Below are 93,894 nucleotides of genomic sequence, written 5' to 3'. Positions count from 1 at the left end.
CAGGTTCCGGTGGTGTACCGGGTCAACATGCGCGATCCGCAGAGCCTGTTCCTCACCCAGACGTTCCGGATGCGCAACCGCGACCTGCTCTACGTGTCGAATGCGCCGTTCTCCGAGGTCGCCAAGGTGCTCAGCGTGGTCTCGACGGTGGCGGCCCCGGTCGGCTCCGCCGCCTCGATCTACCGCCTCTCGCGGTAAAACCCGCGTTAGGACCATCGTCCGGCCCGATTTGTCCCGGCTTGTCCGAAAGGCCGACTTGCCAGCGGCGCGCGCGCATCGTTCCATGGGGCGGGGAGCCCCGCACGCTCGGTCGGACCGGCGCGCAGGCGGAATAAGTAACAGGAACGCCGTCCTGAGCGGCGGTGGGGTTTCGGGCCGATGGACCTTGGCAAAGGCGCAGGCGGCTGGGAAACAGGCGACATGACGGTCCGACGCCTCCTCGTCCTCGGCACCCTGCTGGCCGGGTTCGCCCTGTCCGGCGCCGCGCCCGCCGCCGCGGACATCACCGTCGGCGTGGCGGTGCCGCGCACCGGCCCCTACGTCGCCGTGGGCGAACAGGTGCTGCGCGGCGTCCAGGCGGCGGCGCGCGACGCCAACGCCAAGGGCGGCCTCGACGGGCAGACCATCGTGCTCGACGTGCAGGACGATTCCTGCGACTCGAATCAGGCGGTCGCGGTCGCCAACCACTACGTCCAGGCCGATGTCCGCCTCGTCGTCGGCCATGTCTGCTCGAACGCCTCGCTCGCGGCCTCCGAAGTCTACGCCGCCCACGGCATCGTGATGATCACGGCGGCCTCGGTGGCCGCCAAGCTGACCGATCGCTCGTTCCCGACCATCTTCCGGGTCTGCGGCCGGGACGACGACCAGGGCAAGCTCTCCGCCGCGATCCTGGCCGAGCGCTTCCGCGACCGGAAGATCGCGATCCTCAACGACCTGTCCCCGGCCTCGCGCCAGCTCGCGGCGGCCACCAAGGACAACCTCAACCGCATCGGCGTGAACGAGGCGCTGTTCACCGCCTTCCAGGCGAGCGACGCCGACGACGCGGCGCTCGCCGACCGGCTCAAGGCCGCGGGGATCGACGTGGTCTATTACGGCGGCGACGCGCAGGAGATGGGCCGGCTCGTGCGGATTTCGGCGGAGCGGGGCTTCCGCCCGCAATGGTTCGGCACCTCCGCCATCGCCACGCCGGACTTCGCCAAGATCGCCGGCGGGGCCAGCAACGGCGTGCTGATGACCTTCTATCTCGACCCGAGCCGCAAGCCCGAGGCGCAGGGCGTGGTCGCCGCCTTCAAGGGGCAGGGGGTCGAGGCGGACGGTTCGATGATCTACGGCTACGCCGCGCTTCAGGTGCTGGTGGCGGCGGCCAATTTCGCCCGCAGCACCGATCCGGCCGTGATCGCCAAGACGCTCCACGCCGAGCGCTTCGATACGGTGCTCGGCACCGTCGGCTTCGACGCCAAGGGCGACATCACCGCCCAGGGCTACGTGCTCTACGTCTGGCGCGACGGGATCTTCACGCCCGCCAAGGGGAACTGACCCTCTCGGTTGGTGTGCCGCATCGTCCTTTCCGAAAGCCGGAAACCACCTTTCGGGACGACGCTCTACCCTCGCAAGGCGGCGTCCACCTCGGCGCCGCGGCCGAGGTCGCGCATGATGGCGTCGAGATGCGGACGCTTGCGCAGTTGCAGGGCGTGGAGCCGGCGCACCGCCTCGCTCAGGCTGCCGCCCCGGCCCAGGATGTCGTCGGCGAAGGCGATCATCCGGGCGTTCGGCCACGCCTTCTCCCGCTGCTCGTGCAGGCGGGCGATCAGCGTCTCGGCCGGCGTCTCGGGTTCCGATTGCGCGAACAGGCTGGCGAGCGCCGCCGTCGAGCGCGAGATGCCGACATGGCAATGGACGAGGATGTGCACCTCGGCTCCGGAGGCCGCCGCCTCGCGGCCGAAGGCCAGGATCGTGTCCACGTCCTTCCGCTCCGGCAGGACGAGGCCGGGCGCCGGCTCGATGGCGTCGTGGAAGCGGAGCGTGATCCGCTGGTGCGCGCCGTAGGTCGAGAAGGCGGTCGGATCGGCCCGGTCGGGATCGAGGATCGACAGGACGTGGCTGACGCCCCGCGCCTCGTGCTCGACCAGCTCGTCGAGGCCGCAGACGGTGTGGAGATGGAGGTTTTCGGTATGCACGGCGCCTCCCGTAGCACGCGCCCGGCGGCGAGGCGACGCTTTCCCGCCTGTCCCCTCGCGTGTATGGCACCGGTGCGGCGGATGGTGCCGCCGGGATGCGAGGCCGGACGACACGATGCCCCAGCCGATCCTGCCCCGGCGCGCGCTCCTCGCCGCCGGCCTCGGCGCCGCCGCGCTCGGCGCCCCGGCACACGCGCAACAGGCCGCCCCCGAACTGCGCTGGCGTCTCGCCTCGGGCTTTGCCCGCAACCTCGACATCCTGTTCGGTGCGGCCGAGAGCTTCGCCAAGTCGGTGGCCGAGGCGACCGACGGTCGCTTCCAGATCCAGGTCTCGGCCGCGGGCGAGACCGTTCCCGGCGACGGCGTGCTCGATGCGGTCTCCGGCGCCAAGGTCGAGATGGGCCACGCCCCCGCGACGCTGGGCATGGGCCGGAATCCGGCCTTCGCGCTGGCCGCCGCGATGCCGTTCGGGCTCAACGCCCGGGGCCAGAATGCGTGGTGGCTCCAAGGGGGGGCATCGGAGCTGTTCTCCGAGATCTTCGCCAAGCAGGGGCTCACGGCGCTGCCGGGCGGCAACACCGGCGCGCAGATGGGCGGCTGGTTCCGCAAGGAGATCCGGACGGTCAACGATGTCCAGGGGCTCAAGCTGCGGGTCACCGGGCTCGGCGCCACGGTGATGGCCAAGCTCGGCGCCGCGGTACAGGCGACGCCCGGCCCCGACATCGCCGCTGCCCTGGAAAGCCGGGCGCTGGATGCCGCCGAATGGATCGGCCCGCACGACGACGAGCGGCTCGGCCTGCAGAAGGTCGCCTCGATCTACCATTATCCGGGATTCTGGGAGGGCGGCGCGATGCTGCACTTCTGGATCAACGCCGAGGCCTGGAAGGCGCTGCCGAAGGCCTATCAGGCGATCCTCAAGGGCGCCGCCGCGCAGGTGAACCAAGAGGTCCAGGCCCGCTACGACGCGCGCAACCCGCAGGCCCTGCGCCGGCTCGTCTCCGGCGGCGCGCAATTGCGGCCTTTTCCGCAGGACGTGATGGAGGCCGCCTGGAAGGCCGCGAACGAGGTCTATGCCGACCTCTCGGCCAAGAACCCCGACTTCAAGCGCATCTACGAGGCTTTGCGCACCTTCCGCAACGAGGAATACCTCTGGTTCCAAGTGGCGGAATACACCTACGACAACTTCATGATCCGGGCCCGCGCGCGCGGCTGACCGGGCAAAAAAAAGCCGCCCTTGCGAGGCGGCCCGAAGTCTAGGGAGGAAACGCCCAAGGAGGGCAGCGGGACCGAGGACGCCGTCCGCGTTCCCGCAATGCACAAACTGCGCTCTCCCGGGATTTTTTCAAGCGGTCCGGCCCGCAATCGTCGTTTCCAAGGGTGTTCGGACGCACATCCGCCGGGTCTGTATCCGAAATGTCGCATACCAATTCGGGCCGGCGGCCCAAGGTTTCGCGGGCGCGAATCGAGTAGAACGGCGACGCTTCGATGCCCCTGGATCCTCCATCCACTTGAGCCGGCTCGCGATTTTTTGCGCCGCCAGCCGTCTCGCGGGGATCGTCCACCGTCAACGGCGCGAACCCGGGCAACCTTCGCCCGGCTCGCGCATTCGTCGCCGCAGCGGCCATCCGGGTGACGGGCCGCCCGAATCACGCCGCCCGGTCCGGAACCAGACACGCATGGCGATTCAATCCGCACGAATCCGCGTCCTGCGGGACGAGCCGCCCCGCGAGGGGGCGGATTACGTGCTCTACCTCATGCAGCAATCGCAGCGCGCCGCCTTCAATCCGGCCCTCGAACTCGCCGTCGAGGAGGCGGGCTCTCTCGGCCTACCGGTGCTGGTCTGCTTCGGGCTGCTCGACGGTGCCAACGGCTTTCCCGAGGCCAACGCCCGGCACTACGCCTTCATGCTCGAGGGGCTCAGCGAGGTCGCGGCGGCGCTCGAGCGGCGCGGCATCGCCTTCCTGCTGCGCCGGGGCACGCCGCCCGAAGTGGCGCTCGACCTGTCGCAGCGCGCCGCCCTGCTGGTGCTGGATCGCGGCTATCTGACGATCCAGCGGCGCTGGTACGCCGAGATCGAGAAGGGAGCCGGGTGCCGCGTCGTGCAGGTCGAGGGCGACGTGGTCGTGCCGGTCGAGACCGCCTCGACCAAGCACGAATACGCCGCGCGCACGCTGCGGCCCAAGCTCAACAAGCGGTTCGATGAGTTTCTGGAGGCGTTGAAGCCGCGCAAGGTGGCAAAATCCGCCGAAGGGCTCGGGCTCAAGGGCGGTCTCGACGTCTCCGACCCCGAAAAGCTCCTGAAAATCCTCACCCTCGATACGGTCGTCGGCCCGGTGAAGCGCTTTCGCGGCGGACATGGCGAGGCCTCGCGGCGCCTCAAGGAATTCCTGAAGGCGGCGTTCGAGGGCTACGGCGCGGGCCGCAACAAGCCGGAAGCCGGGGCGGCCTCCCATATGAGCCCCTACCTGCATTTCGGACAGATCTCGCCGGTCGAGATCGGGCTCGCCATCCGTGCGGCGAAGGTCGGCGATGCCGATGACCGCTCGGCCTATCTGGAGGAACTGATCGTCCGGCGCGAACTCGCCATGAACCACGTGTTCCACACGGACGGTTACGACCGCTACGAGACCGCCCTGCCGGACTGGGCCAGGAAGACGCTCGCCGAGCATGCCGACGACCCGCGCCCGCACCTCTATTCGGAAGAGGCACTGGCCGAGGGGAAGACCCACGACCATTACTGGAACGTGGCGATGCGCGAGATGCGCGAGACCGGCTACATGCACAACCAGCTGCGCATGTACTGGGGCAAGAAGATCCTCGAATGGTCGCCCACGCCCGCCGAGGGCTTCGCCGTCACCCTGCGGCTCAACAACCGCTACTTCCTCGACGGGCGCGACGCCAATTCCTTCACCAACGTCGCCTGGGTCTACGGCCTGCACGACCGCCCGTGGCAGACCCGGAAGATTTTTGGGAGTGTCCGCTACCAGAGCGGGAATTCCCTGAAGAAATTCGATGCCAAGGCCTATGAGCGGGCGGTGGCGCGGCTGTGCGAGGCCGAGCGCCGCTGAGTCACGCCCGCCAATCCCAGAACCCCGCGACGCGGTGGAGCAGGCGGCGGCCGCGGGCGGCCTCGCCGAAGGGGGCGAGTTCCCAGATCCACGACCGGTCGGGCTTGGCCAGCCGCACGCCGTAGAGCAGGTCGTGCCGGGCCTGGACCCGGCCCTCCCGGTCGGCCTCCTCCTCGTCGAGGTCGGTCAGGAGGCAGACCTTGGCGCTCAGCGCGGCCAGGGCGGTCAGATGCCCCTCGACGATCCGTCGCCCGAAGGCGTCGCCGTCGTCCCGCGTCCAGGTGCCGATCGGTCGGCGCGATCCCTCCAGCCGGGCGACCGGCCGGATCGGCAATTGCGACAGCAGGTTGGCCGAAATCACCAGGCCGGTCTCACCTTCGGCGCAGACCGGCGGCAGGCGCGGATCGAGTTCGGGGGCCGCGCCCGTCAGCAGCGCCATGGCGCCGCTCAGGTCTTGCGTGAGCAATTCGACGTTCGGGCAGTCGCGGACGGCGCGCCGCGTGGCGAGGGGATGCACCGCATCGACCAGCACCACCCGGCGAAAGTGCTTTCTCAGTTCGTCGAGCGGCACGTCGTCGAGGAGGCCCGAGCCCAGCACCACCGCGGTCTCCCGCCGCTCGCAGGTGCGGATCGCCTCCTTGATCACCGCGCGGCTCGCAGCCAGATGCGGCGCCCAGGCCGCCCGGCAGCGGCGCGCCCGCGATTGCAGCCAGATGCTGTCGCGCAGGTAGCCGAGCCGCCGCTGGGCGGCGGGGGCGGGCGTCGCGACGTAGCGGAGGAGATCGAGGAGCACGGGGAGGATCGGCCGTCACGGGGCCGTCCCTGTCAAGGAGCGGTGCCGTCATCGCCGGGTCGCGAAGCGGGACCAGAAGCGGCATTCTCTTTTGCGGTAAATCGGCCGTGACGATGCCTTCCCCGACAACCCGCTTCGCCGCCGCGCTGATCGCGCTCTGCGCCGCCCTCGGCGTTGCGGCGGGCTTCTGGGCCGTTCAGGGCCGCACCGGCTCGGCTCAGGCGGCGATCTGGTTCATGGCCGCCTACTTCACCAATCTCACCGGCCTTCTGGTGACGGTCGTCTTCGCCGGCATCGCCCTCGGGCGCGCCCGGTTCGCCAACCCCCGGCTCGTCGCCGGGACGATGCTGGCGGTGCTGCTCGTCGGCCTCGTCCAGCGCCTCCTGCTGCACGGCCTCAAGATGCGCCAGGGCGGCGACCTCGTCGCCGACATCCTGCTGCATCAGGTGGTGCCGGTGCTGGTGCCGCTGTTCTGGCTCGTCCTCGTGCCGAAGGGGCGGCTGCGCTGGCGCGATCCGATGCTCTGGGCCTGCTATCCGCTCGCCTATCTCGCCCTGGCGCTGGTGCGCGGCGGGATCGAGGGGCGCTATCCCTATCCGTTCCTCGATGTCGGCCGGATCGGTGGGATGATGGTGCTGGCCTACGCGGCGGGGATCGCGGCGGCCTTCCTTCTCGTCGGCGGGGGCATCGTCGCCCTCGACCGCGCGCTCGGCTCCCGGAGCGGCAAAACTCCGTAATCCGCCGTGCAACGCTTTGCCGATCTCGTGAATTGCGAAGCCGGTCGCGCGCCTTCCTTCGGGGACGTGACGCCCTAGTTCCCGCACCGTGCTCCGGTCCAGCTTGCCCCCTCTCCCCCTCTTCCCCACGCGCCTCCCCTCCACCTCGGTCTGGCGCGGGGCGGCGGCGCTCGCCGTCGCGATGCTGTCCCTGCCGGCGGGGGCGGCGCCGAAGGGAGCCGCCGCCTGCTACGCGACCGGCGGCGGGACGCTGGAAATCTGCCGCTCGGACGACGAGGCCGAGGGCGTCTACGCGCTTCCGCCGGCCTGCCGCTTCGTTCACGACGTTCAGATCCTGCGCCTCAAGGATTCCGGCGCGCCGGGGCCGTTGCAGGTGATCTATCGCGGCGAGCCGCCCCGCAAGGAGAGCCGCCGGGGCGAGGATGGCTGCCCCGCCGATCTCCAGGCCGACGATCCGGCCGCCGGCGGCTCGGTGCGCATCGGCCGGCAGGTCGAGGCGCTCGCCACCGTTCTGCCGCTGGCCGATCCCCGCTTCGCCGCCGCCGCCGAGGCGGGCGCCCCCGCACAGGCGCGCAAGAAACCCCGCCGCAACAGCCGTGAGAGCCGGCGCGCCCGCCGGGAGGCGCGGCGCGAGGCGCGGGAGGCGCGCGAGCAGGGCAGGGAACAGGGGAAGATGACCTTCAAGCCGCGGCCCGCGGTGAACGAGGGCGACGCCTCGGGCAGCGCCATGATGGTGGCCGGGCGCGACTGGGCGGGCGACCCGTATTACGCGATCCTCACCACGGCGACCGAGCCGGTGGAGGGCGGGCACCGCCGCGTCCTCGTCCAGGCCCGCACCTACGACTTCCAGGGGCTCGACCTGCGCACCGAGGCCGAGCCCGGCACCGCCTGGATGCCGTTCGAGGGACCGCCGCAGGCCGAGGAAGGCCGCGGACGCCGCCGCGCCGCCCGGCGGGCCGAGGCGATGCCGAAACCGGCGCCCGTCCTCGATGAGACCGGCAAGGCGATCACCGGCAATTGCGCCGCGCCGGGCTTCGAGGCCCGCGGCCTGTCCGGCTCGATCAGCATGGTCGATCGCACCTACCATTACTTCTACACCGACGTGATGCCCGCCGATTGCGGTGCCCCGGTCGAGAAGCGGCGCACGGCGCTTTACCTGCGCACGAGCCGCGACCCGCTCGCCGAGCGCACCTGGACCGCACCGGTGACCCTGCTCGAAGGGCTGCCCGCCGACACCCTGGTGCGCGTCGCCAAGGCCCGCGGCATGGATCGCTGGGCGGTGGCCTATTCCTGCTCGCGACCGGTCACGGTCTCGGGCGGGCCGATCGCCGACATCTGCCTGCACTACACCGCCGACCTCTCGCCCGGCAGCATCAGCGCGTTGACGCTGTTCGCCGATCCGGTCGCGGCGGGCCATTCCACCGCCTATCTGGGCCTGCGCTCCGGCGGCGACGCCCTCGGCCGCGTCACCCGCGACGGTTTCGGCTGGATGACCGACCGCTACGGCAATCTCGAGACCCCGGAGATCTACCCGGACAAGGGCGGTTTCCTCACCTGGCTCGACCGCCGCGCACCCCGTGCCGACGGGGGCGATGCCTCCTCGCTCTACGGCCGCCCGGTGTTCTGGGCGACGTGGAGCGTGCGGGCGAAGACGCCGTAGGCCCGAACCCTGCGAAGAGCCGCAAAGGAAAGGGCGCCCCGCCGACAGGCGGGGCGCCCTTTCCTTTGCGGTCGTCCGGGGTTCGGCTCAGTACGAGCCGAACTTGTAATTGATGCCGGCGCGGACGATGTCGCCCTCGGTGCGCACCCGCGTCTGGGTCGCGGCGATCGGCGTGCCGGAGGCCGGGATGATGTCGTAGGAGCCGACGACGTTGCGGCTGCCGAGGTCGAAGTGCAGGTACTCGACCTTGAGCGTCACCGCGCTCGACCGGAAGAAGTTCAGGAAGTTGTCGGTCGGCAGCGCATATTCGATGCCGCCGCCATAGGCGTAGCCGGTCAGGACATCGTCGAAACGGCTGGTGACGCTGGCGGTGGGGAAGGTGGTGACGCCGCCGATGGTGTTGCCGATATTGAGGACCGACGCGTATCGCGCCTGCCCGTAGGCGAAGCCTCCGGTGCCGTAGACCAGGAACCGGTCGAAGGCGTAGCCGATCCGCCCGCGCACGGTGCCGAGGAAGGACAGCTCGCTGCGGCTGGCGCTCGCCAGTTCCACGTCGTTGACGCCGGGGAAACCGGGGAAGCCGACGATGGTCGCCGTGGCGGCGGTGCGGCGCTTCAGATCGGTATAGGCGGCATCCGCCTCGACGCCGATGACGAAGCCGGAGCCCGGCGTGAGCTGGACGTTGTAGCCGATCTGGCCGCCGCCGGTGAAACCGCCGGAATCGCCCCGGCCGGTTCCGGTGCCGAGGGCCGCGAGGTAGTCGGCGGACGGAATCGGATCGGTGATGAGGCCCGTCACCGTCTCGCGGCGCCGGTCGCTCCAGACGTAGCCGGCGTTGAAGCCGGCATAGAACCCGGTCCAGGTGAAGACCGGGACGGGGGTGAAGACGGGCGGCGGCGCGACGCGGCGCGGCAGATCGGCGGCGCTGGCCGCGCCGATCGCCAGCAGGGACGCGCCCCCCGCGAGCAGAAACTTCTTGAGCATGAGCGAGACCCAACCTTTGTTCGAGGGCACGTTCCGGGCGGGGCGGCGGGGCCGCCCCGGATCGATGGCTAGCGGATCGTGCCGTTGAGGCCGGAGGGGAAGAAGCCGCCGGGCTTCGCGCCGGTGTTGAGGTAGACGATGTTGAGCACCTGGGTGGTGGTGCGGGCATAGGCCTGGCCGTTGGCCGGGTTCGTCAGCGAGATGTTGGCGATCGAGGCGGTGCCGATGCCCTGGTCGATGTCGGTCGCGCCGTCGAGCGAGTCGCGGGCATCCGAGATCTTGAGGGCCGGGGTGTAGAGGCCGCGGCTGTAGAGCACGGTGCGGATCGTACCGGCATGGTAGGCTTCCGCGGCGAGGATGCCGCCGGCCGCCGCCAGGATGGTCTTGTTGGTCACGAGCGGAGCCGCGCCGAGATAGGCCGACACGCCGACATCCTCGAAGATGTAGGCGGCGAGCAGGAAGTTGGTCTCGTCGGCGAAGGCGTCGAAGGTCTGGCCGGACGTGATCAGGCCCGCGGCCTGGGCGGCGGCGGTGAACGAGGTCGTCAGGTTGATCGCCGGGCGGGCGACCCGGGCCGTGCCCAGCGCGCTGCGCAGGAACTGGACGTGGATGCGCTCCTCGCTGGCGATCTCGACGGCGTAGTTGCGGATCGCGGTGGTGGCGAAGTTCACCTGACGGCCGCCGGTGACGGCACCGAGCGTGCCGGTGCCGGTGACTTCCGCATCGGTCAGGCCGCGGCCGGTGGCGGCGCGCAGGTAGAACTCGGCCTCGAGATATTCGAGGTTGAGGGCGAAGTTCAGGATGTCGGTGTCGGTGACGGTTTGGGCCGCCGCGGGGCTGAACGCCGCCGAGCCGACCAGCGCCGACCCGGCCATGCCGAGGCCGACGCTCTGGATGAAGGCACGCCGCCCGGCGGCGAGATCGATTCCGGCCGGCGCCGGCTGAGCGGAATCGGCCTTGCCGCCCGCACGAAGGAACTTGAGGACCACGGTGACGCTCCCGCCCATTATTGGCTTGCGGTTGCATCCTGCGCGGTTGCGCTTGCCGCGCCAAGACGAATGGTGCGCAAATAGTGGTGTGCGCAATCAATCCCCGTGCTTGTGGCAAAACAAACACATGCAGCGGAGGAAATCGCCCGTTTTTCGCAGAAAAAAGAAGGTCGATTTCTCTCATCGAAAAAGGTTTCAGCGTTCGAATACACGTTTCCGTGATCGTCGGGGTTCGGCGCCGGTCGATTCTTCGCTTCGGCCATCTCCGGAATGGAATCGCCGGTGCGGAGCGACGGCGCCGGCGCTCGTGCGAAAGCCAGCGCGCACGGACCGGATCCCGGTCCGATCCCTCATCCCATGTCCGCGACACGAAAAGCGGCCTCGAAGAAGGGTGTCCTTCCTCGAGGCCGAACGGACCTTCGGAACCTTGCCGGATCGGCCGATGGGGCGGCCGCGCCTCGGCGCGGCGGCGCTCAGTGCCGGAAGTGGCGCACGCCGGTAAAGACCATGGCGAGCCCGGCTTCGTCGGCGGCCTTGATCACATCGTCGTCGCGCAGGGAGCCGCCGGGCTGGATCACGGCGGTGGCACCCGCCTCCGCCGCGGCGAGCAGGCCGTCGGCAAAGGGGAAGAAGGCGTCGGAGGCGACCGCCGAACCCTTGGCGAGGCTCTCGGCCAAGCCGAGACGCTCGGCGGCCTCCGCCGCCTTGCGGGCGGCGGTGATCGAGGAATCGACCCGCGACATCTGACCGGCGCCGATGCCGACGGTCGCCCCGCCCTTGGCGTAGACGATGGCGTTCGACTTGACGTGCTTGGCCACCCGATAGGCGAAGCGCATGTCGGCCAACTCGGCCTCGGTCGGCTGACGTTTGGTGACGACCTTCAACGCCATGTCGTCCACGGTCAGGGCGTCGCGGCCCTGAACGAGGAAGCCGCCCGCCACGGTGCGGATCGTCTCGCCCGGCGCCCGCGGATCGGGCAGGCCCCCGGCCAGCAGCAATCGCAGGTTCTTCTTGGCGCCGACGATGGCCTTGGCTTCCTCGGATGCGTCGGGAGCGATGATCACCTCGGTGAAGATCTCGACGATCCGCTTCGCCGCCTCGGCGTCGAGAGGGCGGTTGAGGGCGACGATGCCGCCGAAGGCCGAGGTCGGATCGCAGGCGAGCGCCCGCTCGTAGGCGGCAAGCAGGTCGTCGCCTTCCGCGACGCCGCAGGGATTGGCGTGCTTGATGATCGCGACCGCCGCCGAACGCGCCGGATCGAACTCCGCGACGCATTCATAAGCGGCGTCGGTGTCGTTGAGGTTGTTGTAGGACAGCGCCTTGCCCTGCACCTGCCGGGCGGTGGCGATGCCGGGCCGCAGACTTCCGGGCAGGCGGTAGAACGAGGCCGGCTGGTGCGGGTTCTCGCCGTAGCGCAAGCTCTGGCCGAGCCGGCCGCCCAGCGCCCGAAATTCCGGGGCCGCCTCGGAGGCCTCGACGCCGGCGAGCCAGTTGGCGATGGCCGAATCGTAGGAGGCGGTGCGGGCGAAGGCCTTCTGAGCCAGCCGGCGCCGGGTCGCGGCGGTGAGCGCGCCGTCGTTGCCGCGCAGCTCATCCAGCAATGCCGCGTAATCGGCGACATCGACCACCACGCCCACATCGGCGTGGTTCTTGGCCGCCGCGCGGATCATCGCCGGGCCGCCGACATCGATGTTCTCGACGCAGTCGTCGTAGGCCTTGCCGGCTTTCAGCGTCTCCTCGAACGGGTAGAGGTTGACGACCAAGAGATCGATCGCGCCGATGCCGTGGGCGGCCAGCGCCGCCTGATGCTCGGGATTGTCGCGCACCGCCAACAGGCCGCCATGCACCGCCGGGTGCAGGGTCTTCACCCGCCCGTCCATCATCTCGGGAAAGCGCGTCAGCTCGGCGACCTCGGTGACGGAAAGCCCGGCCTCCGACAGGGTCCGGTGGGTGCCCCCCGTCGAGATCAGCTCGACGCCGAGGCCCGACAACGCGGTGGCGAACTCGACGAGGCCGGCCTTGTCCGAGACGGAGAGGAGGGCGCGGTTCACCCGGATGTGGTCGCGCGGCATGTCGGTCGTCCGTGTCGCTCAGAGGAATTTCCGGGCGCGGTAGCACGGATGCGGGCCGGGCGGCCAGTTGCGGTGCGGCAAGCGGCGGGTTTTGAACGGGTTTGACGTGTCTTCTCAGCCTCCACCGTCATTCCGGGGCTCGCCAAAGGCGAGAACCCGGAATGCACCCGTGATGCGCGGCTTCAAAAGGCGTCGCGGCCAGTCGTGGATTCCGGGTTCGCCTGCGGCGCCCCGGAATGACGGCCGTGGGTAGCATGGCGGCGAGGACGGCTCAGACCCGCTCGATCCGCCAGCGCACCCGCGCCTCTTCGGCCACCGTGAGGTGGAGCACGATCTGCGCCGTGCGCCGCGCCCCGACGACGCCGGCGAAGTAGACGCTCTCCTCGATGGCGAGGCGCGCGCCGTCCGCCGTGAACAGCCAGCGTTCGCCGGTCGGCAGCGCGAGCGTGATTCCGCCCTCGGGCTCGGTCCCGGCGGCGACGGAGGTGTGGAGATGGAAGCGCACGGCCACCGCGCGGGGGCGGCTTGCGTGGCGGCCCTCGCGCAGGAAGGCGTCCTCGCCCTCCAGGGCTTCGGGTGCGGAGGAGAGGGTCCAGCGCCGCTCGTGGATGATTCCGAAATCGGCGAGATACCCGTCGTGCCGGGCCGCCAGCACGGAGCTGCCGGGTTCGGTCCGGCGCTCGACCGCGACGGGGCCCGGCCCGCTCAGCACCACGGGCCCGCGGCGCTTGAGGAGCCATGCCGTGGCGAAGCGGGCTCCCCAGGGCCCGGTCGTCTCGCCGAGGAAGCGGCAGGAGGAGGTGTCGGCCACCGTCGCGGTCGAATGGGCGGCGGTGCTGCGGGCCATGCGGCGCAACTCGTCCCCGCTCGCCGGCATGCCGCAATTGACGACGATGCGCTGCGCCCCGCTCGACAATTCGAAGGAGAGGCAGCCGGCCCCGGCGTTGCGCGACTGCGCCGGGGGCGGGGCCGCGCCGACATCGCAGACCACGACGACGCGGCCGGTCTCGAGCCGGGCGTAGCCGGAATGGGGCGCGTACATCAGCGGCTCGGTGCCGGCGCCGTCGTAGACGAGCAGCGTCGCCAGATGGTCGGCGGCGGTGACGCCCATGCCGTTGAAGTGGCTGAGGGAGGCGTCGCCGTGGCGCAGCAGCCGCAGGGCCGGCAGCATCCGGTCGACCGCGCGCAGCAGTGCCTCCGGCGGATCGACGCTGCGGCTGAGGAAGCTCTGGCGCAGGGGCAGCAGGTCGAGCAGCAGCTCCATGGCGAAACGCGGATCGCGGGAGCGGTGGCCGCCATCGGGCAGGATCTGCCGGTCGAGCTCGCGCACGAGGATGCGGGTGGCCCGGCGCAGGATCGCCTCGATCCCCTCGCAGCACAAACCGGCATAGGTGAGCGCCACCGCCGCCAGCAGGCGCGATTGCGGTGGGGCCGAGCGGCGCAGGGAGAGTTCGAGTTCGCGGGCGCCGCGTCCGACGCTCTTGAGGAAGGCTTGGTAGAAGGCGTGGTCGGCGCCCTCCAGCACCAAGGGCGACTGGCACAGGAACGAGATCATCCGCCGGGTCGCCACCGGCACCGGACGGGCGCGGGCGGGGTCGCCCCGGCCGCTCATGAAGTCCGAGACGAAGGCGCGGGCGTTGGCGCGGGCGAGCGCGGTGTCGGCGGCGCGCAGATGGCGCAGCCAGCCGAAGCCGTAGAGCGCGTCGGCCCATTCGGGTGAGGGGGGATCGTAGTCGAAGGGCGAGCGCCCGCTCACCACCAGCGAGCGGCCGGCGAAGACGAACAGCCCGGCATAGATGTCGTCGGCGAGGGAGGCGTCGCTGGTGCGCAGGTCGTGCGGGGCGATGACGAGGCCGGTCACCCGCGCACGGGTGAGGATTTCGGGCCGCTTCGCCAGCCGGCCGAACCGGTTGCGGGTTCCGCGCCGGATTTCCTGGCCGACCAGCCGGTAAAGCTGCCAGCGTTGGGGCCGTCTGGCCAAGCCGTCCCCTCCCAACCGCTTCCGCGAGTCACCGATCCCATTCCCGGCTCACGGCCGAGCTTAGGATGGGCCTCTTAACCGGTCGTTAAGGCTATGTCGCGCCGGGTGCGCGTGGACGCTCCTCCCCACAAGGGGGAGGGGACCCGCGCCTCATTCACAAAAAATCAGCGCGCCGGCCCGGTCTCCACCGGCCGCGTCGGGTCCGCGCCCCATTCCGACCACGAGCCGTCGTAGAGGGCGCGCGGCGGGCGGCCGAGCGTTTCGAGGGCGAGGGAAACGATCGCCGCGGTCACGCCCGAGCCGCAGGTGGTGATGACGGGCTTGTCGAGATCGACGCCCGCTTCGGCCATCGCGGCGCGCAGGGACGCCTCGTCGCGCAGGCGCCCGTTGGCCTGGAGCGCGGCGTAGTGGAGGTTCTTGGCGCCGGGCATGTGGCCGGGGCGCACGCCGGGGCGCGGCTCGGCCTCCTCGCCGCGGAAGCGCGGGCCGGAGCGGGCATCGACCAGCTGCGCCGAACCGTTGGCCAGCGCGCGGGCGACATCGTTCGCATCGGCGACCGCGCCGCCGTCGAGCCGGGCGGTGAAGTGGCGCCGGTCGCGCGGGCGGCCCTCGCCCTCCTCGGTGGGATAGCCCGCCGCGATCCAGGCGGGCAGGCCGCCTTCGAGCAGCACCACGTCGCGCATGCCGTAGGTGCGCAGCATCCAGCGCACCCGCGGCGCCGAAAACAGGCCCATCCCGTCGTAGACCACGACCTGGGCACCGTCGCCGACGCCGAGCGCCCGCATCTTCGAGGCGAACACCTCGGGCCGCGCCAGCATGTGGGGCAGGTGCGAATCGGTGTCGCTCATCGCATCGAGATCGAAGCGGATCGCGCCCGGAATATGGGCGGCGCGGTACTCGGCCTCGGCGTCGCGCCCCTGCGCCGGCAGGTACCACGAGGCGTCGAGCACGACGATGTCGGGCGCGCTCAGGCGCTGGTGCAGCCAGTCCGGCGTGACGAAGGGCGAATCCACCATGATGTCCTCGCTTGCCCACGAACGCGTGAGCGTCCCCGTGGAGGTCCCTCGGCCCACGCCCGCGGGACCGGGGATGCGGCGGCGGGGCGGGCGCTTTAAGAGGAACGCACGATCCCCACATCCGGCATCGACGCGCGTTCGGCAAGGCCGGGACGCCGTTTCCCTCCGCGTCACGGCGCCGTTGCCGCGCGATAACCCTCAAGGACCGTCGAAGCGCGTGCGAGAGACCTACCACATCGAAGTGCTCGGCCCCGACGAGGCCGACGCGCCGGGCGGCGTGCAGCAGCGCATGACGGTCCGCACCGACACGCTGGACGCCGCCGCCGAGCGGGCGCGGCGCCTGTTCGCGCGGGCGCGTGTGCCGCAGCGCTCCCGCACGCCGCCCGAGGCGGTGCGGGTGATCGACGGAGCCGGGACGGAGGTGTTTCGGATGAGCCGGTACGACGAGGGGTAGGTCGGGAAGACCATCGCTCAGGCCGGGCGGTTGTGCCGTATGGCCGGGCGCGAAGCGCGTCGCGTGCAGCGGCCTCGGCTTTCAGCCGAGGCGTTGAGCGGGTCCTCATTGACTTCGCACCCGCAGCAACGCATATCGCTCTCGCAGCGTCAGCGGCTCGTGCCGCTTGAGGGGGCTGCGTGACGGTTCGCGCCGCATGACGGCGCGCCCCGGCCCCTCTCTTCAACGTGCATGCACCCCGGATCGCCCCATCACGCGGGCAATCCCTCGCACCATCGGACCCGCCCCCACGTCCGCGCGCCTCGCGCCGGGCCTTTTCGGGTTCCGCTGCCTTGAGAAGTACCGACTTGACCCAATTCACCGATTTCGGCCTCGCCCCGCCCGTGCTCCGGGCGCTCGCGGAGGCCGGCTACACGGCGCCGACGCCGATCCAGGCGCAGGCGATCCCGCCGGCGATGGAAGGCCGCGACCTGTGCGGCATCGCCCAGACCGGCACCGGCAAGACCGCCGCCTTCGCCCTGCCGATCCTGCACCGCCTCTCGCGCAGCGCCAACCGCGCCCCGCGCCGCGGCTGCCGCGTGCTGGTGCTGTCGCCGACCCGCGAACTCGCCAGCCAGATCGCCGAGTCGTTCTCGGATTACGGCCGGCATCTGCCCTACACCAACACCGTCGTGTTCGGCGGCGTGAACATCGGCCGCCAGGAGCGGGCGGTGGCGCCGGGCGTCGACATCCTCGTCGCCACGCCGGGCCGCCTGATCGACCTCGTCGATCGCCGCGCGCTGACCCTGGAGGGCGTCGAGATCCTCGTCCTCGACGAGGCCGACCAGATGCTCGACCTCGGCTTCATCCATGCGCTGAAGCGCATCGTGAAGATGCTGCCGCGCGAGCGCCAGAGCCTGTTCTTCTCGGCCACCATGCCGAAGAACATCGCGGGCCTCGCCGACCAGTACCTGTCGAACCCGGTGCAGGTCGCCGTCACCCCGGTGGCGACGACGGCCGAGCGCGTCGAGCAGCAGGTCATCTTCTGCCACACCGGCGCCAAGCAGGCGCTGCTCGGCCACGTGCTGCGCGACCCCAAGATCGAGCGCGTGCTCGTCTTCACCCGCACCAAGCACGGCGCCGACCGCGTCGTGCGCGGTCTCGACAAGGTCGGGATCGCGGGGGCCGCGATCCACGGCAACAAGAGCCAGCCGCAGCGCGAGCGGGCGCTGGCCGCCTTCCGCGACGGTTCGTGCCGGGTGCTGGTGGCGACCGACATCGCCGCCCGCGGCATCGACGTCGAGGGCGTGACCCACGTGGTCAACTACGACCTGCCGAACGTGCCGGAGAGCTACGTCCACCGCATCGGCCGCACGGCGCGCGCCGGGGCCGAGGGGCTCGCGATCTCGTTCTGCAACGACGAGGAGCGGGCCTACCTGCGCGACATCGAGCGGATCACCCGCCAGAAGGTGCCGGTGGTCGGCTTCCCCGAGGGCTTCGTGCCTCCGTCGCGCCAGGAAGCCGCCGAGACCGCGGCCGACGAGGAGCGTCGCCCGCCCCGCCAGCCGCAGGGCCGTCCCGGCCAGCGCCAGGGCCACGGCCGCCCCGGCGGCGGTCGCGCTCAGGAGGCCCGCGGCGGTTCTCGCCCCGGCGGCCAGCCGGGTCGCGACCCGCGCGCCGAGCCGCGCCAGGACGGCCGCGGCGGCCAGCCCAGCCGTGGTAACGGTCAAGCCCGCCCGCAGGGCAATGGACAAGGCCGCCCGCAGGGCAACGGACAGGGCCGTCCGCAGCAGCCTCGCTCCGAGCGTCCGGCCGAGGCCAATGGCCAGCGCCGCCCCGACGGTCGTCCGGGCAACCGGGCGCAGCGTCCGGCCCGGCCCGGCGGCGAGGGCGGACGGGCGATCGGTTGGCTCGACCGCTCGCCGCGCTCGTAACGCTTCCTAAATTCCTTCGGGCCGGGGCATCGCTCCGGCCCGATGCTTTTGGAGGCGGCGATGCGGTTCGAACTCTACCGGGATGCGGGCGGCGAGTGGCGCTGGCGCCTGCGGGTGCAGAACGGCAACGTCATCGCCGATTCCGGCGAGGGCTATGTCCGGCGCGAGGATTGCGAGCACGCCATCGCCCTGGTGAAGCGCAGTCAGGAGGCCTCCACCGTGGACATGACGAACAAGATCGCCTGATCCACCGCCTGATTCTTCGGCGGAATCGCCCGACGCGAGGAAACCGTCGGGCGTCTTCCGGCGTTCCAGCCCGCGCGGGCATCGCAAAGGGTTGCGCCCGCTCGCGCCTGTCGCAGAGGGAACGTCGACTTGATCAGGACATTGTTGCTTGCCGCGCTGATGGCGCTCGGCCTCGCCGTCGCCGCCCCGCAGGGCGCTTCCGCCGCCCCGATGGGCCCCTCGACGGCCCTGCTTGCCGAGACCGCGCCCGCCACGGTCGAGAAGGTGCAGTACTACTACCGCCGTCGCGGCTGGGGTCCGCGTCCCTATTACGGCCGCCGCTTCTATCGTCCGCGTCCGTTCTATCGTCGCCCCTACTACGCCCGCCCGTTCTACGGCCCGCGTCGGTTCTACCGCCCGCGCCGCTTCTACTGATAAGCCCTCTCGGCTTTCGCCCATGGGAACCCGGAGCCTTACGGCTCCGGGTTCTTTTCATGCCGCGTGACAAGGCTCCGGCATTATCGTGCCGTCGCGATGGGCGGATCTATCGGCTCGAGCCCGGCTCGATGTAGGATCCCGCGTGAAGCGAGACCGCCCGCATCAGTCGGGCCGCTTCGGAGGAAGGCCCGATGATCGATCTCGTGACGCGGATGCGGCGCGCGGAAGCGCGACCCCGCGCTCTCTCCTGGCAGGACATCCCTCTCGAAGTGCTGATGGGCGCCGCCGCCGTCTTCCTCGCCGCCGGTCTCGAACTCGCGGGCTTCATGCCCTGACGGATGCCTCTGGCGTGGCGGCGAAGCTCGTGCTTGGCTGAGGCCGCGAGCCGCGACTCGCCGGGGAGGGGCCGATGACGCAAGCGAGCGAGACCGTCGAAGAGGGGCCGAGCGGCGATTTGACGGTGCGCACCATCGCCATGCCGGCCGACACCAACGCCAACGGCGACATCTTCGGCGGCTGGGTGCTGTCGCAGATGGATCAGGCCGGCGGCATCGCCGGTGTCGAGCGGGCGCAGGGGCGCGTCGTCACCGTCGCGGTCGAGGCCATGACCTTCATCCGCCCGGTGCGGGTCGGCGACGTGCTCTGCGTCTATACCCGCGTCGACAAGGTCGGGCGCACCTCGATGAAGATCCACATGGAGGCCTGGGCCCGCCGCTTTCAGACGCAGTTCCGTGAGAAGGTGACCGAGGCGACCTTCACCTTCGTCGCCATCGACGACGAGGGTCGTCCGCGTCCGATCCCGCAGCAGGGGTGAGCCAAGGTCCGGAGGCGGTGCGGGGAATGGTCCCGGATCTCGCATCCGGGACGATTCTCCAGGGTCTGGCGCCGCGCCGGCTTTTCCCGAAAGCCGGTTTACACCTTTCGGGCCGATGCTCTCCGTTATTGGGCCGCATCGGCTTTTTTCCGAAAGCCGGTTCCCACCTTTCGGGCCGATGCTCTAGAACGCAGGCCGAGTTCGAAAGATACTCCGAAGAGGTCGCATGTCCGCCACGCCCCGCGCCATGATCGTTCCGGTCACCGCGCTTCAGCAGAACTGCACCCTGGTCTGGGACGACGCGACCAAGGTCGGCGCGGTGGTCGATCCCGGTGGAGATCTCGACCGGATCGAGGCGGCGATCCGGTCCCAGGGCGTGAAGGTCGAAAAGATCCTTCTCACGCACGGGCATATCGACCATGCCGGCGGTGCCGCGGAGCTGAAGGAGCGCCTCGGCGTGCCGGTCGAGGGGCCGCACGAGGCGGACAAGTTCCTGCTCGACACCCTGCCCGCCGCGGCCGAGAATTACGGCCTGGAGCCGGCCCGCCCGATCACGCCCGACCGCTGGCTCACCGACGGTGACAGCGTCACCGTGGGCGGCCTGACCTTCGACATCCTGTTCGTGCCCGGCCACTCGCCCGGCAGCGTCGTGTTCATGAGCCGCGACGCGCGTTTCGCGCTGGTCGGCGACGTGGTGTTCCAGGGCTCGATCGGCCGCACCGACCTGCCCGGCGGCAATCACGAACAGCTCATCCGCGGCATCAAGGACAAGGTCCTGCCGCTCGGCGACGACGTTGCCTTCATCCCCGGCCACGGCCCGACGGGCACGCTCGGCCAGGAGCGGCAGACGAACCCGTTCCTGCAGGGGTGAACGACAATCCGGACGCACAGTCGTCGATCGCCGAAGAGCTTTGGCGCGCCTAACGGAGGCTTAACGGAAAGAGGGCAGAAAACCGGGTGGAACGGCGCCGATCCGTCGCGAAAAGCGATGCGAAATCAGGGGGGAACGCCTATATGAACTGGGTGCGGAAATAGCAGGCACACCCGGCCCCGGCCGGGTTCAAGAACAGGCTCGCGAGCCGCCTGCCCGAGGAATTTGATGGCTGACTCCCCGAATACCGATCACGCCGACAGCTACGGCGCGGAATCGATCCGCGTGCTCAAGGGCCTGGACGCCGTCCGCAAGCGGCCCGGCATGTATATCGGCGACACCGACGACGGCTCCGGCCTCCACCACATGATCTACGAGGTGGTGGACAACGCCATCGACGAGGCGCTCGCGGGCCACGCGGACCTCGTCACCGTCACGCTCAACGCCGACGGTTCGGTCACCGTCTCGGATAACGGGCGCGGCATCCCCACCGACATCCACAAGGAGGAGGGGGTCTCGGCGGCCGAGGTCATCATGACCCAGCTGCATGCGGGCGGTAAGTTCGACCAGAACTCCTACAAGGTCTCGGGCGGCCTGCACGGCGTCGGCGTCTCGGTCGTCAACGCGCTCTCGGTGAGCCTCAAGCTGCGCATCTGGCGTGCCGGCAAGGAGCACCGGATGGAGTTCCGCCACGGCGACGCGGTGGCACCGCTGGAGGTGGTCGGCCCCGCGGGCGACCGGCGCGGGACGGAGGTCACCTTCACGCCCTCGCCCGAAACTTTCACGATGGTCGAGTTCGACTACGCGACCCTCGAGAAGCGCCTGCGCGAACTCGCCTTCCTGAACTCGGGCGTGCGCATCGTGCTGACCGACGCGCGCCATGCCGAGCACAAGCGCGAGGAGCTGTGCTACGAGGGCGGCGTCGAGGCGTTCGTGCGCTATCTCGACCGCTCCCGCAAACCCGTCGAGGGCATGACGAAGCCCGTCACCGTGCTCGGCGAGCGCGACGGCATCCGCGTCGAGGTGGCGTTCTGGTGGAACGACTCGTTCAACGAGACCGTCCTGCCGTTCACCAACAACATCCCCCAGCGCGACGGCGGCACCCATATGGCGGGGTTCCGCGCGGCGCTGACCCGTCAGATGACCGGCTACGCCGAATCCTCGGGCATCGCCAAGAAGGAAAAAGTCTCGCTCACCGGCGACGATTGCCGCGAGGGCCTGACCGCGGTGATCTCGGTGCAGGTGCCGGACCCGAAATTCTCGTCGCAGACCAAGGACAAGCTCGTCTCCTCCGAGGTCCGCCCCGCGGTCGAGAACATCCTGAACGAAGGTCTGTCGAGCTGGCTCGAGGAGAACCCCTCGCAGGCCCGCTCCGTGATGGCCAAGGTGGTGCTGGCGGCGGCCGCCCGCGAGGCCGCCCGCAAGGCGCGCGAGACGATCACCCGGAAGGGCGCCCTCGATATCGCCTCGCTGCCCGGCAAGCTCGCCGATTGTCAGGAGCGCGATCCGAGCAAGTGCGAATTGCTGCTGGTGGAGGGCGATTCCGCCGGCGGCTCGGCCAAGCAGGGGCGGGACCGTACCTTCCAGGCGGTGCTGCCGCTACGCGGAAAGATCCTGAACGTCGAGCGGGTGCGCGCCGACCGGATGCTGTCCTCGGCCGAGATCGGCACGCTGATCACGGCCCTCGGCGCCGGCATCGGCCGGTCCTCGACCGACCGCGAGGGCTTCAATCCGGATAAGCTGCGTTACCACCGCATCATCATCATGACCGATGCGGACGTGGACGGCTCGCATATCCGCACCCTGCTGCTGACGTTCTTCTTCCGCCAGATGCCGGAATTGATCGAGCGTGGGCACCTCTACATCGCCCAGCCGCCGCTCTACAAAGCCGAGCGCGCGCGCAAGGTGCTCTATCTCAAGGACGAGCGGGCGCTCGAAGACTACCTGATGGATCAGGGCGTCGAGGGCGCGGTGTTGCGGCTTTCCTCCGGCACCGAGTTCGGCGGCGCCCAGCTCAAGACCCTGGTCGAGGAGGCCCGCGCCTTCCGCGGCATCCTGAACGGGCTTCACACCCGCTACGACCGCGCGGTCGTGGAGCAGGCGGTGCTGGCCGGTGCCTTCGACCGTGAGGCGGCGGAGAATCCGGGCGAGGCCGAGGTGCTGGCCGACCGCACCGCCAAGCGGCTCGATCGGATCGCCGACGAGATCGAGAAGGGCTGGACCGGCGAGGCCTCGGAGGGCGGCTACGTCTTCAGCCGGACCTTGCGCAGCGTGAAGCAGGTGGCGACGCTCGACGCGACGCTGATCGCCTCGCAGGAGGCGCGCCGCTTCGCCGAGCGGGCGGAGGCGCTTCGCGAGATCTATTCCGAACCCGTGACGCTTGCCCGCAAGGGTGACGAGACGGTGCTGCACGGTCCCGTCGGCCTGTTCGAGGCGGTGATGGCCTTCGGCCGCAAGGGGCTCCAGCTCCAGCGCTACAAGGGCCTGGGCGAGATGACCGCGCAGCAGCTCTGGGAGACGACGCTCGACCGCGAGGTGCGCTCGCTCCTGCAGGTGAAGGTCAAGGACACGACCGACGCCGACGACCTGTTCGTCAAGCTGATGGGCGACGTGGTCGAGCCGCGGCGCGAGTTCATCCAAGAGAACGCGCTCAGCGTGGCCAATCTCGACGTGTGATCGGGTGGTTGCGGCCGGGCCTCAGGCCCGCGCCGCCGCGAGCCCGTTCGGCAACCCCTCGAACGATTCCGACAGAAACGCCCGCGCCCGGCTCACCCGGCTCTTCACCGTGCCGACCTGACAGCCGAGCCGCTCGGCGGCCTCCTCGTAGGTGAAGCCCTCGGCGCCGACGAGCAGCAGTGCCTGACGTTGCGGCAGCGGCAGCGTGCCGATCAGGTTCATCACCATGCGCAGGCCGGCGGCGTGCTCCTGATCGGCCTGGGTCGTGAGGGTGCCGGCATGGACGCCGTCCGCATCCTCCACCTCGCGGCGGCCCTTGCGCACCTCCGTGTAGAACTGGTTGCGCAGGATCGTGAACAGCCATGCGGTGAAGTTGGTGCCGGGGGTGAACCGCTCGCGGTTGGCCCAGGCCTTCACCATCGTCTCCTGCACGAGGTCGTCGGCGCGGCTCGGGTTGCCGGTGAGCGAGATCGCGAAGGTGCGCAGCATCGGCAGCGCCTTCACCAGATCGTCGCGAAACACCGTCTCCATCCGTCCACCATGGGCGGCGAGCGAAGCCTCGACGCGAGCCAGAAGCTCGCCGAGACGCCCGGGGAGGGGGGCCTGCGCGGCAACATCGAAGTAGTCGCGCAGCGCCAGCGCCAGATGGCCGGGAACGGCCTTCGTGGCGTCCTGTCGATCCGCCTCCGGCAGATCTTCGTGGTCGGCGTGCGTCGGTTCGTCGGTCATCCTGGCAGTGGCCTCGACTATGGCTCAGCTTCTTGAAAGAATTCTAAGTTCGATACCAATCGAAAAATGAACTGGTGCTAAACGAAACTGAAACGCCAGGGACACAGAACGTCTCGTGTCGGGAGATGCGCCCGCAGAAGCTGCGTCGGCGGTTGCGAGAGCTTCCGGCAGCGCTTCCGGGAGGCGCAATCGCGATGCGGTCGAGGGGAGGGCATCGGCCCGGGAGGGGGCGGCCATTTCTCAAAAGAACGCCCTCATCCCGACCGGGAGGCTCGGGACGAGGGCTGAAGAGAGCCGGTGAAACCGGCTCCCGGAGGAGGATTGCGGTTCGCGCGGATCGCCGCGTCCGTTACGCCTTGCCGGTCTCCTGCCGCAGGGCGTCGATGCGCTTCGAGGCTTCGGCCTTGTCGAGGTCCGGCTCGAACGCCTCTGGCGATTTCGCCTGCTCGGACAAGGTCTTGAGGTAGGAGGCCTGGGCTCCGGTCATCGGCTCATTGCCGGTCGTCCACTCGTCCGGATCCTTGATCCGGTTGGACTCGTCGGTGGGATCGACCTTCGGGTTCTCGGCCTGCGTCTCGTCGGACTTGCGGGTCATGGGATACCTTGCGTGTTCATGGATTGTTCTTGGCAGTCGTCCATGAAACGCAAGGCCGAAGGCCGGGTTCCGGCGGGAGGACGCGGCGTCCGCGCCCTCCACGAAAACCCGAAAAGGTCAGGCCGCTGCGGCGTGGGGCTGAACCTCGGCGCTGTAATCGTCCATCAGCGTCTTGGTCAGTTCGGCCGGGGTGAAGCGGTAGGGGCCGATCTCGGAGACCGGGGTCACCTCGGCGGCCGAGCCGGTGATGAAGCACTCGGAGAAGCCGGCCATCTCCTCGGGGCGGATGCGGCGCTCGACCACGCGGATGCCGCGGCGCTTGGCCAGCTCGATCACGGTCTGGCGGGTGATGCCGTTGAGGAAGCGGTCGGCCTGGGGCGTGTGGATCACGCCGTCCTGGACGAAGAACACGTTGGCGCCGGTGCATTCGGCGACGTTGTCCTCCCAGTCGAGCATCAGCGCGTCGGCGTAGCCCTTGTTCTCGGCCCGGTGCTTCGAGATCGTGCAGATCATGTAGAGGCCGGCCGCCTTCGAGGTCGAGGGGGCGGTGCGCGGGTCGGGCCGGCGGTAGTCGGCCAGATCGAGGCGGATGCCCTTCATCTTGGTCGCCGGATCGAAGTAGCTCGGCCATTCCCAGGCCGCGATGGCCAGATGAATGGTGTTCTTCTGCGCCGCCACGCCCATCATCTCCGAGCCGCGCCACGCGACCGGGCGGAGATAGGCGTCCTGCAGGCCGGAGGTGGCCAGCACGTGGGCTTTCGCCGCCTCGATCTCATCGACCGAGAACGGGATCGTGAAGTCGAGGAGTTCGGCCGAGCGGCGCAGGCGCTCGGAATGTTCGCGGCTCTTGAAGATGCGCCCGCCATAGGCCCGCTCGCCCTCGAACACCGCCGATCCGTAGTGGAGACCGTGGCTGAGCACATGGATCTTCGCATCGCGCCACGGCACCATGGCGCCGTCGAACCAGATCGTGCCCTCGCGCTCGTCGAACGGGATGACGGACATCGCTCAAAAACTTCCTCTGCGCGGCCGCGCGCGGGCCGCGGGGTCGCATGGTGGGGGAGGCCGGCGCGTGACCGCTCGCAACGAGCGGGGACGCAAGGGTGCCGGGCAACGCTCTGCCGGGCGGGTTGACGGGTAGCAACGGGGCTGAGATATGTCAACAACACTGACTTATCTGGCCCAGGCTGCTCGACTGTCCCTGACCGTCTCTCGATCAACCCTTGGCCTCGCTTTCGACGGAAGGCTCCGACGACGTGACCCGCGTGATGACGAGAGCGGCCGAGCCGGTACCGACCGACGCCGAGAGATGCGCAGAGCCGGGGCCGGCCCATGACAGCGACGACCTGATCGAGCTCCTGTTCTTCGCCTATCGCGACTTCGTCGGCGATCCCGACCGGATCCTGGCCGAATACGGCTTCGGCCGGGCCCATCACCGGGTCCTGCACTTCGTCGATCGCTATCCCGGCCTCACCATCGCCGAACTCCTCGATATCCTGCGCATCACCAAGCAGAGCCTGAACCGCGTGCTCAAGGACTTGATCGACCAGGGCTATGTCGAGCAGCGCACCGGCACCAGCGACCGGCGCCAGCGCCTGCTGTTCTGCACGCCGACCGGGCGCAGCCTCACCGCCGACCTCACCCGCGTCCAGGTGCGTCGCGTCGCCCGCGCCATCGAGGAGCCGGCGGCGGAGGCGGGCCGGAGCGACCGCGCGGCCCGCATCGCCTCGGCGCAGGGCTTCCTGCTCGCGATGATCGAGCCCGGCGACCGCGCCGCCGTGCGCCGCCTGATGGCCCGCCGGGCCGGGGCCCGCGCCTGATGTCGGCCTCCGTCGCGCCCGGAACCGCTCCGAAGCCGCGGGCCGAGCTGCCCGACCACGCCCCCCACATCCTCATCGTCGACGACGACCGGCGCCTGCGCGAGTTGCTGGCGCGCTTCCTCTCGGAGCAGGGGTTCCGCGTCACGGCCGCCGCGAGCGCCGCCGAGGCGCGCACGCGCTCCCAAGCCTTCGTGTTCGACGCCCTCGTTCTCGACGTGATGATGCCCGGCGAGAGCGGCTTCGACTATGCCCGCTCGGTGCGCGAGACTTCGCGGGTGCCGATCCTGATGCTGACCGCCCGCTCCAACCCCAACGACCGGGTCACGGGCCTCGAGATCGGTGCGGACGACTATCTGCCGAAACCCTTCGAGCCGCGCGAGCTGATCCTGCGGCTCAACAACATCATCCGCCGCCACGCCGACGCGCCGGAGCCGCGCCCCGGCGGGGAGGGCGCGGTGAGCTTCGGCCCGTTCACCTTCCGGCCCGAGCGGGGCGAGCTGAAGCGCGACGGCGAGACCGTGAAGATCGCCGAGCGCGAGCGCGAGATTCTGGCGATCCTGTCCCAGGCCCGCGGCGGCGGCGTCGATCGCGAGACGCTGGCCGGCACCGGGGGCTTCGCCGCCGAGCGCACCCTCGACGTGCAGATCAATCGCCTGCGCCGCAAGATCGAACCGGATCCGGCCAATCCGAGCTTCCTCCAGACGGTGCGCGGCGTCGGCTACCGCCTCGTCATCGATTGAGGTCACCCGTGGCGGGCTCCGCCGAAACCCATGCGGCCTCCCTCCGGCGGGCCGGCGCCTTCGGCCCGGTGCGCCGGGCGTGGCGGCGCCTGAGCCGGCGCATCGGCGACGTGCTGCCGAAGGGCCTCTACGCCCGCTCGCTCATCATCATCATCGCGCCCGTCGTGCTGCTCCAATCGGTGATCGCCTACACCTTCATGGAGCGGCACTGGCAGCTCGTGACCCGCCGGCTCTCCTCGGCCGTCACCGCCGACATCGCCGCCCTGATCGACATCTACGAGACCTACCCGCAGGACCGGAACGCCGAGACCATCACCCGCATCGCGGGCGAGCGGCTCAACCTCGACCTCGATATCCTGAAGGGCGCCAAGCTCCCGACGCCGGGGCCCCGCCCGTTCTTCTCGATCCTCGACGAGGCGCTCTCCGACGAGATCAAGCGCCAGATCCGGCGGCCCTACTGGATCGACACGGTCGGCCGCTCGAATCTGATCGAGATCCGCGTGGCGATCCCCGAGGGCGTGATGCGGATCATGGCCCGGCGCAGCCAGGCCTACGCTTCGAACTCGCACATCTTCCTGCTTTGGATGACCGGCTCGTCGCTGGTGCTGCTCGGCGTGGCGATCCTGTTCCTGCGCAACCAGATCAAGCCGATCCTGCGGCTCTCGGCGGTGGCGGAGGGCTTCGGCAAGGGCCGCGAGATCGAGTTCAAGCCGCGCGGCGCCCGCGAGGTGCGTCAGGCCGGCCATGCCTTCATCGAGATGAAGCGGCGCATCGAGCGGGCGATGGAGCAGCGCACGACGATGCTCAACGGCGTCAGCCATGATCTGCGCACCATCATCACCCGCTTCAAGCTCTCCCTCGAACTGGTCGAGCAGACCCCGGAGGTGGAGGATCTGCGCCGCGACGTGGACGAGATGAGCCGGATGCTGGAGGGCTACCTCGCCTTCGCCCGCGGCGACCTCGCCGAGACCGCCGCGCCCACCGACATGCGGGTGATGCTGGAGGATCTGCGCAGCGACGTGGAGCGGCTCGGCGCCCATGTCGAGGCGGTGGATCTGGAGGGCGATTCCGTCGTCACCGTGCGGCCCGACGCCATGCGCCGCTGCCTGTTCAACCTCGCGGCCAATGCCGCGCGCTACGGCGATACGGTCGCGATATCGGGCAAACGCGAACACCGCGCCTTCCTCGTCGCGATCGACGACGACGGGCCGGGCATCCCGGTCGAGAGCCGCGAGGAGGTGTTCAAGCCGTTCGTGCGCCTCGACGATGCGCGCCAGGATGCGGGCGGCTCGGGGCTGGGGCTGGCCATCGCCCGCGACATCGCCCGCGCCCATGGCGGCGACGTCACGCTCCTCGACGGCCCGCTCGGGGGACTCAGGGCGCAGGTGCGCATCCCGGCCTGAAACCGGGACGCGTCGAGCCGCCGGTTCGGTCAGGAGGTCCGCGGTCCCGCGGCGGCGTTATCGTGTCGCCCGGACCCCGCGGCTTATGCGGCGCGTCTTACGGAATCCGGCTTGACGGGAGTTTCCTTGGCCCGAGGCGCGGTGCTAAGACCGGCACCGCAAATCTTTTGAGATCCAAGGCCGCGCGCGGCCTCGACAACGCGAGTGACGTGGAATGAACCCGCTGGTGCCGCTCTCGATCCTCCTGCTCCTGCCGATCAGCGCGGTGCTCGCCGTGCTGTTCACCGATACCGGCATCGAGCCCCTGCTGTTCCGGCACGCGGTGATTACCTTCGCGATCCTGTTCGCCGTCGGCGGCGCCCTGTCCTTCGTGGCGAGCAAGCTGGCCGACCGTTCGAACGCCTGATCGTTTCGAAGACATTTTCCGCCGTCGCGCGGCTTCCGCCGAAGCCGCGCGACGGCGTTTTTGCGTCGAGCCTCGGCCGGATGTCGGGTCGCAGCGCCTGTCCCGAGGCTCTGAAAGCATCGATCTCGCCCTGAATGGGACCTGAAACGGGCCTCGCGACGGACGCGAAAAGCAGGTTTCATCCGCCGACCGCGCCGCTCCTGAAAGAAGTGCCGCGAATCCGGGCCGAGGTGGATCATTCCGACCTTTCTCGTTTTTTCATGCATCCCAATCGCCGCATGCCGCGTTGTTCGGCCATGCTTCGCCCCGGACGACAGGCGGCGGACGTCACAATGACGGAGATGCACGCAATGAAGATCAAGACCCTTCTGGCCGCCTCGGCGCTCGCCCTCACCCTGCCGATGGCCGCCCAGGCCCAGGGCACGCTTCGCGGTGCCGAGCGCGGCGCTCAGGACGGCGCGGATGCGGCCGGTCCGGTCGGCGCCATCGTCGGTGGCGCGGTCGGCGCGGCCACCGGCACGATCGGCGGCATCCTCGGCGTCGAGGATCGTCCCCGCTTCCGTTCCTATGTCCGCGAGCGCAATGTCCGCTCCTACGACTATGACGGGCGCGTGGCCGTCGGCACCGTGCTGCCGAATTCGGGCGTGACCTATTACGACGTCCCCGGCGATTACAGCGTCGCCCGCGGCACCCGCTACACCGTCGTCAACGACCGCCCGGTGCTGGTCGATGGCCGTCACCGCATCATCGAAGTCATCGAGTAATCGAGGCTCGCAGCGCGCCGCCCTCGGGGCGGCGCCGCTCTCACGGCCCCGGCGCCTCCGCGCCGGGGCCGTTTTCGTTCGCCGGGTCGGACCGATCGAGCCTCGGGGGCAAGCGACGGCCTCAGCAGGACAAGTCGGATCAAAAACACACGCAACGCTCTCGCACTTTCCGCCGTTGACTGACCGGATTGGACGTCAACCCCGAACAGGACGGACGATGAGCGGACATGATGACGCGTCCGATCCGGCGCCGCTGCCGGAATCGGTGCGAGACCATCTCGGACACGAATTGCGCACGGTCTACACGGTGGACGCATCCGAACCGCGCTATCTCGGCGACGAGCCGGGCATTCCGCACAAGTTCGAACCTCAGATCAAGCGCCTGGAAACCCGCCTCAAGACGCACGAGGAGGGAACAGAGGCGGTCGGCCAAGCGCTCGACCGCATCCTCGACGCCTTCGGCGTGGCGCCCCGGGACGACGCTCGCCGGGAGTGACCACGCCGTCGCCCGGCGCTTCAGGCGGACGGTCGGCGCTCGGCCAGGAGATCGCGAATCTCGCCGAGGAGCTTCACATCCGCCGGCACTTCGGCGACCGGCTCGGGCTTGGCTTCCTCCTTGGTCTTCAGCGTGTTCATCGCGCGGATGACCATGAACAGCACGAAGGCCACGATGGTGAAGTTGACCGCCAGCGTTAGGAACTGGCCGTAGCCGATCACCGCGCCGACCTTCTTGGCGTCGGCGTACGCCATGCCGGCCTGCACCTTCGACGAGAGCGGGATGTAGTAGTTCGAGAAATCGAGCCCGCCGGTCACCGCGCCGATGATCGGCATGATGATGTCCTGCACCAGCGAGTTGACGATCGCCCCGAAGGCCGCGCCGATGATCACGCCGACGGCGAGGTCCACCACGTTGCCGCGCAGGGCGAATTTCTTGAATTCCTCGAGCATGATCCCCTCCGGCCCGAATCCGTTGGCGGGATCGAGGCTGCCCCCTCGCGCCCCTGCGCGCCAAGCCGGTGCGCGGGACTGTCCACCGTGTAATCTGTCCCGGATCGCAGGCCGCTTCGGGAGGGATGCATGTCGGACTGGAATGCGGCGCAATATCTCCGCTTCTCCGAGGAGCGCACCCGCCCGGCGGCCGATCTTCTGGCCCGGGTGCCGCTGGCGGAGGCCGCCCATCTGGTCGATCTCGGCTGCGGACCGGGCAACAGCACGGCGCTTCTGCCCAGCGCTTCCCCAAGGCCGACATCGTCGGCATCGACAGCGCCCCCGACATGCTGGCCCAGGCGCGCCGCACCCTGCCGAACCTGCGCTTCGTCGCCGCTGACCTGCGCGACGTCCATCCCGAGACCGCCCCGGACCTGATCTTCGCCAACGCGGTGCTGCAATGGCTGCCCGACCACGCGAGCCTGCTGCCGCGCCTCGTCCGCCAGCTCCGCCCCGGCGGCTGCCTCGCCGTGCAGATGCCGGACAACCTCGACGAGCCCTCGCACCGGCTGATGCGCGAGACCGCCGCCGACGGCCCCTGGGCGGCCGCGATCGGAGATCCGGCCGCGGCCCGGACCCCGATCCTCCCGGCAGGAGCCTATTACGACCTCCTGCGCGGGGCCGATTGCTGCACCGTCGATCTGTGGCGGACGACCTATCTCCATCCGCTCGCCGACGCCGCGGCCATCGTCGCGTGGCTTCAGAGCACGGGTCTGCGCCCGTTCCTGGGGCCGCTCTCGCCGGAACACCGGTCCGGCTTCCTGGCGGCCTACGAGCGGCGGCTCGAGGCCGCCTATCCGAGGCAGGGCGACGGGCGCGTGCTGCTCGCCTTCCCGCGCCTGTTCCTCGTCGCCCGGCGGGCGGCTTGAATCCCAGGTCGGCCGTTCAACTCAGGGTGATGCCCGGAATCCTCGGCATTCGGTTTAAGCTCGTCTCAACCCCGCACGGCTAGCGTATCGGCGATCGACACGCCTCCGGGACGATTCGCCGTGCGACTGATGCCGACCGAGCGCACTGCGCCATCCGCCGCCCGCCTTCGGAAAGCCGCCCTCCGGCTGATCCGGGACACGGAGGGGGCCACGGCGATCGAGTACTCGCTGCTCACCGCCATCATGGCCGGGGCGGTGATCACCTGCATGACCCTCTTCGGCAAGGGGATGAAGGGCATGTTCGACTCGATCGTGCAGTACTACACCCTGGCCCAGCAGTAGCGCGATCCCGCGTCAGGTCCGCGTTCCGGGCTTGCGTCGGGCGGATGGCGCCGAGCCCGGCGCCGCCGCCGGCTTCGGGGCGGCCTCGGGCGGGGGAGGAGGGGGCGTCGGCTTCCCCGGTTCGGCCGAGGCCTTGCCCGGCTCCGGCGCTGCGTCCTTCGGGTTCCAGAAGGCGTCGAACACGTCCCGCATCGCCTTGACGTTCTGCTCCTGAACCTCGGCCCCGGTCTGAAGCATCTGCGAGATCACCTCCATCGAGGCCTTGGCGGCGTCCGGCTGAGGGTTCGCGCCGGGGGGCGGCTCGCGGCGAAGCTGGGGCCGGGCGGGCGGCGGGGTGGTGTTGGCCGTCGTCCTCGCCGTCGTCTTGGGCGCGGTCTGGGTGGAGGCCGCGGCGCTGAGGCCGTTCAGCCAGTCGGCCCACAGGTTGCCGAAGTTCGGCGCCGCCGGGGTCGGGTCCGCCGCCGGGGCGGTCGGCGGGTTGAGCATCAGGTGGACGATGCCGGCCACGATCATCCCGGCCATGATCGGCAGCATCTGGCGAAGCGCCTGCTGGCCGACGCCGCTCGCCGTCGCGGCCTGCTGGATCACCGCCTGCGCCAGCATCGGCGAGCCGAACATCCCCCCCGTCAGGTCGGGCGCGGCCGGCTTGGAGGCGGCGCCCGGCATCCCGAAGCCGAACATCCGACTGAGGCCCATCGGGTCGGCCGCCTGGTTCTGGAGGCCGAAGCCGAGGGCCGGCATCAGGGCTTCCATGGCGCGCCGGGTCTGGTCCGGCGAGAGGCCGAATTGCTGCCCGAATGCCTTGAGGCTCGCGTCGCCCTGGCTCTGGAGGATGTCGAACATCGTGAACATGACAGGGCGCCTCACGCCGCCTCGGATACGGCCCCTCGGCACCGCATGCGAGAGGGCCGCATTCCGATTGAAGTGTGTCGCATCGAACCGCCCCTGACCAGCCGCCGGCCGCGTTCCGCGGTGATTTGGTGAGGGAAAGCCGCGTTCGAGGCTCGAAAACCGGCCGCTACAGCGGCATCCCGCTCGACGGCGCCGGGGCCGGCGCCCCGGTGTCGTGATGGGCGGCGTCCCGCACCTCCGGCTCGGGATCGGGCTCCGGCCGGTTGCCGCGCTCAAGGGCACCGACCGTGCGGAAGGCGAGCACCAGGGCGGCGAGCCCGAAGGCGACGGACCCGAGACCCGTGCCGGCGATTACGCCCTTGGGTCCGTAATGGGCGGCGCCGAGAAGCGCGGGCGGCATCGTGCCGAGCGTCGCCCGGCCCCAGTTCAACAGGGTCGAGACGAAGGGGAAGCCGAGATTGTTGAACGAGGCGTTCGACAGGAACAGCAAGCCGTTGAAGAACCAGACCGGCCCGGCCACGAGGCAGAAGAAGCCGAACAGGTCGGCGGCGACGCCCGTCAGTTCGAAGGCGCGCGCCAGCGGCCCGCGGGCGAGCGCCAGCACCAGCCAGACGACGACGATGTAGAGGGCGGTCACCAGCGCGCCCTGGGTGAGCACCCCGCGCATCCGGTCGAACCGGCCCGCGCCCCAGTTCTGGCCGAGGATCGGCCCGATCGAGCCGGACATTGCGAACAACCCGCAGAACGCGACCGGGGCGAGCCGGTCGATCACGACGTTCCCGGCGATGGCCTCGGGCCCGAAGCCCGAGAGGGCGTGGGCGATGAAGGCGCTCGCCACCGAGGGGGCGAGGTTCGTCAGCACCGCGGGCAGCGCGATGCGCGTTACCTCCGGCAGGTCCCCGAGGATGGCGGGTCGCCGCGGCCGTTCCAGCAGGCGGTGGTGCTGTAGGGCCCGCGTGCCAATGACCACGAAGGTGAGCCGCGCCACGCAGACCGCGATGGCGGCGCCGTCCACACCGAGGCCGAGCCCGAAGATCAGTGCCGGATCGAGGAAGACCGTGACGATGGCGCCGCCCAGCGTCACCGACATGGCGTCGCGCGCCGCCCCCACCGCCCGCAGCAGGCCGGTCGCCAGCATGCCGGGGCCGAGCAGCAGGTTCGACGGCAGGCTGATCCAGAGATAGCGCTTGGCCACCTCCAGGGTGTGTCCCTCCGCCCCGATGGCCCGCAGCAGCGGATCGAGCGCTGCCAGCAGTGCCAGAACGAGCAGGCCCGAGACCACGAAGACGTGGACGTTGACCGAGGTCGCGATCCGCCGGGCGCCTGCCGTGTCGCCGCGCCCGATCGCCCGCGAGACCAGGGCGCCGGCGGCGATCATCAGGCCGATATTGATGGCGATGGCGAAGAACTGGACGATGGAGGCGAAGCCGACGGCGGCCGTCAGCGCCGGGTCGCCGAGCTTCGAGACGTAGAACAGCGACAGGAGATCGACGGCGAAGATCGCCATCAGCCCGACCGAGCCGGTGCCGCTCATCACGACGACGTGGCGCAGGATCGAGCCGGTGACGAAGCGCGCCGCGCCCGCATCGCCGACCGTTCTCGGCTCAGGCATCCCGCTGCGAATCCTCCGGCTCCAGCACCCGGGTGGCGGCCTCGTGGCGCTGCGTCTCGATCAGGCCGCGGGTCTCGGCCGAGAGCGCCCGCGAGGGCCGCGTCGGCGCGGTGAGCGGCTCGGGGCGCATCTCCGGCGTGCCCCGCAGCCAGCCGGAGCCGTCCGGCATCGCGCCGGCCTGTTGCAGGACGAGGCGGGCGACGTCGCGCTTGCGCACGTCCTCGACCCGGCGCGCGGCGGCCTCGGCCGAGAGCCCGAGCCCCTCCAGCGTCGCCCGGCCGAAGCCGAGAGCCGATTCGACCGTCTCGCGCAGCTGAAAATCGACGTCGCGGTTCATCAGCGCGATGGCGTGGGTGCGGTCGTAGGCGCGCACGTAGGTGCGCACGTTGGCGAATTCCTCATGGACGATGTCGACGATCTTGGTCGCGGCGTCCGGATCGTCGATGCAGATGCAGATGAGGTCGGCCTTGGCCAGCCCCGAGGCGCGCAGCACGTCGAGACGGGTGCCGTCACCGTAATAGATGCGGAAGCCGAAGCTCGTCGCCGCGCGGATCTGGCCGACATCCTTGTCGATCACGGTGATGCTGATGCCTTCCGCCAGCAGCACCTGCGCCAGGATCTGGCCGAAGCGGCCGAAGCCGACGACGAGGACGCGGGTGTCGCCGGATTCCGCCACATCCCCGACATCCGAGGGCGGCTGCGCCTCGCCCGAGCGGCGGGCGAAGAGCATGTCCAGGCCCTTGGCGATGATCGGCCCGACCAGCATGGTGAGGGCCGCGAGCGCCACGCAGAAGCGGGGGACGTTCCCTTCGAGGATGCGCAGGTCGGCCGCCGCCGGCAGGATCACGAAGGCGAACTCGCCGGCCGGCGCCAGCACGGCCGCGCCGCGCACGGCGTCGAGCCAGGGCGAGCCGAACAGCCGGAACAGCCCGGCCACCAGCACGACCTTGACCGCGATGGCCGCCAGCGTCGCCCCGATCAGCGCGGCCCAGTGGTGGGCCAGCAAGTTGCCGTCGATCGACATGCCAACGCTCATGAAGAACAGGCCGAGCAGCATGCCGCGGAACGGCTCGATATCGGCCTCCAGCTGATGGCGGAAGTTCGATTCGGCGAGCATCACGCCGGCCAGGAACGCCCCCATCGCCATGGAAAGCCCGGCCCGCTCCATCACCATGGCGGTGCCGAGCACGACGAGGAGGGCGGCCGCCGTCATCACCTCGCGCCCGCCGGCGGCGGCGAGCAGGCGGAAGAACGGGTTGAGGCCGTAGCGCCCGACGATCACCACGCCGGCCACCGCGGCGGCGGCGCGCCCCGTCGAGCGCAGGCCCTCGTCGAGCCAGCCGTCCTTCGGCGTGGCGCCGGCCGTGGCCAAGAGCGGCAGCAGCGCCAGGATCGCCACCACCGAGATGTCCTGCAGCAGCAGCACCGCGAAGGAGCGCCCCCCGTAGGCGCTGCCGAGGTCGCCGCGTTCTTCGAGGAGTTGCAGCGCCACGGCGGTGGCCGAGAGCGCCAGCGCGATGCCGACGACGGTGGCCGCGGCGGGCGTCAGGCCGAAGGCGAGGCCGGCGCCGGCCAGCGCCAGCGAGCAAAGCGCCAGCTGCGCGGTGCCGAGGCCAAAGATATCGCGGCGCATCGAGACGAGGCGGGAGAGTTCCAGCTCCAACCCGACGATGAACAAGAGCAGCACCACGCCGATCTCGGCGACGCTCGCCGCGGTCTCCGGTTCGGCGATGAGCGAGAGTCCGGCCGGGCCGATGACGACGCCGGCCACGAGATAGCCCAGCACCGCGCTCTGCCCCAGCAGCCGCACGATCGGCACGCCGATCACCGCCGCCGACAGGAAGGTCAGCACCGGCGGCAGGAAGCTGGCGTGGGTCGCGGCGCTCGCCATGGAAGCCTTGGGTTGCTTCGCGGGATGAAAGGAAGAACCTTCCCCTTATCCCGCACGGCCCGAAGCCGCGAGGCCGATTCGCGTGTCCTTCGTCACTTGACGTTCTGTTGGCCTCAAGCGCCGGCGCCCGCGTCCGCGGGCTTGGGCTGCTCGCTCCGTGAGACGCCTGGGCAACAGCCGAGGCCGCTGCGCGGGGCGCCCTTCGCGCCCGGCCATACGGGGCTGCCGCTCGATTCGGTCGGCTGCCGTTGGGAGTTGCTTGAGGGTGTTGCGTGGGCGGGGGTCACGCCCGGCGCCGAACGTGCTATGTGTTGCGTAACGGACAGGCCTCCCAACCCTGTCGCGGCTTTCGGGCTGGCCGCTGTTGACAGACCCGGCCACCCCTCTCCACATCCGCCGGATCATGAGCGCCGATACCATCAACCTGACCGCCGACCCGAACAGGGTCCCGCATCCGGCCGTGACGGGCGACAAGCCGCCGCTGGAAATCCTGCTCTGCGCCCCGCGCGGCTTCTGCGCCGGCGTGGTGCGGGCGATCGATGTCGTGGAGCGTGCGCTCGCGATCTACGGCGCGCCGGTCTATGTCCGCCACGAGATCGTCCACAACAAGTACGTGGTCGAGACGCTGAAGCGGAAGGGCGCGGTGTTCGTCCGCGAGCTGGACGAGGTGCCCGACAGCGGCGCCCCGGTCATCTTCTCCGCCCACGGCGTCGCCAAGACCGTGCCGCAGAACGCCGTCAGCCGCGGGCTCACCACCATCGACGCCACCTGCCCCCTGGTGACTAAGGTCCACCGCGAGGCCGAGATCCACCACAAGCGCGGGCGCCACGTCCTGCTCGTCGGCCATTCCGGCCATCCGGAGGTCGTGGGCACCATGGGCCAGCTGCCAAAGGGCTCGATCACGCTGGTCGAGGACATTGACCAGATCGAGGCGCTCAACCCGCCCGCCGAGCAGGCGCTCGCCTGGGTGACGCAGACGACGCTGTCGATCGACGACACCAAGCACATCGTCGAGGCGCTGAAGGCCAAGTTCCCGGCGATCCACGGCCCTCACAAGGACGACATCTGCTACGCCACCACCAACCGCCAGGAAGCGGTCAAGGAAGTCGCGCCGCGGGTCGATGCCCTGATCGTCGTCGGCTCCTCCAATTCCTCGAATTCGCAGCGCCTGCGCGAGGTCGCCGAGCGGGCCGGCTGCCCGATCACCCGCCTCGTCCTGCGGGCGGAGGAGATCGACTGGGACGCCTTCAAGGATGTCCGCCGCCTCGGCCTCACCGCGGGTGCTTCGGCCCCCGAGGTGCTGGTGGAAGAGATCATCGACGCCTTCGCCGCCCGTTTCGACGTGACGGTGGATCAGGTCTCGGTGACGATCGAGGACATGTCCTTCCCGCTGCCGCGCGAGCTGCGCAGCGAAGCGGCCGAGTAGTCTTTTCGGGCCACGCCGGCTCGGCCGGTCACGATCCCAGGGGCGCCTACGGCGCCCCTTTCCTTTGTCGATCCTGACGCGAAGCGACAGCCGTGGCGGTCTACACCGACGTTTCCGACGAGGCGCTGCGCGCCTTCCTCAGCCAGTACGAGATCGGCGACCTGCTCTCGTGCAAGGGCATCGCCGAGGGCGTCGAGAACTCGAACTTCTTCCTGCACACCGAAGCCGGCAACTTCATCCTCACCCTCTACGAGAAGCGGGTGAACGAGGCCGAATTGCCGTTCTTCATCAATCTGATGGGGCATCTCGCCCGCGCCGGGCTCGCCTGCCCGCAGCCGGTGCGCAACCGCGCCGGCACCGCGCTCGGGCACCTCTGCGGCCGGCCGGCCGCCATCGTGACCTTTCTCGACGGCGTCTCGCTGAGCCGTCCCAACGCCGAGCATTGCCGGGCGCTCGGCGCCGCTCTGGCCGGGCTGCACGAAGCCGGCCGCGACTTTCCCATGCGGCGCGAGAACAACCTGTCCGTCGGGGCATGGCGCCCGCTGTTCGATCAGGCGGAAGCCCAGGCCGACACGGTGGCGCCCGGTCTCGCCGCGCGCACCCGGGCCGACCTCGACGTGCTGGAAGCCTCCTGGCCGCAGGGTCTGCCGACGGGTGTGATCCACGCCGACCTCTTCACCGACAACGTGTTCTTCATCGGCGACGACGTGTCGGGGCTGATCGACTTCTACTTCGCCTGCACGGACGCCTTCGCCTACGACCTCGCCATCAGCCTCAACGCGTGGTGTTTCGATGCCGACGGCACCTTTCACCGCGACAAGGCCGGCGCGATGATCTCGGGCTACGATGCGGTGCGGCGGCTGGAACCGGCGGAAGTCGCGGCGCTGCCGATCCTGGCACGCGGCGCGGCGATGCGGTTCATGCTGACGCGGCTGGTCGATTGGCTCAACGTGCCGAAGGGCGCCCTGGTGCAGCCGAAGAATCCGCTGGAATACGACCGGCGGCTGGCGTTCCATCGCGAAGCGAAGAACGCGCGGGATTATGGGTGGGCGGGGTAAAACCCTCCCCCCAACGGATATCGGGCAGGCCCGAGATCGGGAGGGGAGAGGGCTTGGAGCCTGATCAGATCACCTTCAGCAGCGCTTCCGCGCCCGAGATCTCCGCCTTGGACGGGGTGTCCTCGACGTTGAGCACCCGCACCACGCCGTCATCCACCAGCATGGCGTAGCGCTGCGAGCGGGTGCCGAGGCCGAAGCCGGTGCCGTCCATCTCCAGGCCGGTGGCCTTGGCGAATTCGGCGTTGCCGTCGGCCAGGAACTCGATGCCCTCGGCGCCGCTCTGCTGCTGCCACGCGTTCAGGACGAACACGTCGTTGACCGAGGTGACCGCGATGGCGTCGATGCCGCGGGCCAGGATCGCCTCGCGGTTCGTGACGTAGCCCGGCAGGTGGTTGCGGTGACAGGCCGGGGTGAAGGCGCCGGGCACGCCGATCAGCACGACGCGGCGGCCCTTGAACAGATCGTCGGTGGTCTTGGCTTGCGGGCCGTCGGGGCCGCTCACCCGGAAGGTGACCTGGGGCAGGTGATCGCCGACCTGAATCGTCATCCGTGCTCTCCTCGCATCCGGTCCGGTAAGATCTTGCCGGCAGGATCTTGAGTGGGATGTCCCACTTGTGCCCGGCCAGCGTTAGACGCGGGGCCGCCCCCTGTCGAGGCGGGCGAACGCGCGCGTTTGGCTTATGGATCAACGCTCCAAGGCGGATTAGCATGGGGCCATGCAGCGTCCCGCCTCGCCCCTCAAAGATCCGGCCTATCTCGACGGCCAGTTCCTGGTCGCCATGCCGGGCATCGGCGACGAGCGTTTCGCGCGCTCGGTGATCTATCTCTGCGCCCACTCGGCGGACGGCGCCATGGGCATCATCGTCAACAAGCCGGTGGCCGACCTCAGCATGCCGGACCTGCTGATCCAGCTCGACATCGCCAGCGAATCCGATGCGATCCGCCTGCGCGAGCGGGTCGGCCACATGCCGGTGCTGATGGGCGGTCCGGTCGACGCCAAGCGCGGCTTCGTGCTCCACACCGCCGACTTCCACATCGACCAGTCGACGCTGCAGATCGACGAGGGCGTGTGCCTGACCGCGACGGTGGAGATTCTTCGCGCCATCGCCGACGGCAAGGGGCCGTCGAACGCGGTGCTGGCGCTGGGTTACGCCGGCTGGCAGGCGGGCCAGCTCGAGAACGAGATCATGGCCAACGGCTGGCTCAATTGCCCGGCCGACCCGGAGCTGATCTTCGGCGCCGGACTCGGCACCAAGTACGATCAGGCGCTGCGGGGCTTGGGGGTCGATCCGCTGATGCTGTCGGCGGAAGCCGGGCGGGCGTAACACGGCCCTCCTCCCCGCAAGGGGGAGGAGAATGCGCGGCGCGTCCGCTTACGGAAACACCCATCCCCCGACGATCCTGAGACCGACCTCGCGGCCATGCGCCAGCCGGGCCGTGTCGGAGGCCTCGACCACGACGGTCTTGGCGCCCTCCCGGTCCACCTCGATCCGCTGGCGGCCTTGCGTCCGATAGGACGAGCGCACGGTGCCGTGGAGATGGGCGGCGTCCGCGTCGGCGAACTGGAGCTGCCAGGGGCGGGCGTAGAGCTTGACCGGTCCGGTCAGGCCCTGCGGCGCCGTGAGCGGCGTCGGGCGGCCCGAGACCAGCACCTGCCCGTTCTGGGCGATGGCCTCGACCTCGATCGTGTCGCCGAGAAACTTCAGCACGGTCGGGGACACCGGATGCTCCTGCACCTCGTCCGGCGTGCCGACCTGCTCCAGCCGGCCCCGATCCAGCACGGCCACGCGGTCGGAGAGTTCCAGCGCCTCGTCCTGATCGTGGGTGACGAAGATCGTGGTCTGGCCGGTGCGGTCGTGAATCTCGCGCAGCCAGCGGCGCAGGTCCTTTCGGACTTGCGCGTCCAGCGCCCCGAAGGGTTCGTCTAGCAGCAGGACGCGGGGCTCCACCGCGAGCGCGCGGGCGAGGGCGATGCGCTGGCGCTGGCCGCCGGAGAGCTGGCTGGGATAGCGGTCGGCGAAGCCCGAGAGCTTGATCAGGTCGAGCAGGTTGCCGACCCGGCGCTTGATCTCGGCCTTGTCCGGACGCTCGGAGCGCTTCCGGGCGTTGAGCCCGTAGGCGATGTTATCCGCCACCGTCATGTGCTTGAACAGGGCGTAGTGCTGGAACACGAAGCCCACCGCGCGCTGCTGCACGGGGACCCGCGTGGCGTCGTCGCGGCCGAAGATGATGCGGCCGCGGTCGGGGAAGTCGAGCCCGGCGATGATGCGCAGGAGCGTCGTCTTGCCCGAACCCGACGGCCCGAGCAGCGCCAGGAGTTCGCCCGCCCGCACGTCGAGATTGAAGTCGTGCAGGACGGCGGCCGTCTCGAACGTCTTCGACAGGTCCTCGACGCGGATCGCGGTCGCCTGACTGTTCACGTCGCCGCTCCGGTCAGTGGCGCCGTGTCCCCGCCGCGATGTCGTCGGCGTAGCGCCATTCGAGGAAGGATTTGATGGCGAGGGTGACAAGAGCGAGGCCGGCAAGGAGGGAGGCGACGGCGAAAGAGGCAACGAAGTTGTACTCATTGTAGAGGATCTCCACGTGCAGCGGCAGCGTGTTGGTCAGCCCCCGGATGTGGCCGGAGACCACCGAGACCGCGCCGAACTCGCCCATCGCCCGGGCGTTGCAGAGCAGGACCGCGTAGAGCAGGCCCCAGCGAATGTTGGGGAGCGTCACCGTCCGGAAGGCGTGCCAGCCGGAAGCGCCGAGCGTCAGCGCGGCTTCCTCCTCCGCGGTTCCCTGTTCCTGCATCAGCGGGATCAGCTGGCGGGCCACGAAGGGGAAGGTGACGAACACGGTGGCGAGCACGATGCCCGGCACCGCGAAGATGATCTGGATGTCGTGCTCGACCAGGAACGGGCCGAACAGGCCGCGCGAGCCGAACACCAGCACGTAGATCAGACCCGAGACGACCGGCGAGACCGAGAACGGCAGGTCGATCAGCGTCACGAGCAGGTTCTTGCCGCGGAACTCGAATTTCGCGATGGCCCAGGCCGCCGCTACGCCGAAGACGAGGTTGAACGGCACCGCGATGGCCGCGACCGTCAGCGTCAGGCGGATCGCGGATTGCGCGTCCGGCTCGGTGAAGGCGGCGAGATACGCCCCCCAGCCCTTGGCGAGCGCCTGGGCGAACACCGTGATCAGCGGCAGAACGAGGAACAGCGCCAGGAAGGCCAGCGCCACCGCGATCAGGAGCCAGCGGACGTAAGGCCGCTCGGTCACCACGCTCTGCGGCGGGCGGATGGTGTCGTCCCGTGTGTCGGGAAAGGGGGCGACGGCCTCAGACATAGCCGAATCTCCGACGGCTCCAGGCCTGGACCAGATTGATGGCGAGCAGCGTCAGGAACGAGATGCCGAGCATGATCACCGCGATGGCGCTGGCGCCCTCGTAGTCGAATTCCGAGAGCTTGATGACGATCAAGAGCGGTGCGATCTCGGAGACGTAGGGCAGGTTGCCGGCGATGAAGATGATCGAGCCGTACTCGCCCACACCTCGGGCGAAGGCGAGCGCGAAGCCCGTCAGCACCGCCGGGATGAGGGGCGGCAGCACCACCTTGGTCAGCGTCGCGACGCGCGAGGCGCCGAGGATGGCGGAAGCCTCCTCCACTTCCTTGTCGATCTCGGCGATCAGCGGCTGCACCGTGCGCACGGCGAACGGCAGGCCGATGAACACCATGGCGATGAAGATGCCGACCGGGGTGTAGGCCGCCTCGATGCCGACCTTGAGGAGCTGCGCCCCCAACGGTCCGTTCGGGGCGTAGAGGGAGGCGAGCGCGATGCCGGCGACCGCGGTCGGCAGGGCGAAGGGCAGGTCCACCACCGCGTCCGCGAGCTTGCGGCCGGGGAACTCGTAGCGGGTCAGCACCCAGGCGACGATGCCGCCGAAGATCGAGGCCGTGAGGGCTGCCAGCAGCGACACGCCGAAGCTGACGCGCAGCGCGCTCGCCACCCGCGGATCGGTGGCGACCGCCCAGATGCCCGCCGGGCCGAGCCCGGCGGCCTTGGCGACGAGCGCCGCTAGCGGCAGGAGCACGATCACGCCGAGGCAGGTGAGGGTGTAGCCGAGCGTGAGCCCGAAGCCGGGGATCACGCTGCGCTGGCGGAAGCGCCGCCTTGGACGGGGAGGCTCGACCATGAGGTCAGCGCCCGGCCTTGCTGAGCTGGTCGAACAGACCGCCATTGTCGAAGTTCAGCTTCTGGATGTCGTCCCAGGAGCCCTGGACATCCTCGATCTTGAACAGCTTGATCTCGGGCAGGAGGGCGAGGTCCTCGGCCTTGGCCGCTTCGCGCTTGATCGGGCGGTAATGGTGCTTGGCGAAGATCGCCTGCGCCTTGTCGCTGTAGAGGAATTGCAGGTAGGCCTCGGCCTGCTTGCGGGTGCCCTTCTTGTCGACGTTGGCATCGACCAGCGCGACCGGCGGCTCGGCGTAGATCGAGGTCGGCGGCACGACGATGTCGAACTTGTCCTTGCCGAACTCCTCCAGCACGAGGAACGCCTCGTTCTCCCAGGTTGGCAGCACGTCGCCGAGGCCGCGCTGGGCGAAGGTCACGGTCGAGCCGCGGGCGCCGGTGTCGAGGACGGGCACGTTCTTGTAGAAGCTGCCGACGAAGGCGTTGGCCTTCTCCTTGTCCTTGCCTTCCTTCTCGTAGGCGTAGCCCCAGGCGGCGAGGAAGTTCCAGCGTCCGCCCGCCGAGGTTTTGGGGTTCGGGGTGATGACCTTCACGTCGGGCTTGGCCAGATCCGACCAGTCCTTGACCGCCTTCGGGTTGCCCTTGCGGACGAGGAAGACCACCGTCGAGGTGTAGGGCAGGCCCTCGTTGGGGAGCTTGCTGCGCCAGTCGGCCGGGATCTTCTTCGAAATCTTCGCGATGGCGTCGATGTCCGAGGGGATGCCGAGCGTCACCACGTCGGCCGGGATGCCGTCGATCACGGTGCGGGCCTGCGCGCCCGAACCGCCATGGGCCGCGCGGATCGTGATGGTCTCGCCGGTCTTGGCCTTCCATTCCTCGGCGAAGACCGCGTTGATCTCGCGGTAGAGTTCGCGGGTCGGATCGTAGGAGACGTTGAGGATTTCCGTCTGCGCCTGCGCGCCGCCGACGCTGCCGAGCGCCAGGGCGAGGCCGAAGAGGGCCGCCCGTCCGAACGGGGCGAAGCCGGGTCTGGTCGGGTTGCCTGAAGTCACGTCGTCTCGCCTCCGTGGGGCGGGCGCCGACGCCCGCTCGTCATCGAAGGGAGTGTTCGTTTTAACGAACGTTGTCAAGCTGAGGCCGCAGGGTCTCCCGGCTCATCGACAGGGGCGATAACGCCCATCTCCCCTGAGCGCCAAGGGCAATTTTGGGCGCCGTCGGAACGGCCTTCTCCAAAAAACCTCGCGAGAGAAAGAACCATCTCCTGCGCGCCCGTTCTCTAGAAAGAACGTTCGCGGGGTCTGCGCCGAGCGCCGCTCAGGCCGTCGCCCACTCGATGGCCCACCACACGCCGCGGGCGACGATGAACCACCACGTCATGGTCAGAGCCAGGGCGCCCAAAAGGCCGAGATGGGCGAAGCGGCGGTGGAGGAGGCGCCGGAGCGCGCCGATGACGGGCTGCATGATCGGTCCTGCGAGAGGCGAGGCATCGGTTCCGGATCGGGGCGTGCGTGCCGTCCCGATCCGCCCGCCGTCCCGTTCCGGGACATCGCGGCCCGGTCGAAGACGGTTTCGCTTAACCATCGCAACCCCCGAACCAGCTCGGCGCAGGCCCCCGAAGCGCCCGTCCGCGCAGGGAAAACGACGCGCCCACCGCCCCGCCCGGCAGTGCAGGCCGGATGCGGGCTCCGGTCTTGCAGTGAGACGCGCAAACGGCTCGCCCACGGTGGGCCCGCCCCGATGTTTTCGCGAAGGTTCCTTCCGTGCCTGCATTCGCCCGTTCCGACGACCGCGCGCGTCCGGCCCCCGTGCTCGGCCTGTTCTCGGACGGTTTTTCCGCGCGGCGCGGGCCCTATCCGAAGGCTCTGCCGTTCACCCATGCCTGCGACCCGACGCACCGCTTCGCCTTCTCGGTGGCGGCCGACTGGTACGGCCGCTGGACCGTCCTTCCCTGGGTTCCGCCGGTCGAGGCGGTGCCCGGCGAGGACATCGTGATCGTCACGCCCGCGGCCGACCGGTCGCGGCGAAACGACCGCCCGGATCGGCTTTCCCCGATACCGCGGCTGCGCCTAAGCTGAGGCTATGGAAGAGAACCAACTCCGCGAGTCGCGCGCGGCGCTGATCCTGATGGCCGTGGCCGTGTTGGCCGTGCTGGCCTTCGGCGCCGTGACGCTGATCATCCAAGCGGGTTGAGGCGGATGCGGCCTCAGCTCGACAGCTGGCGCAATTGCTTGTCGAAGGCTTCGAGGGCGCGGGCCTGTTCCGGGTCCGGCTGCGGGCCGCTGAGATAGGCGAGCGTCACCCGGGCGATGCGCAAGGCCGTGGCGAGGTCGCGCCCCTCGCGCCGGGCCTGCTCGATCACGGTGGCGACATCCGCCATGACCTGGGCCTTTGCCTCGTATCCCCTCATCCGTGTCCCGCTGGCGTCTGGCCGTGTGCGTCTGGCCGCTTGCGCGCTCCGGGCCGCCGGGGCTGCGCTCGGACTCGTACCATTCCCGCGGGCGTTGACGAAACACGTCCGCGCGACATGCACCGGTTTCCCCTGGCGAATGCAGTCTCGGTGGCAAACGCGGCGGGAGCGAGACGGCCCTACAGCACCTCCGTGCCGGCATTGTCCGGCCGCAGGGTCTCGGCGGCGCCCTGGAACAGGCGTTCGCTCGTCAGCCGCAGGAAGTAGAAGCCGAATTCCGGGTTCTGGTAGTAGAGCTGCTTGACCTCGGAATAGCTTAGGCAGAGCGCCGAGCCCGCCTCGACGCAGGCGAGCGAGCCGGTGCGGCGGTTGCCCGGCGAGAGCATGCCGAGTTCGCCGACGATGTCGCCGGGCTTCACGTCGAGGCCGTGCTCGGCGATGCGGAAGCGCCCGCTCTCGATCAGGTACATCTCCTCGGCGAGATCGCCCTTGAGAAACAGCACCTCGCCGGCCCGGAAGCGCCGGGACGTGCCGAAGGGTTTCAACCAGTCGAGCGACAGGTCCCCGGAGGCCGCCTTCTCGGTGTCGCGCGCGAGGCGGACCATCTGGTAGAGCCGCCAGGCATTGAACGGGATCTGGATCATCTCGGTCAGCACCACCGGCGCGCTGCCGATCAGGAGGCCGTAGGTGATGACGGCGCAGCTCGCGCAGAGCGCCACGATCCGCAGCGGGATCATCGTGCTCATCGCCGTCGAGGCGATGGTGAGCCCGGTGCCGAGATAGCCGATCGCCTCGATCCAGTTCATCGCCGCCCCCGCTTCGCCCGCATGGCGGCGGTTCGCACCGATCGTGCCCGAATTGCAAGCGTCACATACCAAGCGGCACGGAGCCGGACCGATGGTCCCGTTCCGTGCGTCCGGCGGAGGCCCGCCGTCCCGCCGCCCCGTCGCCGCGGGGGCAATCGGCGATGGGTCAGGATCATCGCGGATGGGTCTCAGGCGCCGGCGCGCGGTCCCCGGGCCGAGAGATGGTCGGCGACGGCCTCCGCCGCCCGCCCGCCTTCCTCGAAGGCGCCCCCGGCGGTGCCCCATTGCTGGCGGGAATGGGCCTCGCCCGCGAACCAGATCCGATCCGCCACCGGCTCGCCCAGAATCGCCCGCGCCGGCGCGTGGCCCGGTGGCACCACCGCCCAGGAGCCGGCCGCGTACGGATCGTGGCGCCATCCGGTGACCGCCGGGATCGCGAGGTCGCGCAGGGCACGGTGGCCGAAATGCTCGGCCAGCACCGCGCGGGCGAGGCGGCGCTCGGCGTCCGGCCCGGCCCTGAGGGCGTCGGCCGCTCGCGCGAAGGCGGTGTCGATCTCGAAATAGTGGAACGGCGTCCCGTCGATCCGGGTCAGCATCCCCGGCGGCTTGTGGCGTCCGCCGACGATGCTGGCGAGCCGGTCGCGGCCGCAAAACGGCGCCGACGGCCAATGCAGCACCACGTGCTCGTAGGTGCCCGACAGGAAGCCGTCGATCGCCCCGCGGGTGCGCGCCGGCAGGGGCGGCTCGAAGCGGACGCTGCGCTGGAGCACCGGAATCGGCACCGTGACGATCACGGCGCGGACGCCGAGCGTTCCACCGTCGTCCAGGCGGATCGCGACGCCCGGCCCCGTGGTGTCGAGGGCGGCGACCGGCGCGGAAAGCCGGATCGGCAGATCCAGCGCGAGGCGGGCGAGGTAGGCGCCGTAGCCGCCGGAGACGAAAAAGTTGTCGCCGTATTCGAGGCTCGGCCAATCGTGCAGCGACACTTCTTGAAGCGGCCGGCCCGAGACGAGGGCGTGGACGAGACTGATCCGCTCGCGCCAGGGCCCGAGGCTCGGCGGCACGGCGCTCGAGGCCGGTCCGTCCTCGCGCAGGCCGGCGGCCAGCGTCATCGCCCGGTCGGCGACGTCGAAGGCCCGGCCGAAGGCGGCCTGCTCGGCGGTGCGTCCGCGGCGGCGCCCGACCCAGAGATGCCCGTCCTGCGCCGCCCGCCGCAGCGGCTCGCCACGGGCGTGCCCGAGCGCCACCAGCGGGTTGACCGGCCCGGCATGGAGCCAGTGGGCCCCGAGATCGATCGGATGCCCGCGCAGAGCCGTTGTGAAGGCCCGCCCCCCGACCCGGTCGCGCGCCTCCAGCACCGCCACCGACAGCCCACGCGCGATCAGCCGCCGCGCCGCCGCGATTCCCGCCGCGCCCGCGCCGATCACCGCCACGTCGGGGGCGGAGGGGAGGGGGGCGAAGCGAGGCGGGACGGTGGGGTGGAAGCGGACGTGTTCCGGGGACGGGGGCATTCGGTTTTCTGGTTCGAGAAGTGCCCGTCATGTCGGACGGGCCGCACGCCGCGACAAGCGCCGCTGCCCCAGACCCCCTCCCCCCTCTGCCGGGGAGGGCGTCCGCGGAGCGGACGGGAGAGGGGATGCTGCGGCGACGTTGCGAACGACAAAAATCACCGCCCCGGCGCGGCCCCCTTCGGATCGAGCACCTCCACGATGCCCGACTTCTCGCCCCCCGGCCGGGGGCTGCCCGTCAGAGTGTAGAGGCGACCCCCGTAGGTCACCGCGCCGAAGCCGTGGCGGGCGGTCGGCAGGCGGGCGAGGGCGCGCCAGAGATTGGCCGGCAGGTCGAAGGCCTCGACCGCGTCGTAGGTCTTCACCTTGGATTCGCCGCCGATCACGAACACCTCGCGGCCGAGCACCGCCGAGGCGACGCCGCTGCGGGCCGTCGGCAGGGGCGCGGCATCGCTCCAGCGGTCGGCGGCCGGATCGTAGACCTGATTGGCCGTGAGGTTCTTCGAGGAATCCCCGTCGATGCGACCGCCGACGGCGACGATGCGACCCTCGACCGTCTGCACCGCGAGATGGTCGCGCGGGGTCGGCAGGGGCGCGGCGCCGGCCCAGGAATCGGTCGCCGGATCGTAGATCTCGTGGGTCGCGACATTGCCCCGGCCCGAGCCGCTGCCGCCGACGACGTGGATCTTGGCGCCGAGCGGCGTCGCCCCGCCCGCCGCCCGCGGCGTCGGCAGGTCGGCCCGCGGCTCCCATCGGTCGGCCTTGGGATCGTAGGCCCAGACCTTCGGGCTCGCCTCCCAGCCGTTCACGTAGCCGCCGAAGACGTAGATCCTGCCGCCCCGCTCGGCCGCCATGGTGTGGTGGACCGGGTAGGGGAAGGGCGCGCCCTTGCTCCACCGGTCCTCGGCGAGATCGTAGATCAGGAGTTCGGTCGCGCCGTTGTAGTCGCCGATGACGTAGGCCTTGCCGTCGAGCGCCGCCACCGCGACCTCGGAGCGCTCGGCGGGGGCCGAATTCGCGCCGGCCCAGGCGCCGACCTCGTGGGCGGCGGCCGGACTTCCGGCGACGAGGAGGCCGAGCAGGATCAGGCGGGGGAAGGGGCGTCGGGTCATGGCGTGTCTCCGGCGTGGCTCCGCGGCCTCTGTCCGGCGACAACGCGGCAAACGGTCGGGAGGGCCCGCCCCGCGCCGGGGCTTGCGCTCACGAACGGTTGCGGCGAGAACCCCGGCGGGACGGGCACACGACAATTTCCACGGACGGATCGGGCGATGCTCATCAAGGCCGCCGCCGCGGCTCTGCGCCAGGTGCTTTCTCCGGCGCTGCGCGGCATCCTGCTCAAGTCGCTGGCGCTGACGATCGGACTGCTGATCGCGGTGTGGTTCGGGCTCACCCGCCTGATCCAGGCGTTCCAGGCAAGCCACCACATCTCGGCGGATTATCCGTTCCTCGACACCCTGGCCTTCTTCCTGGCCGGTGCCGGGCTGTTCGTGGCGCTCGCCTACGTCATGCCCGCGGTCTCGATCCTGGTGGCCGGCTTCTTCCTCGACGACGTGGCCGAGATCGTCGAGCGCACCGATTTCCCCGCCGAGCCGCAGGGGCGGGCGCTGCCCTTCGGCGAGGCGATGTGGTCGGCCGTGCGGTTCGCCGGGCTGGCGCTCTTGGTGAACCTCGTGGCGCTGATCCTCGTCTTCGTGCCGGGGGTGAACCTCATCGCCTTCTTCGGCGCCAACGCCTACCTCCTGGGCCGCGAGTATTTCGAACTCGCCGCCGGCCGCTTCCGGCCGCTGGCCGAGGCGCGGGCCATGCGCGAGCATTTCGGATTCACTGTGATCCTCGCCGGCTGCCTGCTCGCCGGGCTGATGGTGATTCCCATCGTCAACCTCGTCACCCCGCTCTTCGGCGTGGCGCTGATGGTCCATCTCCATAAGGGCCTGGAGCGCAGGGCCGCGCTGTCCGGTCCGGGGCCGAGCGCCCGGCTGCCGCACGGTCCCTGATCCCCGTCACCGACCCCATCCCGACATGCCGGCGTAGGCCGGCCTCACCGGCCGCCGCGCCGAGGAGGGCTGGCCGCCGTCGGCACATCGGGCGTGAACCCTTGTTCCGAAGTCCAGTCCGGCGGGTAATCCGTTCGGTTGCGTGCGTCGTGACACATCCAAGATGAAGTTTGGTGCCTATATTCATCTTCAGCAGAGAGAAGCAGGCCCCGCGACGGGGATGTGCTGCAGAAGGAGGATGAACACCGTATGAAGACGCGAGTCGCCGCCGTCGTTGCCGCCGTCATGCTCGGCGCCACCGCTCCGGTTTCTTCCGCCTTGGCCTTCAGCGCAGCTGCTCCGGTGGAGCGGACCGCGCCCGTCACGCGCTTCGCGCCGGAGGTGACGGGGTCGCTGGGTGTTCACGACGATCCGAAGTTCACCCGCTGCCCGACGAGTTCGGCCGCAGAGGGCAACGCCAACCAGCAGCACTTCCCGGTCAAGCAATACGGCCAGACCTCCGGCGGTACCCGCTGCTGACCCGGACGGCCCGCCCGATGAGGGCGGGTCACCCTCTCGGCATCATACTGCCGGAATCTTGGCTTCGATCGTAACCTCGACGGTCGGAACCGGCACGATGTGTCCAATATCGCGAGCGAATATCCGGCGAACCTTCGGCCGGATCCGACATCACCTCGTTGTGATGGATCGGGCCGCCTCGGGGCCCGCTTTATGCGTGGGCGTCCGGAGCCGTCCGGCTCGGGCGCCTTGCGACCTGCGGACGCCATCGAACCCGAAACCCAAGCCATTTTCCATATCTCAAGGAGTCGATCGACGATGCAGCTGAAGCCCGTTTCCTACGCCATGATCGCCGTGTTCGCCTGTGGCCTCATCGTGACGGCCGTCGGCTCGGTCAGCGTGCTGATGGGCCTCTGATCCGGCGCGTCCCTGGCAAGTCTGTCCATCGATTCCCCGGTCATGCCCCGCGGTCGAGCCGCCGAAGGGGAACGACCGGGCCTCACCGTCCGTACCGTGCCCTGGAGCTGTGCCTCCAGAGGTCCGAGCACCCGGAGCCGAGCCGCGGCGATCTTCTCAAACCCCGCGGCTCGTGATATCCGGCCCTCATGCGGGTGTAGCTCAATGGTAGAGCAGCAGCCTTCCAAGCTGAATACGAGGGTTCGATTCCCTTCACCCGCTCCACTCCATCCTTTTGGCGGCGCTTGCGATTTTCAGCTTTTGTGTTGATCTCGCGTTCCTGATGTTCCCTGTTGCGTTCCCAAAACTTTTTTAAATCTTGTTCTGCGTTGCCCGACGAGTAACCCTCATCTTTGCTACCGTGCGAGATGAACCGCTCCGGGTTTCCCGGAGGCTCCGCCTCTTGAGAGGGTGGAGCCATGACGAAGCCAAACATTCCCTTTTCGCCTGAGGTCCGCGAGCGCGCGGTGCAGATGGTGTTCGACCATCAGGGTGAGAACGGCTCGCAATGCGGGGCGATCCGCTCGATCGCCTCGAAGATCGGTTGCTCGGGCGAGACGCTGCGCAACGGGGTGCGCCAAGGCGAGCGGAATCGTGCTCAGCGCGCCGGCCCGACGACGGAGCAGGGCGAGCGGATCAAGGCGCTGGAGCGGGGGAACCGCGAACTTCGGCAGGCCAACGAGATCCCGAGGAAGGCGTCCGCCGGTTTTGGGTTGGCGCAGTTCGATCGCCGGTCGCGGGCATGATCGCCTTCATCGACGGTCACCGGGAGGTCTACGGGGTCGAGCCGATCTGCATGGTGCTGCCGATCGCCCCGGTCAGACCCGCATCGCCGCTTGACACATGGAAGGGCGTCCAGGGCTCGCAATACTTCGCCTTGCGCGACACGGAGCGCTTGGCGGAGGCGGGTGTTGAGCCTTCGGTCGGCAGCGTCGGGGACGGCTATGACAACGCCCTGGCCTAGACGAGCAACGGTCTGTTCAAGGCCGAGGCGCCGGCTTTCGAGGGCACGGGCCGCCGAAGACCTGAATCCTAACGAAACGCTTATGAGATTGGCTCCGCTTCCCGCTCGAACCCTAACGCGGTCGGGCACAGTTTAGGGGCGCGGTCTCCTGAAGGCCGCGCAAACCCCAGACACACGATGTCCCCCAGCATACAAGTCGCCGTCATCCCTGCCGAGGCTTCCGCCTCGGACGCGGCCCGGTTCATCGTCGGCCAGGACCCGGAAGGCCACTGGGTCGCCATTGAGATCCACGGGCGCGCCGGCGGCCTGTTCCGGAGCCGCAAGGCGGCCGTCGATTACGCCGAGGACGAGACTGACCACCGTCCCGACGCCGTGCGCCTGTCCGGGGAGCGGATCGAGCTGCGCATCTGACGGCAGGGCCGACGCTCTCGAGGTGGCAGCCCCGGCATCCGTTATCCATACGGTCGTCAATCGTCGGGGTTTCCCGTGTCCAGCCGTTCCGTCCGAGCCCGCCACGTCCGGCCCATGGGCTCCAGACGCCACAGCGCCCAAGTCCTCCGCACCTTTGGCCTGGTCCTCGCCGTCGATGGCGTCGCCGCGACCGAGGCAAGCCTCGCCATCGACGGCCACGGAAGCGACATCATCGGCGACCCGTTCGTCGCGGTGGCTTGGCTGGCGCGTCGGCTTGTCGAACGAAGCTCGGATTTGAGCGCGGGCGAGCTCGTTTCGGTTGGCGGTAGCAGGGGCGTGGCACCAGTTGTTGCCGGACCGTCCGCTGTCGGCCGGGTTCGACGACTTCGGCACCGTCTCGCTCGACCTACTCCGAACGACCGGTCGCCGCTTCGCTCTCAGCCATCGGCATGTGGTCGCGCAGGCCCCCCCGAGGGGCGCCTCACGCGTGGCTGAAGGACGGGGCGCTGATCGACGCGTGGAGGCCTGCTGCGTCCCGCGCAATCCGCAGGGCCGCAGCGATGTCGGGGTCCCTCAGCTTGCGCGCCACGCAGGCCAGCGCGTTCAGGTGATCGTCACCCTCCGCCGTCGGCAGGAGGAGGAGGAACACGAGGTCCACCGGCCGCTCGTCGACTGCGTCGAAGTCGAAGGGCTCCCGCAGGCGTGCCAGCAGGCCGAACGGCTTCCTGACCGATTCCAGCCGCGCATGCGGCAGCGCCACGCCGTCGCCGATCCCGGTCGAGCCGAGCCCTTCCCGGCGAACGAGGGCACCGAGGATCGTGGCGGCGTCGAGAGCGAGCGACTGCGCGGCGCGCCGGGCCAAGTCTTCGAGGAGGGCGGTCTTGGCGGAAGCGCGCAGGCCGAGAATCACCGCCTCGGGCGCGAGGATGTCGTCGACGGTCATCGCGTCGGTCGGCCGCTGGTGGAACTGGGCTTCAAGATCTCGTCTCCGTCGCCGCCGGCTTGGCGTCGTTCGCCGCGCGCAGCCTGAGATCCGGTTCGTCGTCGGGCGCGCGCAGGCGATAGCCGACGCCAGTCTCGGTGAGAAGAATGCGCGGCCGCTCCGGGTCGGCCTCCAGCTTTTGCCGGAGCTGGCGCATGTAGACCCGCAGGTATTGAGGCTCCGACGAGACCGAGACCTCGTGCATCAGCTGGGCGTGGGTCAGCACCTTGCCGGCATGCAGCACGAGAACCCGCAGGAAGTCGTACTCGCGCGGGGTCAGCTTCACCTCGGCGTCGTCGACCTTGACCACACGGCGGACGAGATCGACCGAGAGGCCGTCGACCCGGAAGACGGGCCGCTCGCCCCGGGCGGCGAGTTGGTGTCGTAGGGCCGCGCGCAGCCGCGCCAGGAGCTCCGCCATGCCGAAGGGCTTCGTCACGTAGTCGTCGGCGCCTAGGTCGAGAGCCTCGACCTTTCCGCCCTCGTCGTCCCGGCTCGACAGCACCACCACCGGCAGGCCCGGATGGCTCGCCCGGATCGCCCGCAGCAGATCGTGCCCGCGCATGTCCGGCAGGCCGAGGTCGAGGATGACGAGATCCGGGCTCTCGCGCGCGAGCACCTCCAGGGCGGTGGTGGCGTTCGGGGCCTCGATGATGGCGTAGCCCTGGGTGGACAGGCCCATGCGCAGCAGCTTGCGGATCGGGGGCTCGTCGTCGATGACGAGAATGGTCGGGCTCATGCGGCGATATCCCTTGGCGTCGTCCGTGCCGGGACCGGAAGCGCCACGGTAAAGGCGGCCCCCAACCGGTCGCGACGGTTGCCGGCCGTGATGGTGCCGCCCATCGCCTCGACGAACCCGCGGGAGATGGCGAGGCCCAGCCCGGTGCCGGCCCGGACGTGGTCGCTCTTGCGCACCCGGTAGAACTTGTCGAACACCCGCTCGACATCGCCTTCGGGCAGACCGAAGCCCTCGTCGAGCACCTCGATGCGGACCGCCTGGCCGTCGTGCCGGGCACGAACCGTCACGGTCGTGCCCTCGGGCGCGTACTTCGCGGCGTTGTCGAGGAGGTTGACCAGCACCTGCTCAAACAGGACCGGGTCGAGGTGCAGCGTCGGCAGGTCGGAATCGATCGCGACCGCGATCCGGTGCTCGGCCAGGATCTTCTGTGTTCGCCGCAGGGCGGTGTCGACGGTCTCGGCCACGTCCTGGGGGGCGAGGTTCGGAGCGACCGCGCCGGCTTCCAGCCGCGTCATGTCGAGCAGGTTGACGATGAAGCGGTTCAATCGCTCCGATTCCTCGATGATCGTTGCCAGGAGCTCGGCCTTGGACTCGGCCGGGAGCGCCGCGTCGAGGTCCCGGAGCGTGCTGGCCGAGCCGAGCACGGAGGCCAGCGGCGTACGCAGATCGTGACTGATCGAGGTGAGGAGCGCCCGGGCCAGCCGGTCGGTCTCGGCGGCGCGCTCGGCCCGGTCGAGGTCCTCCACGAGTCGCACCCGCTCGATGGCGAGCGCGCCCATGTCGGCGAGGGCGTCGAGGAGGCGCAGGCCCTCCGGCGCCAGGATCGGGCCGGTCCCGTCCGCATCGAGGCCGATGACGCCGATGGTGCCGCGTCCGGTGCGCATCGGCAGGAACAGGCGCTTGGCGCCGGGCAGCGTGTCGGAGCCGCGCCCGGCCGGGCGCTCGTTGTCGAAGGCCCATTGCGCGGCGGCGAGATCGGCCTCGTCGAGCCTATCCTCGGGCGGGTAGCCGGCCCGGACCGTGACGGCCTTGGAGCCGTGCCGGACCACGTTTGATGGGGGCACGCTTCTAAGGTCTTGGTTCGACGCGTACTCTTTCGTCGAACCGGTATCCGCTTCGTCGGAATGCGCTCTAGCCTCCGGCAGCAGCAGTACGACGCGGACCTTCAGCATGGCGGCGACCTGGGCCGATGTCGCCCACAGCACGTCGTCGAGGGAAGCGCAGCCCGCGAGCTTGCGCGAGAAGCCGAACAGCCGCTCGGAGGACTTGGCGCGGGCTTGGCTGAGCACCGCGGTCAGGCGGGCGCGGGCGGCGAGGTTGGAGACCACCACCGCCACCACCGAGAACAGCACGAAGGCCGCGACGTTGGTCGGGTCGGCGATGGTGAGAGTGTAGACCGGCGGAAGGAAGAAGAAGTTGTAGGCGAGCGAGGCCGCCACGACGGCCAGCAGCGAGGGGCCGAGACCGAAGCGCACGGCCACGCCGACGATCGCGGTCAGGAGGAACAGGTCCGCGTTCTCGACCCCGGCATGGGGTTGGAGCAGCAGGGCGAGCGCGAGCCCCAGCCCCGTCGCGACGAGGGCGAGGGCGTAGGACCGGAAATCCGGAGCGGCAGCCGTGGTCGTGGCGATCGTCCGCGTCTGCGCCGCCGCCGGGACGGCCTCGCCGGGTACCACGTGCACGCTGATGTTGCCGCTGCGACGCACGAGGTCGTGCACGACCGAGCCGTTCACGAACTCGAACCACTTCGAGCGCGCCGCCTTGCCGACGACGATGTGGTTGACGTTGGCCGATTGCGCGTAGGCGATGATGTCGTCGGCGATGCGCCGCCCGCCCGGCAGGGTCACGGCGTCGCCCCCGAGTCGGTCCGCCAGCCGCAGCGTCTCGGCGACGCGGTCGCGTTCCGCCTCGGTGAGCGAGGCGGCGCGCGGCCCCTCGACCACGAGCGCGCTCCAGGGCGCATGCAGGCGGTCGGCCAGCCGCTTGGCATACCGCACGAGCCCGGCCGAGCGCGGATCCTCGCTGACGCAGACCAGCACCCGCTCGCCCGCCGCCCAGGGGCCGGGAATCGCGTTGGCCCGCATGTGGCTGAGGAGTTCGTCGTCGACCCGGTCCGCGGTGCGCCTGAGCGCCAGCTCGCGCAGGGCGGTAAGGTTGCCGCGGGAAAAATAGTGCTTGAGCGCCCGCTCGGCGTTGGCCGGCACATAGACCTTGCCGGCCTTCAGGCGCTCGATCAGGTCGTCGGGGTTGAGATCGACGACCTCGATGTCGTCGGCCCGGTCGAGAACCCCGTCCGGAACGGTCTCGCGAACGCGGATACGGGTGATGGAGGCGACCACGTCGTTGAGGCTTTCGACGTGTTGGATGTTGAGCGTCGTCAGGACGTCGATGCCGGCGTCGAGCAACTCCTCGACGTCCTGATAGCGCTTCGGATGCCGCGAGCCGGGCGCATTGGTGTGGGCGAGCTCGTCCACGAGCGCGATCCGCGGCCGGCGAGCGAGCAGTGCGTCGAGGTCCATCTCCTCCAGGACCGTGCCGTGATAGGGCACGGCGCGCCGCGGAACGACCTCGAAGCCGTCGAGCAGGCTTTGCGTCTCGGCGCGCCCGTGCGTCTCGACCACGCCGACCACGACGTCGGCGCCCGATTTGAGCCGGGCGCGCCCGATGGTAAGCATCTCGTAGGTCTTGCCGACACCGGGCGCGGCGCCGAGGAACACTTTGAGCCGGCCGCGTGTCCGCTCCTCTCGGCGCACCGCTTCGAGCAGCGCGTCGGGCGAGGGGCGGTTCGGATCGCGGCCGGGGTCGGACATGATGGCTCTTTTAGCGCTTGGCGAGTTCGTCGAGCGCGAGGTTCAGCGCCAGCACGTTGACACGCGGTTCGCCGAGGATGCCCAGTGTGCGGCCCTGCACCTGGGCGGCAACGAGCTCGTTCACCTGCTCCTCGGACAGGTTGCGGGCCTTCGCGACCCGCGGCACCTGAAAGAAGGCCGCCTCGGGCGAGACGTCGGGGTCGAGGCCCGAGCCGCTCGTCGTGACGAGATCGACCGGCACCGGCTGGCCCGGGTTCTCGGCCTTCAGGGCGTCGAGGTCGCCCCTCACCCGTTCCGCCAGCGCGGAGCTGGTGGGACCGAGGTTCGAACCCATCGAGTTCGCGGCGTTGTAGGGCGCCGGCACCGTTTTGCTCGCATCGGCCGGGTCGGCCGCGGTGGTGGCCGACGGCCGGCCGTGGAAGTAGCCCCCGCCGGTGAAGCCCTGGCCGATCAGGCTGGAACCGACGACCTTGCCGTCGCGCTCGATCAAGCTGCCGGCGGCCTTGGCCGGGAAAACCGTGCCGGCGATGCCGGTGACGGCGAGCGGATAGGCGAGGCCTGTGACCGCCGTCAGGGCGACGAGCAGGACGAGGGCGGGGCGAAGCTGGTTCAGCATGGCAGGTCTCCTAAGACCTTCTTCAAGCGAGATGGAGGGCGGTGACGGCCATGTCGATGACCTTGATGGCCACGAAGGGCACGAGGACGCCGCCGAGGCCGTAGACGAGGAGGTTGCGGCGCAGGAGCGAGGCGGCCCCGACCGGGCGGTAGGTCACGCCCTTCAGCGCGAGCGGGATCAGGGCGACGATGACCAGTGCGTTGAAGATGATCGCCGACAGGATCGCGCTCTGAGGCGAGGCGAGGCCCATCACGTTCAAGGCCTCGAGCTGGGGGTAGAGCGTCAGGAACATGGCCGGGATGATGGCGAAATACTTGGCCACGTCGTTGGCGATGGAGAAGGTGGTCAATGCGCCCCGCGTCATCAGCAACTGCTTGCCGATGCCGACGATCTCGATGAGTTTCGTCGGGTCGGAATCGAGATCGACCATGTTGCCGGCCTCGCGGGCCGCCACTGTGCCGGTGTTCATCGCCACGCCGACATCGGCCTGGGCGAGCGCGGGGGCGTCGTTGGTGCCGTCGCCGCACATGGCGACCAGCTTGCCCTCGGCCTGCTCGCGCCGGATGAGGGCCAGCTTGTCCTCGGGGGTCGCCTGGGCGAGGAAGTCGTCGACGCCGGCCTCGGCTGCGATGGCAGCGGCCGTCATCGGGTTGTCGCCGGTGATCATGACGGTGCGGATTCCCATCCGGCGCAACTCGGCGAAGCGCTCGCGGATGCCGCCCTTCACGATGTCCTTCAGGTAGACCACGCCGAGCAGGCTGCCGTCCTTGGCCACCGCGAGCGGGGTGCCGCCGGCCTTGGCGATGTCCTCGGCGATGGCACGGATCTCGGCCACGCCCCCCGTCTCGGCCTCGGGCCGGACGGCCAGGGCGAGGTTCGAGCCGCGGGTCGCCATCGGCTGTCCCGTCACCGAGGCGATGACGGCATCGACCGCGCCCTTGCGGATGGACGAGCCGTCGAGGTCGACGCCCGACATCCGCGACTGCGCGGTGAAGGGCACGAAGGTGGCGTTCAGCCCGGCCATGTCGCGGGCACGGATGCCGTACTTCTCCTTGGCGAGCACGACGATGGAGCGGCCCTCCGGCGTTTCGTCGGCGAGCGAGGCGAGCTGCGCCGCGTCGGCCAGCTCCTGCTCGGAGACGCCGCGCACGGGCCGGAACTCGGTCGCCTGCCGGTTGCCCAGCGTGATGGTGCCGGTCTTGTCCAACAGCAGCGTGTCGACGTCGCCCGCCGCCTCGACCGCGCGGCCCGACATGGCGAGCACGTTGAAGCGCACGAGACGGTCCATGCCGGCGATGCCGATGGCGGACAGGAGCGCGCCGATGGTGGTCGGGATCAGGGTCACGAACAGCGCGACCAGGACGATGACGGGGATCGAGCCGCCGGCATAGCTCGCAAAGCTCGGGATCGAAGCGACCGCGAAGACGAACACGATGGTGAGGCCGGCCAGCAGGATGTTGAGGGCGATCTCGTTCGGCGTCTTCTGGCGCGCCGCACCCTCGACCAGCGCGATCATGCGGTCGACGAAGGTCGAGCCGGCGGCGGCCGTGATGCGGACCCGTATCTCGTCGGACAATACCTGCGTGCCGCCGGTGACCGCCGAGCGGTCGCCGCCCGATTCGCGAATGACGGGGGCGGATTCGCCGGTGATGGCGGCCTCGTTGACCGACGCGACGCCCTCGATGACCTCGCCGTCGGAGGGGATCAGGTCGCCGGCCTCGACCAGCACCACGTCGCCGACCTTGAGCGAGGTGCCGGGCACCGTCTCGAAGTTGCGGCCCTTGCCGGTGAGGCGCTTGGCCTGCATCTCGGTGCGGGTGCGGCGCAAGGAATCGGCCTGGGCCTTGCCACGGCCCTCGGCCAGCGCCTCGGCGAAGTTGGCAAACAGCAGCGTGAACCAGAGCCAGAGGACGATCTGGCCGGAGAAGAACACGTCGTTGCCCTCGGCGACGAGGTCGCGGAGGAACAGTACGGTGGTGAGCGCCGCCACGACCTCGACCACGAACATGACCGGGTTGCGGATCATGGCGCGGGGGTCGAGCTTCCTGACGGATCCGAGGAGCGCGGGCCCGACCAGGGCGGCGCTGAACAGCGATGATGTTTTTTGGGAGGACATGGAGTTCGCGTCCGGAGAGGGGCGGGTCGGCCCGGCCTGAGCGGCCGAGCCTTGCCGAGTTCGGTTCAGGAGGCGGCCAGCGTCGCCGCCGTCATCAGGGCGAAGCCGCCGAGCAGGACGACGCCGAGGAGCGCCAGGACGAGGTCCGACATGCGCAAGGGGCGCGACGGGCCGCTTTGGGGGCGAGGGCGTAGCACCGGGTGATGGTGCGGCCTGCGCCGTGAGGGGAAGGCGCGGGGCATCTCAGCCCCCCGTCCCGAAGGTCTGGCCGGCCGAGCCCGCGAGGTGCTCGACCACCGGGCCGAGCGCCAGCGACGGGAAGAAGGTCAGGCCGCCGACGATCAGGATGACGCCGACGAGCAGGCCGACGAACAGACCGCCATGGGTCGGGAAGGTGCCGGCCGAGGCCGGCAGCGTCTTCTTGGCCGCCAGCGATCCGGCCATGGCCAGCGCCGGGACGATGACGAAGAACCGTCCGACCAGCATGCCGAGCGCGAGAAGGCTGTTGTAGAACGGCGTGTTGCCGGTGAGCCCGCCGAAGGCCGAGCCGTTGTTGGCGGCTGCCGAGGTGAAGGCGTAGAGAATCTCCGAGAAGCCGTGCGGGCCGGCGTTCGCCGGACCGGCGAGCCCAGCCGGGAGGACGGTGGCGAGCGCGGTGCCGCCGAGCATCATCAGCGGCAGACAAAGGATGGCGAGCATGGCCATCTTGACCTCGCGGGCCTCGATCTTCTTGCCGAGATATTCCGGCGTGCGCCCGACCATCAGGCCGGCCACGAAGATCGCCACCACGGTGAAGACCAGCATGCCGTAGAGGCCCGCGCCGACGCCGCCGACGATGATCTCGCCGAGTTGCATATTGATCAGTGGGATGAGGCCGCCGAGCGCCGTGAACGAGTCGTGCATCGCGTTGACCGCGCCGCAGGAGGCCGCCGTCGTCACCACCGCAAAGAGCGCCGACGCCACGATTCCGAAGCGGACCTCCTTGCCCTCCATGTTGCCGCCGGTGAGCCCGAGGCCGTTCAGGACGGAACTGCCTGCCGCCTCGCTGGCATAGGTGACCGCGACGCCAGCCAGGAACAGCAGGCCCATGGCCGCGAGGATCGCCCAGCCCTGGCGCTCGTCGCCGACCATGCGCCCGAAGACGTTGGTGAGCGCGGCCCCCAGCGCGAAGATCGAGATCATTTGGACGAGGTTCGAAAGGGCGGTGGGGTTCTCGAACGGGTGGGCAGCGTTGGCGTTGAAGAAGCCGCCGCCGTTGGTGCCGAGCATCTTGATCGCCACCTGGCTCGCCACCGGGCCGACCGCGATGGTCTGCTGGGCGCCTTCCAACGTCGTGACATCGACGTAGGTGCCAAGCGTCTGCGGCATGCCCTGCGAGACCAGAAACAGCGCATAGACGAAGCAGATCGGCAGCAGCACATAGAGGGTGCAGCGGGTCAGATCGACCCAGAACGAGCCGACCGTCCTGGCGGAGGCACGGGCGAAGCCGCGGATCAGGGCGACGGCAAGGGCGATGCCGGTCGCTGCCGAGAGGAAGTTCTGGTGCGTCAGCCCCAACATCTGGCTGAGATACGAGAGGGTGCTCTCGCCGCCGTAGTTCTGCCAGTTGGTGTTGGTGACAAAGCTCGCCGCGGTGTTGAACGCAAGGTCGGGCGCCACTGCCGCCTGACCCATGGGGTTGAGCGGTAGCACGTCCTGCAGGCGTAGCACCGCGTAGAGCAGTACGAAGCCGAGTCCGTGGAAGGCCAACATGGCCAGGCCGTAGCCGAGCCAGGTCTGCTCGTGGCGCTCGTCGATGCCGGCGGCGCGGTAGAGACCGCGCTCGACGGGGCAGAGCACGGGCGAGAGCGGGGTTCGCTCCCCGTTGAAGACGCGCGTCATGTACCAGCCGAGCGGCTTCACGAGCGCGAGGACGACCGCGCAGAACAGCGCGATCTGTATCCAGCCGTTAGCATTCATGGATGTGGTCCGGCAGGGCCGCTCAGAACCGCTCGGGGCGGACGAGGGCGTAGGTGAGGTAGACGAGGAGCCCGGCCGTCACGAGGGCTCCGAGGGCGAGGTCGAGAGTCATGGGGGGCGCCTCAGAGGCGTTCGCAGAGCGTGGCGTAGCCGGCGGCCAGGCCGAAGAAGGCAAAGGCTGCTGCGAGGAAGGCGATGTCGAGCATGATGCGTCGCGGGTCCGTTCGACCTCCGGTCGCGGACACTCCGCGACCGAGCTGGGTCGACCCCGAATGTGGACGGGAACCGCGTTAGGGTTCGAGACGGAAAAGGAGGCGATCCTATAAGGAACTCATTAGGATCGATCTGAACCGCGCCGGATTGCCCGGATTCGATGTGGTCTGGATCCAGCTGCCAAGGTTCACGCCTGACCCGCGTGAAGCAGCGCGCCTCGGCCTCGCCAAGAGGCACGTTGCCGATGAGTTCGTGCAAGCGGCGAGTGTGGAAGCAATCGACCCATTCGAGAGGCGTGTGATCCGTCTCTCGCTCCTTGGCGCAGGCGGCCACAACGTCGATCGATCCTCAAACCCGTGACACAACCTCATTATCGATGATCGCGACGGTGATGGCCGTCGCGGGAGCCGGCGTTACGGCGAGGGCTGAGGCCGTCTCACGGCCTCGCGCAGGGCATCGAGCAGAGCCCCTTCGATCAGCAGGGCCGAGCCGTAGTGGAACTCGATATCGAAGGCGTGGCGTGAGTTCATGGAGAGCGAGGCGCTCTGCATCGCCACCATCCGGCCGGCCTCGTCGAACAGGCCCGAACCCGAGCCGCCGTAGCCGTCGTTGCAATCGTGCCGGGCGCGGCGGGTGTCGCCTTCGGTCGGCGGATCGACACGGCGGACCGTGCAGGTCTCCAGGCTGGCCTCACCCCGATAATTGCCGTGGCCGCCCGGCGAGACCATCGTGACCGGCAGCGTCAGATCTCCGGTCGTCAGGTCGGGCGGCGCCTCGGGCAGGGGCTGCGTCGGGGCCTCGGCGGCTTGGACGAGGCGCAGCAGCGCCCAGTCGTCGGTGATGTGAAGTCGCTCCGCGTCGCGGGCCACGCCGAGCTGCAGGCTGTCGGCGACGAAATCGTAGTTGCGCCCGCCGATCTGGAAGTAGCAATCGGACACGATCCGTGTCGTCTCGAGCTGGCGGTTGCGGAAATTGTGAGCGTTGAGCATCACGAGCGTCGGCGCGCCGATCAGCCACGCGGCGGCCGCCTTGCGCGGGACGCCGTCGGGGCGGCGGCACCACAGCACGCCCGCGCCGGGAAAGCGCAGGCGATCCTCGGCGGTGAGGTCGCGGCGCCCGTCGCGCGGATAGAGCGCGCCCGTCGTCTCGACATCGATCGCGTCCGCCGCCCGGGCGAGGCCGAGCCCCGCGATCAGGCCGGCGAGCGTGAGGGCCGCCGCCCGCATCCGTCGCCGGGCCGTGCCGTCTCCTCCCATGACAAAATGTCTCCCCCGGTCCGGGTCGGGCTGCTTCGACACGCGCCCGTTGGGAGGAAGTCGTGGCGTGCAGAGTAGAGCCGGTCAAGTGTGCACTGCACCTACCGGACGGCAATCTTAGGCTTGCCTTATGCTCCCGCCAACAAATGTCGGACCACCTAAAGACATCGCGTCCAATAAAGTCCTAGAAAATATAGGCGAAGGGGCGCTAATAAGTCTTTCATAAGGTCGCTCTGCTCTAAGGGAATGCTTAGAGACTCGATGCTGGCCACCGATCGACTTGAAGGCGAGCCTGGACCTCGGACGAAAGAAATCTGAGTGGTGCCGCGAGGCCGAAAGGCGTGGCGGTTGAGCGAGGAGACGCAGGATGAGCAGATACGTGACATCGGTGTCGGCACTGGCGATGCTGGCGCTCGCGCCGGTGGCCCTGTCGAGCGGGGCGTTCGCCAACGACAAGCTGGTCGAGCTGTCGAAGAGCGACGAGAACTGGGTGATGCCCGGTAAGAACTACGATTCGAACAACTACAGCGAGTTGAAGCAGGTCAACAAGTCGAACGTGAAGCAGCTCCGGCCGGCTTGGACCTTTTCCACCGGTCTGCTGAACGGCCACGAGGGCGCGCCGCTCGTCGTCGACGGCAAGATGTACATCCACACCTCGTTCCCGAACAACACCTTCGCGCTGGGTCTGGACGATCCGGGCCACATCCTGTGGCAGGACAAGCCGAAGCAGAACCCGGCCGCCCGTGCGGTCGCCTGCTGCGATCTCGTCAACCGCGGCCTCGCCTACTGGCCGGGCGACGGCAAGACCCCGGCGCTGATCCTCAAGACCCAGCTCGACGGCAACGTCGCGGCGCTCAACGCCGAGACCGGCGAGACGGTGTGGAAGGTCGAGAACTCCGACATCAAGGTCGGCTCGACGCTCACCATCGCCCCCTACGTCGTCAAGGACAAGGTGATCATCGGTTCCTCCGGCGCCGAGCTCGGCGTGCGCGGCTACCTCACCGCCTACGACGTGAAGACCGGCGCTCAGGTGTGGCGCGCCTACGCCACGGGTCCGGACAAGGATCTGCTGCTGGCCGACGACTTCAACGTCAAGAACGCCCATTACGGCCAGAAGGGCCTCGGCACCGGCACCTGGGAAGGCGACGCCTGGAAGATCGGCGGCGGCACCAACTGGGGCTGGTACGCCTACGATCCGGGCACGAACCTGATCTACTTCGGCACCGGCAACCCGGCGCCGTGGAACGAGACCATGCGTCCGGGCGACAACAAGTGGACCATGACGATCTTCGGCCGCGACGCCGATACGGGTGAAGCCAAGTTCGGCTACCAGAAGACACCGCACGACGAGTGGGACTATGCCGGCGTCAACGTGATGATGCTGTCCGACCAGAAGGACAAGGACGGCAAGGTCCGCAAGCTGCTGACCCACCCGGACCGCAACGGCATCGTCTACACGCTGGACCGCACCGACGGCTCGCTGGTCTCGGCCAACAAGCTCGACGACACGGTCAACGTGTTCAAGTCGGTCGATCTGAAGACCGGCCAGCCGGTGCGCGATCCGGAATACGGCACCCGGATGGATCACCTCGCCAAGGACATCTGCCCCTCGGCGATGGGCTACCACAACCAGGGTCACGACTCGTACGATCCGAAGCGTGAACTGTTCTACATGGGCATCAACCACATCTGCATGGATTGGGAGCCCTTCATGCTTCCCTATCGTGCGGGTCAGTTCTTCGTCGGTGCGACGCTGAACATGTATCCGGGCCCGAAGGGCGACCGCCAGAACTACGAGGGTCTCGGCCAGATCAAGGCGTACAACGCGATCACCGGCGACTACAAGTGGGAGAAGATGGAGCGCTTCGCGGTGTGGGGCGGGACGCTCGCCACGGCGGGTGACCTCGTCTTCTACGGCACGCTCGACGGCTACCTGAAGGCGCGCGACTCCGACACGGGCGACCTCCTCTGGAAGTTCAAGATCCCGTCCGGCGCCATCGGCTACCCGATGACCTACTCCCACAAGGGCAACCAGTACGTCGCCATCTACTACGGCGTCGGCGGCTGGCCGGGCGTGGGCCTCGTGTTCGACCTCGCCGACCCGACCGCCGGTCTCGGTGCGGTGGGCGCCTTCAAGAAGCTCGCCAACTACACCCAGATGGGCGGCGGCGTGATCGTCTTCTCCCTCGACGGCAAGGGTCCCTACGACGATCCGAATGTCGGCGAGTGGAAGTCGGCCGCCAAGTAAGGCCAGCGACGAAAGCCTCCCTCTCTCCCTCGCGAGAGGGGGAGGTCCCGGGACGGCGCGGCTCTCGTTCCTCCCCCTCGGCGCCGCGCCGTTCCAGCCTCGTCCTCCGGCCCCGGAGGCACGGGCAACCCCTTCGGATCCCGGCAGCATAAGTCGGCACCGGAACCGTCTTCCGAGACGACACCCCAAAAAGAATCCCAGAGGAAACGAACGATGCCGCTCGCGAACGGACGCCCCCGCGCGACCGCGAAAGCCTTCACGCTGGCCGCGCTCCTCGGTCTCGCCGGGCCCGCCCTGGCGCAGGAGCAGAAGGCCGCCCAAGCCCCGGCGAAGACCGATCCCGGCGTCCTGCGGGTCTGCGCCGCCGAGCAGCCGCCGCTCTCGATGAAGGACGGGTCGGGCCTCGAGAACAAGATCGCCACCGTCGTCGCCGAGGAAATGGGCCGCAAGGCTCAGTTCGTCTGGCTCGGCAAGCCCGCGATCTACCTCGTGCGGGACGGCCTGGAGAAGAACACCTGCGACGTGGTGATCGGGCTCGATGCCGACGACGAGCGCGTGCTGACCACCAAGCCGTATTACCGCTCGGGCTACGTCTTCATCACCCGCGCCGACCGCGATCTCGACATCAAGTCGTGGAGCGACCCGCGGCTGAAGCAGATCGACCACATGGTGGTCGGCTTCGGGACGCCCGGCGAGGCGATGCTCAAGGATATCGGCCGCTACGAGGAGGACATGGCCTACCTCTATTCGCTTGTGAATTTTCGCGCGCCCCGAAACCAATATACGCAGATCGATCCGGCCCGGATGGTCAGCGAAGTGGCCGGCGGCAAGGCCGACGTGGCGGTGGCCTTCGGGCCCGATGTCGCCCGCTACGTGCGCGATTCCTCGACCAAGCTGCGCGTGACGCCCGTGCCGGACGACACGACCCGCAGCGACGGCCAGAAGATGCCCCAGAGCTTCGACCAGGCGATGGGCGTGCGCAAGGCCGACACGGCGCTGAAGGGCGAGCTCGACGCGGCGATCGCCAAGGCCAAGCCCCGCATCGAGGCCATCCTGAAGGAAGAGGGCGTGCCCGTCCTCCCCGTGTCGAACTGATCGATCCGGCCCCTGCGGGCCGGGCACCTCCCCCAAGAAAACGACAAAAGTCTCAGGAAGCGACGATCACCCCGATGATGCGAAAGTCTACGATTGGAACCGCCCTCGCCACGCTCGTCGTCCTGGGCGGCGCGGGACCGGCGGCTCTTGCCCAACCGCAATCGGCCCCGCAATCGGGCGTCGTGTTCCGGAACACCGTCACCGGCGAACCCCTCAACGTCAGCGAGGGCAAGGAGGGCGGTCGCGACACCCCGGCGGTGAAGAAGTTCTTCCAGACCGGTGAGAACATCTACATCGACGACAAGTCCTGCCTGCGCAACGGCGAGAGCCTGTTCGCCACCTCCTGCTCGGGCTGCCACGGCCACCTCGCCGAGGGCAAGCTGGGACCGGGCCTCAACGACAATTACTGGACCTACCCGTCGAACACGACCGATGTCGGCCTGTTCTCGACCATCTTCGGCGGCGCCAACGGCATGATGGGTCCGCACAACGAGAACCTGACGCCCGACGAGATGCTGCAGACCATCGCCTGGATCCGGCACCTCTACACGGGCCCGAAGCAGGACGCGGTCTGGCTCAACGACGAGCAGAAGAAGAGCTACACGCCCTACAAGCAGGGCGAAGTCATCCCGAAGGACGCCAAGGGCCAGTGCAAGCCGCTGGAGGAGTGATCCTTTCGGGGTTCGGGGCCGGGTCTCAACCGGCGCGATCGAGGGGGCGGTTCGCCGCTCGCGACCAACGCATCAAAAAACGGAGGAAACCATGAAGACCGTGCTCATCGCCGCCGTGTCCGTCATCGCCGCCGCCGGCTTCGCCGGCCCGGCCGCCGCCTATGACGGCACCAAATGCAAGGCGCCGGGCAATTGCTGGGAGCCGAAGCCCGGCTTCCCGGAGAAGATCGCCGGCTCGAAGTACGATCCCAAGCACGACCCCAAGGAGCTGAACAAGCAGGCCGATTCCATCAAGCAGATGGAAGAGCGCAACAAGAAGCGCGTCGATAACTTCAAGAAGACCGGCAAGTGGGAATACGACGTCAGCAAGATCGCGGCGAACTGATTTTTCACACGCACGCGCAACGTAACCCTCCCCCCTCGACGGGGGAGGGTGGCCCCCGAAGGGGGTCGGGAGAGGGGAAACCCCGCTTCCGGAGATAACTCGACGAGGGCGGCCAGGCGGACGCGCCGCCCCCCTCTCCCGCCCGCTCCGCGGGCACCCTCCCCCGCTGAGGGGGGAGGGTTGGGGCCGCCGCGCCCACCAGAACAACAAGGCCCATCCGGCGAATGAACACCCTGCGCCCCGGCGACGCGATACTCACGGATTGGCGGGAGGCCGCCACGCGCTTCGAGCGCGAGATCGCCAAGGCGGTGGTCGGCCAGGAGCGGGCGATCCGCCTCGTCACCATCGCGATCTTCGCCCGCGGCCACGTCATGCTCGAGGGCGATGTCGGCGTCGGCAAGACCACGCTGCTGCGCGCGGTCGCACGGGCCCTGGGCGGCGCCTACGAGCGCGTCGAGGGCACGGTCGACATGATGCCGACCGACCTGATCTATCACACCTATCTCGGCGAGGACGGGCGACCGCGGGTCGAGCCCGGCCCGGTCCTGCGGCAGGCGCAAGACCTGTCGGTCTTCTTCTTCAACGAGATCAACCGCGCCCGGCCGCAGGTCCATGCGCTGCTCCTGCGCATCATGGCCGAGCGCAGCGTCGCGGCCTTCAACCGCGAATATCACTTCCCCAACCTTCAGGTCTTTGCCGACCGCAACCGGGTCGAGCGGGAAGAGACCTTCGAGCTGCCGGCCGCCGCCCGCGACCGCTTCCTGATGGAGATCGGCATGGAGGCGCCGCGGAACGCGGAGGCTCGCCGGGCGCTCGTGTTCGATCCTCGGTTCCACGACACCGACCGCCTCACGGAAGAAGTCGGTGCGGGCGTGCTCGACCACGACCGCATCGGCGCCATCGCCAGCGCGATCCAGCACTCGGTCCGCGCGGAACCGGCGATCGAAGCCTACGTCGTCGGCCTGTGGGAGGCGCTGGTGCGTCCGGCCGCGGCGGGCATCCGGCTGTCCGGGCTCGATATGGAGCGGCTGATCCAGGGCGGCGCCTCGCCCCGCGGCGTCGCCTTTCTGGTCCGCGCCGCCCGGGTCCGGGCCTGGCTGGAGGGCCGCGACTGGCTGGTGCCGGAGGACATCCGCGCGGTCTTCCCCGAGGTGATGGCCCACCGCGTCTTCCTCGAACCGGTCTACGAGATGCGCCGCGCGGAGATCGTGCCGGAATTGATCCGCGCCGTGTTCGACACGGTGCCGGCTCCGTGAGCGCCCCGGAGGACGGAGCCGACATCCTCTACTGGCCGCGCTGGCGGCCGGGCGGCCACCGGATCGGCGCCCATCGCGGGCAGCAGGCCGGAGGGCTCGGCACCTTCCGCGATACGGTCGGCTTCCTGCACCTGCCGGATGCCCGGCGCATCGACATCCGGGCTTCCCTGCGCGACCCGTTCGAGGGCGTGGCGGTGCGCCGGTTCGAGGCCCGCAGCCCGGTCGAGACCTACGCGCTGATCGACCTCTCCGCCTCCATGCGGTTTCGGGGTCGGGCCGACCGGCTCGGTCTGGCGGCGGCGTTCTGCGCCGCGCTCGCCCGCTCGGCGACGCGCATCGGCGACGGCTTCGGCCTGATGGCGGCGGACGGCGTCTTTCGCGAAGACCTGTACCTCCCGGCCACCCGCCACCGCGCCGCGGCGGGGCTCGCCGCCGCCCGGATCGGCGACGCCGCCTGCGCCGGCACCAGCGCCGAGGGGCTGATGGAAGCCGCGCGCCGGCTGGCGGGCCGCCCGAAGCTCGTCTTCCTCGTCTCCGATTTCCGCTGGCCGGAAGCCACGATCACCCGCATCCTCTCGGCGCTGGCCCTCCACGACGTGACGCCGGTTCTGCTCGCCGACACCGCGGAAGACGACGGCCTGCCGGCCTTCGGCCTCGTCGAACTCGACGATCTGGAGGGCGCCGGCCGCCGCCTGGTCTTCCTGCGCCCGTCCCTGCGCCGGCGCTGGCGCCAGCGCGAGGCCGCCCGGATCGAGACCCTGCGCGGTCTGTGCACGCCCTTCGCCCGTCCTCCCTTCCGGCTCGCCGACCGCTTCGACGCGGAGGCGCTGACCCGTCACCTGCTGACGACGTGACGATGCGCGCGCTCCTTCTCGTCCTCCTGATCCTCGTCTCGTCGCCCGCGCTCGCCCAGGTCCGCGGCGTCGAGCTGCGGGTGCCGCGCGCCTTCGGCTACTTCCTCGGCGACCTCGTGCAGGTTCAGGCCGACATCCGGGTCGATCCCGGATTCACGGTGCAGCGCGCCTCGCTGCCCAAGCCCGGCCCGGTCACCTATTGGCTCGACCTGCGCACAGTCTCGGTCGAGGAGCGGCGCGAGGGCGACGCGACGCTGATCCGCCTGCGCCTGACCTATCAGGATTTCTACGCGGCGCTGGATTCCCGCACCCTCGAAGTGCCGGGCTTTCCCGTGACGATCGAGAGTGGCGGCAAGGGCGGGCTCACCACCGCCACCGCCCAGATCCCGGCCTGGAAGATCGGCGTCTCTCCCTTGCGTGAGGTGCAGCCCGAGCGCCGCGACGACCCCGCCGAATACCTGCTCCCGGACGGGCGCGCGCCGCGCCTCGATCCCCAGCCCGCCACCGTCACGGCGCTCGGCCTGCTGGCGCTCGCCGCCCTCGCCCTGGTGCCGCTCGCCCGCGACCGCGCCTGGGGACCGTTCGCGCCGCGACGCGGGCGCCCCTTCGCCCTCGGGTTGAAGGCTCTGCGCCGGGTGAAGCGCAAGGCCGAGGGCGAGGCCCGCACCCGCGAGGCGTTCTTGGTCCTGCACCGCGCCCTCGACGCCACCGCCGGCCGCCGCCTGCTCGCCGACGACCTGGCGCTGTTCCTGACCGCCCACCCCGCCTTCCGCGGGCAGGCGGAAAACCTCAAGACATTCTTCGCGGCGTCGCGGCGGGCGTTCTTCGGCCGGGAGACCGAGGCCGCCGCCCGCGCCTTCCCCGTGAGCGACGTCGAGGCCCTGCTCGTCCGCCTCGCCGCCGCCGAGCGGAGCGCCTGAATGGGCGCGCCGTTCGGCTCTTTCGGCGTGGCGACGCCCTGGCTGCTGTGGCTGCTGCCGCTGGCGTTGCTGCCGCTGCTGCGCTCGGCGACCCGTCGCACCGCGATCTCGGCGGTCTCGGCCGCGCCCGCCGACCCGCTCTCGGCGGCCATCGGCGCGGTTCTGACGGTCTCCGGCATCCTGGCGCTCGCCGGGCTGATCGTGGCGCTGGCCGGCCCCTACCGGGCGGGCGAACACGTGACCCGCACCGGCATCGGCGCGCAGGTGTCGATGCTGATCGACCGGTCGGGGAGCATGAACGAGACCTTCGCCGGCCGGCAGCCCTCGGGCGAGGAGGAATCCAAGGCGGCGGCCTCGCGGCGCATCCTCGGGGCCTTCGTCGGCGAGCGCGCCCACGACCAGTTCGCCGTGACGGCCTTCTCCACCGCGCCGATGCTGGTGGTGCCGATGACCGACCGGCGCGACGCCGTGCGCGCGGCGATCTCGGCCATCGACCGGCCGGGGCTCGACTACACCAACGTCGCCCGCGGCCTCGGGATGGCCCTGTCGCAGTTCGGCCCCGCCGCGCCCGGCGTGTCCCGCGCGTTGCTGCTGGTCTCGGACGGGGCGGCGGTGATCGATCCGCGGATCCAGGCCCAGCTCCGGGCCGAGTTCGCCAAGGTGCGGCCGAACCTCTACTGGCTGTTCCTGCGCACCAAGGGCTCGCCCTCGATCCACGACAAGCCCGCCGGCGAGGACACGCCCCAGGCTGCGCCCGAGCGCCATCTCGACCTGTTCTTCAAGAGCCTCGGCGTGCCCTACCGCGCCTTCGAGGCCGAGGGGGCGGAGGCGGTGGCCGGCGCGGTGCGCCAGATCGAGGCGCTGGAGCGCGACCCGATCCCCTATACCGAGATCCGGCCGCGGCGGGATCTGACCGGTTACGCCTATGCGGCGGCCGCCTTCGGGCTTCTGGTGCTGGTGCTGGCCAAGCTCGCGGAAGCCGATTTTCTGAGACAGGGGCCGCACGCTTCGACTGAGCGGGCCGCCCCCGTTGCCCGGCACGAGACGCCGCGGAGCGACGCCGCATGACCCCGCTCGCCCTCTCGCATCCCGCTCCCTCCCGGCGTGCCCGTCTCACCGCCGGCTTCGGCGCCGCATGGCGGGCGGTCCGGCCGCATTTGCTCGTCCTGCTGCCGATCCTGCTGCTGGCCGGTTCCGTCGCGGCCGGTATCTCCGCCTGGAGCGCGTCGCGGACCAATGCCGGCATCGCCGCGCTGGAAGCCGGGCGCGACGTCGCCGTGGCGCCCGACGCCCCCGCCGCCCTGTCGGTCGCACGGATCAAGTTCCTCGCGGCGCGGGACCGGCTGGAAGAGGCTGAGCCCCTTCTGGAGAGCCTGGATCGCAACGGCGCGACCGACAGCGCGGCCCGCGCCCGCTACGTCCTCGCCAATGCCCGGGTGAGACAGGCCTTCGACCTCATTGGCCGGGGCGAACTCGACAAGGCCGGGCCGCAGGTCACGCTGGCGCGCCAGGATTACCGCCGGGCGCTCCAGGCCCGGCCCGATTTCTGGGACGCGAAGTTCAATTTCGACGTCGCCTCGCGCCTGATCCGCGATTTTCCGGAATTCGACCGCAAGTTCGGCGACGAGCTGAAGGCCGAGCCGAAGCAGATCTGGACCGACATCCCCGGCCAGCCGCGGGGCGGGCCATGACGCCGGCGACGCGCGCGCTGCGTCATCTGCCGTTCCGAAGGAACCTGCGCGACCGCCGCTTCCAGGCACTCGCCGCCGCGCTCGTTCTGACGCTGGCCGCCCTGTTCGCCGGGCCGCTGCCGCTGACCCGCTCCGGCGTCGCGGTGCTGGCGGTGGTGGACATCACCGGCAGCATGAATGTGCGCGACTACACCCTCGACGGCAAGCCAACGAGCCGGCTCGAGATCGCCAAGGCGGCCTTGCGCCGGATGGTGGCGGAGCTGCCCTGCGGTTCGCGCGTCGCGCTGGCCCTGTTCACCGAGCGGCGGCCGTTCCTGCTGTTCACGCCGATCGAGGTCTGCGCCGATTTCGCGCCGCTGGACGGCGCCCTCGCGGGGATCGACTGGCGCATGGCCTGGGAGGGCGACAGCCGCGTCGCGGCGGGACTGCACCGGGCGATCCAGATGGCCGGCGAACTCGACACCGACCTCCTGTTCGTCACCGACGGGCAGGAGACGCCGCCGCTGCCTTCCACCGGCCTGCCGCCCTTCGACGGCAAGCCCGGCGCCGTGCGCGGCCTCATCGCCGGGGCCGGTGCCTACGGGTTGTCGCCGATCCCGAAATACAACGATCGCGGCCGCGAGGCCGGGTTCTATGGCGAGACCGACGTCCAGCAGGAGAACCGCTTCGGCCCACCGCCGGCGGATGCGGAATCCCGCGAGGGCTACAATCCGCGCAACGCTCCCTTCGGTGCCTCGGCCGCCAAGGGCACCGAGCATCTCTCCTCGGTGCGCGAGCCGCATCTCAAGGCGCTCGCCGCGCAGACCGGGCTGGCTTACGCTCATCTCGACGGGCCCGACGGGCTCGCCCCCGCCTTCACTGCCGCCGCGACTCCGCGCCCCCTGCCGGGACGGATCGATCCGCGGCCGCTGCTGGGCGGCCTCGCCCTCGCACTGGCGCTCGCCGCTTTCCTCGCGGGCCTGCTTCCGGCCCGCTTCCTTCAGACCACCAGGATGTAACGCATGCGTCTTTCCCTCCTCGGAGCCTCCCTCACGGTGCCGCTCGTGCTCGCCGCCGGCCTGGCGCTCGCCCACGGCCCGACGCCGCAGAAGGTCAGCCAGTCGATCACGATCAAGGCGAGCCCGGACGCGGTCTGGAAGATCGCGGGCGATTTCGGCAGCATCGGGAAATGGCACCCGGACGTCGCCAAGGCGACGAGCACGGGCGGCAACCAGGAGGGCGGCAGCCGCACCCTCACCCTCAAGAACGGCGGCACCCTCGTCGACGGCCTCGACGAGTGGAAGGACAAGGAGCACACCTACTCCTACCGCAGCTCGGGCGACCCGGATCTGAAGGCGCTGCCGGTCTCCTCCTATTCGGCGACCTTCACGGTCGCGCCTGAGGGCGACGGCTCCAAGGTGGAGTGGCTGAGCCGGTTCTACCGCGGCGACACCGGCAACGAGCCGCCGGACAACCTCAGCGACGAGGCCGGTCGCGAGGCGATGAACCGCTTCTTCGCCGAGGGGCTGAAGGGGCTGAAGGCCGTCGCCGAGGGCGGTAAGGCGACCCAATGAGCCGGCCGGCGCCTCTCCTCGCGACCTTCCTCCTCGCCCTGTCGGGCGCCCCCGCGCTCGCCGCCACGGTCTGGGTCGCGAGCCAGCAGGGGGCGCAGCTGTCGCGGATCGAGGCGGGGGGGGCGGTGGAGGGCGCCGCCGTCCCCGCCGCCCCTGCCACGGTGGCGGCGGGAGGCGGGCTCCTGTTCCTGAGCCATCCCGACGGGCACGCGATCACGGTGGCCGAGGCCGGGACGGGCAAGGTGCTGCGGCGCCTGCCCTATGCCGGACAGGTCTTCGGCCTCGCGGCCTCGGCGGATGGGCGCACCGTCTTCGCCACCGATTGGTCGGGGCACCGGGTCGACCGGATCGCGGCGGCGGACGGGCGGGTCGAGGGCTCGGCGGCGACGGGGCGCGACCCGGCCCATCTCGTCCTCGACCGGTCCGGACGGCTGTTCGTCGCCGACCGGGAGAGCCGGCAGGTCAGCGTGATCGACGCCGCCCGGATGGAGCGGGTGGCGACGATTCCCGTCGGCGAGGCGCCCTTCGCCCTGGCGCTCGACCCGGCCGGGACGCGCCTCTACGTCGGAAACGTGCGCAGCAACGACCTCACCGTGATCGACACCGCCGCCTTGAAGGCGGTCGCCACCGTGCCGGCAGGCGCGATGCCCTACGGCGTCGCGGTCAGCCCCGACGGGGCGCGGGTGCTGGTGACGAACCAGGGCGCCGGCACGGTCACGGTGCTCGATACGAAAACCCTCGCGGTCACGGCCACCATCGGCGTCGGCCGCTATCCGGAGGGGATCGCGGTGGCGCGCGAGGGCGGGGCCGCGCGCGCCTACGTGGCCAACTGGTTCTCGGACGATGTCAGCGTGATCGATCTCGCCAGCCTCAAGGCGGTGGGGCGCCTGCCCGTGGCCGAGGGGCCGCGCAGCGTCGCGGTGGCGGGGGAGGGCGACCGATGAGGCGATCCCTCCTGCTCCTGCCGCTGCTGGCGCTCGCGGCCTGTGGCAGCGAGGAGCCCCGGGACGAGGGGCAGGCGGTCGTCGCCCGCACCTCGGAGAGCGAGTTGCCCGGCTGGCTCACCCCGACGGACGGGACCGATCCGGCCCGCTGGCTCGCCGGCCGGGAGGCAGGCCGCCCACTGCCCGACGACGCGCCCGAGGTCGCGGCGATGCGCGCTTCGCTGAAGGCGGCCCGCACCGGCTTCGTCGAGGATCCGCGGATGATGGCCAACCGCACGGTGCAACTCGGCCAGATGCTCGCCGAGATCGGCAAGTCGGAATCCTATCGCGGCCTGATCGACGGCCTGGGTGGCATCGCGGCCAAGCGCGGTCGCCACAAGAGCCTCTATGGCGAGATGGTCCAGCACTATTACAACGCCCGCGCCCAGGGTGCCGATCACGATGCGGCGCTGGCGCAACTCGCCTCCCACGAAGCCCGGTGACGCCCGAACCGTGACGACCAGCCTGATCGACAGACCCGTGTCCGGGATATCCGGTGGCGCCGTCCCGACCCGGGATCGGCCGGACACCCTTCTCGTGGTCGACGACCATCCGGTCGTGCTGGGCGGCGTCCGGTCGCTGGCCGGACAGGCCGGCTTCCGGATCATCCATGAGGCGACCGACATCGTCTCGGGCTTTCGCGCGTTCCACCGCCATCGGCCGCGCCTCGTCGTGACCGATCTGAGCTTCCGAGACAGCGGCCTCTCGGGTCTGTCGCTGATCCGGCGCCTCAAGGCCCTGGAGCCCGAGGTGCGCATCCTCGCCTTCAGCATGCACGCGGACCCCATCGTGGTCGCCCGCGCCCTGGAGGGCGGCGCCCTCGGCTTCGTGCTGAAGGATGCCGGGAGCGACGCCTTCCTCGAAGCGCTCGCCGCGGTCCGGGCCGGTCGGGTCAGCCTGCCGCACGCCCTCGCCACCGAGGTCGCGATGCTCAACCGGACCGTGCGGCCCGCGCCGCTCGCGACGCTGTCGGTCCGCGAGTTGCAGATCCTCTCGCTGATGAGCCAGGGCAAATCCTACGAGGCGATCGCCGACACGCTCTCGGTGAGCTACCGCACGATCGTCAACGCCAGCGCGCTCATGCGGAGCAAGCTCGGCGTCAACTCGCGGGCCGGGCTGATCCAGATCGCCGTGGAGCAACGGGCGAGCGGCGCCTTCGCCGATTGATCGGGGTGGGCTGCGATGCGCCTCACCGCTCCCGTCGACGGATGCCCGAGGCCTTGGCCTGCGCGCCGGCCATGACCAGCCGCAGGGCGATGTGGAGAAGGCTGGTGAGCTGGTGCATCGCTAAGCCGTGTCCCGGCGGCTCCTGGGCCGCGGCTGGACCAGGGCAAGTCCCGGGCCAGCCACGGCGGATCGATGCCTACACGTCGAGAATCGCGACGAGGTCGCCGCCGCGGAGCGTCCGACCGGGCCCTGTGCGGAGTTCACGGATGCGGCCGGCGACGGGGGCGGCGACCGGCACCTCCATCTTCATCGATTCGAGGATCGCCACCGTCTGGCCCGCCGCGATGCTCTCGCCCTCGGACACCAAGAGTTTCCAGACATTGCCCGGCACGCCCGTCGGCACGCCGACGCAGCCCGGCGGGACGTCGCCGGCCTCCGTGGGAGGGCCCTCGTCGGTGACGAAGCTGTCGAGCCCTTCCGCCTTCCAGCGCTCGCGCTCGGCCTCGAAGGCGCCCTGGCGCCGCAGGCGGGCGGCCTCGATCTCAGCGGCGTTCCCGGCCAGCATGGCGCGGTGGGCGGCGTAGGAGAACGTCTCCTCCTCGATCCGCACCGGATAGGCCCCGTGCGGGAAGGCGGCGCGCGCCTCGGTCAGTTCGTCGTGGGAGACCGGGAAGAAGCGGATGCGGTCGAACGGGCGCAGCAGCCAGGGATGGCCGGGGGCGAATTCGCGCGTCGTGCGCCACGTATTCCAGATCTGGATCGTGCGCCCGAACAGCTGGTATCCGCCCGGCCCCTCCATGCCGTAGATGCACATGTAGGCGCCGCCGATGCCGACCGCGTTCTCCGGGGTCCAAGTGCGGGCCGGGTTGTATTTGGTGGTCACCAGCCGGTGGCGCGGATCGACCGGGGTCGCGACGGGCGCGCCGAGATAGACGTCGCCCAACCCCATCACGAGGTAGCTCGCGTCGAACACGGTCTTCCGCACCGCGTCCTCGTCGGGCAGGCCGTTGATGCGGCGGATGAACTCGATGTTCGACGGGCACCAGGGGGCGTTGGGGCGCACCAGCTCCTGATACTTGCGCATGGCCAGTTCCGCCTGCGGATCGTTCCACGACAGCGGCAGGTGGACGACGCGGCTCGGAACGCTGACATCCTCTGCCGCGGGCAGGTTGGCTTCGATCTCCCGCAGCAGGCCGAGGAGACGCGGGCGGGAGAGGGTGGCGCTGTCGTAGTGGATCTGGAGCGAGCGGATGCCCGGCGTCAGGTCGATCAGGCCGGGGAGGCGCGCGGCGCGCACGGCCTCGGCCAGGAGGTGGACCCGCAGGCGCAGGCCGATGTCGAGGGCCATCGGGCCGTACTCGACCAGCAGGTTGTCGTCGCCCTGGCGGCGGTAGGCGACGGGGACGGGGCCGGAGGAGTCGCTGGCGAGGATGGGGGCGCCCCGCCTGAACCCTCCCCCCTCTGCGGGGGAGGGTCGCCCCCGAAGGGGGGCGGGAGAGGGGAACCCGGCTTCCGGAGAATTCACGAGGGACTGCGGCCAAGCGGAACCGTCGCTCCCCTCTCCCGCCCGCTCCGCGGGCACCCTCCCCCACCCAAGTCGGGCTTGCCCGACTTGGGCAGGTGCTTGCGGACCTCGGGCAGGCCCGAGGTCCGGTGGGGGGAGGGTATCGGCGAGCGCCTCATCCTCCGGCCGTGCGAGGGCGCGGAACCGCACCGTATCCCCTGGCCGCAACTGCCCCATCTTCCACAATTCGTCCCGCGCGATCACCGCCGGGCAGACGAAGCCGCCCAGGCTCGGGCCGTCGGGGCCGAGCAGGATCGGCATGTCGCCGGTGAAGTCGATGGCGCCGATGGCGTAGGCGTTGTCGTGCAGGTTGGACGGGTGCAGCCCCGCCTCGCCGCCATCGGGGCGGGCCCAGCGTGGCGTCGGGCCGATCAGGCGCACGCCGGTGCGGGCGGAGTTGAAGTGCACCTCGTAGGACGCCGAGAACAGGTCGGCGATGTCGGCCTCCTGGAAGAAGTCCGGTGCGCCGTGCGGGCCGTAGAGGACGCCGATCTCCCAGGCGTGCGTCAGCGACGCGGGTTCGATGGCCGAGGCCGCGACTTCGACCGCCTCGCCGCAATGAAGCACGTCGCCCGCTTTCAGCACGCCGGTGGCGTGGCCGCCGAAGGCGCCGAGCGCGAAGGTGGCCCGCGAACCGAGCACCACGGGGGCGGAAAAACCGCCGCGCAGCGCGAGGTAGGCGCGCTGGCCCGGCCCCTCGATCGGGCCGATCGCGAGGGTCTGACCCGCTTTCACCGGAAAGTCGCGGCCATGCGGCTGGGGCGCGCCATCGAGGGTCGCCCGCATGGCGGCGCCCGAGAGCGCCACCACGGCGTCGGTGTGGAAGCGCAGCGTCGGACCCGAGACCGTGAGTTCGAGGGCGCAGGTGTTCGGATCGTTGCCGACGAGCGCGTTGGCGTGGCGGAAGGAGCGGGAATCCATCGGCCCGCTCGGCGGCACGCCGACCTCCCATAGGCCCAACCGGCCGGGGAGTTCCTGAAGGCTCGATTGCGGGCCGGGCAGTAGCACCTCGATGCTGCGCGGGCGGTAGGCGAGGTCGCGCAAAGCCGTCGTCGCGACGCGCCCGCTGGCGAAGAGGTCGGAGGCCGCGATGGTGCGCAGGTAATCGAGATTGGTCTCGATGCCCGAGACCGCCGTCTCGGCGAGCGCCGCCTTGAGCGCCGCGATAGCCGCCAGCCGGTCCGCGCCCGTGACGATGATCTTGGCGAGCATCGGATCGTAGAACGGCGTCACCTCGGTGCCGGTGGCGATCCAGCCGTCGATGCGGGCCGATTCCGAAAAGTGCACCTCGGTGAGCAGCCCGGCGCTCGGGGCGAAGTTGGCGTGCGGAATCTCGGCGTAGAGCCGGGCCTCGATCGCCGCGCCCTTCGGCGTGAGCGGGCCGGAATCGCCGATGGGGTCCTCGCCCGCGGCCTGGCGTACCATCCATTCCACGAGGTCGATGCCGAACACGGCTTCCGTCACCGGATGCTCGACTTGGAGCCGGGTGTTCACTTCGAGGAACGAAAAGTCCTCGCGCCGGGGATCGTAGATGAACTCGACCGTACCGGCCGAGGCGTAAGAGACACTTTCACCCAGCGCCACCGCGGCGGCGTGGAGGCGGGTGCGCACGGCGTCGGAGAGGCCCGGCGCGGGCGTCTCCTCGATCACCTTCTGGTTCCGGCGCTGGAGCGAGCAGTCGCGCTCACCGAGGGCCACGACGCGGCCCTTTCCGTCGCCGAAGATCTGCACCTCGACGTGGCGGGCCTCCGCCACGAAGCGTTCCAGATAGACGCGGGCATCGCCGAAGCTGGCGCGGGCCGTGCGCTCGACCGCGGCGAAGCGCTCGGCGAGTTCCTCGGCCGAATGGCAGAGCTGCATGCCGATGCCGCCGCCGCCCGCCGTGCTCTTGAGCATCACCGGATAGCCGATGGCCTCGGCCGCGCCGAGCGCGGTCTCGACGTCGGGCAGCAGGTCGGTGCCGGGCAGGAGCGGCACGCCGCTGGCCTTGGCGAGATCGCGGGCGGTGTGCTTGAGGCCGAAGGCGCGCAGGTGCTCCGGGCGCGGCCCGATGAAGACGATGCCCTCCGCCGCCAGCCGCTCGGCGAAGCCGACGTTTTCCGAGAGGAAGCCGTAGCCGGGGTGCACCGCTTCGGCGCCCGTCGCCTTGCAGGCAGCGATCACCGCCTCGACGTCGAGATAGCTCTGCGCGGCGGGCGCGGGCCCGAGGCGCACCGCCTCGTCGGCGGCGAGCACGCCCGGCGTGAAGCGGTCGGCGTCCGAATAGACGGCGACCGAACGGATGCCCATGCGCTTCAGGGTGCGCACGACGCGGGCGGCGATCTCGCCGCGGTTGGCGACCAGGACCTTGCGGAACATGGCGATCAGCCCTCCCGCACCGTCACGCGGATCGGCGTGGGGTTGAAGCCGTTGCAGGGATTGTTGATCTGCGGGCAGTTCGAGATGACGCAGATCACGTCCATCTCGGCCCGAAGCTCGACGTAGTCGCCGGGCGACGAGACGCCGTCGACGATGGCGAGCCCGCCGTCCTGCTCGATCGGCACGTTCATGAAGAAGTTGATGTTCGGCACGATGTCGCGCTTCGACAGGCCGTATTTCGCGACCTCGATGGCGAAGTTCTCGCGGCAGGCGTGGAGATACTTCGTGGCGTGGCCGAAGCGAACGGTGTTGCTCTCGCAGGAGCAGGCCCCGGCGGAGGTGTCGTGGCGCCCGCAGGAATCGGCGGTGACGGTGAGCATCACGCGGCCCTCGTTCGACATCACCCGCGTGCCGGTGGTGACGTAGGCCGCGCCCTGCTCGCGCACGGTGTCCTGCGAGGAATAGCGCTCGGTGAGGTCGTCGGCGCGGTAGAACAGGGTGTCGATCGCTTGGCAGCCTTCCAGATCCTCGATGCGGAGGGTCTGGCCGGCCTTCACCAGCGTGGAGAACGGCGCCTGCGCGGGCACCACCTGATCGAAGAGCGCGGTCACGGAATCGGTCATCGGTCTCGCTCCCCTCAAAGGCCGGCGAAGGCGTTGTTCTCGAAGCCGCGCACGGCCTCGATGGTGGCGGTGCGGCAGAGGTCGTCCGCGGTGGGCGTCGCTGCGCGGAAGCGGGTGATCGCGACCGGGTTCGGGGCGTAGGCGGGCGCCGGATCGAGGGGGTGGGGGCAGTTCGAGAGCGCGACCGTCAGGTCCATCTCGGCGCGCAGGTCCACGAAGTCGCCGGTTGTCCGGCCGGCCTCGTTCCAGCCGAGGCGGCCTTCGGGACCGACCGCGACGGGGGCGAAGAAGGTGACGTGAGGGGGGATGTCGCGGCGTTCCAGCCCGCATTTCAGGGCGGCGAGCACGAGGTTGTCGCGGGTGTTGCGGTGCGGGCCGCCGGGGTAGCGCGCCGCGTTCGAGGCGGCGTTGGAGCCGCCCATCAGCGCGTCGTGGCTCCCGCAGGAATCCTCGATCAGCGAGAGCATCACGCGGCCCATGTCGGAGAACAGCACCCGGCCCTTCCGTAGGGCCGCGGTCCACTGCACCTTCACGGTGTCGGCGTAGTTCAGCCGCTCGCTCGGATCTTTCGCCGACCACGCCACGAGCGCGACGCTCGACGGGCCGTGGTCGAGGGCGATCCGCAGGGCCTCGCCGCGCTTGAGCGCGGTGGTCCAGTACCAGCCGCCGGGGATGGTCTCGCGGTGGAGGATCGCCGCCTCGTCGAGCGGCACGCCGCCGCGCGGGCTCGGGCCGGGCAGGGCGCGGGGGGCGTGGCCTTGGCCCGCCCGCTTCAGGTCTTCGTAACGGCGGCGGTTTTCCGCGATGACGCTCTCGTCCGACATGCGCGTGTCTCCGATGGAGGCCGGGTCGTCCCGGTGTAAGGAGCCCTGTCGCGGCCGGGCCGTCCCGGCAGGCGGAAATGGGATGGCGTTATTCGTAGAAGGCGAAGAGCTTGCGGGCCGGCTCCACGATCTCCCAGGTGCCGGTGAAGCCGGCGGGCGACACGAACGCGTCGCCGGCCCGGAAGGTGGTCTTCTCGCCGGCCTCGTCGGTGACGACGATGACCCCCTCCAGCAGGTGGCAGAACTCGCTCTCGGTGAAGACCACCCGCCACGTGCCCCGCTCGGCCGACCACGTGCCGGCGGTGAAGCGTCCGTCCTCGCTGGTGAAGTGCAGCGTCGCGGTCTGGACCGGGTCGCCCGCGAGGATGCGGTCCGGGGCCGGACGGTAGGTCGAGGGCTCGGCGGGGGAGGTCGCGAAGGCGATGACCTTTTTCATGGAAATAGCCTCCGCCTAGAACAGGTGGCTGTAGCGCTCGATCTCCCACGGGCTCACCGTGAGATGATAGGCGTTCCACTCGTCGCGCTTGTAGCGGATGAATTCTTCGCGCAGGCCGGAGCCCAGGGTCGCCTCGACAAGCGGGTCGGCGGCGAAGGCATCCACCGCCTCCTGCAGGGTCTGGGGCAGGAAGGCGATGCCGCGATCCTTCCGCTGCGCATCGCTCAGTTCGTAGAGATTGTCCTCGTTGGGCGCGCCGGGGTCGATCCGCTCGCGCACGCCCTCCAGGCCCGCGGCGAGCACCAGGGCGGCGGCGAGGTAGGGATTGACCGCGCCGTCGGCGTTGCGGCTCTCGCAGCGCCCGCCGCCGGCGGGCACGCGCACCGAGTTGGTGCGATTGTTCGAGCCATAGGAGTTGAACACCGGCGCCCAGGAGAAGCCGGCCATCGCGCCCTGACGCACGAGGCGCTTGTAGCTGTTCACGGTGGGGGCGAAGGCGGCGCACAGCGCGCGGCCGTGGCGCAGCACGCCGCCGATGAAGTGGTAGCCGGTCTCGGTCAGCCCCAGGCCGCGGGGATCGTCGCCGGGCGCACAGGCGAACAGGTTGCGGCCCGTCTTCAGGTCCGAGAGCGACATGTTGAAGTGGGCGCCGTTGCCGGTGCGGTCGGCGAAAGGCTTAGGCATCATCGTGGCGATCAGTCCTTCCTCCTTCGCGTAGTGCTTGGTCATCATGCGGAAGAAGGTCAGCCGGTCGCACATCGTCAGCGCGTCGGAATACTGGAAGTCGAACTCGAACTGGCCGTTGGCGTCCTCGTGGTCGAAGGAATAGAGGTCCCAGCCGAGATCGTTGATGGTCGTCGCGACCTTGTCGAGCCAGGAGAAATTATCGACGAAGCCGCGCACGTCGTAGCAGGGCTTCACCAGCTTATCGTCCGCGACCGGCGTGTGCAGCGAGCCGTCGGCGGCTTGGCGCAGGAGAAAAATCTCGCACTCGATGCCGAGGTTGAAGCCGAAGCCCATGGCCTCGGCCTGCTTCATGACGTTCTTGAGGGCGACGCGGGTCGAGAGCGGATAGGGCTTACCCTGGAAGGTCAGGTCGGCGGGTGCCCAGGCGAGCTTGGGTTCCCAGGGCAGCGGGATGACGCGCGACAGGTCGGGGACGGAGGCCAGCTCGTCCTCGTTCGGGGCCTGCCCCAACCCGTCGAGGGCGTAGCCGGTGTAGCGCTCGGAGCCCGCCGCCATCTGCGGCAGGTGATCGAGGGGCACCACCTTGGCCTTCTGCGCGCCGTGGATGTCGACATAGGCGCCGATGACGTATTTCACGCCCTTCGCGCGCAGATCGTCCTGCACGGCGCGGATGGCCGGATCGATGTCGTGGCTGTGGCCCATGATTCAGGCTCCGTGTGGGGCGACGGCCGAGCCGTCGTAGGAATGGGGAAGGGGCGGGGTTTCGGTCAGGCCGCGGCGCACGAGCGCCGACAGGTCCTCGACCATCCAGGCGAACAGCTCGGCGCCTTCCGCCGCGTTCGCCTGCGAGGGCGAGCCGGTGACGCCGTTGCGGCTGGTGCGGTTGACCGGATGGGCGAAGACCAAGCCCCCGGTGCGGTCCGGGTCGTCGGAATCCGCGATGCGGTCTTCCCGCACCAGGGCCGGGGCCACGGCCTGCATCAGCGCGGTCTCGGCCCGGTTGGCGTGCCAGTCTTCGGCATCCGCGAAATGGGCGGCGCGCACCCGCTCGCTGACCGTCGCGGTGTTGACCAGCGCGACCATCAGGTCGTCGTGGGCGGCGCGCAGGAGTTCGAGGGCGCAGCGCAGGGGCGCGGCATTGGTGACGTGCGCGTTGACGAGGAACAGGCGGCGCACGCCGGAATGATAGGCCTGGGCGCCGATCTGGCGGACCAGTTCGGTCATCACCAGCGGATCGAGGGCGAGGGTGCCGGGCCAGCGCCGGGAATGGCCGAGCGAACAGCCGTAGGGCAGGGTCGGCAGCATGGGCACGCCGGTGCGGGCCGAGACCATGCGGCAGACTTCGTCGGCCAGCACGAAATCCATGCCGCAGCCGAGATGCGGGCCGTGCTGCTCGGTGGCGCCGATGGGCAGGAGCGCGGCCTGTGCGGCGGCCGAGAGGTCGCCGGGGATTTCCTCCCAGGTGCGCTCGGACCAGAGAAGCGGGGCGCTCATTCGACCTCGTCCCCCACGCTCGCCATGCGGGTGACCATGTCGAGGCTCCCCAGATCGGCCGGGCCGTCGGCCTCGGCCTCCGCGGGGTGGATCAGGGCATCGAGCCGGGCGCGGGTGGCGCGGAACTCAGGCGTCAGCATCTGGCCCGGATGGCGAGGCCGGGGCACCGGCACCTCGATCAGCTCCTCGACCTCGCCGGGATGGGCCTTCAGCACGAGGATGCGGTCGGCGAGCGTCACCGCCTCGTCGAGGTCGTGGGTGATGAAGACGATGGTGATGTCGATCTTGCGCCAGATCTCGATCAGGTAAGCCTGCATCCGGGCGCGCGACTGGGCGTCGAGGGCCGAAAACGGCTCGTCCATCAGCAGGATGCGGGGCCGCATGGCGAGCGCGCGGGCGATCGCCACGCGCTGCTTCATGCCGCCGGAGAGCTGGTGCGGATAGGCGTCGGCGAAGCGCTCCAGGCCGATGAGCGCCAGCCATTGCAGCGCCTCGCGCTCGGCGACGTGCCGGGACTCGCCGTTTTCCTCCAACCCGAAGGCGACGTTGCGCTTCACCGTCAGCCAGGGGAACAGGGTGTAGCCCTGGAACACCATGCCCCGGTCGGCACCCGGCCCCGAGACCGGCACGCCGCCGACGCTGACGGTGCCGGACGTCTTGGTCTCCAGCCCGGCGAGGATGCGCACGAAGGTGGACTTGCCGCAGCCGGACGGGCCGACGACACAGAGGAATTCGCGGCGATGGGTGACGAGGTCGATGTCGCGCAAGGCGACGGTCTCGCCGCCGTCGGCATTCCGAAAAACCTTGCCGAGGTTCTCGACCTTGAGCGCGACCTCGCGGGCCTTCAGCTTCTCGAAGCGGACGCGCACCGGCTCGCATTGGGTGCGGTAGTCGCAGGGCTCGGCGGTGAGTGGGATCGGGGCGGCGCTCATGCTTCGGCCCTCGCGTAGGGAAACAGGCGGCGGCCGAGCAGCGCCAGGGCGATGTCGGTGGCGATGCCGATGAAGCCGATCACGAGGATCGCGGCGTAGACGTTGTCGAAATGCTGGTAGCGGGCCTGCTGCGTGATGAAGAACGTGATGCCCGAGGAGGTGCCGATCAGCTCGGCGACGATCAGGTAGGTCCAGGCCCAGCCGAGCAGGATGCGCTGGTCGCGGTAGAGCTGCGGCAGCACCGCGGGGACGACGACGCGGCGGATCAGGCGCAGGTTGCGCGAGCCCATGGTCAGCGCGGCCTCGATCAGCAGCGGATCGACCCGGCGGGTGGTGTTGGCGATGACCAGCACCTGCTGGAAGAAGGTGCCGATGACGATGATGGCGATCTTCGGCCCGTCGTAGATCCCGAGGATCGCCACCATCAGCGCGCCGAAGGCGGGGGCCGGCAGGTAGCGCACGAACTCGATGACGGGCTCGGTCAGCCGGGCGATGGTGGGTTGCGCGCCGCAGAGCACGCCGAGCGGCACGCCGAAGATCGACGAGATCGTGAACCCCCAGAAGATGATCTGGATCGAGTGCCACAGGCTCGCGGGCAGCCAGATCGCGTCGCGCTGGGGCGGGGCGGCCGTCAGCGTGGTCCAGAGCGCCACCGCGACCTCGTGCGGGGCCGGGAGATAGACCGGGTTGGCCGGCCGGCCCGCGGGGGCCTCGGTGCCGGCGGAGCTTGCCGCGGCGACTTCCTCGGCGAAGGCGGCCTTCGGCACCCGCATGCCGGGCTCCATCCAGGCGACCTCGCCGGAGTTCGTCACCTCCACCAGCGGGTGCCAGAGGAAGGGCAGGTAGGACACCGCCGCCCACAGCCCGAGCGGCAGCAGGAACGACAGCAAGGTGAGCGCCAGCCGCTTGCGCGGCGGCAGGGGGCGGGCGACGCCGATCCAGGAACGGCGCGCCCGGCCCACCGGGGCCGCCGCCCCCGCCACCGACGGGAGCGGGGCGGGCGCCGCGGGGGCGGCGTCGTCCGTAGGCGAGGGGAGGGGGCGGGCGCGCATCCTCAAACCCTCACTTGCCGTCGGTGAGGGCGGGGTCGATGTAGCTCTTCACGTCCTGCGCGGTCTTGTAGACCTCGAACTTGACGTTGAAGGCGTCGGCGTGCCGGCTCGACCCGTAGAGCGAGCCGAAACCGTCGGCGTCCTTCATCACCGCGCGGCCGTCGGCGAGCCGCATCAGCTTGGTGCCCTTGAGGAAGCGGGTGAAGGTCGTGGGCTCGATCCCGACCTTGGCCGACATGATCGCCACCGCGTCGGCTTGGGTCTTCGGGTTCTCGATGTAGTCGACCACCCGGTCCCACAGGCCGACGAGCTTGATCCAGTCGGCGCGGCGCGCGGCGAGGCTCGCGGGCGTCACGGTGACGACGTCGTAGATCAGGCCGGGCCGGTCGGCGGAGGTGTAGAGCGGCCGCGCCCCGGCCGCCCCGCGCATCGCCTGTCCGGCGATCGGCTGCCACGCGCCGATGGCGGCGACGTCGCCGGAGGCCAGGACCTGGGGCGTCTCGTTGGTCTTGGCGTTGACCAGCGTGACGTCGCTCTCCTTGATCCCGGCCTTCTGCAGGCCGTCGATGAGGAGAAGATGTTCGACGAGGCCGACTTCGAGCCCGACCTTCTTGCCCTTGAGATCGGCCAGCGACTTCACCCCCGGCTTGCCGACGATCATGTCGTTGCCGTTCGAGTAGTCGGTCAGCAGGATCATGACGTTCTTGGCGCCGTTGCCGCCCATCACCAGCGCGTCGCCGTTGGTGCAGGTGACCGCGTCGAGCTTGCCCGCCGAGAAGGCGTCCATGGAGGCAGAGTAGTCGAACCACTCGAACTTGGCGTCGATCCCGGCCTCCTTGAGCCAGCCCTTGTCGATGGCGACCTGCCACGCGACCCAGCCGGGCCAGTCGCTGTAGCCGATGCGCAGCGGCTCGGCGGCCAATGCCGGCGCCGAGAGCAGACTCGCCGCGAGCGCCAGGGCGGAGAGGCCGCGCCGGGCGCTTGCGAGACAACCGGTGATCAGGGTCGGAATGCGCATCTCTCGTCTCCACAAGGAACGGGGGCGGCGGGCAGGCGCACGCTCAGAGCCCGGTCGGGCGACCGGGGCGCGACAAGCCTGAATTCGGGGGAATGGAGGGCGGCCTAAACGGCGCAGCCGGGCGCCGGGCGCCAGCTTTGTTCAGACAAAGGTGAGATCGAGGAGAGCATAGATTCCCTTCCTGAGTGAAGGGATTGCACAAGACCACTGCTTGCCAATCCCTTGGCCAGTGAGGTCTCCCGGGCTTTTATCCCGCCGTGCATCCGGGCGGATGTCTCCCGCCGCGGCGACCGCTCTCGGACCGTTCACATCGATTTCGATGCAGGAACCCTAGCGATCAACTCGTCATCATGGATACGCTTTTGGCAAAGTCAGGGTCAATCGGCCCGACCCGCGCGGCTGCATCAACTTCCGCCGCCCTTTGCCGAAGTTTTGGTCCGATTGCGGCACGAAGCGGCAGGACGCCGCCCTGCGCGAACACGGGTGGCGCCTTCGTGCTCAGGCTGTGCGGCCCAGCGGCTGGCTCGCGCCGAAGCGCAGAATCTCCAGATGGATGCGGTCGAGCGGCATCACCTTGGCAGCGGCACCGCGCTCGATCGCCTCTTTGGGCATGCCGAATACGACGCAGCTCTCCTCGTCCTGGGCGATGGTCTGCGCCCCGGCGCGGCGCATCTCCAACAGGCCGTTGGCGCCGTCGTCGCCCATGCCGGTCATGATGATGCCGAGCGCGTTGGCGCCCGCGCATTGGGCGGCGGAGCGGAACATCACGTCGACCGAGGGACGATGGCGCGAGACCAGCGGCCCGTCCTTCACGGCGACCGCGTAATGCCCGCCGATCCGCTGCACCAGCAGGTGGCGCCCGCCGGGTGCGATCAGCGCCTGGCCGGGCCGCACGGGGTCGCCGTCCTCCGCCTCCTTGACCGAGACGGCGCAGAGCCCGTCGAGGCGGCGGGCGAAGGCGGCGGTGAAGCGCTCGGGCATGTGCTGGACGATGACGATGCCGGGGCTCTCGGCGGGCAGCACCTCCAGCACGTCGCGCAGCGCCTCCGTGCCCCCGGTCGAAGCGCCGATGCAGACGATCGGCTCGGTTCCGGCGACGCGCCGGGTCGTGACCGGCGGCGGCAGCATCGCGTCGGCCGAGAGCTTGGTCTCGACCCGCCGCTCGGCGCTGCGCGGGCGCAGGCGCGAGCGGGCGGCGGCCCGCACCGCGTCGCAGACCCGCACCGAGGATTCGACGAGGAACTGGCGGGTGTCGATCCGGGGTTTGGGCAGCACGTCGACGGCGCCGGCCTCCAGCACCTCGAACAGGATCCGCGAGCCGGCTTCCGTCAGCGTCGAGCAGATGATCACTGGGATCGGCTTCTGCGCCATGATCTTGCGCAGGAAGGTCAGCCCGTCCATGCGCGGCATTTCGAGGTCGAGGATGATGACGTCGGGCACCTCCTCCTGAATCCGCCGCGCCGCCACGAACGGGTCGGCGGCGGTGCCGAGCACCGTGATGTCCGGGGCCGTGTCGAGGATCTGGCAGAGCGTCTGCCGGACGGAGGCCGAATCGTCCACGACGAGGACGCGGATCGGAGCGGTCATCGGAATGTCCCTGGAGCATCGGCCCGAACGGGGGCCGCCGGCTTGTCAGAAGAAGTCGATGCTCAACGGCGGAAGACCGTCGAGGTCACCTGCGTCAGGCCCTGGAGACCCGCGACCGACATCGATTCGGAATGGCCCACGATGAGGTATCCGCCCGGCCGCAGATGGCCGGCGAGGCGTTCGAGCACCGCCCGCTGCGTCGGTCGATCGAAGTAGATCAGCACGTTGCGGCAGAAGAGGATGTCGACGTCGCGGTCGATGGCGTAGCGCTCGTCCATCAGGTTGAGATGCTGGAAGCGGACCCGGCGGCGCAGTTCGGGCACGATCCGCCCCTGCTGCCGGGCGGGGTCGCGCGCGGCCATGACGTAACGGCGGCGCGTCGCGGCGGGCACGGCGTCCAGCATATCGTCCGAATAGATCCCGGCCGCGGCCACCCGCAGCACCTCGGTCGAGACGTCGGTGCCGAGGATCGCGTATTCGAACCGGCCGCCCTCGTTGATCAGGTCCTGCAGCACCATCGCCAGGGTGTAGGCCTCGGCGCCCGTCGAGGCCGCCGCGCTCCACACCTTCAGGAGCGGGCGCTCGCCCCGATGGCCCGACAGGGCGCGGAGCCGCGGCACCAGCGTCTGCCGCATCAGATCGAAATGCGCCGGCTCGCGGAAGAAGTCGGTCTTGTTGGTCGTCACGCAATCGACGAGATGGACGAACTCTTCGGCGAGCCGTCCCTGATCGAAGAGATGGCGGCCGTAATCGTCGAGGCTGTCGAGGCGCAAAGCCCGGACGCGCTTGCGCAGGCGCCCCTCCAGCATCGTCCGCTTGGTGACGGGCAGCTGGATGCCGACGCGCGTCTCGATGACCTCGGCGATCGAGCGAAAATGCCGCTCGCTCAACTGGTCCGTCAGGAGGCCGGAGGACATGGAACGCTCGGGTCTCAGGCGGCCAAGGCGGAACCGGCGAGCGCCGGGGCGTCGCCGTCCATCAGCCGGACGAGGTCGAACACCACGACGAAGGCCTCGCCGCGCCGGCCGATGCCGGCGATGTAGTGGGAGCGCCAGCGCCCGCCGACATCCGGTGCGGTCTCCATCTCGGCCCGGTCGAGTTCGGTCACCTCGAACACCCGGTCGGCGACGAAGCCGACCCGCATGGTCCGGTCGGGCATCGGCACGTTGAGCAGGATGATCCGGGTCGCCGGCGTCGGCGCCTCCGGCGGCAGGCCGAGCTTGGTCCGCAGATCGACCACCGGATAGCTCTGGCCGCGCACGTCGATCATGCCGACGAGGAAAGCGGGCGCCTGCGGCAGGGCCGCGGGAGCGCGGTAGTCGAGGATTTCCTGGACGTGTTCGATGTCGATCCCGAAGGTCTCACGGCCGAGGCCGAGGGTCAGATATTGCCATACGCTCGACATCCTGGCGCTCCGGTCCGTCCGCTGCCTGCCCTTCGATTCGGGCAGATTGGATGAAAAGGGTTGATCGATGGTGCCTTGTGGCCCCGCGGGCGGATCTGCCCGCGGGGTGGGGGTTCGTCAGGCGACGCGGGTGAAGTCGGCGTCGCGGTCGTCGCCCTCGCCCATGTCGAGGGCGAAGCCGCCGCCCGCCGCCTTGGCCGCCGGGCGGGTCGCCGCCCGCTTGGCCGGCGCCCGGCTCACGGGCGACTTCACCACCGGCGAGGCCGCCATCCGCGCCGCGGTCGCCCGCAGCTGCGTCACCGCCCCGTCGATCTCCCGCGACCGGTCGGCGGGCGCTTGCGCCCCGTCGATCCGGAAGTAGGCGATCGTCGCCTGCAGCGTCTCGGCCTGCGCGGCCAGCTCTTCCGAGGTCGCCGAGACCTGTTCGGAGGCGGACGCGTTCTGCTGGGTCACCTTGTCGAGCTGCTGGATCGCTTGGTTGATCTGGCCCGAGCCGACATCCTGCTCGCGGCAGGCCGCCGAGATCTCCTCCACCAGCGCGGCGGTCTTCTTGATGTCGGGCACGAGCCGGCCCAGCATGTCGCCGGCCTCGCGCGCCGCCTTGACCGTATCGATCGACAGGGTGCCGATCTCGGCGGCGGCCGCCTGCGAGCGCTCGGCGAGCTTCCTCACCTCGGAGGCCACCACCGCGAAGCCACGGCCGTGCTCGCCGGCGCGGGCCGCTTCCACCGCGGCGTTGAGGGCGAGAAGGTCGGTCTGGCGGGCGATCTCCTGCACGATGGTGATCTTCTGGGCGATGGTCTGCATCGCCTCGACCGCGCGGCCGACGGCGACGCCGCTGGCCTCGGCATCCTTGGCGGACTGACGGGCGATGGCCTCGGTCTGGCCGGCATTCTCGGCGTTCTGCTTCACGTTGGCGGCCATCTCCTCCATGGAAGCCGAGGCTTCCTCGGTGGACGAGGCCTGCTCGGTCGAGCCCTGCGACAGCTGCTCGGCCGAGGCCGACAGCTCTTGGCTGCCCGCCGAGACGTTGTTGGCGGCCGCGGACGCGTCCGCCACCACGGCGCGCAGCCGCGCCAGCATCGTTTCGAGGGCGATGCCGAGGCTGTCCTTGTCCGAGAGCCGCTGCGCCTGGACGGTGAGGTCGCCGCCCGCGATCGCCGTGGCGATCTGGGCGATCGCCTGCAGGTTCGCCGTCATCGCGCCGAGATTGGCTCGCACCTCACTGCTGAGGCCACCGAAATCCTTCGACAGCGACTTGGAGAAGTCGCCGACCGAGGCGGCGGCGAGAATGTCGGAGATTTCTCGGAAGGCCTGCTCGACCGCGAGCGCCGTGCCCTGAATCTGTCCGATCTCGTCGCGCCGGCCGGTATCGAGCGGCGTCGCCAGCTCGGCCAGCTTCGCGCTGACACGGGTCACGGGCCGGGACACGGTGCGGATGAGCAGGAAGGCGATGCCGGCCGCGATCAGGATGCTGGCCACGATGCCGAGCACGATCATCTGCGTCGTCGTCTCGAAGGCCGCATTCTGCGCGTCGCGCCGCGCCTGCATCAACGCGTTCTCGGCATTGATCACCTCGGCGATTCGGTTGCGCAAACCGTCCATCGCCTCCTTGCCGGCGCCGGCGATCTCAGTCTGACGGGCGGCCTCGCGGGTCTCGGGGTTGGCCATCAGGGCGATGCCCTTCTCGGCCACGCCGCCATGCCACGCTTCAGCCAAATGCTTGGCCGCGTCGAGCCGCTCCTGCTGGGCCGGGTTGTCCGCGGTCAGCGTCTTGGCTTGGCGCCAAGCCGTGTTGAACGCCTCCCAGCCCTTCTGGTAGGGCGCGAGGAACTTCTGGTCCCCGGACAGGAGGAAGCCGCGATAGCCGGTTTCCTGATCGACCATCGCGGCGAGCGCATGGTTCGTGGCGTCGACGACTTGGACCGTATGATCCGACCAGTTCACCGCCTGTCGGATCTCGGACGACTTCCAGTACACGACGCCGTTCACACCGAGCCCGACCATCACCATCCCGGTGAAGGTCAGGGCCAGTTTTCGGGGCATTGAGATATTGTCGAACATGCTCATCGAGCGAGCCTTTCTCGGGTCGTTCCGTCAGCGGTTGGTCATCTCTGCTTCCTGCCGAGCCGTTCGGCCCGGAGCGAGACCGCGCATGATCGGGGCGTTTGCGCAGGACCCCGACGACGATTTTCTTCTGTTGTTTGGGACTTCCGCCCGGGCAGGCGCGGGAGAGCGTTGGATCGCTCGCGCCCGCCCGGGCGGTTGGTGCCGACGCCGTCGGCGCTCCCTGCGTCAGGCGACGCGGGTGAAGTCGGCGTCGCGGTCGTCGCCCTCGCCCATGTCGAAGGCGAAGCCGCCGCCCGCCGCCTTGGCCGCCGGGCGGGTCGCCGCCCGCTTGGCCGGCGCCCGGCTCACGGGCGACTTCACCACCGGCGAGGCCGCCATCCGCGCCGCGGTCGCCCGCAGCTGCGTCACCGCCCCGTCGATCTCCCGCGACCGGTCGGCGGGCGCTTGCGCCCCGTCGATCCGGAAGTAGGCGATCGTCGCCTGCAGCGTCTCGGCCTGCGCGGCCAGCTCTTCCGAGGTCGCCGAGACCTGCTCGGAGGCGGACGCGTTCTGCTGGGTCACCTTGTCGAGCTGCTGGATCGCCTGGTTGATCTGACCCGAGCCGACATCCTGCTCGCGGCAGGCCGCCGAGATCTCCTCCACCAGCGCGGCGGTCTTCTTGATGTCGGGCACGAGCCGGCCCAGCATGTCGCCGGCCTCGCGCGCCGCCTTGACCGTATCGATCGACAGGGTGCCGATCTCGGCGGCCGCGGCCTGGCTGCGCTCGGCGAGCTTCCTCACCTCGGAGGCCACCACCGCAAAGCCGCGGCCGTGCTCGCCGGCGCGGGCCGCTTCCACCGCGGCGTTGAGGGCGAGAAGGTCGGTCTGGCGGGCGATCTCCTGCACGATGGTGATCTTCTGGGCGATGGTCTGCATCGCCTCGACCGCGCGTCCGACGGCGACGCCGCTGGCCTCGGCATCCTTGGCGGACTGGCGGGCGATGGCCTCGGTCTGGCCGGCATTCTCGGCGTTCTGCTTCACGTTGGCGGCCATCTCCTCCATGGAGGCGGAGGCTTCCTCGGTGGACGAGGCCTGCTCGGTCGAGCCCTGCGACAGCTGCTCGGCCGAGGCCGACAGCTCCTGCGAACCCGCAGAGACGTTGCTCGCCGCGTTGATCACCTGCCCGACGACCTCGCGCAGCTTCCCGTTCATCGCCTGGATGGCGTGGAGCAGGTCGGTGACCTCGTCCCGCCCGGTGGCGGCCACGTCCTTGGTCAGGTCGCCCGCGGCGACGCTTCGGGCGGCATTGACCGCCTTCGACAGGCCACGGGAGATCGAGACCGCCATCCACACGGCCATGGCGAGGCCCAGCAGCACCGCACCGGCCACCACCGCGATCAGGATCGTGCGGGTCGATTCATAGGATTCCTGCGTGTCGTGAACGAAGCCCTGGGCCACGCTCTCCTCGTAGCCGCGCAGCTTCCCCACCTGCTCGACGACCGCCTTGCGGGCCTCGGTGAAGGGGCCGACATAGTAGCGCAGCGCCTTGGCGTCGGTGTTGGCGAGGCCGAGGGCGAACACCTTCTCGGCCGAGGGCTCCCAGGCCTTCACGGCCGCCGAGAGGGCGTTGGCGGCCTCCGCGTGGCTGCCGGCCCGGCCCGTCTCGATCAGCTTGGCGAGGTCGCGCCCGAGGGACTTCTGCGTCTCGGTGAATTCTCCGGCGATCTTGGCCAGCAGGGCGTCGTCGGTCACCACGATCTCGCGATAGATCTCGCCGCGAAGGCGGACCATCTTGAGTTCGATGGTGCCGATCAGGGCCCGGTCCTCGGCGGAGAGGTCGGTGCGCGCCTTGAGCTCGTCGATGCGCGCCATCACGGTCGTGTAGGCGGCGAGCTGCTCGCCGGTCGCGATCCCGTTCGCGGTGTTGTTGCCGTTCTGGACCGCGAATTCCAAGCCCTTGTTCACGGCTTCGCTGAGCTTCGTCCACTCGTCGCGCAGCGGCTGGATGCGGGCGCGTTCGGCGGCCGGAACGAGCTCGGTGTATTCCTTGAGGATGGTCTGGAACTTGGCGTCATGCGCCTTGAAGTCGGCGAGCAGCTTCTCGCGGGCGCCGGTCGTGGGCTCCAGCATCGACCGGGCGAACATCCGGGCGGCATCGTAGGACATCGCCTCGATGCGCAGCACCCGCTGGACCTGGGAGAACGGACGGGCCGCAAAAGCCTGCATCCGGTCGTTCGACTGGCTCAGGCTCGTCACCGCGAGGGTGCCGGCTCCGCCCAGCAGCAGGAGGATCAGCCCGAAGGACGCTCCGAGCTTTGCCTTGATCGTGAAACGCATGATGTTCAGCCCCCGTTGAAATCAAAATTCTCAAGGTTTTCCGTCTTCGGCTCGGTCGTCGGACCGTGCCGAGATGTCACGATGGAACGGACCTTCCGTCATCCGCGCGGGCTTCGGTCCCGCGCGGACCGGTGATCGGTCGGATCAGGCGACGCGGGTGAAGTCGGCGTCGCGGTCGTCGCCCTCGCCCATGTCGAAGGCGAAGCCGCCGCCCGCCGCCTTGGCTGCCGGGCGGATCGCCGCCCGCTTGGCCGGCGACCGGCTCACCGGCGACTTCACCACCGGCGAGGCCGCCATCCGCGCCGCGGTCGAGCGCAGCTGCGTCACCGCCCCGTCGATCTCCCGCGACCGGTCGGCGGGTGTCTGCGCCCCGTCGATCCGGAAGTAGGCGATCGTCGCCTGCAGCGTCTCGGCCTGCGCGGCCAGCTCTTCCGA

Annotated in this window: 87 protein-coding genes, 1 tRNA gene, 4 pseudogenes, 1 riboswitch and 1 other annotated feature; of the genes and pseudogenes, 45 read left to right on the top strand and 47 right to left on the bottom strand. The window is 69.9% G+C overall.

Features of this window, described 5'->3' with window-relative positions; translation table 11 throughout:
* A pseudogene (locus BM140_RS06290) lies at positions 1–198 on the top strand (polysaccharide biosynthesis/export family protein); the annotation flags it as partial.
* A gap of 222 nt (positions 199–420) precedes the next feature.
* Positions 421–1,536 carry a branched-chain amino acid ABC transporter substrate-binding protein gene (locus tag BM140_RS06285; protein ID WP_091943129.1) on the top strand — a complete coding sequence of 372 codons (1,116 nt, stop codon included), beginning with the start codon at positions 421–423 and terminating at the stop codon, positions 1,534–1,536.
* A gap of 65 nt (positions 1,537–1,601) precedes the next feature.
* On the opposite strand, the gene BM140_RS06280 is transcribed toward BM140_RS06285, so the two are convergent.
* Positions 1,602–2,177 carry a tyrosine phosphatase family protein gene (locus tag BM140_RS06280; RefSeq protein WP_091943127.1) on the bottom strand — a complete coding sequence of 192 codons (576 nt, stop codon included), beginning with the start codon at positions 2,175–2,177 and terminating at the stop codon, positions 1,602–1,604.
* Between the two features lie 115 nt (positions 2,178–2,292).
* Between BM140_RS06280 and BM140_RS06275 the strand changes: the two genes are divergently transcribed.
* Positions 2,293–3,390: a TRAP transporter substrate-binding protein gene (locus BM140_RS06275; RefSeq protein WP_091943125.1), complete on the top strand. Its 1,098-nt coding sequence runs from the start codon at positions 2,293–2,295 to the stop codon at positions 3,388–3,390.
* Between the two features lie 463 nt (positions 3,391–3,853).
* Positions 3,854–5,245 carry a deoxyribodipyrimidine photo-lyase gene (locus BM140_RS06270; protein WP_091943124.1) on the top strand — a complete coding sequence of 464 codons (1,392 nt, stop codon included), beginning with the start codon at positions 3,854–3,856 and terminating at the stop codon, positions 5,243–5,245.
* 1 nt (position 5,246) lies between these two features.
* Here the strand turns inward: BM140_RS06270 and BM140_RS06265 are convergent, their stop codons facing one another.
* The gene (locus tag BM140_RS06265) at positions 5,247–6,038 is read right to left on the bottom strand and encodes a hypothetical protein (RefSeq protein WP_091943122.1); all 792 of its coding nucleotides are present in this window, start codon (positions 6,036–6,038) and stop codon (positions 5,247–5,249) included.
* A 113-nt stretch (positions 6,039–6,151) separates the two neighbouring features.
* On the opposite strand from BM140_RS06265, the gene BM140_RS06260 reads away from it, so the two are divergent.
* Positions 6,152–6,775, top strand: coding sequence for a Pr6Pr family membrane protein (locus BM140_RS06260; protein WP_091943330.1), 624 nt, complete (start codon positions 6,152–6,154; stop codon positions 6,773–6,775).
* 181 nt (positions 6,776–6,956) lie between these two features.
* Positions 6,957–8,435, top strand: coding sequence for a hypothetical protein (locus BM140_RS06255; RefSeq protein WP_091943328.1), 1,479 nt, complete (start codon positions 6,957–6,959; stop codon positions 8,433–8,435).
* A gap of 87 nt (positions 8,436–8,522) precedes the next feature.
* Here BM140_RS06255 and BM140_RS06250 read toward each other — a convergent pair whose 3' ends face one another.
* The 5 genes from BM140_RS06250 to sseA form a co-directional block, all read right to left on the bottom strand.
* A complete protein-coding gene (locus BM140_RS06250) occupies positions 8,523–9,419 on the bottom strand; it encodes an outer membrane protein (protein ID WP_091943120.1) in 897 nt (298 codons plus the stop codon).
* A gap of 68 nt (positions 9,420–9,487) precedes the next feature.
* Positions 9,488–10,408 carry a ferritin-like domain-containing protein gene (locus BM140_RS06245; protein ID WP_244535317.1) on the bottom strand — a complete coding sequence of 307 codons (921 nt, stop codon included), beginning with the start codon at positions 10,406–10,408 and terminating at the stop codon, positions 9,488–9,490.
* A 473-nt stretch (positions 10,409–10,881) separates the two neighbouring features.
* On the bottom strand, positions 10,882–12,480 hold the full coding sequence (gene purH, locus BM140_RS06240) for a bifunctional phosphoribosylaminoimidazolecarboxamide formyltransferase/IMP cyclohydrolase (protein ID WP_091943116.1): 1,599 nt from the start codon (positions 12,478–12,480) through the stop codon (positions 10,882–10,884).
* 271 nt (positions 12,481–12,751) lie between these two features.
* On the bottom strand, positions 12,752–14,461 hold the full coding sequence (locus tag BM140_RS06235; protein ID WP_091943114.1) for a heparinase II/III family protein: 1,710 nt from the start codon (positions 14,459–14,461) through the stop codon (positions 12,752–12,754).
* A 164-nt stretch (positions 14,462–14,625) separates the two neighbouring features.
* Complete coding sequence (gene sseA, locus BM140_RS06230; protein ID WP_091943112.1) at positions 14,626–15,477, bottom strand: 3-mercaptopyruvate sulfurtransferase; 852 nt, start codon at positions 15,475–15,477, stop codon at positions 14,626–14,628.
* 217 nt (positions 15,478–15,694) lie between these two features.
* Between sseA and BM140_RS06225 the strand changes: the two genes are divergently transcribed.
* The 8 genes from BM140_RS06225 to gyrB all read left to right on the top strand — a co-directional run bounded on the left by BM140_RS06225 (position 15,695) and on the right by gyrB (position 22,868).
* Positions 15,695–15,931 carry a hypothetical protein gene (locus tag BM140_RS06225; protein ID WP_091943110.1) on the top strand — a complete coding sequence of 79 codons (237 nt, stop codon included), beginning with the start codon at positions 15,695–15,697 and terminating at the stop codon, positions 15,929–15,931.
* 347 nt (positions 15,932–16,278) lie between these two features.
* Positions 16,279–17,844, top strand: a complete 1,566-nt coding sequence (locus BM140_RS06220; protein WP_091943109.1) for a DEAD/DEAH box helicase — start codon at positions 16,279–16,281, stop codon at positions 17,842–17,844.
* Between the two features lie 60 nt (positions 17,845–17,904).
* Positions 17,905–18,090, top strand: a complete 186-nt coding sequence (locus BM140_RS06215; protein ID WP_091943326.1) for a YegP family protein — start codon at positions 17,905–17,907, stop codon at positions 18,088–18,090.
* Between the two features lie 129 nt (positions 18,091–18,219).
* Positions 18,220–18,504, top strand: a complete 285-nt coding sequence (locus tag BM140_RS06210) for a hypothetical protein (RefSeq protein ID WP_091943107.1) — start codon at positions 18,220–18,222, stop codon at positions 18,502–18,504.
* A 194-nt stretch (positions 18,505–18,698) separates the two neighbouring features.
* On the top strand, positions 18,699–18,842 hold the full coding sequence (locus BM140_RS25760) for a hypothetical protein (RefSeq protein WP_165616404.1): 144 nt from the start codon (positions 18,699–18,701) through the stop codon (positions 18,840–18,842).
* A 74-nt stretch (positions 18,843–18,916) separates the two neighbouring features.
* Complete coding sequence (gene yciA / locus BM140_RS06205; protein ID WP_091943105.1) at positions 18,917–19,321, top strand: acyl-CoA thioester hydrolase YciA; 405 nt, start codon at positions 18,917–18,919, stop codon at positions 19,319–19,321.
* Between the two features lie 226 nt (positions 19,322–19,547).
* The gene (locus BM140_RS06200) at positions 19,548–20,192 is read left to right on the top strand and encodes an MBL fold metallo-hydrolase (RefSeq protein ID WP_091943104.1); all 645 of its coding nucleotides are present in this window, start codon (positions 19,548–19,550) and stop codon (positions 20,190–20,192) included.
* 228 nt (positions 20,193–20,420) lie between these two features.
* Complete coding sequence (gene gyrB, locus BM140_RS06195) at positions 20,421–22,868, top strand: DNA topoisomerase (ATP-hydrolyzing) subunit B (RefSeq protein WP_091943102.1); 2,448 nt, start codon at positions 20,421–20,423, stop codon at positions 22,866–22,868.
* 21 nt (positions 22,869–22,889) lie between these two features.
* Here gyrB and BM140_RS06190 read toward each other — a convergent pair whose 3' ends face one another.
* The 3 genes from BM140_RS06190 to BM140_RS06180 form a co-directional block, all read right to left on the bottom strand.
* Positions 22,890–23,597: a sigma-70 family RNA polymerase sigma factor gene (locus BM140_RS06190; protein ID WP_091943100.1), complete on the bottom strand. Its 708-nt coding sequence runs from the start codon at positions 23,595–23,597 to the stop codon at positions 22,890–22,892.
* 349 nt (positions 23,598–23,946) lie between these two features.
* Complete coding sequence (locus BM140_RS06185; protein ID WP_091943097.1) at positions 23,947–24,192, bottom strand: DUF3072 domain-containing protein; 246 nt, start codon at positions 24,190–24,192, stop codon at positions 23,947–23,949.
* Between the two features lie 117 nt (positions 24,193–24,309).
* The gene (locus BM140_RS06180; protein ID WP_091943095.1) at positions 24,310–25,197 is read right to left on the bottom strand and encodes a branched-chain amino acid aminotransferase; all 888 of its coding nucleotides are present in this window, start codon (positions 25,195–25,197) and stop codon (positions 24,310–24,312) included.
* Positions 25,198–25,460: 263 nt separating this feature from the next.
* Here BM140_RS06180 and BM140_RS06175 point away from each other — a divergent pair, with 263 nt between their 5' ends.
* From BM140_RS06175 to BM140_RS06150, 6 genes are all read left to right on the top strand, one after another.
* Positions 25,461–26,012 carry a MarR family winged helix-turn-helix transcriptional regulator gene (locus BM140_RS06175; RefSeq protein ID WP_091943324.1) on the top strand — a complete coding sequence of 184 codons (552 nt, stop codon included), beginning with the start codon at positions 25,461–25,463 and terminating at the stop codon, positions 26,010–26,012.
* Positions 26,012–26,752: a response regulator gene (locus BM140_RS06170; protein ID WP_091943093.1), complete on the top strand. Its 741-nt coding sequence runs from the start codon at positions 26,012–26,014 to the stop codon at positions 26,750–26,752. Before BM140_RS06175 ends, BM140_RS06170 begins: the two co-directional genes overlap by 1 nt.
* Positions 26,753–26,820: 68 nt before the next feature.
* The gene (locus tag BM140_RS06165; protein WP_244535324.1) at positions 26,821–28,155 is read left to right on the top strand and encodes an ATP-binding protein; all 1,335 of its coding nucleotides are present in this window, start codon (positions 26,821–26,823) and stop codon (positions 28,153–28,155) included.
* A 214-nt stretch (positions 28,156–28,369) separates the two neighbouring features.
* Complete coding sequence (locus BM140_RS06160) at positions 28,370–28,561, top strand: hypothetical protein (protein WP_091943089.1); 192 nt, start codon at positions 28,370–28,372, stop codon at positions 28,559–28,561.
* 350 nt (positions 28,562–28,911) lie between these two features.
* Positions 28,912–29,325 carry a DUF1236 domain-containing protein gene (locus tag BM140_RS06155; RefSeq protein ID WP_091943087.1) on the top strand — a complete coding sequence of 138 codons (414 nt, stop codon included), beginning with the start codon at positions 28,912–28,914 and terminating at the stop codon, positions 29,323–29,325.
* Positions 29,326–29,542: 217 nt separating this feature from the next.
* Positions 29,543–29,821, top strand: a complete 279-nt coding sequence (locus BM140_RS06150; RefSeq protein ID WP_091943085.1) for a hypothetical protein — start codon at positions 29,543–29,545, stop codon at positions 29,819–29,821.
* A gap of 20 nt (positions 29,822–29,841) precedes the next feature.
* Here the strand turns inward: BM140_RS06150 and mscL are convergent, their stop codons facing one another.
* A complete protein-coding gene (gene mscL, locus BM140_RS06145; protein WP_091943083.1) occupies positions 29,842–30,273 on the bottom strand; it encodes a large conductance mechanosensitive channel protein MscL in 432 nt (143 codons plus the stop codon).
* 129 nt (positions 30,274–30,402) lie between these two features.
* Between mscL and tam the strand changes: the two are divergent.
* Both tam and BM140_RS06135 read left to right on the top strand, forming a co-directional pair.
* Positions 30,403–31,181, top strand: a pseudogene (gene tam, locus BM140_RS06140) (trans-aconitate 2-methyltransferase).
* Positions 31,182–31,310: 129 nt separating this feature from the next.
* A complete protein-coding gene (locus BM140_RS06135) occupies positions 31,311–31,523 on the top strand; it encodes a Flp family type IVb pilin (protein ID WP_091943081.1) in 213 nt (70 codons plus the stop codon).
* A gap of 12 nt (positions 31,524–31,535) precedes the next feature.
* Here BM140_RS06135 and BM140_RS06130 read toward each other — a convergent pair whose 3' ends face one another.
* The 3 genes from BM140_RS06130 to BM140_RS06120 form a co-directional block, all read right to left on the bottom strand.
* Positions 31,536–32,390 carry a DUF937 domain-containing protein gene (locus BM140_RS06130; RefSeq protein WP_244535315.1) on the bottom strand — a complete coding sequence of 285 codons (855 nt, stop codon included), beginning with the start codon at positions 32,388–32,390 and terminating at the stop codon, positions 31,536–31,538.
* A 151-nt stretch (positions 32,391–32,541) separates the two neighbouring features.
* Positions 32,542–33,987 (bottom strand): MATE family efflux transporter, encoded by a 1,446-nt coding sequence (locus BM140_RS06125; RefSeq protein WP_091943077.1) that lies wholly within the window; start codon positions 33,985–33,987, stop codon positions 32,542–32,544.
* The gene (locus BM140_RS06120; RefSeq protein WP_091943075.1) at positions 33,980–35,878 is read right to left on the bottom strand and encodes a monovalent cation:proton antiporter-2 (CPA2) family protein; all 1,899 of its coding nucleotides are present in this window, start codon (positions 35,876–35,878) and stop codon (positions 33,980–33,982) included. Before BM140_RS06120 ends, BM140_RS06125 begins: the two co-directional genes overlap by 8 nt.
* Positions 35,879–36,281: 403 nt before the next feature.
* On the opposite strand from BM140_RS06120, the gene ispH reads away from it, so the two are divergent.
* Positions 36,282–37,304, top strand: a complete 1,023-nt coding sequence (ispH, locus tag BM140_RS06115) for a 4-hydroxy-3-methylbut-2-enyl diphosphate reductase (protein WP_091943073.1) — start codon at positions 36,282–36,284, stop codon at positions 37,302–37,304.
* A 92-nt stretch (positions 37,305–37,396) separates the two neighbouring features.
* The gene (locus BM140_RS06110; RefSeq protein ID WP_091943071.1) at positions 37,397–38,362 is read left to right on the top strand and encodes a homoserine kinase; all 966 of its coding nucleotides are present in this window, start codon (positions 37,397–37,399) and stop codon (positions 38,360–38,362) included.
* 64 nt (positions 38,363–38,426) lie between these two features.
* Here the strand turns inward: BM140_RS06110 and BM140_RS06105 are convergent, their stop codons facing one another.
* Positions 38,427–38,909 (bottom strand): peroxiredoxin, encoded by a 483-nt coding sequence (locus BM140_RS06105; RefSeq protein WP_091943069.1) that lies wholly within the window; start codon positions 38,907–38,909, stop codon positions 38,427–38,429.
* Positions 38,910–39,078: 169 nt separating this feature from the next.
* Between BM140_RS06105 and BM140_RS06100 the strand changes: the two genes are divergently transcribed.
* A complete protein-coding gene (locus BM140_RS06100; protein ID WP_091943067.1) occupies positions 39,079–39,687 on the top strand; it encodes a YqgE/AlgH family protein in 609 nt (202 codons plus the stop codon).
* Between the two features lie 48 nt (positions 39,688–39,735).
* Here BM140_RS06100 and BM140_RS06095 read toward each other — a convergent pair whose 3' ends face one another.
* The 5 genes from BM140_RS06095 to BM140_RS25755 form a co-directional block, all read right to left on the bottom strand.
* Positions 39,736–40,782, bottom strand: coding sequence for a sulfate/molybdate ABC transporter ATP-binding protein (locus tag BM140_RS06095; protein WP_207549433.1), 1,047 nt, complete (start codon positions 40,780–40,782; stop codon positions 39,736–39,738).
* A 13-nt stretch (positions 40,783–40,795) separates the two neighbouring features.
* A complete protein-coding gene (gene cysW / locus BM140_RS06090) occupies positions 40,796–41,692 on the bottom strand; it encodes a sulfate ABC transporter permease subunit CysW (RefSeq protein ID WP_091943064.1) in 897 nt (298 codons plus the stop codon).
* On the bottom strand, positions 41,685–42,539 hold the full coding sequence (cysT, locus tag BM140_RS06085; RefSeq protein ID WP_091943062.1) for a sulfate ABC transporter permease subunit CysT: 855 nt from the start codon (positions 42,537–42,539) through the stop codon (positions 41,685–41,687). Before cysT ends, cysW begins: the two co-directional genes overlap by 8 nt.
* A gap of 4 nt (positions 42,540–42,543) precedes the next feature.
* Positions 42,544–43,587, bottom strand: a complete 1,044-nt coding sequence (locus BM140_RS06080; RefSeq protein WP_091943060.1) for a sulfate ABC transporter substrate-binding protein — start codon at positions 43,585–43,587, stop codon at positions 42,544–42,546.
* Between the two features lie 262 nt (positions 43,588–43,849).
* On the bottom strand, positions 43,850–43,996 hold the full coding sequence (locus BM140_RS25755) for a hypothetical protein (RefSeq protein ID WP_165616403.1): 147 nt from the start codon (positions 43,994–43,996) through the stop codon (positions 43,850–43,852).
* Between the two features lie 299 nt (positions 43,997–44,295).
* Here BM140_RS25755 and BM140_RS06075 point away from each other — a divergent pair, with 299 nt between their 5' ends.
* Positions 44,296–44,610: a hypothetical protein gene (locus BM140_RS06075; protein WP_091943057.1), complete on the top strand. Its 315-nt coding sequence runs from the start codon at positions 44,296–44,298 to the stop codon at positions 44,608–44,610.
* 128 nt (positions 44,611–44,738) lie between these two features.
* Here the strand turns inward: BM140_RS06075 and BM140_RS06070 are convergent, their stop codons facing one another.
* The 4 genes from BM140_RS06070 to BM140_RS06055 form a co-directional block, all read right to left on the bottom strand.
* Positions 44,739–44,942 (bottom strand): hypothetical protein, encoded by a 204-nt coding sequence (locus BM140_RS06070; RefSeq protein ID WP_056249435.1) that lies wholly within the window; start codon positions 44,940–44,942, stop codon positions 44,739–44,741.
* 179 nt (positions 44,943–45,121) lie between these two features.
* Positions 45,122–45,748 (bottom strand): cyclic nucleotide-binding domain-containing protein, encoded by a 627-nt coding sequence (locus BM140_RS06065; protein ID WP_091943055.1) that lies wholly within the window; start codon positions 45,746–45,748, stop codon positions 45,122–45,124.
* A gap of 188 nt (positions 45,749–45,936) precedes the next feature.
* Positions 45,937–47,259 (bottom strand): flavin monoamine oxidase family protein, encoded by a 1,323-nt coding sequence (locus BM140_RS06060; protein ID WP_091943053.1) that lies wholly within the window; start codon positions 47,257–47,259, stop codon positions 45,937–45,939.
* A 155-nt stretch (positions 47,260–47,414) separates the two neighbouring features.
* Entirely contained in the window at positions 47,415–48,368 is a 954-nt protein-coding gene (locus BM140_RS06055) for a Kelch repeat-containing protein (protein ID WP_091943050.1), read from the bottom strand.
* A 156-nt stretch (positions 48,369–48,524) separates the two neighbouring features.
* Between BM140_RS06055 and BM140_RS06050 the strand changes: the two genes are divergently transcribed.
* The 5 genes and pseudogenes from BM140_RS06050 to BM140_RS06030 all read left to right on the top strand — a co-directional run bounded on the left by BM140_RS06050 (position 48,525) and on the right by BM140_RS06030 (position 51,579).
* The gene (locus BM140_RS06050; RefSeq protein WP_091943048.1) at positions 48,525–49,250 is read left to right on the top strand and encodes a sulfate transporter family protein; all 726 of its coding nucleotides are present in this window, start codon (positions 48,525–48,527) and stop codon (positions 49,248–49,250) included.
* A gap of 249 nt (positions 49,251–49,499) precedes the next feature.
* Positions 49,500–49,769, top strand: coding sequence for a hypothetical protein (locus BM140_RS06045; RefSeq protein WP_091943046.1), 270 nt, complete (start codon positions 49,500–49,502; stop codon positions 49,767–49,769).
* 586 nt (positions 49,770–50,355) lie between these two features.
* Positions 50,356–50,429, top strand: a tRNA-Gly gene (locus BM140_RS06040).
* A gap of 194 nt (positions 50,430–50,623) precedes the next feature.
* Positions 50,624–51,021, top strand: a pseudogene (locus BM140_RS06035) (IS3 family transposase); the annotation flags it as partial.
* Positions 50,905–51,021: a sequence feature (AL1L pseudoknot), on the top strand. (Overlaps the previous pseudogene by 117 nt.)
* A 324-nt stretch (positions 51,022–51,345) precedes the next feature.
* Positions 51,346–51,579, top strand: a complete 234-nt coding sequence (locus BM140_RS06030) for a hypothetical protein (protein ID WP_091943044.1) — start codon at positions 51,346–51,348, stop codon at positions 51,577–51,579.
* 481 nt (positions 51,580–52,060) lie between these two features.
* Here BM140_RS06030 and BM140_RS06025 read toward each other — a convergent pair whose 3' ends face one another.
* The 8 genes from BM140_RS06025 to BM140_RS05990 form a co-directional block, all read right to left on the bottom strand.
* A complete protein-coding gene (locus BM140_RS06025; protein WP_091943042.1) occupies positions 52,061–52,522 on the bottom strand; it encodes a PTS sugar transporter subunit IIA in 462 nt (153 codons plus the stop codon).
* A 31-nt stretch (positions 52,523–52,553) separates the two neighbouring features.
* Complete coding sequence (locus BM140_RS06020) at positions 52,554–53,300, bottom strand: response regulator (protein WP_091943040.1); 747 nt, start codon at positions 53,298–53,300, stop codon at positions 52,554–52,556.
* A complete protein-coding gene (locus BM140_RS06015) occupies positions 53,297–56,110 on the bottom strand; it encodes a sensor histidine kinase (RefSeq protein ID WP_091943038.1) in 2,814 nt (937 codons plus the stop codon). The genes BM140_RS06020 and BM140_RS06015 overlap by 4 nt, the downstream gene beginning before the upstream one ends.
* A gap of 10 nt (positions 56,111–56,120) precedes the next feature.
* Entirely contained in the window at positions 56,121–56,726 is a 606-nt protein-coding gene (locus BM140_RS06010) for a K(+)-transporting ATPase subunit C (RefSeq protein WP_091943036.1), read from the bottom strand.
* A gap of 22 nt (positions 56,727–56,748) precedes the next feature.
* Positions 56,749–58,842, bottom strand: a complete 2,094-nt coding sequence (gene kdpB / locus BM140_RS06005; RefSeq protein WP_091943034.1) for a potassium-transporting ATPase subunit KdpB — start codon at positions 58,840–58,842, stop codon at positions 56,749–56,751.
* 243 nt (positions 58,843–59,085) lie between these two features.
* Positions 59,086–60,801: a potassium-transporting ATPase subunit KdpA gene (gene kdpA, locus BM140_RS06000; RefSeq protein WP_091943032.1), complete on the bottom strand. Its 1,716-nt coding sequence runs from the start codon at positions 60,799–60,801 to the stop codon at positions 59,086–59,088.
* A gap of 22 nt (positions 60,802–60,823) precedes the next feature.
* Positions 60,824–60,913, bottom strand: a complete 90-nt coding sequence (locus tag BM140_RS05995) for a K(+)-transporting ATPase subunit F (RefSeq protein WP_017484418.1) — start codon at positions 60,911–60,913, stop codon at positions 60,824–60,826.
* Positions 60,914–61,427: 514 nt separating this feature from the next.
* Positions 61,428–62,240: a S1 family peptidase gene (locus tag BM140_RS05990; protein ID WP_425287044.1), complete on the bottom strand. Its 813-nt coding sequence runs from the start codon at positions 62,238–62,240 to the stop codon at positions 61,428–61,430.
* A 397-nt stretch (positions 62,241–62,637) separates the two neighbouring features.
* Between BM140_RS05990 and BM140_RS05985 the strand changes: the two genes are divergently transcribed.
* From BM140_RS05985 to BM140_RS05915, 14 genes are all read left to right on the top strand, one after another.
* The gene (locus tag BM140_RS05985) at positions 62,638–64,518 is read left to right on the top strand and encodes a methanol/ethanol family PQQ-dependent dehydrogenase (protein WP_091943028.1); all 1,881 of its coding nucleotides are present in this window, start codon (positions 62,638–62,640) and stop codon (positions 64,516–64,518) included.
* A gap of 213 nt (positions 64,519–64,731) precedes the next feature.
* The gene (moxJ, locus tag BM140_RS05980) at positions 64,732–65,613 is read left to right on the top strand and encodes a methanol oxidation system protein MoxJ (RefSeq protein ID WP_091943026.1); all 882 of its coding nucleotides are present in this window, start codon (positions 64,732–64,734) and stop codon (positions 65,611–65,613) included.
* A 74-nt stretch (positions 65,614–65,687) separates the two neighbouring features.
* A complete protein-coding gene (gene moxG, locus BM140_RS05975; protein WP_091943024.1) occupies positions 65,688–66,284 on the top strand; it encodes a cytochrome c(L), periplasmic in 597 nt (198 codons plus the stop codon).
* A gap of 91 nt (positions 66,285–66,375) precedes the next feature.
* Positions 66,376–66,669 carry a methanol dehydrogenase [cytochrome c] subunit gene (locus BM140_RS05970; RefSeq protein WP_091943023.1) on the top strand — a complete coding sequence of 98 codons (294 nt, stop codon included), beginning with the start codon at positions 66,376–66,378 and terminating at the stop codon, positions 66,667–66,669.
* Between the two features lie 224 nt (positions 66,670–66,893).
* Positions 66,894–67,925, top strand: coding sequence for an AAA family ATPase (locus BM140_RS05960; RefSeq protein ID WP_091943019.1), 1,032 nt, complete (start codon positions 66,894–66,896; stop codon positions 67,923–67,925).
* Entirely contained in the window at positions 67,922–68,779 is an 858-nt protein-coding gene (locus tag BM140_RS05955) for a DUF58 domain-containing protein (protein ID WP_091943017.1), read from the top strand. Before BM140_RS05960 ends, BM140_RS05955 begins: the two co-directional genes overlap by 4 nt.
* A 2-nt stretch (positions 68,780–68,781) precedes the next feature.
* Positions 68,782–69,699 carry a nonribosomal peptide synthetase MxaA gene (locus BM140_RS05950; protein WP_091943015.1) on the top strand — a complete coding sequence of 306 codons (918 nt, stop codon included), beginning with the start codon at positions 68,782–68,784 and terminating at the stop codon, positions 69,697–69,699.
* Positions 69,700–70,767, top strand: coding sequence for a vWA domain-containing protein (locus tag BM140_RS05945; RefSeq protein ID WP_091943013.1), 1,068 nt, complete (start codon positions 69,700–69,702; stop codon positions 70,765–70,767). It abuts the gene before it with no gap.
* On the top strand, positions 70,764–71,390 hold the full coding sequence (locus tag BM140_RS05940) for an MxaK protein (RefSeq protein ID WP_091943011.1): 627 nt from the start codon (positions 70,764–70,766) through the stop codon (positions 71,388–71,390). The genes BM140_RS05945 and BM140_RS05940 overlap by 4 nt, the downstream gene beginning before the upstream one ends.
* Positions 71,387–72,388, top strand: a complete 1,002-nt coding sequence (locus BM140_RS05935; protein ID WP_091943009.1) for a vWA domain-containing protein — start codon at positions 71,387–71,389, stop codon at positions 72,386–72,388. Before BM140_RS05940 ends, BM140_RS05935 begins: the two co-directional genes overlap by 4 nt.
* A 3-nt stretch (positions 72,389–72,391) precedes the next feature.
* Positions 72,392–72,943 (top strand): SRPBCC family protein, encoded by a 552-nt coding sequence (locus BM140_RS05930; RefSeq protein ID WP_091943008.1) that lies wholly within the window; start codon positions 72,392–72,394, stop codon positions 72,941–72,943.
* Positions 72,940–73,887 (top strand): YncE family protein, encoded by a 948-nt coding sequence (locus BM140_RS05925; RefSeq protein ID WP_091943006.1) that lies wholly within the window; start codon positions 72,940–72,942, stop codon positions 73,885–73,887. The genes BM140_RS05930 and BM140_RS05925 overlap by 4 nt, the downstream gene beginning before the upstream one ends.
* Positions 73,884–74,369 (top strand): MxaH protein, encoded by a 486-nt coding sequence (locus BM140_RS05920; protein ID WP_091943004.1) that lies wholly within the window; start codon positions 73,884–73,886, stop codon positions 74,367–74,369. Before BM140_RS05925 ends, BM140_RS05920 begins: the two co-directional genes overlap by 4 nt.
* Positions 74,370–74,406: 37 nt before the next feature.
* Positions 74,407–75,093 carry a response regulator transcription factor gene (locus tag BM140_RS05915; RefSeq protein WP_244535323.1) on the top strand — a complete coding sequence of 229 codons (687 nt, stop codon included), beginning with the start codon at positions 74,407–74,409 and terminating at the stop codon, positions 75,091–75,093.
* Positions 75,094–75,289: 196 nt separating this feature from the next.
* Here BM140_RS05915 and BM140_RS05910 read toward each other — a convergent pair whose 3' ends face one another.
* The 15 genes and pseudogenes from BM140_RS05910 to BM140_RS25750 form a co-directional block, all read right to left on the bottom strand.
* Positions 75,290–79,015, bottom strand: coding sequence for a 5-oxoprolinase/urea amidolyase family protein (locus tag BM140_RS05910; protein WP_091943000.1), 3,726 nt, complete (start codon positions 79,013–79,015; stop codon positions 75,290–75,292).
* Positions 79,016–79,020: 5 nt separating this feature from the next.
* The gene (locus tag BM140_RS05905; RefSeq protein ID WP_091942998.1) at positions 79,021–79,638 is read right to left on the bottom strand and encodes an urea amidolyase associated protein UAAP2; all 618 of its coding nucleotides are present in this window, start codon (positions 79,636–79,638) and stop codon (positions 79,021–79,023) included.
* A gap of 14 nt (positions 79,639–79,652) precedes the next feature.
* Entirely contained in the window at positions 79,653–80,462 is an 810-nt protein-coding gene (locus BM140_RS05900; protein WP_091942996.1) for an urea amidolyase associated protein UAAP1, read from the bottom strand.
* Positions 80,463–80,550: 88 nt separating this feature from the next.
* Positions 80,551–80,898: a cupin domain-containing protein gene (locus BM140_RS05895; RefSeq protein ID WP_091942994.1), complete on the bottom strand. Its 348-nt coding sequence runs from the start codon at positions 80,896–80,898 to the stop codon at positions 80,551–80,553.
* Between the two features lie 15 nt (positions 80,899–80,913).
* A complete protein-coding gene (gene glnT, locus BM140_RS05890) occupies positions 80,914–82,287 on the bottom strand; it encodes a type III glutamate--ammonia ligase (protein WP_091942993.1) in 1,374 nt (457 codons plus the stop codon).
* A 3-nt stretch (positions 82,288–82,290) separates the two neighbouring features.
* The gene (locus tag BM140_RS05885) at positions 82,291–83,079 is read right to left on the bottom strand and encodes a creatininase family protein (RefSeq protein ID WP_091942991.1); all 789 of its coding nucleotides are present in this window, start codon (positions 83,077–83,079) and stop codon (positions 82,291–82,293) included.
* A complete protein-coding gene (locus BM140_RS05880) occupies positions 83,076–84,011 on the bottom strand; it encodes an ABC transporter ATP-binding protein (protein ID WP_091942989.1) in 936 nt (311 codons plus the stop codon). The genes BM140_RS05885 and BM140_RS05880 overlap by 4 nt, the downstream gene beginning before the upstream one ends.
* Complete coding sequence (locus BM140_RS05875; protein WP_091942986.1) at positions 84,008–85,063, bottom strand: ABC transporter permease; 1,056 nt, start codon at positions 85,061–85,063, stop codon at positions 84,008–84,010. The genes BM140_RS05880 and BM140_RS05875 overlap by 4 nt, the downstream gene beginning before the upstream one ends.
* Before the next feature lie 10 nt (positions 85,064–85,073).
* Positions 85,074–86,081 (bottom strand): ABC transporter substrate-binding protein, encoded by a 1,008-nt coding sequence (locus BM140_RS05870; RefSeq protein WP_091942984.1) that lies wholly within the window; start codon positions 86,079–86,081, stop codon positions 85,074–85,076.
* A 234-nt stretch (positions 86,082–86,315) separates the two neighbouring features.
* Positions 86,316–86,426: riboswitch (guanidine-I (ykkC/yxkD leader) on the bottom strand.
* 153 nt (positions 86,427–86,579) lie between these two features.
* Positions 86,580–87,668: a protein-glutamate methylesterase/protein-glutamine glutaminase gene (locus BM140_RS05865; RefSeq protein WP_091942982.1), complete on the bottom strand. Its 1,089-nt coding sequence runs from the start codon at positions 87,666–87,668 to the stop codon at positions 86,580–86,582.
* A 62-nt stretch (positions 87,669–87,730) separates the two neighbouring features.
* Positions 87,731–88,585 carry a CheR family methyltransferase gene (locus BM140_RS05860; RefSeq protein ID WP_091942980.1) on the bottom strand — a complete coding sequence of 285 codons (855 nt, stop codon included), beginning with the start codon at positions 88,583–88,585 and terminating at the stop codon, positions 87,731–87,733.
* 14 nt (positions 88,586–88,599) lie between these two features.
* The gene (locus BM140_RS05855) at positions 88,600–89,073 is read right to left on the bottom strand and encodes a chemotaxis protein CheW (protein ID WP_091942978.1); all 474 of its coding nucleotides are present in this window, start codon (positions 89,071–89,073) and stop codon (positions 88,600–88,602) included.
* 117 nt (positions 89,074–89,190) lie between these two features.
* Positions 89,191–91,143, bottom strand: coding sequence for a methyl-accepting chemotaxis protein (locus tag BM140_RS05850; protein WP_244535314.1), 1,953 nt, complete (start codon positions 91,141–91,143; stop codon positions 89,191–89,193).
* 225 nt (positions 91,144–91,368) lie between these two features.
* Complete coding sequence (locus BM140_RS05845; protein WP_091942976.1) at positions 91,369–93,459, bottom strand: HAMP domain-containing methyl-accepting chemotaxis protein; 2,091 nt, start codon at positions 93,457–93,459, stop codon at positions 91,369–91,371.
* A 144-nt stretch (positions 93,460–93,603) separates the two neighbouring features.
* Positions 93,604–93,894, bottom strand: a pseudogene (locus BM140_RS25750) (methyl-accepting chemotaxis protein); the annotation flags it as partial.

The sequence above is a fragment of the Methylorubrum salsuginis genome, from assembly GCF_900114375.1.
Taxonomy (GTDB): domain Bacteria; phylum Pseudomonadota; class Alphaproteobacteria; order Rhizobiales; family Beijerinckiaceae; genus Methylobacterium; species Methylobacterium salsuginis.
Note: the sequence above shows the minus strand (reverse complement) of the source record. Positions and strands in the feature narration are given on the sequence as shown.

Bases quoted from the DNA above. Each gene is read 5' to 3' on its own strand.
- BM140_RS06285 (WP_091943129.1), top strand. From the start codon at position 421: ATGACGGTCCGACGCCTCCTCGTCCTCGGCACCCTGCTGGCCGGGTTC.
- BM140_RS06275 (WP_091943125.1), top strand. From the start codon at position 2,293: ATGCCCCAGCCGATCCTGCCCCGGCGCGCGCTCCTCGCCGCCGGCCTC.
- BM140_RS06270 (WP_091943124.1), top strand. From the start codon at position 3,854: ATGGCGATTCAATCCGCACGAATCCGCGTCCTGCGGGACGAGCCGCCC.
- BM140_RS06260 (WP_091943330.1), top strand. From the start codon at position 6,152: ATGCCTTCCCCGACAACCCGCTTCGCCGCCGCGCTGATCGCGCTCTGC.
- BM140_RS06255 (WP_091943328.1), top strand. From the start codon at position 6,957: ATGCTGTCCCTGCCGGCGGGGGCGGCGCCGAAGGGAGCCGCCGCCTGC.
- BM140_RS06250 (WP_091943120.1), bottom strand. From the start codon at position 9,419: ATGCTCAAGAAGTTTCTGCTCGCGGGGGGCGCGTCCCTGCTGGCGATC.
- purH (WP_091943116.1), bottom strand. From the start codon at position 12,480: ATGCCGCGCGACCACATCCGGGTGAACCGCGCCCTCCTCTCCGTCTCG.
- sseA (WP_091943112.1), bottom strand. From the start codon at position 15,477: ATGGTGGATTCGCCCTTCGTCACGCCGGACTGGCTGCACCAGCGCCTG.
- BM140_RS06215 (WP_091943326.1), top strand. From the start codon at position 17,905: ATGCGGTTCGAACTCTACCGGGATGCGGGCGGCGAGTGGCGCTGGCGC.
- BM140_RS25760 (WP_165616404.1), top strand. From the start codon at position 18,699: ATGATCGATCTCGTGACGCGGATGCGGCGCGCGGAAGCGCGACCCCGC.
- yciA (WP_091943105.1), top strand. From the start codon at position 18,917: ATGACGCAAGCGAGCGAGACCGTCGAAGAGGGGCCGAGCGGCGATTTG.
- BM140_RS06200 (WP_091943104.1), top strand. From the start codon at position 19,548: ATGTCCGCCACGCCCCGCGCCATGATCGTTCCGGTCACCGCGCTTCAG.
- gyrB (WP_091943102.1), top strand. From the start codon at position 20,421: ATGGCTGACTCCCCGAATACCGATCACGCCGACAGCTACGGCGCGGAA.
- BM140_RS06190 (WP_091943100.1), bottom strand. From the start codon at position 23,597: ATGACCGACGAACCGACGCACGCCGACCACGAAGATCTGCCGGAGGCG.
- BM140_RS06185 (WP_091943097.1), bottom strand. From the start codon at position 24,192: ATGACCCGCAAGTCCGACGAGACGCAGGCCGAGAACCCGAAGGTCGAT.
- BM140_RS06180 (WP_091943095.1), bottom strand. From the start codon at position 25,197: ATGTCCGTCATCCCGTTCGACGAGCGCGAGGGCACGATCTGGTTCGAC.
- BM140_RS06175 (WP_091943324.1), top strand. From the start codon at position 25,461: ATGACGAGAGCGGCCGAGCCGGTACCGACCGACGCCGAGAGATGCGCA.
- BM140_RS06170 (WP_091943093.1), top strand. From the start codon at position 26,012: ATGTCGGCCTCCGTCGCGCCCGGAACCGCTCCGAAGCCGCGGGCCGAG.
- BM140_RS06160 (WP_091943089.1), top strand. From the start codon at position 28,370: ATGAACCCGCTGGTGCCGCTCTCGATCCTCCTGCTCCTGCCGATCAGC.
- BM140_RS06155 (WP_091943087.1), top strand. From the start codon at position 28,912: ATGAAGATCAAGACCCTTCTGGCCGCCTCGGCGCTCGCCCTCACCCTG.
- BM140_RS06150 (WP_091943085.1), top strand. From the start codon at position 29,543: ATGAGCGGACATGATGACGCGTCCGATCCGGCGCCGCTGCCGGAATCG.
- mscL (WP_091943083.1), bottom strand. From the start codon at position 30,273: ATGCTCGAGGAATTCAAGAAATTCGCCCTGCGCGGCAACGTGGTGGAC.
- BM140_RS06135 (WP_091943081.1), top strand. From the start codon at position 31,311: ATGCCGACCGAGCGCACTGCGCCATCCGCCGCCCGCCTTCGGAAAGCC.
- BM140_RS06125 (WP_091943077.1), bottom strand. From the start codon at position 33,987: ATGCCTGAGCCGAGAACGGTCGGCGATGCGGGCGCGGCGCGCTTCGTC.
- BM140_RS06120 (WP_091943075.1), bottom strand. From the start codon at position 35,878: ATGGCGAGCGCCGCGACCCACGCCAGCTTCCTGCCGCCGGTGCTGACC.
- ispH (WP_091943073.1), top strand. From the start codon at position 36,282: ATGAGCGCCGATACCATCAACCTGACCGCCGACCCGAACAGGGTCCCG.
- BM140_RS06105 (WP_091943069.1), bottom strand. From the start codon at position 38,909: ATGACGATTCAGGTCGGCGATCACCTGCCCCAGGTCACCTTCCGGGTG.
- BM140_RS06100 (WP_091943067.1), top strand. From the start codon at position 39,079: ATGCAGCGTCCCGCCTCGCCCCTCAAAGATCCGGCCTATCTCGACGGC.
- cysW (WP_091943064.1), bottom strand. From the start codon at position 41,692: ATGTCTGAGGCCGTCGCCCCCTTTCCCGACACACGGGACGACACCATC.
- cysT (WP_091943062.1), bottom strand. From the start codon at position 42,539: ATGGTCGAGCCTCCCCGTCCAAGGCGGCGCTTCCGCCAGCGCAGCGTG.
- BM140_RS25755 (WP_165616403.1), bottom strand. From the start codon at position 43,996: ATGCAGCCCGTCATCGGCGCGCTCCGGCGCCTCCTCCACCGCCGCTTC.
- BM140_RS06070 (WP_056249435.1), bottom strand. From the start codon at position 44,942: ATGAGGGGATACGAGGCAAAGGCCCAGGTCATGGCGGATGTCGCCACC.
- BM140_RS06065 (WP_091943055.1), bottom strand. From the start codon at position 45,748: ATGAACTGGATCGAGGCGATCGGCTATCTCGGCACCGGGCTCACCATC.
- BM140_RS06060 (WP_091943053.1), bottom strand. From the start codon at position 47,259: ATGCCCCCGTCCCCGGAACACGTCCGCTTCCACCCCACCGTCCCGCCT.
- BM140_RS06055 (WP_091943050.1), bottom strand. From the start codon at position 48,368: ATGACCCGACGCCCCTTCCCCCGCCTGATCCTGCTCGGCCTCCTCGTC.
- BM140_RS06050 (WP_091943048.1), top strand. From the start codon at position 48,525: ATGCTCATCAAGGCCGCCGCCGCGGCTCTGCGCCAGGTGCTTTCTCCG.
- BM140_RS06045 (WP_091943046.1), top strand. From the start codon at position 49,500: ATGAAGACGCGAGTCGCCGCCGTCGTTGCCGCCGTCATGCTCGGCGCC.
- BM140_RS06030 (WP_091943044.1), top strand. From the start codon at position 51,346: ATGTCCCCCAGCATACAAGTCGCCGTCATCCCTGCCGAGGCTTCCGCC.
- BM140_RS06025 (WP_091943042.1), bottom strand. From the start codon at position 52,522: ATGACCGTCGACGACATCCTCGCGCCCGAGGCGGTGATTCTCGGCCTG.
- BM140_RS06020 (WP_091943040.1), bottom strand. From the start codon at position 53,300: ATGAGCCCGACCATTCTCGTCATCGACGACGAGCCCCCGATCCGCAAG.
- BM140_RS06015 (WP_091943038.1), bottom strand. From the start codon at position 56,110: ATGTCCGACCCCGGCCGCGATCCGAACCGCCCCTCGCCCGACGCGCTG.
- BM140_RS06010 (WP_091943036.1), bottom strand. From the start codon at position 56,726: ATGCTGAACCAGCTTCGCCCCGCCCTCGTCCTGCTCGTCGCCCTGACG.
- kdpB (WP_091943034.1), bottom strand. From the start codon at position 58,842: ATGTCCTCCCAAAAAACATCATCGCTGTTCAGCGCCGCCCTGGTCGGG.
- kdpA (WP_091943032.1), bottom strand. From the start codon at position 60,801: ATGAATGCTAACGGCTGGATACAGATCGCGCTGTTCTGCGCGGTCGTC.
- BM140_RS05995 (WP_017484418.1), bottom strand. From the start codon at position 60,913: ATGACTCTCGACCTCGCCCTCGGAGCCCTCGTGACGGCCGGGCTCCTC.
- BM140_RS05990 (WP_425287044.1), bottom strand. From the start codon at position 62,240: ATGCGGGCGGCGGCCCTCACGCTCGCCGGCCTGATCGCGGGGCTCGGC.
- BM140_RS05985 (WP_091943028.1), top strand. From the start codon at position 62,638: ATGAGCAGATACGTGACATCGGTGTCGGCACTGGCGATGCTGGCGCTC.
- moxJ (WP_091943026.1), top strand. From the start codon at position 64,732: ATGCCGCTCGCGAACGGACGCCCCCGCGCGACCGCGAAAGCCTTCACG.
- moxG (WP_091943024.1), top strand. From the start codon at position 65,688: ATGATGCGAAAGTCTACGATTGGAACCGCCCTCGCCACGCTCGTCGTC.
- BM140_RS05970 (WP_091943023.1), top strand. From the start codon at position 66,376: ATGAAGACCGTGCTCATCGCCGCCGTGTCCGTCATCGCCGCCGCCGGC.
- BM140_RS05960 (WP_091943019.1), top strand. From the start codon at position 66,894: ATGAACACCCTGCGCCCCGGCGACGCGATACTCACGGATTGGCGGGAG.
- BM140_RS05950 (WP_091943015.1), top strand. From the start codon at position 68,782: ATGCGCGCGCTCCTTCTCGTCCTCCTGATCCTCGTCTCGTCGCCCGCG.
- BM140_RS05945 (WP_091943013.1), top strand. From the start codon at position 69,700: ATGGGCGCGCCGTTCGGCTCTTTCGGCGTGGCGACGCCCTGGCTGCTG.
- BM140_RS05940 (WP_091943011.1), top strand. From the start codon at position 70,764: ATGACCCCGCTCGCCCTCTCGCATCCCGCTCCCTCCCGGCGTGCCCGT.
- BM140_RS05935 (WP_091943009.1), top strand. From the start codon at position 71,387: ATGACGCCGGCGACGCGCGCGCTGCGTCATCTGCCGTTCCGAAGGAAC.
- BM140_RS05930 (WP_091943008.1), top strand. From the start codon at position 72,392: ATGCGTCTTTCCCTCCTCGGAGCCTCCCTCACGGTGCCGCTCGTGCTC.
- BM140_RS05925 (WP_091943006.1), top strand. From the start codon at position 72,940: ATGAGCCGGCCGGCGCCTCTCCTCGCGACCTTCCTCCTCGCCCTGTCG.
- BM140_RS05920 (WP_091943004.1), top strand. From the start codon at position 73,884: ATGAGGCGATCCCTCCTGCTCCTGCCGCTGCTGGCGCTCGCGGCCTGT.
- BM140_RS05910 (WP_091943000.1), bottom strand. From the start codon at position 79,015: ATGTTCCGCAAGGTCCTGGTCGCCAACCGCGGCGAGATCGCCGCCCGC.
- BM140_RS05905 (WP_091942998.1), bottom strand. From the start codon at position 79,638: ATGACCGATTCCGTGACCGCGCTCTTCGATCAGGTGGTGCCCGCGCAG.
- BM140_RS05900 (WP_091942996.1), bottom strand. From the start codon at position 80,462: ATGTCGGACGAGAGCGTCATCGCGGAAAACCGCCGCCGTTACGAAGAC.
- BM140_RS05895 (WP_091942994.1), bottom strand. From the start codon at position 80,898: ATGAAAAAGGTCATCGCCTTCGCGACCTCCCCCGCCGAGCCCTCGACC.
- glnT (WP_091942993.1), bottom strand. From the start codon at position 82,287: ATGGGCCACAGCCACGACATCGATCCGGCCATCCGCGCCGTGCAGGAC.
- BM140_RS05885 (WP_091942991.1), bottom strand. From the start codon at position 83,079: ATGAGCGCCCCGCTTCTCTGGTCCGAGCGCACCTGGGAGGAAATCCCC.
- BM140_RS05880 (WP_091942989.1), bottom strand. From the start codon at position 84,011: ATGAGCGCCGCCCCGATCCCACTCACCGCCGAGCCCTGCGACTACCGC.
- BM140_RS05875 (WP_091942986.1), bottom strand. From the start codon at position 85,063: ATGCGCGCCCGCCCCCTCCCCTCGCCTACGGACGACGCCGCCCCCGCG.
- BM140_RS05870 (WP_091942984.1), bottom strand. From the start codon at position 86,081: ATGCGCATTCCGACCCTGATCACCGGTTGTCTCGCAAGCGCCCGGCGC.
- BM140_RS05865 (WP_091942982.1), bottom strand. From the start codon at position 87,668: ATGACCGCTCCGATCCGCGTCCTCGTCGTGGACGATTCGGCCTCCGTC.
- BM140_RS05860 (WP_091942980.1), bottom strand. From the start codon at position 88,585: ATGTCCTCCGGCCTCCTGACGGACCAGTTGAGCGAGCGGCATTTTCGC.
- BM140_RS05855 (WP_091942978.1), bottom strand. From the start codon at position 89,073: ATGTCGAGCGTATGGCAATATCTGACCCTCGGCCTCGGCCGTGAGACC.
- BM140_RS05850 (WP_244535314.1), bottom strand. From the start codon at position 91,143: ATGAGCATGTTCGACAATATCTCAATGCCCCGAAAACTGGCCCTGACC.
- BM140_RS05845 (WP_091942976.1), bottom strand. From the start codon at position 93,459: ATGCGTTTCACGATCAAGGCAAAGCTCGGAGCGTCCTTCGGGCTGATC.